The sequence below is a fragment of the Janthinobacterium lividum genome (assembly GCF_034424625.1).
Classification (GTDB): Bacteria; Pseudomonadota; Gammaproteobacteria; order Burkholderiales; family Burkholderiaceae_D; genus Janthinobacterium; species Janthinobacterium lividum.
Genome location: NZ_CP139976.1, coordinates 115,344 through 230,686, shown reverse-complemented (window position 1 = coordinate 230,686; position 115,343 = coordinate 115,344). Strand labels below are relative to the sequence as shown.

The window sequence follows — 115,343 nt, the reverse complement described above, 5'->3', positions numbered from 1 at the left end:
AGCCGCAGCAATTTGCCGGTCGCCAAGCAGCAAGCGGAAGCGCTGGCCATTCTCGACCGCGCCAAGTCCTTGAATTTGAACGCGATTGTGCTGCAGGTGCGGCCCAGCGCCGACACGATTTACCCATCGCAACTGGAGCCTTGGTCCGAATACCTGACCGGCAAGCAAGGCCAGCCGCCGTTGCCGATGTATGACCCGCTGGCCTTCTGGGTGGCGCAGGCGCATGCGCGCGGCCTGGAATTGCACGCCTGGTTTAACCCCTACCGTGCCCGTCACGCGACGGCCAAGTCGCCGCTGGCACGCGACAGTTTCGCTTCCACCAACCCGGCGTCCGTCAAGCAATACGGCCGCTACCTGTGGATGGACCCGGGCGATGCCGCCGCCTCCAGGCACACGACGGACGTGGTGCTGGACGTGGTGCGCCGCTACGATATCGACGGCGTGCATATCGACGATTACTTTTATCCGTATCCGATCGATGCGCCTGGCGCCGGTGCGGGCGCCGAGACGGCCGCGCTGGATGCGGGCAATGGCGGCGCCAAGCGTGAACTGCCGTTCCCCGATGAGCCTTCCTGGCAGCAATATTTGCTGGCCGGTGGCCAGCTGGACCGCCCTTCCTGGCGCCGCCAGAATGTCAACCAGCTGATCGAAGCCTTATATACAGGCATCCACCGCGAAAAGAGCTGGGTGCGCTTCGGCATCAGCCCGTTCGGCATCGGCCGTCCCGACCGCCGCCCGGCCGGCATCGTCGGCTTCAGCCAGTACGATAAATTGTATGCGGATGCGGAACTGTGGCTGGCCAAGGGCTGGCTCGATTACCTGTCGCCGCAGTTGTATTGGCCCGTGGCGCAGGCGCCGCAAGCGTTTGGCGTGCTGCTCGACTACTGGTTGGCGCAAAATCCGTATGGCCGCCACGTGTGGCCCGGTTTATACACGAGCCGCATCGACAATTCCGCCAAGTCCTTCACGCCGCAAGAGATCATCAAGCAGATCGAAGTGACGCGCACGCGCCCCGGCGCGAATGGACAAGTGCATTTCAGCATGGTGCCCCTGATGCAGAACCGCAAGGGTGTCAGCGAGCAACTCAAGGCGACCGTATATCAAAGCCCTGCCCTGATTCCCGCTACGCCATGGCTGGGCAAGGAAGCACCGGGTACGCCCGTGCTGGCCTTGCGCCGCGATTCCACCAGCCTGAACATCAAATTGACGGCGGGCGGCGGCAAAGCCGTGGCGCAGTACGCGGTCTGGGCCCGCTACGGCGAAGACTGGCGCTTTACCGTGGTCACGGGCGTGCAAGGCGAGCTGACCCTGGTCGACGATGCCATTGGTAAAGTCAATGCGGTAGTGGTCAGCGCCGTGGACCGCCTCGGCAATGAAAGCCCCCGCGTTACCGTGCGCGCACCGTTTACGGCCCCCGCCAAGTAGTTGTTGACCGTTCACCGCTAGTCCATAACCTGCAGGCATGAAACATGCGCAAGCTTTCATGCCTGCAAGCTCAGCTTGGCTTTACACTCATGCCATGATTTCCTTCCCTGTAACCAATATTGACACTGCCGTGCTGGGGCTGGGCATCGACGCGGGCGGCACGCAGACGCGCTGGGCCCTGGCCAACGGGGACGGCGTCATCGTGGCCGATGGGGCTGTGGAAGGCTTGTCTGCCTTGCAAATGAGCAGCGCAGCGGGCCGCGCGGCCGTGCACGCCGCATTTTCCAGACTGTGCCAGGCCGTGCTGGCCGTTGGCCAACCGCGCGCCGTGGTGGCGGGCTTGACGGGCTTTGGCGGCGACGATGTGGCGCTGGCCCACATGCTGGCGACCCTGCTGGCGCTGGACGTCGGCGACGTGCGCTTGGGCAACGATATCGATATCGCTTATCGCGACAGTTTTGAACCCGGCGAAGGTTATCTGGTCTACGCTGGCACGGGCTCGATTGCCGCCTGGATCGATGCGGATGGCGTATTTCATCGCGCAGGCGGGCGCGGCGTGCTGCTTGACGATGGCGGTGGCGGTTACTGGATCGCGCGCGAAGCCTTGCGCTACATCTGGCGCCGCGAAGACGAGGCGCCTGGCAGTTGGCAAGACTCGCCCATGGCCGAAGCCGTGTTTTCGCAACTGGGCGGCAGCGACTGGTCGCTGTCGCGCGCCTTCATGTATGGCCAGGACCGGGGCGCCATCGGCCGGCTGGCGCTGGCCGTGGCCGCCAGTGCGGAAAGCGACCCGCTGGCGCTGGACATCTTGCAGCGCGCGGGACAGGAACTGGCGCGTCTGGCGCTGGCCTTGACGACGCGCTACGGTCCCCGTCCTGTGGTGCTGGCGGGCCGCGCAGCGCAATTGCACCCGGCCATCGCGGTTGCCATGCGCGCCGCTTTGCCGGTATCGTTGATGATGGAGCAAAAAGTTGCCCGTTCGCATGAGGCTGCGGCCAAGGTGGCAGCCCGGGCAGCCAGTCAGCGTACTGGCAAGAACTGAACATTTTACCAACCCGAACACGGATCTTTCATGAAAAAAATCGCCCTCGCCCTGCTGGTGGCCCTGCTCTCCGCCTGTACCACGCCCGCGCCGCACCTCGACCACAGCTTGAACGCGCGCAGCCAGAGCCCGCGCGTGAAATTCATCGTCATCCATTACACCGTCAGCGACCTGCCCCGCTCGATCAAGATCCTGACGGAACAAGTGGTCAGCAGCCATTATTTGCTGACGGACACCGACAAGCCGAAGTTTTACGTGCTGGTCGACGAATCGCGCCAGGCCAATCATGCGGGTGTGAGTAACTGGAAGACTTATACACAGCTGAATGTCAGCTCAATCGGTATCGAGATCGTCAACCCGGGCTACAAGGACACGCCGGAAGGCCGCCTCTGGTATCCATTCCCCCAGGCACAGATCGATGAGTTGATTCCACTGCTGAAAGATATCCAGGCCCGCTACAACATCGCGCCGGAAAATATCCTTGGCCATAACGAGATCGCCCCACAGCGCAAGCAGGATCCGGGACCGCTGTTTCCTTGGCGCCAGCTGGCCGATGCAGGCCTGATCGTCTGGCCTGACGCGAACAGAGTGGCTGCGCAGCGCCTCATTTTTGAGCAGCAAGTGCCGGACGCCGTCTGGTTCCAGAAAAAGCTGGCCCAGCACGGCTATGCGACGCCGAACACGGGCGTCTTCGATGAAGCGACGCGCAATGTGCTGATCGCTTTCCAGATGAAATACCGCAACACCTTGTTCGATGGCACGCCCGATGGCGAAACGGCGGCCCTGCTGGAAGTGCTGACGACGCCGGCCCCAGCTGTTGTTGCAAAGTAGCATAGCCGTTCCAGCCCATGACTTTTTCTTATATGCTGAACGTTGAAGGCCCAGGTGGCCACGGCAAGGTAAAGGAATAGCTCATGCGGCTGCGTCATATCGAAGTGTTTCACGCCATCATGCAAGTTGGCACCATCAGCGGTGCGGCCCAGGTGCTGCATATTTCGCAGCCGGCCGTGACCAAGGTCTTGCAGCATTGCGAATTGCAACTGGGCATGCCGCTGTTCGAGCGCGTACGGGGCAAGTTGTATCCGAAGCCCGAGGCACACCGCTTGTTTGTCGAGACGGAAAAGCTCAACCGCGATTTATTGGGCATCCGCCGCCTGGCAGCCAGCCTGAAGGGTCATGCGGTGGAAACCATCCGCCTGGTCTCCACGCCGACGATCGCCATCAGCGTCTTGCCGTTTGCCATGACGGAGTGGCGGCGCGACTTCCCCCACACGCGTTGTCAGTTGGCTACCCACCACACGGGCGAGATCGTCAATACCTTGCGCCTCGGTGAAGCGGACTTGGCCGTGTCGCTGCAAGACCCGCGTCATCCGGGCATCGTGGCTGAACCCATCGCGCAGGGCGTCATGACGGTGATTGCGCCGGCCGGCACCTGGCATGCGGCCGATTGCGGCACGCCGTTGACGGCGCATGGCCTGAACGGCGAGCTGATCGGCCATGCGGACAACGATCCACTGGGCGAACTGGTGGTCGCCGCCTGCGAGGCGCAGGATATCCACCCCGTCTTTTCTACCGTGGTGCAGACCTATCAAATCGCCCGTTCCCTGGTGGAAGCGGGCGCTGGCATGGCCGTGGTCGATCCTTTTACGGCCGCGTCCGGCTCGCCCGAGCGCCTGCAGCGCCGTCCTTGGGCGCCCACCATCCCCATCCAACTGTATTTATTGACGGCGAGCCACTCGCCGCTGTCGCATGGCGCGCGGCGCCTGGCCGACAGCATCGGCGTGGCGGCACGCAACTGCCTGGAAAGAGGAGTCTGATGTCTGTTGCAAGTTTGCAATTGGAAGCGGTCGGCAGCGATCCGCAATTTCGCCACCTGAGCAGCATCGCCGGCATCGCCGTCGACTTGCGCTATGCCACGCCCGACAATTTCGTCGGCCGCGACTTATACAGCCCTATCGATTGCGCCTGGCTGCACCGCGATGCGGCGGCCGCCCTGGAAAAAGCCGTGGCCTGGCTGGCCGTGAAGCGTCCCGATCATCATTTATTGGTGCTCGACGCCTTGCGCCCGCAGCGGGTGCAGCAGCAACTGTGGGATGCGCTGCAGGGCACGGAGTTGCTGGGCTATATCGCCGAACCGTCGCGTGGCTCGATCCACTCGTTCGGCATGGCGCTCGACATCACCATCGTCGGCCCGGATGGGCAGGAACTGGACATGGGAACTGGCTTTGACGATTTAAGTGAGCGCTCGCACCCGGCGCTGGAGCTGGTTTTGCTGGAAAAGGGGGAAATTACCGAGGAACACGTGGCGCACCGCCGATTGTTGCGCGACGCCATGTTCCAGGCAGGCTTCTTCGGCATCAACAGCGAATGGTGGCATTTCGATTGCGGCGACCGGGTGCTGGTGCGCCAGACCTACACCCGGGTTCTCTGATTAGAAGACCTGTAAACCCTTCAGCATCACGATCAGGATCAGCACGGGCGAGACAAAGCGCAGCAGGAACAGCAGCACATGCGCCAGGGTTTTATTTTGCAGCTGGCCATGGTTGCCGATCGCATCAATGAAATGGTCCTTGCCCCAGGCCCAGCCTGTAAACAAAGCAATCGCGATGCCACCCACGGGCAGGAAGATATTCGACGAGACGAAGTCGAACAGATCAAACATATTCAAGTTAAACAGCTTGAAGTCTGCCAGGCTGCTGTTACTGAGGGCGCATACGGAACCGAGCGCGGCCAGCAGCAGCATGGTCACGATGGTGGCCCTGGTGCGCGTCCAGCCGAAACGTTCATGGAAAATCACGACGGGCACTTCCATCAGCGACAGCATCGCCCCCGTGGCGGCCACGGCAGCCAGGATGAAGAACACCACCATCAGAGCTTGTCCCATCGGTATTTGAGAAAACACGGCGGGGATCGTGATGAACACCAGCGACGGCCCCGCGCTGGGGGCGAAGCCAAAGGTGAACACGGCGGGGAAGATGGCGATGCCGGCCAGCATCGATACGCCGAGGTCGGCCGCCATCACGCGTAAAGTCGTGACGGGAATATTCTGGTCATCGCGGAAATAACTGCCGTACGTCATCATCGTACCCATGCCAACAGACAATTTGAAGAAGGCCAGGCCCATGGCCGTCAGCACGACGGAGGCCGTCAGCTTGGAAAAATCAGGACGGAACAGGAACGCCAGTCCTTCGCCCGCCTTGTCGAGCGACAGGCTGACCGCGCACAGCAGGAGCAACAGCAGGAACAGCAGCGGCATCAGTTTCTTGGCGATCGCTTCGATGCCCTTGGTCACGCCCAACATCAATATGCCGCCGATAAACAGCAGCACGCCCCATTGCCACAACAGCGATTGCAGGGGATTGCTGATCAGCGAAGCGAAGGCCGCTTCCGTCACCAGCTTGTCGCTGCTGAGGATGGAACCATCGATGGCCTTGGCGATATACGCAAACACCCAGCCCACCACCTCCGAATAGAACGCCACGATCAGGAAGGCGGCGACCATGCCGATGACGCCGACCAGCCACCAGGGCTTGCCCTTCGGCGCCAGCTGTTCCATGGTGGAGATCGGGTTGACCTTGGCGCGGCGGCCCAGGGTGATTTCCGCGATCATCACGGGCAGTCCCACTAATAAGGTGGCGAGCAGATAGATGAGCAGGAAGCCGGCGCCGCCATTGGCGCCCGTCAGGTAGGGGAACTTCCAGATGTTGCCGAGACCGACTGCGGAACCGAGGGTGGCGGCGAGCACGCCGAAGCCAGTGGTAAAGCCAGCCCGTTTCAGGGTCAGGCCTGATCCTTGAGCTTGTTGTTTCATGGTGAATCTTCTATGGTGGGACGCGAATGTGCGCTGAGGGGGCGAAATTGTAGCAGTTGGCCGCAAATACCCGGGAAAAGCCTTGCTTCCGCTGGGGCGCTTTGCTATAGTTCGCCTCCCCAATGAGACGCACTAGTTTGCGGCACAAAAGGGACAGCCTTCCGGGGCTGGGTAGTAGAAAAGAAGGTGTTGACGATTGTGCTGAAATGCTTCATACTCTTCCTTCTTCGCAGCTGACAAACACAACGCTTTGTCGATAGCGCGAAAGCAGTAACCGAATACAGTTCTTTAACAATTAACAGTCGATAAGTGTGGGCATTTGATGTAAGTGCAGCGTCAATCTTCGGATTGACGTCTAACTTAAAATATATCAAATGTTCACAAGAAATAATGAAATAGGCGCTACGAAAGTAGTGGCCTGTCAGTTTTTTGAGTGAGCGACCCGTCGCAAGACGGTGCCAATAAAATGGCAAAGTAACAGAGATTAAACTGAAGAGTTTGATCCTGGCTCAGATTGAACGCTGGCGGCATGCCTTACACATGCAAGTCGAACGGCAGCACGGAGCTTGCTCTGGTGGCGAGTGGCGAACGGGTGAGTAATATATCGGAACGTACCCTAGAGTGGGGGATAACGTAGCGAAAGTTACGCTAATACCGCATACGATCTAAGGATGAAAGTGGGGGATCGCAAGACCTCATGCTCGTGGAGCGGCCGATATCTGATTAGCTAGTTGGTAGGGTAAAAGCCTACCAAGGCATCGATCAGTAGCTGGTCTGAGAGGACGACCAGCCACACTGGAACTGAGACACGGTCCAGACTCCTACGGGAGGCAGCAGTGGGGAATTTTGGACAATGGGCGAAAGCCTGATCCAGCAATGCCGCGTGAGTGAAGAAGGCCTTCGGGTTGTAAAGCTCTTTTGTCAGGGAAGAAACGGTGAGAGCTAATATCTTTTGCTAATGACGGTACCTGAAGAATAAGCACCGGCTAACTACGTGCCAGCAGCCGCGGTAATACGTAGGGTGCAAGCGTTAATCGGAATTACTGGGCGTAAAGCGTGCGCAGGCGGTTTTGTAAGTCTGATGTGAAATCCCCGGGCTCAACCTGGGAATTGCATTGGAGACTGCAAGGCTAGAATCTGGCAGAGGGGGGTAGAATTCCACGTGTAGCAGTGAAATGCGTAGATATGTGGAGGAACACCGATGGCGAAGGCAGCCCCCTGGGTCAAGATTGACGCTCATGCACGAAAGCGTGGGGAGCAAACAGGATTAGATACCCTGGTAGTCCACGCCCTAAACGATGTCTACTAGTTGTCGGGTCTTAATTGACTTGGTAACGCAGCTAACGCGTGAAGTAGACCGCCTGGGGAGTACGGTCGCAAGATTAAAACTCAAAGGAATTGACGGGGACCCGCACAAGCGGTGGATGATGTGGATTAATTCGATGCAACGCGAAAAACCTTACCTACCCTTGACATGGCTGGAATCCTCGAGAGATTGAGGAGTGCTCGAAAGAGAGCCAGTACACAGGTGCTGCATGGCTGTCGTCAGCTCGTGTCGTGAGATGTTGGGTTAAGTCCCGCAACGAGCGCAACCCTTGTCATTAGTTGCTACGAAAGGGCACTCTAATGAGACTGCCGGTGACAAACCGGAGGAAGGTGGGGATGACGTCAAGTCCTCATGGCCCTTATGGGTAGGGCTTCACACGTCATACAATGGTACATACAGAGCGCCGCCAACCCGCGAGGGGGAGCTAATCGCAGAAAGTGTATCGTAGTCCGGATTGTAGTCTGCAACTCGACTGCATGAAGTTGGAATCGCTAGTAATCGCGGATCAGCATGTCGCGGTGAATACGTTCCCGGGTCTTGTACACACCGCCCGTCACACCATGGGAGCGGGTTTTACCAGAAGTAGGTAGCTTAACCGCAAGGAGGGCGCTTACCACGGTAGGATTCGTGACTGGGGTGAAGTCGTAACAAGGTAGCCGTATCGGAAGGTGCGGCTGGATCACCTCCTTTCTAGAGTTTGCACGAATCAGTAATGATTCACGCATCAAATGTTCACACTTATCGGCTGTTAATATAAAGAACAGCATTTGGGGCTGTAGCTCAGCTGGTTAGAGCACCGTGTTGATAACGCGGGGGTCGTTGGTTCGAGTCCAACCAGCCCTACCAGAAAAAACTGGGGGTAAGGTGGACGCTAGTCCAAGCAGCCCTACCAGTTTGTGTAGTCTGGAAATACCCTAGGGGGATTAGCTCAGCTGGGAGAGCACCTGCTTTGCAAGCAGGGGGTCGTCGGTTCGATCCCGTCATCCTCCACCAAAAGTTCAAACGTAAATCAGTGTTGAATTCAACGCCGGGATTTAGGTTTGGTCTTTTCGAGATCAAGTGCTGTATGTTCTTTAACAATCTGGAAGAAGTAAAGATTATTTATTGATCGGTTTGCCGTAAAAGGTAAATCGATGGGTAATGATTGTATGTATCAACAAACAAGCAACAACGTTGTACTTTCTTATCCCTGTAGCGCTCTTTAGTCATGCAAATGATTAGAGGCTAACGTTATAGGGACAAGCGAATAAGTGCACATGGTGGATGCCTTGGCGATTACAGGCGATGAAGGACGTAGTAGCTTGCGATAAGCTGCGGGGAGTGAGCAAACACACTTTGATCCGCAGATTTCCGAATGGGGCAACCCACCCTTTTAGGGTATTGCATACTGAATACATAGGTATGCAAGGCGAACGCGGCGAACTGAAACATCTAAGTAGCTGCAGGAAAAGAAATCAACCGAGATTCCCAAAGTAGCGGCGAGCGAAATGGGAAGAGCCTGTACGTGATAGTCGGACCGATAACAGAATCCTCTGGAAATAGGAGCCATAGCGGGTGATAGCCCCGTATGTGAAATCGGACCGGTGGTACTAAGCGTACGACAAGTAGGGCGGGACACGTGACATCCTGTCTGAATATGGGGGGACCATCCTCCAAGGCTAAATACTCGTAATCGACCGATAGTGAACCAGTACCGTGAGGGAAAGGCGAAAAGAACCCCGGAAGGGGAGTGAAATAGATCCTGAAACCGTGTGCATACAAACAGTAGGAGCGGACTTGTTCCGTGACTGCGTACCTTTTGTATAATGGGTCAGCGACTTACATTCAGTGGCAAGGTTAACCGAATAGGGAAGCCGTAGAGAAATCGAGTCCGAATAGGGCGATCAGTCGCTGGGTGTAGACCCGAAACCAAGTGATCTACTCATGGCCAGGATGAAGGTGCGGTAACACGCCCTGGAGGTCCGAACCCACTAATGTTGAAAAATTAGGGGATGAGCTGTGGGTAGGGGTGAAAGGCTAAACAAACTTGGAAATAGCTGGTTCTCTCCGAAAACTATTTAGGTAGTGCCTCAAGTATCACCATCGGGGGTAGAGCACTGTTATGGCTAGGGGGTCATTGCGACTTACCAAACCATTGCAAACTCCGAATACCGATGAGTGCGAGCTTGGGAGACAGACGTCGGGTGCTAACGTCCGGCGTCAAGAGGGAAACAACCCAGACCGCCAGCTAAGGTCCCAAAGATTGGCTAAGTGGAAAACGAAGTGGGAAGGCTAAAACAGTCAGGATGTTGGCTTAGAAGCAGCCATCATTTAAAGAAAGCGTAATAGCTCACTGATCGAGTCGTCCTGCGCGGAAGATGTAACGGGGCTAAGCCAGTCACCGAAGCTGCGGATATGCGTAAGCATATGGTAGGAGAGCGTTCTGTAAGCCTGCGAAGGTGTCTTGTAAAGGATGCTGGAGGTATCAGAAGTGCGAATGCTGACATGAGTAGCGATAATGGGGGTGAAAAGCCTCCACGCCGTAAGCCCAAGGTTTCCTGTTCAACGTTCATCGGAGCAGGGTGAGTCGGCCCCTAAGGCGAGGCAGAGATGCGTAGCTGATGGGAAGCAGGTTAATATTCCTGCACCGTCGTATGATGCGATGGGGGGACGGATCGCGGAAGGTTGTCCAACTGTTGGAATAGTTGGTTTTTGGCTCATAGAAGGCACTTAGGCAAATCCGGGTGCGCAATTCAAGGGGTTGAGACGAGTGAACTTGTTCACGAAGCAATCGGAAGTGGTTCCAAGAAAAGCCTCTAAGCTTCAGTCATACGAGACCGTACCGCAAACCGACACAGGTGGGCGAGATGAGTATTCTAAGGCGCTTGAGAGAACTCGGGAGAAGGAACTCGGCAAATTGGTACCGTAACTTCGGGAAAAGGTACGCCCCGGTAGCTTGATTGGTTTACTCCATGAGGGTGAAAGGGTTGCAATAAACTGGTGGCTGCGACTGTTTAATAAAAACACAGCACTCTGCAAACACGAAAGTGGACGTATAGGGTGTGACGCCTGCCCGGTGCTGGAAGATTAAATGATGGGGTGCAAGCTCTTGATTGAAGTCCCAGTAAACGGCGGCCGTAACTATAACGGTCCTAAGGTAGCGAAATTCCTTGTCGGGTAAGTTCCGACCTGCACGAATGGCGTAACGATGGCCACACTGTCTCCTCCCGAGACTCAGCGAAGTTGAAATGTTTGTGATGATGCAATCTACCCGCGGCTAGACGGAAAGACCCCATGAACCTTTACTGTAGCTTTGCATTGGACTTTGAACCAATCTGTGTAGGATAGGTGGGAGGCTTTGAAGCGGGGACGCTAGTTCTCGTGGAGCCAACCTTGAAATACCACCCTGGTTTGTTTGAGGTTCTAACCTTGGTCCGTTATCCGGATCGGGGACAGTGCATGGTAGGCAGTTTGACTGGGGCGGTCTCCTCCTAAAGTGTAACGGAGGAGTTCGAAGGTACGCTAGATACGGTCGGACATCGTGTTGATAGTGCAATGGCATAAGCGTGCTTAACTGCGAGACTGACAAGTCGAGCAGGTACGAAAGTAGGACATAGTGATCCGGTGGTTCTGTATGGAAGGGCCATCGCTCAACGGATAAAAGGTACTCTGGGGATAACAGGCTGATTCCTCCCAAGAGTTCATATCGACGGGGGAGTTTGGCACCTCGATGTCGGCTCATCACATCCTGGGGCTGTAGCCGGTCCCAAGGGTATGGCTGTTCGCCATTTAAAGTGGTACGTGAGCTGGGTTTAAAACGTCGTGAGACAGTTTGGTCCCTATCTGCCGTGGGCGTTGGAAATTTGAAGGGGGCTGCTCCTAGTACGAGAGGACCGGAGTGGACGAACCTCTGGTGTACCGGTTGTCACGCCAGTGGCATTGCCGGGTAGCTAAGTTCGGAAGAGATAACCGCTGAAAGCATCTAAGCGGGAAACTTGCCTTGAGATGAGATTTCCCAGAGCCTTGAGCTCTTTGAAGGGTCGTTCGAGACCAGGACGTTGATAGGCTGGGTGTGGAAGTGCAGTAATGCATTAAGCTAACCAGTACTAATTGCCCGTACGGCTTGTCCCTATAACCTTAGCAGGTACAGAGGATAAGACGGTACAACGTTGCGTGTGTGTTGATACTACCAGTCATTACCCCAATCTTTGCTTCTTCCAGATTCATGGCCTTGTCGTCCTACAGGAGACAAGCGCCAGTACAAGTTATGCCTGATGACCATAGCAAGTTGGTCCCACCCCTTCCCATCCCGAACAGGACCGTGAAACAACTTTGCGCCGATGATAGTGCTGCAACCAGTGTGAAAGTAGGTTATCGTCAGGCTTGTTATTTGCAGTAGAGAAAAACCCGTCAAGCAATTGGCGGGTTTTTTTTCGTCTGGTGATTTACTCTCCAGGTATTACTGGAAATGCAGTCGTCAAGCTGTGCTTTATCCCTTATCAAGGCTGTTGTCCTCGCCTGGCCGGTGCCGCCCTGGTGCAGCTGCCCGTGAATCCGCTCATTAATAGGCAAGCGTCAATGGCCAGCAGGGCATTCCGAATGGCGTTACCTGGTCAATTTGATAGCGGTATGACATCGCATCATTAAATTTCACACTTTCTTAGAATAAACCTTGCTGCCTGCGTATAGCTTTGCTATAGTTCGCCTCCCCAATGAGACGCTGCAGTTTGCGAAACAACGGGATCACTGGAAACGGTGAAGGTAGTAAAAAAGAAGGTTGACGGATTTAGCAAAATGCTTCATACTCTTCCTTCTTCGCAGCTGACAAACACAACGCTTTGTCGATAGCGCGAAAGCAGTACCGAATACAGTTCTTTAACAATTAACAGTCGATAAGTGTGGGCATTTGATGTAAGTGCAGAAGTCAATCTTCGGATTGACGTCTAACTTAAAATATATCAAATGTTCACAAGAAATAATGAAATAGGCGCTACGAAAGTAGTAGCCTGTCAGTTTTTTGAGTGAGCGACCCGTCGCAAGACGGTGCCAATAAAATGGCAAAGTAACAGAGATTAAACTGAAGAGTTTGATCCTGGCTCAGATTGAACGCTGGCGGCATGCCTTACACATGCAAGTCGAACGGCAGCACGGAGCTTGCTCTGGTGGCGAGTGGCGAACGGGTGAGTAATATATCGGAACGTACCCTAGAGTGGGGGATAACGTAGCGAAAGTTACGCTAATACCGCATACGATCTAAGGATGAAAGTGGGGGATCGCAAGACCTCATGCTCGTGGAGCGGCCGATATCTGATTAGCTAGTTGGTAGGGTAAAAGCCTACCAAGGCATCGATCAGTAGCTGGTCTGAGAGGACGACCAGCCACACTGGAACTGAGACACGGTCCAGACTCCTACGGGAGGCAGCAGTGGGGAATTTTGGACAATGGGCGAAAGCCTGATCCAGCAATGCCGCGTGAGTGAAGAAGGCCTTCGGGTTGTAAAGCTCTTTTGTCAGGGAAGAAACGGTGAGGGCTAATATCTTTTGCTAATGACGGTACCTGAAGAATAAGCACCGGCTAACTACGTGCCAGCAGCCGCGGTAATACGTAGGGTGCAAGCGTTAATCGGAATTACTGGGCGTAAAGCGTGCGCAGGCGGTTTTGTAAGTCTGATGTGAAATCCCCGGGCTCAACCTGGGAATTGCATTGGAGACTGCAAGGCTAGAATCTGGCAGAGGGGGGTAGAATTCCACGTGTAGCAGTGAAATGCGTAGATATGTGGAGGAACACCGATGGCGAAGGCAGCCCCCTGGGTCAAGATTGACGCTCATGCACGAAAGCGTGGGGAGCAAACAGGATTAGATACCCTGGTAGTCCACGCCCTAAACGATGTCTACTAGTTGTCGGGTCTTAATTGACTTGGTAACGCAGCTAACGCGTGAAGTAGACCGCCTGGGGAGTACGGTCGCAAGATTAAAACTCAAAGGAATTGACGGGGACCCGCACAAGCGGTGGATGATGTGGATTAATTCGATGCAACGCGAAAAACCTTACCTACCCTTGACATGGCTGGAATCCCCGAGAGATTGGGGAGTGCTCGAAAGAGAACCAGTACACAGGTGCTGCATGGCTGTCGTCAGCTCGTGTCGTGAGATGTTGGGTTAAGTCCCGCAACGAGCGCAACCCTTGTCATTAGTTGCTACGAAAGGGCACTCTAATGAGACTGCCGGTGACAAACCGGAGGAAGGTGGGGATGACGTCAAGTCCTCATGGCCCTTATGGGTAGGGCTTCACACGTCATACAATGGTACATACAGAGCGCCGCCAACCCGCGAGGGGGAGCTAATCGCAGAAAGTGTATCGTAGTCCGGATTGTAGTCTGCAACTCGACTGCATGAAGTTGGAATCGCTAGTAATCGCGGATCAGCATGTCGCGGTGAATACGTTCCCGGGTCTTGTACACACCGCCCGTCACACCATGGGAGCGGGTTTTACCAGAAGTAGGTAGCTTAACCGTAAGGAGGGCGCTTACCACGGTAGGATTCGTGACTGGGGTGAAGTCGTAACAAGGTAGCCGTATCGGAAGGTGCGGCTGGATCACCTCCTTTCTAGAGTTTGCACGAATCAGGTAACTGGTTCACGCATCAAATGTTCACACTTATCGACTGTTAAATGAAGAAGAAACAGTAGTCGTAGTAGTTCCGCGTTGGGGCTGTAGCTCAGCTGGTTAGAGCACCGTGTTGATAACGCGGGGGTCGTTGGTTCGAGTCCAACCAGCCCTACCAGTCATTACTCAGGGGGATTAGCTCAGCTGGGAGAGCACCTGCTTTGCAAGCAGGGGGTCGTCGGTTCGATCCCGTCATCCTCCACCACGTTTTACTCGAAAGTGCAAACGTAAGCCGGTCAAATAGACCCGGGTTTAGGTTTGATCTTTTAGCGATCAAAGCTGTTTCGTTCTTTAACAATCTGGAAGAAGTAAAGATTATTTATTGATCGGTTTGCCGTAAAAGGTAAATCGATGGGTAATGATTGTATGTATCAACAAACAAGCAACAACGTTGTACTTTCTTATCCCTGTAGCGCTCTTTGATGACTTCGGTAATCAGAGGCTAACGTTATAGGGACAAGCGAATAAGTGCACATGGTGGATGCCTTGGCGATTACAGGCGATGAAGGACGTAGTAGCTTGCGATAAGCTGCGGGGAGTGAGCAAACACACTTTGATCCGCAGATTTCCGAATGGGGCAACCCACCCTTTTAGGGTATTGCATACTGAATACATAGGTATGCAAGGCGAACGCGGCGAACTGAAACATCTAAGTAGCTGCAGGAAAAGAAATCAACCGAGATTCCCAAAGTAGCGGCGAGCGAAATGGGAAGAGCCTGTACGTGATAGTCGGACCGATAACAGAATCCTCTGGAAATAGGAGCCATAGTGGGTGATAGCCCCGTATGTGAAATCGGACCGGTGGTACTAAGCGTACGACAAGTAGGGCGGGACACGTGACATCCTGTCTGAATATGGGGGGACCATCCTCCAAGGCTAAATACTCGTAATCGACCGATAGTGAACCAGTACCGTGAGGGAAAGGCGAAAAGAACCCCGGAAGGGGAGTGAAATAGATCCTGAAACCGTGTGCATACAAACAGTAGGAGCGGACTTGTTCCGTGACTGCGTACCTTTTGTATAATGGGTCAGCGACTTACATTCAGTGGCAAGGTTAACCGCATAGGGAAGCCGTAGAGAAATCGAGTCCGAATAGGGCGATCAGTCGCTGGGTGTAGACCCGAAACCAAGTGATCTACTCATGGCCAGGATGAAGGTGCGGTAACACGCCCTGGAGGTCCGAACCCACTAATGTTGAAAAATTAGGGGATGAGCTGTGGGTAGGGGTGAAAGGCTAAACAAACTTGGAAATAGCTGGTTCTCTCCGAAAACTATTTAGGTAGTGCCTCAAGTATCACCATCGGGGGTAGAGCACTGTTATGGCTAGGGGGTCATTGCGACTTACCAAACCATTGCAAACTCCGAATACCGATGAGTGCGAGCTTGGGAGACAGACGTCGGGTGCTAACGTCCGGCGTCAAGAGGGAAACAACCCAGACCGCCAGCTAAGGTCCCAAAGATTGGCTAAGTGGAAAACGAAGTGGGAAGGCTAAAACAGTCAGGATGTTGGCTTAGAAGCAGCCATCATTTAAAGAAAGCGTAATAGCTCACTGATCGAGTCGTCCTGCGCGGAAGATGTAACGGGGCTAAGCCAGTCACCGAAGCTGCGGATATCCTTTATTGGATATGGTAGGAGAGCGTTCTGTAAGCCTGCGAAGGTGTCTTGTAAAGGATGCTGGAGGTATCAGAAGTGCGAATGCTGACATGAGTAGCGATAATGGGGGTGAAAAGCCTCCACGCCGTAAGCCCAAGGTTTCCTGTTCAACGTTCATCGGAGCAGGGTGAGTCGGCCCCTAAGGCGAGGCAGAGATGCGTAGCTGATGGGAAGCAGGTTAATATTCCTGCACCGTCGTATGATGCGATGGGGGGACGGATCGCGGAAGGTTGTCCAACTGTTGGAATAGTTGGTTTTTGGCTCATAGAAGGCGCTTAGGCAAATCCGGGCGCGCAATTCAAGGGGTTGAGACGAGTGAACTTGTTCACGAAGCAATCGGAAGTGGTTCCAAGAAAAGCCTCTAAGCTTCAGTCATACGAGACCGTACCGCAAACCGACACAGGTGGGCGAGATGAGTATTCTAAGGCGCTTGAGAGAACTCGGGAGAAGGAACTCGGCAAATTGGTACCGTAACTTCGGGAAAAGGTACGCCCCGGTAGCTTGATTGGTTTACTCCATGAGGGTGAAAGGGTTGCAATAAACTGGTGGCTGCGACTGTTTAATAAAAACACAGCACTCTGCAAACACGAAAGTGGACGTATAGGGTGTGACGCCTGCCCGGTGCTGGAAGATTAAATGATGGGGTGCAAGCTCTTGATTGAAGTCCCAGTAAACGGCGGCCGTAACTATAACGGTCCTAAGGTAGCGAAATTCCTTGTCGGGTAAGTTCCGACCTGCACGAATGGCGTAACGATGGCCACACTGTCTCCTCCCGAGACTCAGCGAAGTTGAAATGTTTGTGATGATGCAATCTACCCGCGGCTAGACGGAAAGACCCCATGAACCTTTACTGTAGCTTTGCATTGGACTTTGAACCAATCTGTGTAGGATAGGTGGGAGGCTTTGAAGCGGGGACGCTAGTTCTCGTGGAGCCAACCTTGAAATACCACCCTGGTTTGTTTGAGGTTCTAACCTTGGTCCGTTATCCGGATCGGGGACAGTGCATGGTAGGCAGTTTGACTGGGGCGGTCTCCTCCTAAAGTGTAACGGAGGAGTTCGAAGGTACGCTAGATACGGTCGGACATCGTGTTGATAGTGCAATGGCATAAGCGTGCTTAACTGCGAGACTGACAAGTCGAGCAGGTACGAAAGTAGGACATAGTGATCCGGTGGTTCTGTATGGAAGGGCCATCGCTCAACGGATAAAAGGTACTCTGGGGATAACAGGCTGATTCCTCCCAAGAGTTCATATCGACGGGGGAGTTTGGCACCTCGATGTCGGCTCATCACATCCTGGGGCTGTAGCCGGTCCCAAGGGTATGGCTGTTCGCCATTTAAAGTGGTACGTGAGCTGGGTTTAAAACGTCGTGAGACAGTTTGGTCCCTATCTGCCGTGGGCGTTGGAAATTTGAAGGGGGCTGCTCCTAGTACGAGAGGACCGGAGTGGACGAACCTCTGGTGTACCGGTTGTCACGCCAGTGGCATTGCCGGGTAGCTAAGTTCGGAAGAGATAACCGCTGAAAGCATCTAAGCGGGAAACTTGCCTTGAGATGAGATTTCCCAGAGCCTTGAGCTCTTTGAAGGGTCGTTCGAGACCAGGACGTTGATAGGCTGGGTGTGGAAGTGCAGTAATGCATTAAGCTAACCAGTACTAATTGCCCGTACGGCTTGTCCCTATAACCTTAGCAGGTACAGAGGATAAGACGGTACAACGTTGCGTGTGTGTTGATACTACCAGTCATTACCCCAATCTTTGCTTCTTCCAGATTCATGGCCTTGTCGTCCCACAGGAGACAAACGCCAGTACAAGTTATGCCTGATGACCATAGCAAGTTGGTCCCACCCCTTCCCATCCCGAACAGGACCGTGAAACAACTTTGCGCCGATGATAGTGCTGCAACCAGTGTGAAAGTAGGTTATCGTCAGGCTTGTTATTCGCAGTAGAGAAAAACCCGTCAAGCAATTGGCGGGTTTTTTTTCGTCTGGCGGTTTGTGATGGCGAACCCCAAACGAAGGCTGGGGTCAGACCCCCTCGCGCGTTGGCATCGAATCTGGCGTTGGCGGTGTGGAGGGTCTGACCCCGGTGGTTCGGTTCAGCAGGCGAAAAAAAAGGCAGCGCTGCGCGCTGCCTTCTTCTTGGTTTTATTGGCCGGCCACTACCGGCGTGGCGCCGCTCCTGGCGACCCATTCAATCAGCGCATCGACCGCTGCGCGGCCATTACCATTGCCCACCAGGTCGCTATTGATCATGGCGACCACCACGCACAGTTGGTTGTTGGCGTCGGGCACATAGCCGGCGATGGCGACGACATTCTTCAACGTTCCCGTCTTGATGCGGGCCCGCGCGGCGGCCGGGCTGTTCAACAGGCGCTTGCGCATGGTGCCGTCCAGCGCGACGATGGGCAGGCTGGACTGGAACTCGGGCGCCCACGGACTTTGCTGCATCGCCTGCAAGACGCCGGCCATTTGCGCTGGCGCAATGCGTCCCGTGCGCGACAAGCCGGAACCATTGTCGACCAGCATGCCTTGGGTATCGATATTGTGCCGCTGGAACCATTCCTGGATGACTTGCCGTGCCCGGCTGGCCGTGTCTTCCGGCACCGCCATGGCGACGGGGCGGCTGCCTAACCAGCCATCGCTCTGCAAACTGCCCAGGCTCAGGAACAAAGTACGGGCCAGGGTGTTGTCGGAGGTCTTGTTGATATCGCGCAAGACCTCGGGCAAGGCGCGCGCCACGTGGTCGGCCAGCATGCGCGTGCCGACGGGTTCGGCCGTTGGCGGCAAGCCTGTTGCCGGCGCTTCGCGCACCGTGCCCGTGATCGTGCCGCCCAGGCGTTTCCAGGTGGCACGGAACAAACGGTCCGCATAATCGTTGCGGTCGAGCACGTTGATGCTGGTGGCCTTGCTGCAATTTTGCGGGAAGGTGCCGTGCAGAATCACCTGCAGCTTGCCGTTCGCATCGCGCCGGTATTCGGGCGGGCGCCAGCCGTCTTCCCATCTGGCGCAACTGCCCTTGACCAGTTTCATGTCGCTCGTGATGCTGACATTTTCGAGCGGCGGCTGCATCAGGATGCTCAATTGCCGCTCCGTCGAGTTCATGTTGATATCGAGCAGATTGGTGTTCAGCAATAATGCATCGGGAATGACGTTGTAGCGGAATTCGGCGGATTCGTCGAAAGGTGCTGCGCCGATATCGGGCCGGGCCGGCTGGAACAGCTGGCGGTCGAGGATCAAATCACCCTTGATTTTGACGATGCCCTGGTTACGCAGGGTTTGCAGCATGTGTGCGAGTACGTCCGCATTGAAATCCGTGTCGGCGCCGCCGCGCAGGATCAAGTCGCCCTTCAGCACGCCATTGATGACATCGGCGCTGGTGCGCAACTCCGTGCGGCCGCGAAAGATGGGGCCCAGCTGCTCCAGGCCCACGGCCGTCGTCACCAGCTTCATGGTGGACGCGGGCTGCATGCTGCGCTCGGCCCCATGTGACAGCACGGTGGCGTTGCCGCGCAAGACGATGGCGCCCATGGCGTCTTCCGGAATATTTGCGCTGCGCAGCAGCAGGCTGACGGATTCGGGCAATTGCGCGTGGGCGGTCGACAGGCCCAGACCCGCCAACAGCGCAGCCATCAGAACAGGACGTAACATGGTGCTCCTTAGTGGAAAAAGACGTAGGCAACGAAGACGGCGGTAATCACGCCAGCCAGATCCGCGATCAGGCCGGCCGTGATGGCATAGCGCGTCTTGCGGATGCCGACGGAACCGAAATACAGGGCCACGATATAGAAGGTGGTGTCGGCCGAGCCCTGGAAGACGCAGGCCAGGCGGCCGACGAATGAGTCGACACCGTAGGTATTCATGGCATCGATCATCATGGCCTTCGAGCCGGAGCCGCTGAGCGGCTTCATCATGGCGGTCGGCAGGGCGGGCACGAAGTCCGTATTGATACCCAGGTTGGCGAAGAACCAGTTCATGCCGCTCATCAGGAAATTGAACACGCCCGCATTGCGGATCACGCTGATGGCTACCAGCATGCCGACCAGGTAGGGAATCACGGTGATCGAGGTCTGGATGCCGCCTTTTGCTCCTTCGATGAAGGCGTCGTACACGTTCACCTTCTTGCGCAGCGCGCCAATAATAAATATGGCAATCACGCTGATCAATACCAGGTTGCTGACCACTTTGGACACCAGCTCGATTTCCTGTTTCGTCAGGTATTGCGTAAAGTACCAGATCATGGCGACGATGGCGCTCGTCATGCCGCCCATCCAGCCCAGCACGACCCGGTTGAGCAAGTTGATGCGTTGCTTGATGGAGACCGTGATGATGCCGACCATGGTGGCCACATAGGTGGCGATCATGCAGGGGATAAAGATGTCGGACGGGTCTGCCGCGCCGAGGATGGAGCGCTGCGCCATGATGGCCAGCGGAATCAGGGTCAGGCCCGAGGTGTGCAGTACCAAAAACATGATTTGCGCATTCGTCGCCTCTTCCTTGTTCGGGTTCAAGGTTTGCAGGCTTTCCATGGCTTTCAAGCCGAACGGCGTGGCTGCATTGTCCAGGCCCAGCAGGTTGGCCGAGAAATTCATCACCATGTGGCCTGTGGCCGGGTGGTCTTTCGGAATTTCCGGGAAGATGCGCGAAAAGAAGGGGGCAATCACTTTCGCCAGCCAGCCGACGATGCCCGCCTTTTCGCCGATGTTCATGATGCCGAGCCATAAGGTCATCACGCCGGCCAGCGGCAGAGCAATATCCATCACGCCCATGCGTGCTGTCTCGAAGGTGCCATCGATGATGCGCTTGAAGATATCGGTATCGCCGAGAAACAGCCACTGCAGCACTGCGGCCAGGAAGCCAACGAGGAAAAAGCCGGACCAGATGTAATTAAGTGCCATATGCGATCAGTTCTGTGTGTCGGGAGTGAAAAATGTCTGCAAACAAAGTATAGGGGTAGCCCGATACGAGTTGATGAAAGAATGCAGCAATCGCATGCCAAAAAGTTATAAGCTGGCAGCCTGTTTTCATTGGCGCCCCGTCGCTTGCCCGCGTAGTGTGGGGGATGCCTGTCGCTTAGCGCTGTTCCTTACCTTTGTCTGCACTGGATCACTGATGATGTTTTTACGCAAAACCGCCTGCGCCGCCGGCCTGGCCCTGTTGACGCTTTTGACTGTGCCGGCCCATGCCACCGCCGATGCCACCCGCGCCGGCAAGACCCTGCACTTGTTTTTGAGCACCAGCGAGACGGGCCTGGACCCGGCCGTGGCATCGGACCTGGCCAGCCTGAACTTGATGGAAAACATTTTCGACCCGCTCTTGCGCTACGATTACCTGGCGCGCCCGGTGCAGCTGCAGGGCAACACGGCGCGCGGCTTGCCGAGCGTGGAAGATGGCGGACGCACGTATATCTTTCACTTGCAGCCCGGCATTTTCTTTACACCCGATCCCGCTTTCAAGGGCCAGCCGCGCGAAGTGACGGCGCAGGATTATGTGTACAGCTTGACGCGGCTGTATGACCCCAGCCTGAAGTCGCCGTGGTTGTTCTTGCTGGAAGACAAGCTGGTGGGCGATGCGGCCCTGAAAACAAAATTCAGCTATGACACGCCGATCGCCGGCCTGCAGGCGCTGGACAAATACACCCTGCGCATCCGCCTGAACGGCGTCGATCCGAACTTCCTGTTTTACCTGGCGATGCCGGCGACAGCGGTGGTGGCGCGCGAAGTGGCTGAAGCGTACCCGGCGGCAGGGCAGATCGGTAATCACCCCGTCGGCACGGGGCCGTTCCTGGTGAAGGAATGGAAACGCAGCGACAAGATTGTGCTGCAAGCCAACCCGACTTTCCGTGCCACCGTGTTCCATACGCAGGCCAAGGCGCTGGCCGCCTTGCCGCTGGAGGCGCGTACCATTGCCACCGCGCTGGAAGGCAAGCAATTACCGCTGGTCGAGCGCATCGAGGTGCGCATCGTCGAGGAATATCAATCGCGCATGCTGGGTTTCCTGAAAGGCGAATTCGACTACCTGGAACAAGTGCCGGAGTCGATGACGGACATGGTGCTGGAAAATGGCGCGCTGAAACCGGCATTGCTTGCCAAGGGTCTGCAGCTGACGCGCTTTCCCGTGCTGCAGACGTATTACATGTGGATGAATATGGACGATCCCGTACTGGGCGGCACCAGCAAGGACAAGCTGGCCCTGCGGCGCGCCATCGCCCTCAGCTACAACAGCCGCGAAGATATCGCCTTGCTCAAAAAAGGCCTGGCCTTGCCAGCCCAGTCGCCGCTGCCGCCAAATGTGCTCGGTTACGACAAGCACTACCGCAGCCCCGTCGGCTACGATCCCGTGCTGGCGCGCGCCCTGCTGGACCGCTTCGGCTACAAGGCAGGTCCCGATGGTTTCCGCACCCGGCCGGACGGCATACCCTTGCTGCTCACCATGCACACGGAACCGAGCACGGTGGGACGCTTGCGCGATGAATTGTGGCGCCGCAACCTGAACGCCATCGGCGTGCGCGTGGAGTTCAAGAGCGACAAGAAGACGGAAATCATCAAGGCGTCGCGCCTTGGCAAGGTGCAGATGTTCGAAACCAACTGGATCGCCGACTTCCCCGATGGCGATAACTTTATGCAATTGTTGTATGGCGGCAACGTTGGCCGCGCCAACTATGCCCGCTTCAATTTGCCCGATTACAATAAACGCTATGAGGAGGCGCGCCTGCTATCCGATACGCCGCGCCGACGCAGTCTGTACTTCGACCTGTTTCAGCTGATCCACGCCTACACGCCGTGGGTATTGCTGACGCATCCCATCTCTGCCGACCTGCAACAACCGTGGCTAAAAAACTACAGGCGCCACCCCGTGGAATTCACGTCCTGGCGCTATCTGGACGTGGATAAAAGCAGGGCTAGCCCCGCAGGCAAGTGACCATGTCACTGAAAAGGGCATTCATTCCAAAAAGTTATGGTTAGGAAAGCATTTTTCATTGGCTGGGCCCGGATGCATCGCGCTACTCTGAAAATGAAAACAAATAAAGTCATGCGCAAATGTCATAAAAAAATGTACTGCGAGACAGACAGTTGCGACGTGAAAAAACAGCCTGACTTGAGAACTCAAGTTTCGATTGCCCAAATAAAGGAGAGACCCGTGAAATTGAAGAAGCTAGCGCAATTGGTGGCATTGATGGGGGTGGTGGGGCCGGTGATGGCACAGGAAGCGGCGGCGCCAGCAATGCAACGGGTCGAAGTCACGGGCAGCAGCATCAAACGCGTCGCCAAGGAAGGCGCGTTGCCGGTGCAAGTCATTTCGTTTGAACAGATCGAAAAGCAGGGCATCACGACGACCGAGCAACTGGTGCGTACCCTGTCGGCGAATGGCACGGGCGCCGATAACATGACTTCGGGCAATAACGTGTTTGGCGCGGATGCCGACAGGGTCAGCGGCGGCGCCTCGTTCGCCTCGCTGCGCGGCCTCGGTCCATCGAGCACCCTGGTGCTGTTGAACGGCCGCCGCATCGCCACGCATGGCGCCAGCGGCAAGTCGGTCGACCTGAACTCGATACCGCTGGGCGCGATTTCGCGCGTGGAAATTCTCAAGGATGGTGCCTCGGCCATCTACGGCACGGACGCCATCGGCGGCGTGATCAATTTCATTCTGAAAACCAATTACAGCGGCGTGGAAGCGTCCGTCTCCACCAACGACACGCAGGCAGGCGGCGGCGCCACGCGCCGCGCCTCGCTGCTGGCCGGCACGGGCTCGCTGGAAAGCGATCGCTATAACATCATGGCCAGCCTGACCGTCGACAAGGCGCAGCGCCTGAATGGCAGCGACCGCTCCTTCGTCAACGGCTACCAGCCGGGCCGCGGCTTGTCGCCCGACACCACGGGCACGCCGTTCGCCAACCAGATGGCGGGTGCCGGCACGGCGCTGGGCGCCTCGTTCCAGCTGCCCGGCGATGCGAATAAATACCTGCAAGCCAATCCGCTGAGCTTCCAGGGCAAGTGCGACAGCATCGCCGGCATGTCGCAGTACCAGACGGAGCTGTGGAAAGACGTGACCTCGCCGCTGCGCACCAAATATTCCTGCGCCTACGACTATGGCGCCGACTATGTGCTGCAATTCCCCGTCGAACGGGCCAATCTGTTGTCGCGCGGTACGTTCCAGCTGGCGCCCGACCACCGCATGTTCGTCGAGGTGCTCGGTTCGCGCACCAAGGCCACGGCCATCTTGACGCCGATGCAGGTGCAGGCGACTGTCGCCAACAAGAATCTGTATCCGGTCGGTGGCGCGTACTACCAGGACCTGTCGGCCTACATCCCCTCGTTCGACAAGACCAAGCCGATTTCCTACAAATGGCGCGCCAATGACGTGGGCAACCGCACGCAGGAAAACACCACCGACAATGCCCGCGTGCTGGTGGGCTTTGAGGGGAACTTTGGCAAGTGGGATTACAAGGCCGGCATTTCGCGCGCCGAAAGCAGTACCAAGACCAAGCTGACGGATGGCTATTCCTATACGGACAAGCTGTACGCGGCATTGGCCAGCGGCATCATCAATCCATGGGTGGGCGCCGGCCAGAGCCAGACGGAAGCGGCCAAGCAATTGATCGAATCGACCAAGTTCCGTGGCGACTTCCAACATGGCAAGACGACCCTGACGCAGATCGACGGTTCCGTCTCGGGCGAGCTGTTCCAGCTGCCGGCCGGTGCGCTGGCCATGGCAGCCGGTTTTGACTTGCGCCGCGAAGGTTACAGCTTCGGGCAAGATGTCGACGCCATCCAGATCCTGCTGGCGCCAGGCAATGCCGCATTGAAAGATGCCAGCCGTACCGTCAAGGCCGTGTATGCCGAATTGCTGGTGCCGGTCACGAAGGACCTGGAAATGCAGCTGGCCATCCGCCGCGATGATTACAGCCTGGTGGGCGCGACGACAAATCCGAAAGTGGCTTTCCGTTACCAGCCAACCGATTTCCTGCTGTTCCGTGGTTCGGCCAGCAAGGGTTTCCTCGCGCCAAGCTTCCAGCAGCTGTACTCCGGTTCGCTGAGCCAGGAATTGCCGAACGGCGTGATCGACCAGGAAGGCTGCGCCAAGCATCCGGGCGTGCCCGAGTACTGCGCCATCGACCGCCTCGACTACAAGACGGGTGGCAACACGAACCTGAAGCCGGAAACGTCGAAGCAGGGCAGCGTCGGTTTTGTCATCGAGCCATTCAAGGGATATTCGGCCTCGTTCGACTACTGGGCCATCAATACCAAGGATCGCATCCTGAACCGCACGCCGCAAATCGTGCTGACCAACTACCAGGCACTGAACCAGTACATCCACCGCAATCCGGACGGCACCATCGAGTACGTGCAGGCGGGCTGGATCAATGCGGCAGGCAGCCGCGTGCGCGGCCTCGACGTGGGCTTGCGCGGCGAGGGCAAGATCCAGGACGCGAAATGGACGGCGACCCTGGACGGCACGTATATGGACAGCTTCAAGTTCGCGGAATATCAAGGCCAGGAATACCAGGAACTGGTCGGCAAGTTTTATACGCGCGACCTGTACCTGCGCTGGAAACACAACGCCAGCTTCGGCGTGTCGCGCGGCGACTGGAGCGGCTTGCTGATCCAGAGCTTTTCGTCGGGCTACAAGGACCAGGTACCGAATGGCGGCAAGGGTACGCCGCCGCCAGGCTTCAAGCCGGATGTGTCCAGCTACACCACGTATAACTTGTCGGGCACGTACACGGGCTTCAAAAATACGACGATTACCGTGGGTATCCAGAACCTGTTCGACCGCGATCCGCCGTTCACCGCGCACAACGTGGATGAAGTGGTGGGCGCCGGCTGGGACCCGCGCGTGGCCGACCCGCGTGGCCGTTCGCTGTCGTTCCAGCTGAAGTACAAGTTCATGTAAGGCGGCCATGCCGGCGGTGATCCCGCTGGCATGCTAATCTCGTGCGGCGGCGCCTGGCGTCGCCGTTTTTTATTCCAGGAAAGGGCCGCATGTCCAGTCAGACCAATCTCAGCCGGCGCCGCTTCGGCGGCTTGCTGGCCGCCACCTTGGGGGCGGCAGGCACACCGGCGTGGGCGGCGGCCGCGCAAGGGAAGGGCAAACGCATGCAACAGCAACACGCATTGATCAAACCGGCGCGCCTGCGCAACGGCGATCTGGTCGCCATCATCGCACCGGGCGGTTTTACGGATGAGGACGCCATCGGCAAGGCCGTACGCAATGTCGAATCGCTGGGGCTGCGCGCCAGCCTGGGCGCGAATATTCGCGCCGTGCACGGCAACTATGCGGGCACGGTGCAGCAGCGCCTGGACGACCTGCACGCGGCGTTTCGCGATCCGGAAGTCAAGGCCGTGTGGGCCATCCGCGGCGGCTCCGGCTGCATTTCGCTGCTGGCGCTGCTCGACTATGCCTTGATCCGCGCGAATCCGAAAGTGCTGATCGGCTATTCCGACATCACGGCCCTGCACCTGGCCATCGGCCGCCAGACGGGCCTGGTGACGTTCCACGGCCCCGTGGCCTCGTCCACGTTTTCCGATTACACGGTGACGCAGCTGCAAAACGTGCTGATGACGCCGCAAGACAGCTATACGATCCCGATGGCGCTGGACAATCACCGCCGCGCGCAGACGCACGCCAACTTCGCCATCCGCACCGTGCACGGCGGCCAGGCGACAGGTCGCTTGACGGGGGGCAACCTGTGCATGGTCAGCGCGCTGGCGGGCACGCCGTATGCGGCCGATTTCCGCAAGCATATTTTGTTCCTCGAAGAAATCAATGAAGTGCCCTACCGCATCGACAGGATGCTGTGCCAGCTCGACCTGTCCGTGGGGTTCAACAAGGCTGCGGCCTTGATGCTGGGCATCTTCGAGCATTGCGAGGCGGCCGAGGGCGACACCGCGCTGACCCTCGATGCCACCCTGGACCAGCATTTGCAGCCTTTACGCGTGCCGGCTGTCAGCGGCTACTCGTTTGGCCACATCCGCCACCAGTTCACGATACCGATGGGCATATTGGCGACCCTGGATGCGGATCGGCAAACCCTGACCTTGTTGGAGCCGGCCGTCTGCTAGCGTACGGTGCAGCGGGGCGATTGTCAGTATGCTAGTGTGATTGCAGGCGCGGCACGAGGCCGCGCCGCCTTCTTCACCGCACCCAACATGATCAACCGCCACGCCAGTACCTACATCCTCAGCCACCCGCTGGCCTTCACGCTGCAGGTGCTGAAGGGTTTCCGCGCCAACCAGGGCCTGCTGCTGGCGGGCGCCGTCGCGTATTACTCGCTGCTCTCCATCGTGCCCCTGCTGATGCTGGTGGTGGTGGCCCTGTCGCACGTGATCGCGCAGGACGAATTGCTGCAAACCATAGGCCATTACCTGGAATGGCTGGTGCCGGGGCAATCGAAAGCCATCGTGGGAGAGATTGCGCATTTTCTCGACAACCGGGGCGTGATCGGCTGGCTCTTGCTGCTGACCATGCTGTTTTTCAGCTCGCTGGCGTTTACCGTGCTGGAAAACGCCATGAGCGTGATTTTCATTCACCGCGTGGCCATCCGCCGCCGCCATTTCCTTATTTCCGCCGTGCTGCCGTACTGCTACATCCTGTGCCTGGGCGTGGGCATCTTGCTGATCACCCTGGTGGCGGGCGGCTTGCAGGTGATGGGCGAGGAAAGCGTGCGCTTCCTGCGCCATGACTGGGGCCTGGAAGGGGTGTCCGGTGTGCTCCTGTATCTGCTGGGGCTGGCGGGTGAAATCCTGGTGCTCAGCTCGATTTACCTGGTCATGCCGGTCGGCAGATTATCGATTACGCATGCGCTGATCGGCGGCGTGACGGCGGCTCTCTTGTGGGAAATCGCGCGCCACGTGCTGGTCTGGTATTTTTCCACCTTGTCGCAGGTCAACATCGTGTATGGCTCGATGACGACGGCCATCGTCGTCATGTTCAGCCTGGAAATCGGCGCCACCCTGCTGTTGCTGGGTGCGCAAGTGATTTCCGAATACGAAAGAGTGGCCCGCGGCGGGGAAGAAGACAAGCCGTTGGCGCTAAGGACCTGATTTAAGGTATGGCTTCAATTCATTATTGCACTGCACAAAAAGCTGTGTTATACTCCGTTCAGTGATTGAGATTTGGCAACAAATTATCTCGCCATCCAGTTTCAGCGCGGCGACCGACAGGTGTAATGTCGATGGCGTGACAGTGCGAAGAAATGGATTTTGTAATTCCGGATACGTTGGTCGATTTACACTTGGAGTCACCATGCAGATAGCATGGGAGTCCGAAAATCAGGAGGCACTTTGCAGATAGCACTGGCGTCCATGACACGATTAAAGCATTGGTAATACATTGGAACGAAGCCCGCGCTAGCGGGCTTTTTTTTCGTCTGTGGCTGGCGCGTTGAGCAACCTACTGCGCCGCCCGCTCTCGACTCGGCGTTACTCGCCGTACTTAAGTACGGCTGCGTTACTCAAGCCGATATCGAGCTTGCTCGCTACGGTTGCTCAAGGCGCCGAGACTTCTACTGCTTTTATAAGGCTCTGGCGATGAGTATCTTCTGGATATCGCTGGTGCCCTCATAAATCTGGCACACGCGCACGTCGCGGTAGATGCGTTCGACGGGGAAGTCGGACACATAGCCGTAGCCGCCGTGCACCTGGATGGCGTCCGAGCACACTTTTTCCGCCATTTCCGACGCAAACAGCTTGGCCATGGCCGCTTCCTTCAGGCACGGCAGGCCCGCATCCTTCATGGCCGCCGCGTGGCGGATCAGCTGGCGCGCCGCTTCAATCTGCGTGGCCATGTCGGCCAGGCGGAATTGCACAGCCTGGTGCTCATAGATGGGCTTGCCGAAACTCTCGCGCTCGCGCGCATAGCTCAGGGCCGCTTCATACGCGGCGCGCGCCATGCCCACGGCTTGCGAAGCGATGCCGATGCGTCCGCCTTCCAGGCCGGACAGCGCGATCTTGTAGCCTTGTCCCTCTTCGCCGATCAGATTTTCCGCCGGGATGCGGCAGTTGTCGAACAGGATCTGCGCCGTGTCCGACGAATGCTGGCCCATCTTTTGCTCCAGTCCCGCCACGATGTAGCCGGGCGTGTTCGTCGGCACCCAGAAGGCGCTGATGCCGCGCTTGCCGGCCGCCTTGTCGGTGACGGCCATGACGATGGCCACGTCCGCATATTTTCCGCTGGTAATGAATTGCTTGGTGCCGTTGATGACGTATTCATTGCCGTCAAGCGTGGCCGTCGTGCGCAGGGCCGAGGCGTCGCTGCCCGTGTGCGGTTCCGTCAGGCAAAATGCCCCCAGCATGGCGCCTTGCGCCAGTGGACGCAGCCATTGTTCCTTTTGCGCATCGTTGGCGTACATCATGGCGATGCTGCACACGGGGCAATTATTTACTGAAATGATGGTCGACGTGCCGCCATCGCCGGCGGCGATTTCTTCCAGCACCAGGGCCAGCGACACGTAGTCGAGGCCGGCGCCACCGAGCGCTTCCGGCACGGCCACGCCAAAGGCGCCCAGCGCGGCCAGTTCCTGCAATTCTTCTTTCGGGAAATGATGTTCCTTGTCCCAGCGGGCCGCGTTGGGCGCCAGGCGCTCGCGCGAAAAACTGCGCAGCGCTTCCTGGATCATGGTCTGTTCTTCATTGAGTATCATGGGACGTCGTCTCGTATTTTTTTATAGTGGATGCGGGAATTACCAGCCGATGGGCTTGCCATCGTAGTTGCGGAACACGGCCTTGTCCGTGGCCGGCAGGCTGGCCAGGGTGGCGCGGATGCCGGCAGCGCTTTGCTCGGGTGAAATATCGGCGCCGGCGCCGCCCATGTCCGTGCGTACCCAGCCCGGGTGGAAAGCCACGCAGCTGACGCCTTGCGGGCCATGCACGAGGGCTGTGTCGATCAGCACGGAATTCAGGGCCGCCTTGCTGGCGCGGTACAGCGAACCGCTGGGATTGCCCCGCTCGCTCAGGGAACCCATGTGCGAGGACAGCACGGCCAGCTTGCCTTTCGCGTTGGCCACCAGCGGCGCGAGGATCGGCAGCAGCCGCATGGCCGCCAGCACGTTCGTGTGCATGACGAGGTCGAAATCGGCTTGCGCGGGGAAACCGTCGTGGCGGGGGCCGTACACGCCCGCGTTGAGGATGGCCACGTCGAGCTTTTCATCGTCGAGCTTCCAGCCCAGGCCGGCACAGCCTTCCACGTCCGTCACGTCGAGCTGGTGCGCTTCCGCGCCCAGTTGCGCGAGGGCGTCGCAAGCGTCCGGTGTGCGGGCCGTGGCGATGACACGCCAGCCATCGTGACGGTATTGACGGACGAGCTCGTGGCCGATGCCGCGCGAGGCGCCGATGATCAATGCGGTAGGCATATGTTTCCTCCCTGAAAATAAAATGAAAGGGCGCGCACCGTGAACTGCGGTGCGCGCCCGTGCTCAGGAAGAGCTTATACCAGTTCGATCGCCATCGCCGTCGCTTCGCCGCCGCCGATGCACAGGGCTGCCACGCCGCGTTTGCCGCCGGTTTTTTTCAAGGCGCCCAGCAGGGTGACGATGATGCGCGCGCCCGAGGCGCCGATCGGGTGGCCCAGCGCGCACGCGCCGCCGTGGATGTTGATCTTGCTGTGCGGAATGTCGAGGTCGTGCATGGCGGCCATCGGTACGGCCGCGAACGCTTCATTGATCTCGAACAAGTCGACATTGCTGCTGCTCCAGCCCGTTTTGGCGTACAGCTTTTTCACCGCGCCGATGGGGGCCGTGGTGAATTCGTTCGGCGCCTGCGCATGCGTGGCGTGGCCGTGGATTTTCGCGATGACGGTGCAGCCGAGTTTTTTCGCCGTCGATTCGCGCATCAGCACCAGGGCGGCCGCGCCATCGTTGATCGACGAAGACGAGGCGGCCGTGATGGTGCCATCTTTCTTGAAGGCCGCCTTCAAGGTCGGGATTTTTTCCAGGCGGGCTTTTTGCGGGCCTTCATCGATGCTGACGATGGTGTCGCCGCCACGGCCGGACACGGTCACGGGCACGATTTCCCACTCGAAACTGCCATCCTTGGTGGCCGCTTGCGCGCGTTTGACGGATTCGATGGCAAACGCATCCTGCGCTTCGCGCGTGAACTGGTACTGGCTGGCGCACTCTTCTGCAAACGTGCCCATCGAGCGCGCATTGCCCTTTTCATCGCGGCTGTAGGCGTCTTCCAGGCCATCCATCATCATGTGGTCATAGATCATGCCGTGGCCGATGCGGTAGCCGCCGCGCGCCTTCGGCACCAGGTAGGGGGCGTTGGTCATCGATTCCATGCCGCCCGCCACCACCACGTCGGCGCTGCCGGCGAGCAAGGTGTCGTGCGCGAACATGGTCGTCTGCATGGCCGAGCCGCACATTTTCGACAGGGTCACGGCGCCCGTGGAATCGGGCAAGCCGGCCTTGCGCAAGGCCTGGCGAGCGGGCGCCTGGCCCTGGCCAGCCATCAGGCAATTGCCGAAATACACGTGTTCAACGGCATCGGGGGCCACGCCGGCCCGTTCGACGGCGGCGCGGATGGCCACGGCGCCCAGGTCGCTGGCCGTGACGTTGGCAAAGTCGCCCTGGAAGGCGCCCATGGGGGTGCGCGCGGCACCGACGATTACGACTGGATCATTCATGTTGGATCTCCGGTTAAGGGTGGGGATGGTGACTGCATACAGAAACGCAGGTGCTGCGGATAAGGGAAGACGTCCTCGATATGGCCGTCTTCGATGCGCTGCTTGCGCGCCTGCCAATATTGCGCCGTCAGCAGGTCGGCATGGTGCTGCATGAAATAGGTGCGGATGCGGGGATTGCCCAGCAGGAAGGTGCCGAATTGTTCGGGAAACACATCATTCTTGCCGATGGGATACCACGGTTCGGCCGACATTTCTTCCTCCTCCGTGCGCGCTTCGGGGATGACGCGGAACTTGCAATCGGTGATGTACTCGATTTCATCGTAATCGTAAAAAACGACACGCTGATGACGGGTCACGCCAAAGTTTTTATACAGCATGTCGCCTGGGAAAATATTTGCCGCCACCAACTCCTTGATGGCGTTGCCGTACTCGACGATGGCGTGTTCGACCAGGTCATCGCGGCCTTCCTTCTCGGCATTGCTCAGCCACATGTTCAGCGGCACCATGCGCCGCTCGATGTACAGGTGGCGGATGATGATCTGCTCGTGGTCTTCTTCGATCAGCGAGGGGGCGAATTGTTTCAGCTCGGCTAGCAATTCCTCGGCAAAACGGGCGCGGGGAAAGGCCACGTTGGAATACTCGAGCGTGTCGGCCATGCGGCCCACCCTGTCGTGGTGTTTCACCAGCAAATACTTTTGCTGGACTTGCGCGCGCGTCGTTTCCTTGGGCGGCGGGAAGAAATCCTTGATGACCTTGAAGACATACGGAAACGACGGCAGGGCAAACACCAGCATCACCAGGCCGCGGATGCCGGGCGCGCTTTCAAAGTGGTCCGACGAGTGTTTCAAATGCTGCAGGTAGTCGCGGTAAAACAGCGTCTTGCCCTGTTTTTGCAGGCCCAGTATCGTATAGATTTCGCTGCGCGGCTTGCGCGGCAGCAAGCTGCGCAGGAATTGCACATAGGCCGATGGCACTTCCATATCGACCAGGAAATAGGCACGCGTAAACGAAAACAGGACGGCGATCTGCTGGTGCTCGAACAGCACCGTGTCAAGCACCAGCTTGCCGTGACGGTTGTGCAGGATCGGCACGACAAACGGGTATTCGCGGTTGCCATTGATGCCCTTGCCGACCAGGTAGGCGCCCTTGTTGCGGTAGAACAAACTGGTCAAGACTTGGATCTGGTGGTTCGGCTCCAGCCGGTCGCCGCCAAACAATTGCTGCAACCGCGCTTCCACCTGGGCCACGTCACGCTCCAGGTTGGCAAATGCGCAGCCCAACTGGAAGTCTGTCACCATGCGCGTCAGGGTGTGGCGCAAGCCATCCTGGCCGGGGTAATACACGCGGTAGGTGGGGGCCGGGTCTTGCGTTTCGATGTATTCCGTGGACACGACGGGCCGCACGAAAATATAGTCGTTATTGAAATACGTGCGGTGCAGGATGTTGCAGCAGACGGAATTGAAGAAGGTTTCCGCCAGTTCCGGCTGCTTGTGTTCCGTCAACATGCCGATGTAGTGCAGCTTGAGTTCGCGCCACACTTCATCGCTCAACTCCGACTCTTCGTACTCGTCTTCGAGCATCTGCACGCATTCCTGCACGCGCTTGTCATAAAAGTCGATGCGTTCGCGGGCCGCCGTCTGCGCCGCGGCCCAGGCGCCCTGCTCGAAATACTGCTTGGCGTGCTGGCTGGTTTCGCGGAACAAACGGTAATGCTTGTCGAAGCCGTCGCGGATGGTGCGCGCGATATCGAATGCAATCTGGGAAGAGAGCAATTTGGGGAAGGCAATGTGCGTCATATCTGTGCTCGCATGAATAGCTCATCACCCAGTCGATAATCGCGCGCCCGTACTTACTTGGTTTCCGCAAACAGTTCGCGGCCTATCAGCATGCGGCGGATTTCGCTGGTCCCGGCGCCGATTTCATACAGCTTGGCATCGCGCCACAAGCGGCCGGCCGGATACTCATTGATGTAGCCGTTGCCGCCCAGGGCCTGGATCGCTTCGCCTGCCATCCACGTTGCCTTCTCCGCACTATACAGAATGGCGCCGGCCGCATCCTTGCGCAACTGGCGCACGGCTTCCGGCGTGGTGGCGCGGTCGCAAGCCTGGCCCACGGCATACACATAGGCCTTGCACGCCATCATGGTCGAATACATATCGGCCAGTTTGCCCTGCATCAATTGGAATTCGCCGATGGGCTGGCCGAATTGCTTGCGGTCATGCACGTAAGGCACGACCAGGTCCATGCAAGCCTGCATGATGCCCAGCGGACCGCCGGACAGCACGGTGCGCTCAAAGTCGAGGCCCGACATCAGCACGTTGACGCCCTTGCCCAGGCCGCCCAGCACGTTTTCGGCCGGTACTTCGCAATCCTGGAATACCAGTTCGCCCGTGTGCGAGCCGCGCATGCCCAGCTTGTCGAGTTTTTGCGCGATGGAAAAGCCCTTGAAATTCTTTTCGATCAGGAACGCCGTCATGCCGCGCGGACCCGCTTCCAGGTCGTTTTTCGCGTACACCACCAGCACGTCCGCGTCGGGGCCGTTGGTGATCCACATCTTGGTGCCGTTCAAGACCCAGCGGTCGCCCTTGAAGTCGGCGCGCAGCTTCATGCTGACGACGTCCGAGCCCGCATTCGGTTCCGACATGGCCAGGGCGCCGATGTGCTCGCCCGTGATCAGTTTCGGCAGGTATTTGGCTTTTTGCTCGGCCGTGCCGTTGCGCTTGATCTGGTTGACGCACAGGTTCGAGTGGGCGCCATAGGACAGGCCGACGGAGGCCGAGGCGCGCGAGATCTCTTCCATGGCGATGATGTGCGCCAGGTAGCCCATGCCGGCGCCGCCGTATTCTTCGCTGACGGTGATGCCGAGCAAGCCCATGTCGCCCATCTTGCGCCACAGGTCCATGGGGAACTGGTCCGTGCGGTCGATTTCGGCCGCGCGCGGCGCGATTTCGGCGGCGGCAAATTGTTGGATCGCTTCGCGCAGGGAGGCGATGTCGTCGCCGTGGTCAAAGGTCAAGCCTGGGAGATGGAGCATGTCGTCCTCGTCGTCGTTATAAGTGTGGCGGTCATGGATGCCGGGTCAGTGAAGCTATGATACTCAGTTGTGACGTTTACGTAAACGTAAAGCGATACGCGTAAAGCGCTGCGCGGCAAGCGCCGCCGTATGGATACCTAGTTTGTTTGCGCCTTATCAAGGCTCAAGTCCGCCAGCATGCGTGCGCAAGCGTCTTCATGCGCGCTGATTTCCGCCAGCGCCATTTCGATATCGATGCGCTGCTGCTCCAGCGTCTGCCGGTGCTGCGCCAGCACGCCCAGGAAGCGGTCCATCTGCGCGCGCGTATCCTTCGGCGACTCGTACATGTCGACCAGGCTCTTGATTTCCGACAACGCCAGGCCCAGGCGCTTGCCGCGCAGGGTCAGTTTCAAGCGGGTGCGGTCGCGCGGCGTATAGACGCGGCTGCGGCCGCCGGCGCCTTCGCGTTTCGGGCTGAGCAAGCCCTGGTCTTCATAGAAACGGATGGCGCGCGCCGTGATGTCGAATTCCCGCGCCAGTTCGGTAATGGTATAGGTCGTCATTGCTGCGGGCGGTGTCGGTTGCATGGGTGGTCGGTCGCTGGATGGGTGCTGCAGGGTAATGGGTGGCAAAGTGCCGTTTACGTCAACGTCAATACTATTGTAGCGTGCCCTGCCCGTGCTGCAACAAAGAAAGGCGTGATTGGGGGGATTTGGCGAATAAGGCAACAATTACTGAAAATAAATTGATTCTTCTTGCGCAAACGCGCTTAAGATCGAGAGTTGGTGGCCAAGATGACACCAAAAAGAGCTTTCCTGGCATAACAGCGACATTCTTTTCGCTGCGATGGCAGTAAAATTTTCAGGCACAGATTCTTTCCAGCCGGCACGATCAAAAAACAACGTTTCACTATGAGTACGTCGTTCATATCGTTTCCATGTTGGAAACAAAATGGCCCTTCTGAAAACTTTGTCTACAAGAAATTGTATGACATGGGCATTGCGTGTATCGGTAGAGAAGGGCATTATCCGATACCGTACGTTGTAATGCCAAACCGAGGCTTTGAATCGTGCTGCAGTGCGAAAATCAAGGCTAGCCGCGAATTTGACCCGAAGCCACGCAGAATCGCAAGAGAAAATTTGGCCCACTTTTTCACCTGAAAAGCCCGGCTGGAGTGTTAATTGTTAATTTATACTCTTTTCAAATGTAACAATCTGTATGGTCATTCAAGAAACTGACTTTCATGTTACAACATGAAATAGTACACCTATGAATTCTTCTAACGAACGCGAAAGCTTCAGCCAGCGACTTCAGTTGGCTCTCAAAAACGCCCATTATTCTCCAGACAGCCCGACCAGACTGGCCCGGGAATTCAATATCCGTTTCGACGGGCGCCCGATTACCGTGCATGCAGCTAGGAAATGGTTAGTAGGTGAAGCAATTCCGACGCAAGAGAAATTGCGCATGATTGCCCAATGGTTGGGCGTTCCAGCGGAATGGTTGCGTTTTGGTGGTCCGGAAAGCGCCACGCCGAATGGCGAAGCGGGCAGCGCTTTGTCGCGTTTTGAGTCCGCCGATGTGAAATTAATTGCCGATTTGCAAAGATTGGATGAACATCATCGTCAAATCGCGCGAGAATTTATTCGCATGCTGGTCAGAGTCAACTACCAAAAGTAAGCATTCAGGCCATCCCCGGCCGGCGCCGTCCGCCTTTCGCTGACGGTGCTCTCCCTGTCCTTTTATTTGCGCAACGTCATACTGGAGACATGATTTTGCCGCACAATAAGACCTCGCATGTTGCGCTGCAGCGGAATTATTTAACAATAATCCCGCTCGCGGCGGCGCAGCGGCCAATACCAGCGCATAATCACATCAGAAGCAGCCAGTTCATCCACTACGGAGCAGAGCATTTGAGCCGTCTTATGAAAAGTAACTACAGCAATACCGCGCAGCTGAAGGACTTGATGACCGTGCCCCCCATGACTGCCGCGCAACATGCGGAAGTGATGCGCAAACGGATCGCCCACCGCAGGATGGTTGAAGAAGCCAGGGATTTGAAGCAGGCAAGTGCTACGCAATTCGAAAAACGCTAGTGGCGGATGCCTGACCAAAGCTACTGCGCGTCGGCATAGCTAGCCTGCGATGCTCACCGTACTAGAGTACGGTTGCGCTTCTCGACTAGCTCTTCCTTCCGCTCGCTACGCTTTTGTCAGGCATCGTGATGCCAGTTAATTCGTGACGCCAACTAGAGGATAGGGGTGTCGCCAGCGGACTTCAAACCATTCCACCGCGGTGCCAGGCTATGCTCGATGCCCAGCAGGTCGATGACGCGCGCCACCGTATGGTCGACCATGTCCGCAATGCTCTGCGGGTGGTGATAAAAGCTCGGCAAGGGCGGGAAGATGATGCCGCCCATTTCCGTCACGGCTGTCATATTGCGCAGGTGCGCCAGGTTGAACGGCGTTTCGCGCACCATCAGGATCAGGCGGCGGCGCTCCTTGAGCACCACATCGGCTGCCCGCGTGATCAAATTATCCGACAAGCCATGGGCCACGGCCGCCAGGGTCTTCATCGAGCACGGTGCGACGACCATGCCATCCGATTGAAACGAGCCGCTGGCGATAGAGGCGCCGATGTCGCGCAGCTTGTGCACCACGTGCGCCTGCGCTTCGATTTCCTTGCGCCCCACGCCCGTTTCCTGGTGCAGGGTCAGTACGGCCGCATCGGACAAGACCAGATGCGTCTCGACGCCGGGGATGGCGCCGAGCAATTGCAGCAGCCGCAAGCCATATACGGCGCCCGTGGCGCCCGTGATGGCCACGACGATACGGCGCGGCCGCGCAAGCTGGTTATCAGGCATCCAGCAGGGACTTCAGTTCGCCCGATTCAAACATTTCATTCATGATATCGGAACCACCGATGAACTCGCCTTTGACATACAGCTGCGGAATGGTAGGCCAGTTCGAGTAATCCTTGATGCCTTGGCGTACTTCCGGATCATCCAGCACGTTGACGGTGGCGATGTTTTCCACGCCGCATGCTTTCAGGATCTGGATGGCGCGGCCGGAAAAGCCGCACTGCGGGAACTGGGCCGTGCCCTTCATGAACAGCACGACTGGCGTGCTCGTCACGGTTTCTTTGATCCAGGTTTGTACGTCGCTCATAGCTGCCTCTGATGGGTAAATAAATAGATGCCGTCATTTTATAAGAAAACGCCGGCACGGGTATGCGCTCAAGTCATAAATCGGGCAAGTCAGCCACGCTGGGGCTTATAAGGTCTTGCCCAGGCACACCGATTGCGCCGCGCCCACGTATTTGCCCCAGGCAATGACGGGTGCATAGCCGTGTTTGGCATAAAACGCCACGGCACGCCCATTTGCCACGCGGGTGGACAGGTGCAGGGCATGGTAGTGATGCTGGCGCGCCTGCACCTCCACATGGGCCAGCAGGGCCGCACCCACGCCGGCGGCGCCAGGGCGCGCATACATGCGCTTGAGCTCGCCTATGGTGCTGTCCGCTTCGCCCAGCGGCCGCAGGGCGGCACAGCCCAGCAGTTCTCCAGCGCCATCGCGCGCCAGGTAAAAGCCGCCGCGCAAGGTTGCCGCTTCGACATCGAAGGAAGAGCGGCCGCTGTCGCCATTGATGCGCAGCAGCGTATCCGACAATTCATCGAGCAGCAGCTGCGCCTCCATGCTGGCGGCGTCCACCGCCAGGATGACAAGGTCATGCCCGGCGGCCATGGACTTAACCGCGCAGCTTGGCGAACGCGGCGGCCATGCTGCCGGCCGGCTCGGGCGCGTTGCGCGACTGCGACTGGTGCTGCGCCATGCTGCGGCGGTCGTTGCGGTCGCCCTTTTGCTCGGGCTTGCTGCCCGCTTGCGGCGCGCTATCCGTCAGGCGCATGGTCAGCGCGATGCGTTTGCGCTTTTCATCGACTTCCAGCACCTTGACGCGGACGACTTGTCCCGCCTTGACCACCGTGTGCGGATCTTTCACGAAGGTGTTCGACAGGGCCGAGATGTGCACCAGGCCATCCTGGTGCACGCCGATATCGACAAAGGCGCCAAAGGCGGCCACGTTGGTGACCACGCCCTCGAGGATCATGTCCGGGCGCAAGTCGCGGATTTCTTCCACGCCTTCCTTGAAGGTGGCGGTGGTGAACTCCGGACGCGGGTCGCGGCCCGGCTTTTCCAGTTCCTTCAGGATGTCGGAAATGGTCGGCACGCCGAAGGTTTCATCCGCGTACTTTGCCGGGCTGAGGGTTTTCAGCAGCGCCGTTTCGCCGATGACAGCCTTGATATCCTTCTTGATATCGGCCAGGATCTTTTCCACCAGCGGGTACGATTCCGGGTGGACGGCGGACGCGTCCAGCGGATTGTCGCCGCCCATCACGCGCAGGAAGCCGGCGGCCTGTTCGAACGTTTTATCGCCCAGGCGCGGCACGGCTTTCAAGGCTGCGCGCGAGGTGAACGCGCCCTTCATGTCGCGGTAGGTGACGATGCTTTGCGCCACGCTGGCCGACAGGCCGGAGACGCGCGCCAGCAGCGGCGCCGACGCCGTGTTCACGTCCACGCCCACGGCATTCACGCAATCTTCCACCACGGCATCAAGCGAGCGGGCCAGCTGGCTTTGACTCACGTCATGCTGGTACTGGCCCACGCCGATCGATTTCGGGTCGATCTTCACCAGTTCGGCCAGCGGGTCTTGCAGGCGGCGCGCAATCGACACGGCGCCGCGCAGGGACACATCCATGTCCGGCAACTCTTTCGAGGCGAATTCGGACGCCGAATACACCGAAGCGCCCGCTTCCGAGACGACGATCTTCGTCATCTTCGCTTCCGGATGCTGCTTGATCAAATCCTGCGCCAGCTTGTCGGTCTCGCGCGAGGCCGTGCCGTTGCCGATGGAAATCAGCGACACATTGTGCTTGGCGGCCAGGCGGCCCAGCGTATGCAGCGAGCCATCCCAGTCGTTCTTCGGCTGGTGCGGATAGATCACGGCCGTGTCGACCACTTTACCGGTGGCATCGACGACCGCCACTTTCACGCCCGTGCGCAAGCCAGGATCGAGGCCCATGGTGGCGCGCTGACCGGCGGGCGCGGCCAGCAGCAGCGCTTTCAGATTGGTGGCGAACACATTGATCGCATCGAGTTCCGAGCGTTCGCGCAGAGCGCCCATCAGTTCCGTTTCCAGGTGCATGAAGCTTTTCACGCGCCAGGTCCAGCGCGCCGTGTCGGCCAGCCATTTGTCGGCCGGACGGCCTTGTTGCTTGATGCCGAAGCGGGCGGCGATGCGGCCTTCGCACGGATTGTGCGGCGCATCCCATTTCGGTTTTTCCGCTTCCGTATCCAGGCGCAGGGTGACGTCGAGGATGCCTTCGCGGCGGCCGCGCAACAGGGCCAGGGCGCGGTGCGAGGGGACCGTGGAAATGGTTTCCGAGTAATCGAAATAATCGGCGAATTTTTCGCCTTCGTCCTGCTTGCCTTCCACCACTTTCGATTCGACGATGCCATGTTCCTGCACGTACTCGCGCAAGGTTTGCAGCAACGTTGCGTCTTCGGCGAAGCGTTCCATCAGAATCTGGCGCGCGCCGTCGAGGGCCGCCTTGGTGTCCGCCACGCCCGGGTTGTTGCCGTCGGCACTCGTAAACGCGTCGCGCAGGAACTTGCCCGCTTCCATTTCCGGCGTCAGTTCGGGATTGTCCAGCAAGCCGTCGGCCAGCGGCATCAAGCCCGCTTCGATGGCGATCTGCGCCTTCGTGCGGCGCTTTTGCTTGTAGGGCAGATACAAATCTTCCAGGCGCGTCTTGTCTTCCGCGTGCATGACGGCGTCGAGCAATTCGGGCGTCATCTTGTTTTGTTCCGTGATCGACGCCACGATGGCGGCGCGCCGCTCTTCCAGCTCGCGCAGGTAGCGCAAGCGCTCTTCGAGCAGGCGCAGCTGGATATCGTCGAGGCCGCCGGTCGCTTCCTTGCGGTAACGGGCGATGAAGGGCACGGTGGCGCCTTCGTCGAGCAGTTCGATGGCGGCGGCAACCTGCACCGGTTTGGCGGCAAGTTCAAGGGCAAGGCGTTGTTCGATAGTGGGCAGCATGGTTGTTTCCAGAGCGATCAAGCCTGGAATGATACGCAATCGGCGCGATTGCGCAATCTTGACAGCGCAAATGGACTGTGCGTTGACAACGGCGTCAACGTGGCGGCAGCAGCGGGCTGGCGGGCGGTGGGGGACTTGGGCGCTGCGGCGTGACGGACTTGCCAAAGGCATTGCCCATGCGGTGTTCGAGGGCGGCGCGGTTGTACAGGCCCAGCTGGTTCGACGGGCGCTGCACGATCGCTTCCGCGCCGGACAGGGCGGGCGGCTGCCGGTTCAGTGTGTTGCTACTGGGTAATAATTTTTCATTCAAGCATGACATCGATTGCGCGCGCTGGCCATTGACTTCCACTTCCACGCAACCCTTCTCGGGCGCGGCGGCCTTGACGACGACGGTGTGTTCGTCCGCCTGTGCGGACAGGGCGGCGCAGGCCAGCAGTAACAGCAAGAACAGGCGTGCCATGGCGGCTCCCGGAGCGGTGGATCAGGCGTTCAGCATAGCAAGGTCATATGTCGCGGCGATGACACAGGCCGGGATGCGGGCCGACGCCATGTCATGCAGTTGTCATTTTATGAAGCTACCATCTTGCCATTCTGCAGACAACATTGCAGTCAAGACACTTCATGAGCAGGCTTTCTCGTTGATTTCCCTGGAAAATGACACAAACCTACCGCCGCGCCGCAAAGGGCAATGCCCTGTCCGCCTGCTTGCTGATGACATTGATGACATTCATGACATTCGTGCGACCGGCTGCGGGTGCGGACGGTGCTGATGCCGCCGCGCACGCTACCCTGCACTTCGACCTGCCCGCCCAGCCGCTCGATGCGGCGCTGGTGGCGTTCGGCGAAGTGACCGGGTATTCCGTGCTCGTCAGCAGCCAGCTGGCGGCGGGGCGCACGGCGGCGCCCGTGCGCGGCGACTACACGCCGGCCGAGGCGCTGCAGCGCCTGCTGGCCGGTACCCAGCTGGGCGCGCGCTTCAGCGGCAGCAATGCGTTTACCTTGCTGGCGCTGGCCGACGCTCCCGTGGCGCCGGCGCCCGCGCCGGCCGAAGCTGCCCCCGCCACCGCACCATTGCAAGGCTATGCGGCCATCCTGCAGCGCTCGCTCACGCGCGCCCTGTGCCGTTTGCATCCGGACGCGTTTGGCCGCTACCGCCTGGCGTTCCAGCTGTGGCTCGACGAGCGGGGCAAGGTGCGCGCCGTACATGTGCTGGAACCGAGCGGCGTGGAACAGCGCGACCGCGCCGTGCTGCAGCGCCTGCGCAGCCTGCTGATCGATGACGCGCCACCGGCGGGCTTGCCGCAGCCGCTGACGATTTTACTGACGCCGCGGCCCGACCCAGGCGCCGATTGCGCGCCCTACCTCCTGTCTGGGGTGTCCTGACCATGCCGGACTTGCTGAAAGCCACCTTGCGCAAGCTGTTCCTGGAACGCTACGGACAGTTTCGCCGCCACTTGCAGCGCCGCCTGGGCTCGGAAGACCTGGCCAATGACGCGCTGCATGAAACGTATCTGCGGGTGGAACGGATGAATGCGCCCGAGGCGATCAGCTACCCGTCCGCCTACCTGATGCGCATCGCCATCAACATTGCGGAAGATCAACGCCGCGACAATGCGCGCCTGCTCAGCCTGCCGGATATCGACGATCTGTACGAGATGGCCGATGAATTGGCCGACCCGGCCCGCACCTTCAGTGCGCGCGCCGAGCTGGAAGAACTGGAACGGGCCTTGCAGGAGCTGCCGAAACGCCGGCGCGCCATCGTCATCGCCGCCCGCGTCGACCAGTTGCCGCACCGCGACATCGCCGAGCGCTTCGGCATTTCCGCCCGCACGGTGGAGAAGGAATTGCGCGCCGGACTCGAACATTGCTGCGAACGCATGGGACGCGATTTCATCCAGCGCTTCGGTCCCGGGGCGGGGAAAACGTCTAAACATCATGACTGAACAAGCGGAAGACGACATGGGTGTCATCGAACAGGAAGCGCAGGCGTGGGTGGTGCGCCTGGCCTCGGGCCAGGTCAGCGAGCGCGACGCGCAAGTGTTTCGCCACTGGTGCGCGCGCAGCCGCAAGCATGCCAATGCGTTTGCCGAGGCGCGCGCCGTGTGGGGCGCCATGGCGCCGGCCGCGCGCGCCGTCAAGCGGGCGCAGACGCCCGTGAACGTGGCGCGGCGCGCCTGGCTCGGTGGCGCCGTCGCCGCCTCACTGGGCTTGCTGGTGCTGCGCCCGCCCACGGACCTGTGGCCGGCCGTGGCGGGCCTCGCTGCCGACTACGCCACCGGCACGGGCGAGCAGCGCGAAGTGGCGCTCGATGGCGGTGTGCTGGTGCAGATGAATACGCAGACGCGCCTCGATGCGGCGCCGCTGCAGGATGGCGCCGCGTCGCTGGTGCTGCTGGCGGGGGAGGCGGAATTCCAGGCCGGCTTGCGCGGCGCGGCGAGGGTGCGCGTGCAGGCGGGCGACGGCACGGTGTCGGCCGGCAGCGCGCGCTTCAATATCCGCTTGTTCGGCCAGGAAGTGTGCGTGACCTGCCTGGCGGGCCGCCTGCGCGTGGCGCAGGCCGGCAACGATGCGGAACTGGCGGCGGGCCAGCAGCTGCGTTACCGGCCCGAGCATTTCGGCATCGCGCGTGCGGTGGCGAAGGGCGACGTCAGCGCGTGGCGCCAGCGCCTGCTGGTATTTAAACAAAGCACGCTGGCCGAGGTGGTGGACGAGGTGAACCGCTACCGTCCCGGCAAGCTGATCCTCAATGGCGAGGCCTTGAAGCACACGCGCGTGCAAGCGAGTTTTTCGCTCGACCGCCTCGACGATGTGATCGCCCTGATCCAGGACGCGTATGGCGCGCGGGTGACGCGGCTGCCGGGCGGCATCGTGCTGTTTGGCTAGCGATGCAGGCCGATGGCATCTCGCCAATTATGACATTTTCATGACCTTTTGCAGTCCCGGACCTTGTTCCCTGTCAATGCTGCTGGAAGCCGCGAATCAGTGCCTGCCGCCCGCCCCGTGCGTGCCGCGCGCCGCCTCGCGATATCGGTCAGCAACGGAACATGAAAAGGGAATGTCGCCATGCAGCGAAGCAAGTCGGTCACGAAACACGCATCCTCCTCCGCCATGGCGGGCAACCGGATTGGTCGCCCGGTGCGATTGAAACCGCTGGCGCTGGCCATCGCCGTGCTGCTGCAGGCGGGCGGCGCGCAGGCGCAGCAGCCATTCAGCGGTGCCTGGTTTGCCGGCAAGGGTGCGCAGCAGGGCACGGCCGCCGCCACGGGACGCTTGCCGAATGGCCAGGCCATCATCGGGACGGACAATAAGCAGGCGCAGCAGCAAAAAGCCAATGCACAGCTGCAAAGTTCGCTGAACAATCTGCAACTGGCCGCACGCGCCATCGCCGTGCAGCAGGCGGCCCAGCAGGCGGCGCGCCAGGCGGCCATTGCCGCCGGCTCGAAGGTGCCGGAAGGCTTGGCCGAAGGCGGCTTGAAGGTCGACAGCAACAGCCTGACGGCGGGCTGGTTCAACGCGAATGGCCCCACGCAGGCGCAGGCCGACGGCAAGACCGTGGTGACCGTCAAGCAGACGGCCGACAAGGCGATCCTGAACTGGGAAACGTTCAATATCGGCCAGAATACCACCCTGCAATTTGACCAGTTGGCGAACTGGTCCGTACTCAACCGCGTCAACGATCCGCTGGCCCGTCCCAGCCAGATCCGCGGCCAGATCAAGGCTGACGGCACGGTGATGCTGGTCAACCGCAATGGCATCGTGTTTACGGGCAGCAGCCAGGTCGACACGCGCAGTCTGGTGGCCGCCGCCGTGGGCATGAGCGACAGCCAATTCCGTAAGGGCATCTACAGCGAAACGCAGGGCTCGGGCTTCAAGCCCACGCTGGCCAACGATCTGGTGCTCAACGGCAGCGTGGCCACGCACGCCAACGCCACGGCCGACGTGGTGGTGCAGGCTGGCGCGCAGATCAGCACGCGCAAGCCGCAGACGGTGACGGAAGGCGGCGGCTATGTGCTGCTGGCCGGGCGCGAAGTGCATAACGGCGGCAGCCTGTCCGCGCCGAACGGTCAGGTGACGCTGGCCGCCGGCGACAGCTTCGTCATCCGCAAGGGCCTGGGGACGGATGCCAACCAGACTTCGAGCACGCGTGGCAACGAGGTCGACGTCAAGTTCAATGCGCAAAGCGGCGCCGGCAAGGTGACGAATAGCGGCCTGGTGCAGGCGCTTACCGGCGACGTCACCCTGACGGGCCGCGACGTGAAGCAGGCCGGCGTGCTGCTCAGCAGCACCAGCGTGACGACACGCGGCACCGTGCACCTGAAGGCCGACGGCAGCGAAGGCCTGGTCACCCTGGCGCCGGACAGCCTTACCACGGTGCTGCTCGACGACAGCGGCGCCACCGCGCTGGACGTGCAGCGCGACGCGCTCATCAAGGATTCGGCGCTGCCGAGCGACGGCGCCTACAACCGCCGCGACCTGTCGCTGATCCAGATTGCCTCCGGCGGCGATATCGCCTTCGATACCGGTTCGCTGACGCTGGCCACCGGCGGCCAGGTCAATGCGCTGGCCACGCGCCGCACGCAAGTGTCGCGCGGCGCCAGCATCGACGTCTCCGGCGCCGTGGGCGTCAACGTGGCGATGGCTTCGAACAACGTGCTGATCAATGCACAGGGCAACGAGCAGCGCGACGCGCCCGGCAACCGCGACAGCAAGGCCCTCAACAGCACCGACCTGTGGGTCGACCGGCGCGACCTGGTGCGGGTGGCGGCAGGCACGAATGGCTATCCGACCGACCGCTGGTACACGGGCGGCGGCTTGCTCGAAGTGAGCGGTTATCTGAACACCAGCGGCCATGGCATCGGCGAGTGGGCGGCACAGGGCGGCACGGTGGCTTTCCAGGGCGGTGAACTGGTGACCCAGGCCGGCTCTCTGCTCAACGTGTCCGGCGGCACTTTTGACGTCCAGACGGGCATGATTCGCCAGAGCTGGCTCAGCGGCAAGGATGGCCAGCTGTACAGGCTGTCGACCGCGCCCGGCGACGTGCTGTATACGGGCGTGTACCAAGGCTACGCCGCGCACCACCAGCGCTGGGGCGCGGAAACGACGGAAAATTTCGCCAATCCCCTGATCGGCGCCCAGCAACGGCTGGAAAACGGCTATACCGTGGGCCGTGACGCGGGCCGCGTGGTGGTGGGAACCACATCGGCCGTGCTGGAAGGCGCGATCGAATCGGGCGTATTCCAGGGCGAGCGCCAGCAGGACGCGCGCGATGCCAGCCTCGACAGTTATCGTCAGTCGCAACTGGCCGCCGCCCGCAACGGCCAGCTGGTGCTGGGCCAGCTGGCGCCGGTATATGACGCCGCCAGCACGCAGCTGCGCGACAATCCCGCGGCGCTGCTGCAGGCCATCCATATCGGCACCGGCGGCGCCAGCGCCGGCAATCTCCTGCGCGAAGACGCGCTGCCCGAAAACCTGGTCGGCAAGACCTACCTGGACGCCGGCTGGCTCAACGCGCAACACCTGGGCGGCATCAAGGCCTACGCCGGCAGCGCCATCGAGGTCGACGCTGCGGTGCAAGTCACGCCTGGCGGCGACATCGCGCTGCATGCGCCCCAGGTCAAGGTCAATGCCGGCCTGACGGCGCGCGGCGGCAGCATTGCGCTGGGCGACATCGTCAGCAAGCTGTCCAATGGCACCAGCAACTGGGTCGATACAACGGTCGCCACGCCCGCGGCCGGAGCAAAGGTGGGCATCGATGTGACGGCCGGCGTGACGCTTGACACGCGCGGCCTGTGGAGCCAGCTCAAGCTGGATCCGGGCAACACGTCCGGCTTACCCTATGTCAACGGCGGGTCGGTGGCGCTGGTCAGCAGCGGTACCGTCAACCTGGCAGCCGGCAGCGCGATCGACACGTCCTCGGGCGCGGCCGTGCTGGCCGACGGCAAGCTGAAGGGCGGGCGCGGCGGCGACATCAGCTTGCGCGCGAATCAGAATGATCTCAACGGCGTCAAGTCGGAAGCGCTGGTGCTCGATGGCGAACTGCGCGGCTACGGCGTCAACGGCGGCGGCACGCTGACCATCGACAGCGGCACCGGCGTGGTGCTGGGCGGCGGCGCGCTGGCCGGCAATGGTGTGTTGCCTGCAGGCCAGTCCGTCCCCGTGCACCTGACCTTGGCAGCAGCCTTCACCATCAAGGCCGGCACCGTGCTCGATACCGATTTCAGCTATATCAGCACGAAGGTCCAGCCCGGCCAGCCGTTGCTGGACTTGCCGGACTTCAGCGCGGCGCGCCCGTACACCCTGCCGGCCGCCTGGGTGGTGCCGCCGGCCTCGATCAGCTATGAATACATCACCGTCACCGGCAGCAATGGCATCGTCTACACCAGTGGCATGACCGTGCCGGCCGGCGTCACGCTCACGGGCGTGCGCGGCAAGCTCGGTTCCGGCTACCTGGTGCCGGCCGACGCCTTCCCGAACGGCATGCCGGTGCCCGCTTTCAACGCCAGGGTGGCCGCCGGTACGGCGTTCGCGTTTGATGTGACCTTGCAGGCGGGCGATCGCTTGCTGGCTGGTAACCGTGCGCCGACGGACCTGGCGGTCAAGCCGCTGCTGGTGCTGGACAATGACCTGTTCCAGCGCGGCTTTGCGCACTACAACATCAATGGCCAGCAAGGCGTGCAAGTGGCGCAGGACGCCACCATCGACGTCAGCATGCCCTTGCTGCGCGCCGACCTGGCGCTGGCGGGCCAATTGCCTACCGGCGTCGATCCAGCCGCCGTCCTGCAACCGTGGCTGGCGCCGCTGTGGCAGGAAAATGCCGTGAAAGGCGTGCTCAAGCAACGGGCCGGCGCCGATATCGCGCTGTCGGCCGGCACCCGCAACGCCAAGGCGCCGCTGGTGGTGGGCGAGGGCGCCACGCTGCGCGTGGATGACGGCAAGAGCATCAGCCTGACCGGCAACGGCCAGATAACCGTGGAAGGCACGCTGAGCGCGGCCGGCGGCCGCATTTCCGTGTTGCCGGGCACGCTAGTCACCGGTGGCGAGATCAACCGTCCAGACGGCAGCGCCAATGCCCAGTCGATCTGGATCGGCGAGCGCGCGGTACTCGACGTGGCCGGACGCGCGGCCACCGCCACCGACGCCCAGGGCGGCGTGTATGGCCATGTGGGTGCCGGCGGCACCATCGAGATCGGTGCAAAACACAATCTCGACGCCACCCAGGTCGAGGCGGCCGACGCCTTTGTCATCGTGCGCCCCGGCGCACGCCTGGAAGCGTCCGGCGCCGCCGCCCGGCTCGACCTGCCCGGCCAGGGCAGCGTGCAGGTGGCCGGTGACGGCGGCAGCATCGCGCTCGGTTCCTTCCGCGGCTTGTTGCTCGACGGCAGCCTGCATGCGGCAGCCGGTGGCGCCGGCGCGGCCGGCGGCACGCTGGCGCTCAACCTGGAAGCCCCGAACTACGGCATCGTCGGCAAGCTCGACTTGAAGGGCCTGGGCGTGGAAGATGCGGTGCGCGTGCCGCGCGAGCTGGTGCTGTCGCGCCTGCAGGGCGACAGTGGCCTGGCTGCCGACCTGCAGGTGGGCGACAGCGATCCGGCGCTGCGCTACGGCGTGGCCCGGCTGGGTGCGGACCGCGTGGCCGCCGGCGGCTTCGACCATCTGGCCCTGCTGTCGAATGGCTTGATCAGTTTTGACGGCAACCTCGACCTGTCGCTGGGCCAGAGCCTGCGCCTGACCGCCAGCGCATTGGCCCTGGCCGAGCATGCCGACGCCGCCACCACCGCGCAAGTCAAGCTGGCGGCGCCCTACATCCGTCTGGCCGGCAGCAGCCGCACCCAGAGCGACGACCACCTGATGCCGAACCCGGTGCGCGGCTCCGGCAACGGCGGCATCGGCAGCGGCAAACTGGGCGTGCCCAACGTGGACGACCACGCCAGCCTGACGCTGCATGCCGCGCTGATCGACCTCGCCAATGCCGTCAATGTCGGCAGCAACGGTGTGATCGTGCAAAACGCCGCCGCCGACCTGGAAGTCAAGCGCGATGCCTTCGGCGAGCTGGCGCTGCGCTCAAGCGGCGATATCCGCATGCGCACGGCGGCCGCGCTGTACACGCCCGGCAATCTGACCCTGGCGGGCGCGCAAATCTATCCGGTGAGCGGCGCTACCGGCAAGGTGGAGGTGGGCAAACGCAACGTGATCAACGAATTCGGGCAATTGGCGACCGAGTTCGACCCGGCCCGCAAGCTGACCATCGAGCGCAGCGGCGACCCTGGCGCGCCGTTGCCGGCCCTGCCCTACTCGGTGTTCGGCTCGCTGGAGCTGAGTGCCGGCACGGTGAACCAGGGGGGCGTGGTGCGCGCGCCGCTGGGCAAAATCACGCTGGGCCAGAATACGAATGGCGCAGTGACGGGCCACACCAATCTGCTGCCTGGCAGCGTGACGTCGGTCAGCGCCAACGGCCTGGTGATGCCGTACGGCGGCTCGCTCGATGGCCTGAGCTATATGATGGACGGCGTCGACGTCGCATACAAGGGCGTGGGCAATGACCCGGCCGTCGTGCTCACCGGCGAACACGTCGATGTGCGCGCGGGCGCCGTGCTCGACCTGTCAGGCGGTGGCACCCTGACCGGCGCGGCCTTCCTGGCCGGACGCGGCGGCTCGACCGACGCCCGCCTCAACCCGCTGGTGCAGACGTCCGGCAAAGGCGGCTTCGTGCTGCCGGGCCTGGCCACCAATCCCGTCTACGCCATCGTTCCGGGCGCGCAGGCGGGCTATGCGCCCATCGTGGCCGAGAATGGCGCCGGCGATCCGGCGCTGGGGCGCCAGATCACCATCGGCGCCGGCGTGCCCGGCCTGGCCGCCGGCACCTATACCTTGCTGCCGTCGAGCTTTGCGCTGCTGCCCGGCGCGTTCCGGGTGGAGCTGAACGGCCTGGCCGCCGGCGGCTTGCCTGTCGGGTCGGCCACGGCCATGCGCAACGGCTCGTTTGCTACCGCCGTGCAGCTGGGCACCAGCAATACCGACCGGCGCACGGTGCTGCCATCGCAGGCGGTGCTGACGCCGGCCGACGTGCTGCGCAGCTATTCGCAATACAATGAAACGAGCTACGGCGCATTCGCGCTGGCGCAGGCGGTGCGCGACGGCGTGCCGCGGCCGCTGCTCGAACGCGACGCCAAGGCGCTGCACATCGAACTGGTGCAGTCCAAGGCCAGCACCGACGATGCTCTGCGCTTTGCCGGCACGACCAACTACACGCCAGGCAAGGACGGTTTCGGCGGCAGCGCGCTGCTGCTGGGCGGTTCCGGCAAGAATTACGAAATCATCGGCAGCGCCGGCGCGCCTACCGTCGGCTTCGATGGGATCGCCGTGCGGGCGGAAGCCCTGAACGCCATCGGCGCCCCGCGCCTGGGCATTGGCGGTTTACCCACCGTCAACTACAGCGGCGTTACCGGCAACCAGCAAGCGAATATCGCCCAGTTCCAGGGCGGCGTCGATAACATCGTGGTGCGCGACGGCGCCGTGCTCAAGGCTGGCGAAGTGTTCCTGGTGACCAATAGCAAGGCAGGCGGCATCGTCATCGAGCAGGGTGGTGGCATCAATACCCTGGGCCGTGGCGCCGCCGCCTGGGATTCGGGCAATGGCTACGTGTATGCGCCGGGCACGTCCAGCGTGCTGGCCGTGTCGAATGGCCGGCTGGACATGCTGGCGCCCGGCGTGAGTATCGATCCGCGATCCGGACCGGGCCGCATCGACATCGGCGCCTGCGCGGCGGGCGCAGTGTGCAGCGGCAGCACGCCGCTGTATTCGGAAGGCAGCATTGTCGCCGCCACCGACCAGAGCTTCAATCTGCGCGACGCCACTACCTATGGCACCCGCAACCTGGTGCTGGCCGTGGGCGGCATCAATGTGGGCAGCGCAGCGTCGCTGGACGCCATGGCCGCGCGCGACGCATTGCCGGCCGGACTGACCCTGAACCAGGGCATCCTCGACCGCCTGCTGCGCGGCGACGCCAGCGCGGGTGCGCCGGCGCTGGAAAGCCTGGCGCTGACGGCGCGCGACGCCATCAATTTCTATGACAACGTCGAATTGTCGACCATCAACGCGAGTACGGGAAAATCGTCGCTGGAGCGGCTGGTGATCGGCACTCCGGCGATCTACGGCGCCGGCGGCAGCGATGCCGTGGCGCGCATCAAGACCGACGTACTGGTGTGGAACGGCGCCACGACCGCGCCGGGCCTGGTCGCCACTGGCGGCGCCGGCAGCGGCAGCGGGCGCCTGCAGGTCGACGCCCGCCAGGTCGAGTTTGGCTATGGCCCGAACAGCCGGCCCGACACGATCCACAGCATGGATCGCTTGATCCTCGGCTTTGGCGACGTCGTGTTCAACGCCAGCGAGCGCATCACCGCCAACCATACGGGATCGTTATCGGTGTACCAGTCGCAAAGCGGCTGGGATACGGCCAGCAAGGGCTATCTGCGCAGCGGCGGCAACCTGGCGCTGAACACCGCGCTGCTCACCGGCGCGGCCGGCTCCGTCAACAAGATCAAGGCGGGCGGCGACATCCGTGTCGCCAAGCCATCGGTGGCGGCCGCAGCGGCCCCGGATGCGGCCACCCTGGCCGGCGCACTGGGCGCCGAAGTGGCGCTGGACGGGCGCAGCGTGACGCTCGACACGGCCGTGCTGCTGCCAAGTGGCAAGCTCAGCGTATCCGCCGAGCAAGACGTCGTGCTGGGCGATGGCGCCAGGCTCGACCTGGCCGGCCGCAAGATCGATTTCAACGGCGTGGCCAAGTACAGCTGGGGCGGCGAGGTGGTGCTCGACAGCCGCCACGGCGACGTGCGCCAGGCGGCCGCTTCCAGCATCGATTTCTCGGCCGTTTCCAACCGCGCCGGCAAGCTCACCGCCAGCGCGCTCGATGCGCAGGCGGGCAGCGTGGCGCTGCTGGGCAGCATCGCCGGCGGCAGTAGCGGCCACTACGACGCGGGCGGTACCGACGTGCCGTTCGCGGCGGGCGGCCTCGACGTGCGCGGCCAGCATATCGAGGATTTCAAGGGACTGAACCAGCGCCTGACCAAGGGCGGCGTGTTCGGCAGCCGCAGCTTCCAGCTCAAGCAGGGCGACCTGGTGCTGGACAGTGAACTGAAAGCGCGCGAAATCACGGTCTCCGTGGATGGCGGCCACCTGGCCGTCAACGGCACGGTCGACGCCAGCGGCGAGCAGGTGGGCAGCATCCGCCTGGCAGCGCGCGACGGCGTCAGAGTGGCCGGCGGCGCGCTGCTCGACGCCCATGGCAGCGTGCTGCGGGTCGACAGCTACGGCCAGGTGATCGAGGCGCCCAACCGCGCCGTGATCGACATCGATGCCGGCAGCGGCCGCCTGGTGCTGGAGACCGGCGCGCACATGGACCTGCGCGCCGGTACCGCAGGCAAGGCTGATCAGATCGCATCGCTGGGCACGCTGGAGCTGAGCGCCCGGCGCCTCGGTGGCGCCACCGGCAACGACGTCGCCATCGATGCGGCCGGTCCGCTGGCCATCGACGGCGCCCGCGCCATCACGGTCAATGGTTTCTGGTCGTATAACGACGCTGCGCCCGGCACCGACGCCGGCGCGGACGGCCGCCCCTACCAGGTCATCAACCAGGCTTACCTGGACCGCAAGCACGACGACAGCGTGGCGTTCATGACGGGCGCCCTGGCCAACGACGGGCTGATGAATGGCCGCCTGTCCGGCCTGCGCAAGGACAAGGATGCCTTCCACCTGCGTCCGGGCGTGGCCATCCTCAGCGCCACGCCGGACGGCGACCTGCACGTCGATGGCGACATCGACCTGTCCGGTTACCGCTACGCCAGCGTCAATCCGCACACGCAGCAGACCGGCGTGGCCGGTTCCGGCGAAGCGGGTGCGCTGGTGCTGCGCGCCGGCGGCAACCTGAACGTCTTCGGCAGCATCAATGACGGCTTCGATGGCAAGGCCTTGCCGGTCACGCCGGACGACAAGGGCTGGATGCTGGCCAAGGGTCGCGTGCCGTTCGGCGCCGACGTCATCGTGCCACACGGCCAGCTGGTCACGCTGGCCGACGACACCTTCTTCCAGCCCGGCCGCACCTTGAACTACGACCTGCCGATGAAAGCCATGAGCTTGCGGGCCGGCACTGCGCTGCCGTCGCAAGCCACCCTGACGGCCGAGGTGGAATTGCCGGCTGGTACGGTGCTGGGCGGCGCCGTGCGCAATGCCGCCGGCGATATCGTGTATGCGGCCGGCACCGTGCTGGCGAAGGCCGTCACGCTGGGCAGCGGCACGCGGCTCGATGCCGGCACCCGCCTGCCCGTGGGGATGTCCGTGGCGGCCATGACCTGGCCCGGCGGCGTGCCGCTGCCGTTCCCGGTGGGCGCCGTCAGGGACACGCCGAGCCCCGACTACGACGGCGACGGCTTCCCCGATACGCCCGCCAATGGCGTGGTGCTGGCCGGCGAACTGCAGCTGCGCAAGGGCGCGCTGGTGCCGAGCGAAACCTGGGTGCGGCTGCCTGGCGGCGCCGACTCGGTGGCCCTGCGTCCGGGCGATGCCGACGGCAACCAGGGCCGCAACTGGGCGCTGGCGCCGATGCTGGCCAGCGGTTCGCAGTCGTGGTCGATGCGCCTGGTGGCCGGTGCCGACATGCAGGCGGCCGATAGCCGCGCGCTGCGCCCCATGGGCGACAACCGCAGTCTGCTGCTGACCGACCACCACTACGGCGCGGTCCTGGGGCTCAGCCTGCCGAGCGTGGCGGCGCCGCCGATCGACGGCGTGGCAGGCAATTTCTACTGGATGGGCGACTCGGAACTGTATCTTGGCAATCCCGCCGGCACGCTGATCAATCTCGCCGACTTTTCCAGCGTGGAGGAGCTGCTGGCGTACAACCAGTGGGGCGTGGGCGACCTGGTGACGTGGCTGCCCGAAGGTGCCAGCTTCCCGATGGTGCCCAAGCCTGCGCGGCAACAGCTGTTCAGCGTGCTGCGTACCGGCACGGGCGACCTCGATCTCCTGGCCGGCGGCAACTTCAACCAGAGTTCGCCGTATGGCGTGTATACGGCCGGTACCCAGGCGGCCAACGTGGCGGCGGCTTACCGCCTGCCGCGCGCGGCGGATCGCAAGGGTTCCATTCTCGGCGCCGATGGCGACGCCTTCAAGCCTTATGTGGACGGTGGCGCGCAAAGCCTGTACCAGGCCTGGTATCCCGAGCATGGCGGCAACGTGCTGGTGCGCGCCCAGGGCGACGTCACCGGCGACCTGGTGGGTGGCGGCTACAGCACGGAGCGTCGCCCCGACGACGTGGGCTATTTGCGTCCGCAGCAGGACAGCAGCGCCGTCGGCACCTGGCTGTGGCGCCAGGGCACCGGCAGCGCGGTTGCCCAGGGCGAGGGCGTGCCCACCGCCTGGTGGATCAACTTTGGCAGTTATGTGGCCGGCGGTCTCGGCACGAACTACCTGTACGAGACCCAGCCCGTGATGACCGGCTTTACCGGCATCGGCACCCTGGGCGGCGGCAACCTCGTATTCGAGGCGGGCAAGGCCGCCGGCATGCTGTCGCCGCGTACCGACCAAGGCGGCAAATTCGCCATGCGCAGCCAGGGCTTGAATCTGGCGGTGGCCAGCACCGGCCGGGTATCGGCCGACGGTTCCGCGCTCACGCTGACCGGCGGTGGCGACCTTGACGTGCGCATTGGCGGCGGCCTCAATCCGGTGGCCGAAGTGCGCTCGTTTGCCGACACGACAGGCGAGATCACGCCGGATACCCGTTTTTCCGGCACGCGTGGCGACCTTAACAGCACCTTCGTCAACCTGCGCGGCGCCTTGCGCATGGAGGCGGGATCGGTGGGCGGCATCGAGCTGCGCTTCGACAAGGGCGACAGCCAGGAATCGCGCGCCTACCAGGTCTACACCGCCACTTCGTCCATCGCGGGCGGCGGGCCGGTGGTGGTGCCGGGCGACTCCGGCGTGCGCATCGATGCGCGCGGCGACCTGGTGCTGGGCGGCGTGGGCGACGCCGGCCGCGTCACCCAGATCAACAACGGCACGCCGTTCACCGCGAAGGGCGTGGCGCAAGACGGCGAGGGCTACAGCTGGTTCTCGCTGTGGACGCCGTCGACCGCTATCGACCTGTTCAGCGCGGGCGGCAACCTGACGCCGTCCACGGCCTGGAGCGACGACCGCGCCAGCGGCAACCAGGCTTCCAGCGGCGGGCGTTTCGTGATGCCGTCGCAATTGCGCGCCGTGGCCGCCAGCGGCAGCCTGTATATGGGCAACTCCGCCCAAGGCGCGACGGACACCGGTACCAACACGCTGGCGCGGCCGGCCACCGGCCTGCTGCTGGCACCATCGCCGGTCGATGCGCATTTTACGCGCCGCACGCCGGGGCAGCTGGAATTGCTGGCCGCCGATTCGATCTACGCGGGTGCTTATTCGGTGACGGCGTCGGGCGCCGATCCGACCGCGCTGCCGAGCCCGTTCAATCCCGGTTTCGCGGGAGTGAGTGGCCTGACCGTGTATGGCGACACGTACACGCATAACGTCAACCAGGAAGCGCAGGCGCCCAGCGTGCTGTTCGCGTCGCGCGAAGCGGGCGCTACACCGCAGCGTTATCCGCTGTTCACGCTGACGCCGCCCACCGCCTCGGGCTATGCGGTGCAGGATCAGTTGCCGGCGCGCTATTACGCGCTGGCGGGCGACATCATCGGCCTGCGCACCGGTTCCATCATCACGCGCGGCGGCGGCAATGCGGCCAGCCACAGCACCTGGTACGAGGGCGCCGGTCCGGTCGATATCCGGGCCGGACGCGATATCGTCAACTCCGGCACGGCGCTGGGGCTGGTCGAAGCGACGCCACAGGGACTGCTGGGCTGGACTTCGGAGATAGCGTACGCCAACCCGTCGCTGCCGCTGCGGCCGACGGAAAACTTTGTTGGTTCGGCGCGCGGCAATCTGATACTGCACAACAATCCAGACGAGGTGTCGGTCGTGCGTGCCGGCCGCGACATTCGCTACGGCACGTTCTACGTGGGCGGTCCGGGCACGCTGGAAGTGACGGCCGGGCGCGATATCGACATGGCCGACAAGGCCGAGCTGAAGAGTATCGGCGCGGTGACGAATCGCGCATCCGGCGACCGCAGCAGCGGCGCCAGCATCGCGGTGGCGGCCGGGGTCGGGGCGCATGGCCCCAACTACGACGCCTTTGCCGCGCGCTATCTCGACGCTGCCAACCTGATCGATCCAGGCAAGTCGCTGGCCGACCAGCCGGGCAAGGCGGTGGCCGTGTATGGCGGCCGCCTGGGCCTGGCCGACTGGTTGCGCGCGGAATTCGGCTACAGCGGCGACGCTGCGGGCGCGCCCGCCTTCCTGGCAGCGCGCCAAAGCGAGCTCGACAAGACTCTCCAGGCCAGCACCGGCGGCAGCAGGCGCGACCTGCAGCGCGAATATGGCCTGTCGAGCCAACTGCACCTGGTCAACTGGCTGGAAACCCGCTACGGCGCCGGACAGCGCAATGGCGCCGGGCTGACCTTCGATGCCGGCAGCATGGACGCGCGCAAGTTTTTCGCGGCCTTGCCGGCCGAGCAGCAGCGTGTCTTCCTGCGCAACGTGTATTTCGCCGAACTCAAGGCAGGCGGGCGCGAGTACACGGCTGCCGGCGGCGTGCGCGAAGGCAGCTACCTGCGTGGCCGCGAAGCCATCGCCACGCTGTTCCCGACCAAGGATGCGCAGGGCAAGCCCGTGACCTATGCGGGCGACCTGACCATGTTCAGTGGCGCCACCTACTATCTGGACGGCGCCTCAGGCGGCAGCACCAGGCGGCCGCGCAAGGGCGTCAATTACCTGACGCGCCAGCAATATGTGCTGGGGGGCGATACCCACGCCCCCGTGTTCGACTTGCAGGATGCCGGCATCCACACTGATTTCGGCGGCAACATCGACATACTGACGCCGGGCGGGCGCACCCTGGTGGGCGTCGATGGCGGCTTCGTGCCGGGCGAAGGCTCGGGCGTGCTGACGCAGGGTGCCGGTGAAATCCAGATCTATGCCCGCGACAGCATCCTGCTGGGCCAGAGCCGCATCTTCACCACCTTCGGCGGCAATATCCTGGCCTGGTCGGCGCAGGGCGACATCAATGCCGGCCGCGGCTCCAAGTCCACCGTGGTGTTTACGCCGCAGCGCCGGGTCTACGACGACATCGGCATGGTGAGCCTGTCACCGACCACGCCGAACACGGGCGCCGGCATCGCCACCCTGAACCCGATCCCGGAGGTGCCGCCTGGCGACATCGACCTGATCGCCCCGCTGGGCACCATCGACGCGGGCGAGGCGGGCATCCGCGTCTCGGGCAACGTCAACCTGGCGGCCTTGCAGGTGGTGAATGCGGAAAACATCCAGGTGCAGGGCAAGTCGACGGGCATGCCGGCCATCGCCGCCGTGAACGTGGGCGCGCTCAGCAATGCCAGCGCGGCCGCCTCGCAAGCCGTGACGGCGGCGCAGGAGGTATTGCAGCGCGAACGGGCCGCCACGCGTCAGGCGCAGCCATCGCTGTTCACGGTGAAGGTGCTGGGCTTTGGCAATGAGCAGGCGGACGAAGCCGGTGTTGGCAAGCTCAAGGGTGGAGAGCCGCAGGCATCGACCTACCAGCCGGCCGGCGTGGTGCAGGTGCTGGGGGCGGGGCCCTTGACGGCGCCGCAGCTGCAGGCGCTCACGCCGAGCGAGCGGCGCGGCCTGCAACCGTGAGTTTTATGAACATTTGATGACATTCGGCAGTCGCCGCGCGCGGCGGCTGTCTAGGCATCAGTAGATCAGCATTAGCAACAAAAATACGCCGGCCCAGCGCCGCAACACAGGGCAACCGTTTGATTTTAAGGTGAATGGAAGATGCGTGAAATGACAACCAAGGGCAGGGACGTGCCGCCAGCGGCGCCTGCGACCGCCTTGACGATGCTGTGCCTGGCCATGCTGGCGCTGCCCGGCATGGCGCGCGCGCAGGACGCGGTCCCGGCGGCCGCTCCTGTGGCCGCTCCTGTGGCCGCACCGGAACGGCAGGTGACGATCGAGGAATATCTGGTGCGCGGCAATACCGTGCTCGATGCGCGTGCCATCGAAGAGGCGGTGACGCCCTTTCTGGGGCCGGGCCGCACCCTGAAGGACGTGGAAGGGGCGCGCGACGCCCTCGTTGCTGCCTATCAAGCGCGCGGCTACCAGTCCGTCTACGTGGACTTGCCGGAGCAGCAGGTGGAGCAGGGCGTGGTGGTGCTGCAGGTGAGCGAAACGAAGGTGGGACGCTTGCGCGTCGTCGGTGCGCAATACAACTCGCCGCTCGACGTGCGCCAGCAAGTGCCTGCCCTGACGGAAGGCAAGGTGCCGGACTTTACGCAGGCGCAAGTGGAACTGACGGCCCTGAACCGCGGTCCCAAGCGCCAGGTGATGCCGCTGGTCAAGCAAGGCAGCCTGTCCGGCACCATGGACGTGGACTTGAAAGTGGACGACAGCAGCCCGTGGCGCGCCAGCATCGGCCTGAACAACGACTACAGCGCCGACACGAAGAAGCTGCGCAGCAGCATGTCGGTCGGCCACGACAACCTGTGGCAGCTCGGGCATAGCGCGACCATCAGCTTTTTCGGTACGCCGGGCGACCTGAACCAGACCAAGGTGTGGTCCGCCTCGTACGTGGCGCCGATCGGCACGCAGGGTTGGAGCGTGGAAGCGACCGGCTACCAGTCGAACAGCAATGTGGCCAGCACGGGCGGCACCAGCGTGCTGGGCAAGGGCCACGCGCTGGGCATGAAAGTCAATTACACGGTGCCCAACAGCGGCATCTGGTGGCACAGTTTTTCTGCCGGCATCGATTTCAAGGATAACCAGGAAGCCTTGAAACTCAATGGTACGGGCAGCAATATTCCGCTCAAGTACGTGCCCCTGAGCGTGTCGTATAACGGCTTTGCGCAGACGGATGCGGCGACGTATGGCCTGGGCCTGTCGCTGGTGGCCGGCACGCGCGCCGCGTTCGGCTATGGCAGCAACAGCGCCGCCTACGACAACAAGCGCTACAAGGCTTCGCCCAGCTTCCTCGTCCTGAAGGGCGACGCCAACGCCACCTACACCTTGGGCAGCGGCGCGCAGCTGCACGGGCGCATGTCGGGCCAGTTGGCCGACGCGGCGCTCGTGTCGGGCGAGCAGATGGCCGCCGGCGGCGCCAATTCCGTGCGCGGCTACCTGTCGGCCGAAGCGACGGGCGACTACGGCATTTCCGGCACCGTCGAATGGCGCACGCCCCAGCTGACGTATTTCAGCCGCCTGGAAAACTGGCGCCTGTTTGCCTTTGCCGATGGCGCGCGCCTGCGCCTGCGCGATCCGATGATCGAGCAGAAAGACCTGTTCGGCCTGGCCTCCGTGGGCGTGGGCAGCAGCTTCCAGTTCCTGCGCTACCTGAATGGCCGCATCGATTTCGCTTACCCGCTGCGCGATGGCCCGCGCACGCACAAACACGTGCGCCGCATCAATTTCAACCTGTCGGCCAGCTACTGACGGGCCAGCTCACCAGCACTGCACTTTTTTAGACTTTTCTTCGGAGAATCACTGTCATGCAACGTTTTCTTTTTCTGCTCACGATCCTGGGCACGCTCGTTCCCGGCCTGGCGCATGCCTGGTGGCAGCCCGACTGGGCTTACCGCAAACCCGTCACCGTCGACGCCGGCCCGAAGGCGGGCGCCGTGGGCGGCGATCCCGGCCGCATTCCCGTGCTGCTGCGCTTGCATTCCGGTAACTTCAACTTCGAAGGCGTCAGCGACAACGGCGCCGACCTGCGCTTCGTGGCAGGCGACGACAAGACGGTGCTGAACCACCAGATCGAACAGTTCAACCCGCTGCTGGGCATCGCCCTGATCTGGGTCGACGTGCCGGCCCTGACGGCGGGCACGCCGCAGCAGCTGTGGATGTACTACGGCAATCCGAAGGCGCCCGCTTCCGGCAATGGCCAGCGTACTTTCGACCCCGACTACAGCCTGGTGTACCACTTCACCGAGCCTGGCGTGCCTTCGCGCGACAGCACCGCCTACGGCAACCATGCCCAGACGGCCGTGCCGGCGCTGGACGGTTCCGTCATCGGCGCCGGCGCCCGCCTGGGTACGGCACCGCTGATGCTGCCTGCCTCGCCTTCGCTGGCGCTGGCCGCCGGCGCGCCCTTCACCTTTTCCGCCTGGGTACGTCCCGATAACCTGGGCCCGCAGCAAGTGCTGTATGCGCGCCGCGACGGCGCCAATGAATTGCTGATCGGCGTCGACCAGGGCGTGCCTTTCGTGCAGGTGAATGGCCAGCGCAGCAAGCCAGGCCAACCGATCCAGGCCGCGCAATGGTCGCACCTGGCCGTGAAAGCCGATAAAGCCAACGTGGCCCTGTACGTGGGCGGCCGTCCGGCCGTGTCGCTGGCCACCGCGCTGCCAGCCTTCACGACGGCCGCCTCGGTGGGCGCCGATGCGCCGCCGGTCGCCTCCGGTACCTCCACCCTGAACAACTTCACGGGCGCCATCGACGAGCTGCGCCTGTCGCGCACGGCCCGTCCCGATGCCCTGCTGCTGGCCGACGCCGTCTCGCAAGGTTCCGAATCGCGCCTGGCCGTGTTTGGCGCCGATGAACAGCAGGCGGGCAAAAGCCATTTCGGCTTCATCATCGCCGCCATGCCGCTCGACGCGTGGATCGTCGTCGGCGTGCTGGGCCTGATGATGGTCTTGTCGTGGATCATCATGATCGGCAAGGGCCGCAGCTATGGCGCCATCTCGCGCGCCAATGCGCAATTCATGCAGTCGTTCCACGAAGCAGCCGGCGCGCCGCTCGACCACCTGGCGCGCAACGGCAAGCTGAGCGCTTCCGTGAAGACGGATTCCTCGCTGTGGCGCCTGTATGACGTGGCCATCGACGAAATGCGCCGCCGCCATGACCGCGGCTACGACTTGAACGCGGTCTCGAACGCGACCATCGGCGCCATCCGCGCCGCCATGGATGGCGTGATGGTGCGCGAAAGCGAACGCATGTCGAAACGCATGATCTGGCTCTCGACCACCATCGAAGGCGCGCCATATGTCGGCCTGTTCGGCACCGTGATCGGCATCATGCTGGTGTTCGTCGTGGCGGCCATGGCCGGCGCCGTGGACATCAACTCGGTGGCGCCGGGCATGGCGGCAGCGCTGCTGTGTACGGCGGCCGGCCTGGGCGTGGCGATTCCCGCCCTGTTCGGCTACAACTGGCTGTCCTCGCGTTCGGACGCCATCGTTGCCGACATGGCCGTCTTCGTCGATGAGTTCGCCACGCGCCTGGCTGAAGAGCAGGGCGACGGACGCCAGATGCGTCCCGTGCTGCAACAGGCGTGAGGGGCGCATAACCATGGCCACCTCCGCCAAGTTTACCCCCCGCAAGCGTAGCGGCGGCATCAACATCACGCCCTTCGTCGACGTGCTGCTGGTGGTGCTGGTGATCTTCATCTTGACCAGCAACGCCAGCATTCCCGGCATCAAGGTCGACCTGCCCAAGGCCAGTTCGGCCGTGGCGCTGGAAAAACCGAAGACCAAGGCCATCACCATCGACAACGCGGGCCAGGTCTTCCTCGACGCCTATCCCGTCACCTTGCCCGAGCTGGAAGAGCGCCTGCGCACGGAAAAGGCCCTGACGCCCGACTTCCCCGTAATCGTGCGCGGCGATGCCGCCGTGCAATACGCGAAAGTGGTCGAAGTGCTGGACTTGTTGCGCCGCATCGACCTGAACCAGGTGGGCCTGGTGACCGGCAAGCCGGCATGAGGAGCGCAAGGTGAAGCGTGACGACATGATGAAGATGGCCGCCTCGGAATCGTCGGGCGCGGCGCAGTGGTGGCGCCGCTGGGGCGGCGTGGCCGGCGGCGTGCTGCTGGCTGGCGCGCTGGCCGCGCTGGTCTGGTATTTGCTGTCGGACACGGCAGCCACCAAGCGCGAAGTGGCGGCGCCGCCGATGCTGATGCTGCCTCCTCCGCCGCCACCGCCACCGGAACCGGAAAAACTGCCGGAACCGACGCCGGACAAGGTGGTGCCGGAAGTGTCGGAGCCGGAACCGACGCCGGCCGACAAGCCCATGGATGACGCGCCGGAAAGCCCGTCGCCGGACAAGGGCGACCCCGTCACCATCGACGGCGCGGCGCAGGCCGGCAGCGATGCCTTCGGCATCCAGGCCGGGCGCGGCGGCGGCATGACGGGCGGCGGCGGTGGCGGCGGCCTCGGTGCGGGATCGTATGGCCGCTATGTGGCCAACGCGCTGCAGCTGGCCTTTGCCCGCGACCCGCGCACGCGCCAGCTGGCGTTTGCCGACATCCGCGTCGACCTGTGGCTCGATACGGAAGGCAAGACGACGAAGGTGCAGCTGGTGCAAGGCACGGGCAATGCGCAGACGGATGAGCAAGTGCTGGCCATGGTGCGCGACTTCCGCGCCGATGAGCGGCCACCGGCATCCCTGCGTTTCCCGGCCCGCGTATCCATCAAAGGCCGCCGGCCATAGCGTCCCCAATTCATATTAATTTTTTTCGAAAGAAACAATGAATTCCTTATTTTCTCCCTCGCAGCGCCTGCGCCGCCTTCCGCTGGCGCTGGCTGCCCTGGCCCTGAGCGTGGCGGCAGGCGCAGCACAAGCCCAGTCCGCGGCACCGGCCGACAGCACCATGGTCAAACTGATCCGCGGTCTGATCCAGAGCGGCGCCCTGAATAAGGATGCCGGCGAAGCACTGCTGGCGCAGGCGCAGAGTGAAGCGCTGGCCGCGGCGCAAGCCCGCCCGGCCGCCGCGCCGGCGGCCCTGGCGCAGGTACAGGCGGGCGACGTGCGCGTGCCGTATATTTCGCAAACCGTGCGCGAGCAGATCCGCGACGAGATCAAGGGCCAGGTCATGGCCGAGGCAAAAGCAGGCGGCTGGGCCGCGCCGAATGAAACGCCGGCCTGGACCAAGCGCATCCGCCTGGAAGGCGATGTGCGCGCGCGCTACGAATCGCGCTATTACGACATGGCCAACAGCAATATCGAGATCGACTGGCGTTCGCTCAACAGCGGCAGCGGCTACGACGTCAATTCGAATACCAACCTGGCCCTGCCGGCGCTGCTGAACACGCGCGAAGACCGCAAGCACTTGCTGCGCGCCCGCGCGCGCCTGGGCATCCTGGCCGACATTTCCGACAGCACGCAAGCGGGCATCCGCCTGGCCAGCGGCAATGACGACAGCCCCGTGTCCACCACGCAAACCCTCGGTGGCGGCCTGGGCAAGAAGAACATCTGGCTGGACCAGGCCTGGCTGTCTTACCAGCCCGCTTCCTGGCTGAAACTGACGGCGGGCCGTTTCGATAACCCGTTCGTTTCCGGCGATGAACTGTTTTCCAGCGAACTCAATTTCGACGGCATCGCCGCCAAGGTGCAGCAACCCCTCGGCGACAGCAAGGACGTCACCGTGTTTGGTACCCTGGGCCTGATTCCGCTCGAGTATTCATCCGACAATGCTCCTAGCCGCAGCCAGGCCAAGATGTCCAGCGAAAACAAGTGGCTGCTGGGCGCGCAAGTGGGCGCTTCGTGGAAGATCAATAGCGACCATCAGTTGCGCGGCGCACTGGCTTACTACAACTTCCGCAATATCAGCGGCGAGTATTCGCAGCCGTGCGCCCTGTACGCGGGCGCCGATGGCTGCAGCACGGACTGGTCGCGTCCATCGAGCATGCAAAAAGGCAATAGCTTGATGCTGCTGCGCAATATCGCTCTGAACCCGCTGGACCCGGCGAATACGCCGCAGCCGCAATTCGTGGGCCTGGCCTCGAAATTCCGCCTGGCCAATCTGAATGCGCGCTGGGATAGCAAGGTTGCCGGCGGCACGGACTTGCGCATCGAAGGCGATTATGTGCGCAACATGGCTTACGACAAGAACGCCATGTGGGCGCGCGCCAAGGGCGGCATCATGAACAACTTCGGCGGCACGGGCGGCGTCTCGCAAGCCGATTTCCGGAGCGGCGGCAATGCCTACATGCTGCAGGCGACCTTGGGCAAGGCCAGCCCTGCGGCGCGCGGCGATTGGAACGTGTTGCTCGGCTACAAGCGCATCGAACCGGATGCCTTGCCTGACGCCTACAACGATTCCACCTTCCACCTGGGCGGCACGAATGCGCGCGGCTACTACCTGGGCGGCGCGTATGCGCTCGACAAGAATACCTGGCTGAACGGCCGCTGGACGTCGAGCCGCGAAGTGTTCGGTTCGGCACTGTCGATCGACACCCTGCAAATCGAATTGAACGCGCGTTTTTAAGGAGCCATGATGTTGATATCCAACAAAATGCGCCTGCCTTTACTGCTGCTGAGCTTGCTGGCCGCCGGCACGGCCCAGGCGCAGAAGGGGCAGAGCATGGAAGAGCGCTTGCGGGCCGAGTTGCGCAATGTCACGGCGCAATTGCATCAGACGCGCGGCGAGCTGGAATTGCTCAAAGCCAAGGGCGTGCCTGCCGCCAAGGCGGCGCCGGCTGCCGCCGCGCCCGCCAGCGATGGCTTGAAAAAGGAGCTGGCACGCAGCCAGTCGCAACTGGCGCAGGAGCGCGCGCAGCGGGAAAAACTGGGCGAGCAGCAACAGCGCAGCGCCGCCGCCGCGCAAGAGGCAAGCGCCAGCCTGGCGCAGTACCGCCAGGCCAGCGAACAGCTGGCCGCCACGGGCAAGCAGATCGAAGCGGAGCGTGCGCGTCTCGACGGCGAAGTGGCGGCCCAGCGGGGCGCCCTGGCACGCTGCGAAAGCAAGAATGCCCAGCTGTATGCGGCCGGACAGGAAATCCTCCAAGCGTATGAAGGACTCGACGTGCTGGACGTCATGAAGGCGCGCCAGCCGTTCGCCGCGCAAAGCAGAGTGAAACTCGAACAGATTGCCCAGCAGTACGGTGATCAGCTGTACCAGGGGCGCTTTGATGCGCGTCAAACCGAAGCGGCAGCAACGCCGGCCGCGCCCGCGCCGGCTCCCCAGTAATTTTACTTTTTGAAATGAATGGAATGACGATGGAAAACACGAATAGCTTGCTGACCACCCTGAATGCGGAACAAACGGCCGAGGCCATCAAGGCGGCCGGCTGCGCCGTCACCAGCATCGAACACGACGGCGTCGTGCGCCTGCACAGCGCCAGCCATGGCATCGGCTTTCAGGTGCTGTGGGGCAATGAAGCATCGCCTGGCCAGTATGCGGATCTGACCCTGAGCTGCCCGCTGCGCGTGCAGGGCGGCGACTTGCCGGCCGGCTTGCTGGCCGAATGGCACCGCAGCAAGCGTTTTGCCCGCGTAGCCCAGCATGGCGATTTCGTCGTGCTGGAAATGGATGTACTGGTCGCCGGTGGCGTCAGCCGCGAGTACCTGAATATCAATCTGCAACTGTGGACGCAGATGATGGGCCAGTTCTTCTTGTTTTTGCGCAACTTTACGCCGGCCGATACGAGCACCGCTCCGCTCGTCGAAGCCGCCAACGTGGCAGAAGAAGAAACTGTGCCGGCCTGACAAGCGGGCCAACGGCGGAAAAAAAGGCCCGTGACGGGCCTTTTTTGCTGCCGGCGGGTCCCAAGTGTCGTATTAAATACTTATTTTTTAGGCATCGCGCATTAAAACTGCTCAAAGAGCGTGTGTGAATCAAGCCAGCAACGGCTGTATGGCGGATAATATTGCCTGTTGCCGATTTGGATACGACCTTTACACAAAAATGCGCCCCATGGATTTTACCCGCGACGAAACCAGTGAAACCCCAGTTGCCCCGGCCAGTGCGCCGGGAGCGCCTTTACCGTATGCCGTCGCCACCTGGCTGCAGCGGGTGGAGGCTGCCGCCCATCCGAAGGCCGTGCTGACCATTGCCGAGCCTGATCCCAAACTCAACCAGCACCGGCTGATCTACGTGCTGGCGCCCACCAGCGGTGGCCGCCACGTGGCCCTGTGCCTGTACAAGGCGCGGCTGCGGCCGAATGGGGACGTGGCGGCGGCTTCTCCCATCAGCGAAATCTTTTCCCTGCTGTCGGCGCCGCCCACGTTCCTGACGCCAGCCGACGAAGACCTCGTGCGTTTCTTCGTGGCCATGCGCAGCGGGCAGAATTCGCAGACGGGCAGCGCCACGGAGCCGAAGGGCAAGGTGGGTGCGGCCCTGCTGAAAATGCTGGCCGAGCAGGATAAATTGTTGTGGGCCAATTCCTGGGCCGACGTCGGCAATGGTCTCGTGTATCCGTTGAAGGAAGGTCCCGTGCGTCCCGCGCGCCTGTTCTGGCGCGACGAAGGCAAGACCATGCGCCTGGGCTGGCAAGTGGACCCGCCGGAAGGCGCGAAACACCACGGCGCCGACCAGATCGACTACATGCTGCCCACCGATCCGCCGTGGTACATCGACAACCTGTCGTGCGGCGTGCTGGAATTGAACCAGGGCGGCTCCGACATTTCCCTGGCCGACTTGCAGGCGCTGGTGGCGCAGGCGCCGCCATTGAACGCGAACGACAAGGTGCGCGTGTCGCAATTGCTGCTGGCGCAGGGCTTGCAGCATTTGATGCCGCTGCCGCAGCCGTTACCGCAGCGCTTGCGCAAGGACGTGCCGGCGCAGCCGGTCTTGCTGCTCGACAGCGCCATGCTGGCCGATGGCAGCGCGCAGCGCTGGAGTGACTTCGCCGTGCTGTCCTACGACTACGATGGCGAGCGCGTCGCGTTCGACCCGTCGCAGCGCGTGGTGCGGCAAGTGGGCGACGTGACGGAAATTATCCAGAGAAATACGGTCGATGAAGCGCGCGCGCTGGCGACGTTGGCCGAGCTGCAATTCAAGAAGCCGGGCTCCGCCCCCTTGAGCGGCTTGAAGGGCGCCTTGCAACTGCCTTCCCAGGCGGAATGGCTGCGTTTTGCCGAGGCCGGCATCGACGCCTTGCGCAAACAGGGCTGGATCGTGGAAAAAACGGCCAAGTACCGCTACGACGTGAGCGACGTGGGCGACTGGTACGCGGAAATCGACGACCAGGATCCGGACAGCGGCAACGCCTGGTTCGAGCTGGAACTGGGCATCGTCGTCAACCACGAGCGCGTGCCGCTGCTGCCCGTGCTGGTGCAGCTGATCCGCAACGCGCCCAACGATTTCAACCCGAAAGTCATCGAAGCGCATGCCGACGATGACCAGATGCTGGCGACCTTGCAGGACGGCACGCGCGTGGCCCTGCCGTGGGGCAGGGTGCGCCCCATCCTGAACACGCTGGGCGAACTGTATTTCAGCGACAAGATCAAGCATGCCGTGCGCATGTCGACGCTGGATGCGGCGCGCCTGGAAGAGCTGGCGCGGGGCCTGGACATGCAATGGACGGGCGGCGAGCAGCTGCGCGCCATGGGCCGCAAGCTGAGCCAGTTCGGTTCCGTGCAAAAAGTGGCGGCCCCAGCCGGCTTGCAGGCGACCCTGCGCGACTACCAGGCCGATGGCCTGGCGTGGATGCAATTCCTGCGCGACCATGACCTGGCGGGGATTCTGGCCGATGACATGGGCTTAGGTAAAACTGTGCAGACCCTGGCGCATATCCTGGTGGAAAAGGAAGCGGGCCGTTTGACGCATCCGGCCCTGGTGATTGCACCGACGAGTCTGATGGGCAACTGGCAGGACGAGGCAGCAAAATTTGCGCCCAGCCTGAAAGTGCTGCTGCTGCAAGGCAAGGACCGCGCCCAGCAATTCGACCAGATCGACCAATGCGACCTGGTGCTGACCACCTACGCCCTGTTGCCGCGCGACGAGGAAACCCTGCGCGAGCACGATTTCCATCTGGTCATCCTTGACGAATCGCACTACATCAAGAATACGCGCAGCAAGGCGGCGCAAAGCGCGGGCCTGTTGCGCGCGCGCCATCGCCTGTGCCTGTCCGGCACGCCGCTGGAAAATCACCTGGGCGAGCTGTGGTCGCAATTCCACTTCCTACTGCCGGGCTTGCTGGGCGACGAGAAGACCTTCAATACGCAATTCCGCCATCCGATCGAGCGCCAGGACGACCCGCTGCGCCGCATGCTCCTGAACCGCCGCATCAAGCCTTTCCTGCTGCGCCGCACGAAGGACAATGTGGCCAAAGAACTCCCGCCGAAGACGGAAATGGTGCGCAAGGTGGAATTGACTGGGCCGCAACGCGACCTGTATGAAACCGTGCGTCTGGCGATGGATCAAAAGGTGCGCGAAGAAATCGACAAGAAGGGCGTGGCGCGCAGCCAGATCGTCATCCTCGAAGCGCTGCTGAAACTGCGCCAGGTCTGCTGCGATCCGCGCCTGGTGAAATCCTTGCCGGCGAAGAAGCAGACGGCCGGTTCGGCCAAGCTGCTCGACCTGATGCAGATGGTGGAAGACTTGCTTGACGAAGGGCGCAAGATTCTTGTGTTCTCGCAATTTACCAGCATGCTGGAATTGATCGAGGAAGAACTCGAGTCGCGCGACATTCCCTACGCCTTGCTGACGGGCGAGACGAAAGACCGGGGCGCGCAAGTGGCGGCTTTCCAGCAGGGCGCCGTGCCGATCTTCCTGATCAGCCTGAAAGCGGGCGGCGTCGGCCTGAACCTGACGGCGGCCGACACGGTCATCCACTACGATCCGTGGTGGAACCCGGCGGCGGAAAACCAGGCCACGGACCGCGCCTGGCGCATCGGCCAGGACAAGCCCGTGTTCGTCTACAAGCTGATCGCGAAGGGCACGCTGGAAGAAAAAATCCAGCTGCTGCAGCAAAAGAAATCGGAACTGGCGCAATCGATCCTGGCCGAAGGCGAATCGCAGAAGATGGCCCTCACGCAGGAAGACTTGCAGCAGATTTTCGCCCCGTTGGAAGATTAACGCTGCCGCACGCTTATACTTGGCGATTCTTTCTTGCCAGGTATAACGCATGCTGCCCTTTCTCCTTCTGCTGCTTGCCGGCGTCATCCTCATGGCGCTGCGCTTCGTCCAGTTGCGCCGCGCCCTGCTGCGCGCGCGGGCAGGCGAAGCGCAGTTCCGCCTGCTGGCCGAGCACGGGCGCGACACGGCCTTCCTGCTCGACGCCGCCACACTCGAATTGATCTATATCAGCCCCGCCGCGCAACGCCTGACGGGCCACGACTTGCCTGCCTTGCGCGCGCACGCGGCGCAGCTGGCGGCGGACGTGCCGGCCCGGCTGCAGCGCTGGCGCGATGGCGATACCAGCCGTTTGACCCTGTTGCGCGAAGTGGAATTGCCGCATGCCGACGGCCACCAGCTGGCCCTGGAAATCCATTCCACCATCGTGCCTGCGGCGGCAGGGCGGGGCGTGACCTTGGCGGGCACGGTGCGCGACGTCAGCGCCGTCCAGGCGCAGGAAGCCGAGCGGGAAAAGGAGCAGAAGCGCTTTGCCTCGATGCTGTCGCACGAATTCCGCACGCCGCTGGCCACAATTGACGGCGCCATCCAGCGCCTCGTCTCGACATCGCCAGACGCCGACGACGCCACGCGCAAGCGCTACGTGAAAATCCCGACGGCCGTCGACCGTTTGTTGTCCATGATTGACGATTATTTGTCACCCGAACGCATGGCGGCCATCGGCCGCGAGCGGGCCGCCGACGGCATCGCGCCGCTTGCCCTGCTGCAGCAGGCGGCCGCCACCGTGCCGGCCAGCCACCGCGTGCAGCTGGAACTGGACGAGGACTTGCCAGCCAGGCTGCGCTGCGACGTGCCCGGCATGGCCCTGTGCCTGAAAATCCTGCTCGACAACGCCGTCAAGTTCAGCCCGCCTGGCAGCGTCATCACCGTGTCGGCCAAGCTGGTGCCCGAGGGCGGCGTGGCCCTGTGCGTGCGCGATGCGGGGCCCGGCTTGCGGGAAGACGAACTGGCGCAGTTATTCGAAAAAGGAAGCCGTGGAACCTATGCCACGCATCCGGGTGCGGGGCTGGGCCTGTACATGGCGCGCGCCGTGGTGGACGTGCATGGCGGGAGTTTGCAGGGGCATAATCTGCCCGAAGGCGGGGCACTTTTCCGCATTTGGCTGCCGCTTCCTGTCTAGACAAGGAAAAGCCTTGCTTCCGCTGAAGGCAACCGTGATAATTCCTTGACGTAAACCTATTGTGCCGTCCATCATGGTGTAGAAGTGAATGGCATGGTTTGCCCACGGTAGCTCACTAACGGAAGAATGGCGTTGCAATGACGAAAATACTGATCGTCGAAGACAATCTGGACTACGCCGAAGATATGGCGGAGTTTCTCGTTGAGCTCGAACACGAAGTTCATATCACCAGCTCCGCTGGCGGGATGTGGACGGCGTTGAGCCATGGTAATGTTGGCGTGGTGGTACTGGACCTGGGCTTGCCCGATGAGGACGGCTTCAACGTCATTCCCCGCATGCGCCAGCTGTATCCGCAAATTGGCGTGCTGGTCCTGACGGGGCGTGTCGCTTTCGACAGCCGCATCCTGGGCTTGCGCCTGGGCGCCGACCACTATCTGACCAAGCCGATCAAATTCCCCGAACTGGCCGCCCACATCGAAGCGCTCGACCGCCGCGTCGGCCCGCAAGATCCCGTGCCCGAGCCGGGCAAGTGGACCTTGAAGGTAAGCGCGCGCCAACTTGAGCTGATGGGTTCAGTCATCGCCCTGACGGAAAAAGAATTCAACTTCCTGCACTTGCTCACCATCAATACCCGCCCCGTGCCGCGCGACGTCATCGTGGCCGGCATGGGCGGCGAAGATCCCGATGCGGGCCGCCGCGTCGACATGCTCGTGTACCGCCTGCGCAAGAAAGCCAAGACGGGCCTGGGCCAGGACTTGCCGCTGCGCAGCGCGTATGGCGAAGGTTACAGCTTGTCGGCCAGTTTCAATTTGTCCTGACCAGCAGAGGCGGTCCGGATGAAATGGCGTGTTCCGCTTGGGCTGCTGTTGATCGTTGGCTTGTCCTGTGCTGCTCTGTGGCTACGTCAGGAATGGAAAATCGACAGCTGCCTCGACAAGGGCGGCCGCTGGAATTACCCACAGGCTGTTTGCGAAGGCGCATGAACGTCGCGTCGCAAAATTAAGGGACAGAGTCAGCCGCCTTTTCCAGCATTTCAAATAAAACAGGGTCAGAGTCGCGTCCGGCACGCATACTGTGTAAAATCAAGGCCTTAGCCTTCTTTTGCCGATTCTGCCATGGCCCGCTTGCCCCGCCTCATCATTCCAGCACTGCCCCATTACGTGATCCAGCGCGGCAGCAACCGCCAGCCCGTGTTCCAGGATGCGGCCGATTACGCGCAATTCCTTTCCTGGCTGAAAACCGGGGCAAAAATGTTCAAGGTGGCCATCCATGCCTACGTTTTATTGCCTGATCAGCTACATTTGCTGGCCACGCCCAGCGATGCGACGGGTCTGGGGCAGCTGATGCAGTGGCTGGGACGCTATTACGTCCCGTATTTCAACCAGAAATACGGCCGCGAGGGGGCACTGTGGCAGGGACGCTACAAAACTTCCGTCATCGATCCCGACAATTTCTTCCTCACTTGCTGCCGCTACCTGGAATGCGTACCCGTGCAAACGGGTTTGGCGGGCCAGGCGCTGGACTATAGCTGGTCCAGCTATGCCCACCATGCGGGCGTGCGTCCCGATCCCGTCATCACCGACCATGCGCTGTACTGGGCGCTGGGCAATACGCCGTTCGACCGCGAGGCGGCCTATCTGCGCCTGTTCGAGCAAGGCCTGGGCCGCAGCCAGGTGAAAGTGGTGGAAGAGGCTGTATTGAAGGGCTGGCCGCTGGGTGCCGACGCTTTCAAGCAGGCGCTGGAGCACAAAATGCAGCGGCAAGTGCTGCCGGCCAAGCGGGGCCGTCCCCGCAAAATCGTGGCCGAAGCGGACACCAATTGAAAAGCATTCGCATTTAAAACAAAAAATGGTTTCTTTCTCACGTTTTATTGAAATTGCTTTGACTATGTCCCTATTAAATTTTTAGAGCGACGGAATCGAATTTAATTCGACTCCGACCCTAATTATTGTAGTTGAGTTTTTTGTTGCGTTGCACTACTCTAGTTTTTCGATAGTCATATGCAGCGGAGAAGCCCATGAAAGCGCAAGGCCTGTACGACCCAGCCAATGAACACGATGCCTGCGGCGTCGGTTTCGTCGCCCATATCAAGGGCAACAAGACCCATTCGATCGTCGAACAGGGTTTGCTGATTCTGAAAAACCTCGATCACCGGGGCGCCGTGGGCGCCGATGCGCTGATGGGCGATGGCGCCGGCATCCTGATCCAGATTCCTGACCAGTACTACCGCGAAGAAATGGCCAAGCAGGGCGTGGAATTGCCGCCGCCTGGTGAATACGGCGTGGGCATGGTCTTCTTGCCGAAGGAACATGCGTCGCGCATCGCGTGCGAACAGGAAATCGAACGCGCTGTGCGCATCGAGGGACAAGTCGTGCTGGGCTGGCGCAACGTGCCCATCGATACGGACATGCCGATGTCGCCCACCGTGCGCGCCAAGGAACCGGTCATCCGCCAGATTTTCATCGGCCGCGGCCCGGACATCATGGTCACCGACGCGCTCGAGCGCAAACTGTATGTGATCCGCAAATCGTCGGGCCACGCCATCCAGGCCTTGAAACTGCTGCACGGCAAGGAATTCTTCGTGCCGTCAATGTCGGCGCGCACCATTGTCTATAAGGGCTTGCTGCTGGCCGACCAGGTGGGCGTCTACTACAAGGACTTGCAGGATGCGCGCTGCATCTCGGCCCTGGCCCTCGTGCACCAGCGTTTCTCGACGAATACTTTCCCGGAATGGCCGCTGGCCCACCCGTACCGTCTGATCGCGCATAACGGCGAGATCAACACCGTCAAAGGCAACTTCAACTGGATGCGCGCGCGCGAAGGCGTGATGAAGTCGGCCGTGCTGGGCGACGACCTGCAAAAACTGTTCCCCCTGATCTATGAAGGCCAGTCCGACACGGCGTGCTTCGACAATGCGCTGGAACTGCTGTTGATGGCCGGCTACCCGATCGCCCAGGCGATGATGATGATGATTCCGGAAGCGTGGGAAAACCACACGACGATGGACGACAACCGCCGCGCCTTCTATGAATACCACGCGGCCATGATGGAACCGTGGGACGGCCCCGCCGCCATGGCGTTCACGGATGGCCGCCACATCGGCGGCACCTTGGACCGCAACGGCTTGCGTCCCGCGCGCTACATCGTCACGGACGACGACCTGGTGGTGATGGCGTCGGAATCGGGCGTGCTGCCGATTCCCGAGTCGAAGATCATCCAGAAATGGCGCTTGCAGCCTGGCAAGATGTTCCTGATCGACCTGGAAGCGGGCCGCATCATCGACGACCAGGAACTCAAAAACACCTACGCCAACGCCAAGCCATATAAAGCGTGGATCAACTCGGTGCGCATCAAGCTCGACGAGATCAAGCTGGCCGAAGGACAAGCCAAGCTGGACCGCGCGCAAGGCGAAAAAGAGCAGCCATCGTTGCTCGACCGCCAGCAGGCGTTCGGCTATACACAGGAAGACTTGAAGTTCCTCATGGCGCCTATGGCCGTGGCCGGCGAAGAAGCGACGGGCTCGATGGGCAATGACTCGCCGCTGGCCGTCATGTCGAACAAGCTCAAACCGCTGTATAACTACTTCAAGCAACTGTTCGCGCAAGTGACGAATCCGCCGATCGACCCGATCCGCGAAGCGATGGTGATGTCGCTCGTGTCCTTCATCGGCCCGAAACCGAACTTGCTCGATACGAATAACGTCAACCCGCCGATGCGTCTGGAAGTGGCGCAGCCCGTGCTGGGCTTTGACGACATGGCCCGTTTGCGCAACATCAGCGCCCACACGGGCGGCAAGTTCAAGTCGTACGAACTGGACATCTGCTACCCGCTGGCCTGGGGCAAGGAAGGCGTGGAAGCGTGCCTGGCCTCGCTGTGCGCGGAAGCCGTCGACGCCGTCAAGTCGGGCCACAACATCCTGATCGTCTCGGACCGCGCCATTTGCGCCGACCAGGTGGCGATCCCCGCGCTGCTGGCCACCTCCACCGTGCATCAGCATCTGGTGAGCAAGGGCTTGCGCGCCTCCACCGGCCTCGTCGTGGAAACGGGCTCGGCCCGCGAAACGCACCACTTCGCCTTGCTGGCCGGCTACGGCGCGGAAGCCGTCCACCCATATCTGGCCATGGAAACCCTGGTCGAGATGGCGCATGGCTTGCCAGGCGACTTGTCGGGTGACAAGGCCATCTACAACTACACCAAGGCTGTCGGCAAAGGCTTGATGAAGGTCATGTCGAAGATGGGCATTTCCACGTATATGTCGTACTGCGGCGCGCAAATCTTCGAAGCCATCGGCCTTAACAAATCGCTGGTGGACAAATACTTCAAGGGCACGGCGTCGAACGTGGAAGGCATCGGCGTGTTTGAAGTGGCGGAAGAAGCGCTGCGCCTGCACGCGCTGGCCTTCGGCAACGATCCCGTGCTGGTGGACAAGCTCGACGCGGGCGGCGAATACGCCTTCCGCGTGCGCGGCGAAGACCACATGTGGACGCCGGATGCGATTGCCAAGCTGCAGCACTCGACGCGCAGCAACAATTTCTCCAGCTATAAAGAGTACGCGCAGATCATCAACGACCAGAGCCGTCGCCACCTGACCCTGCGCGGCCTGTTCGAGTTCAAGCTCGACCCGACCAAGGCCATCCCGCTCGATGAAGTGGAACCGGCCAAGGAAATCGTCAAGCGCTTTGCCACGGGCGCCATGTCGCTCGGCTCGATCAGCACGGAAGCGCACGCGACGCTGGCCGTGGCCATGAACCGCATCGGCGGCAAGTCGAACACGGGCGAAGGCGGCGAAGATCCGAACCGCTACACGCAGGAATTGAAGGGCATCCCGATCCGCCAGGGCGACACCATGGCTTCCGTCGTGGGCGCCGAGCAGATCGTCGTCGACATTCCGCTGCAGGAAGGCGATTCCATGCGTTCGCGCATCAAGCAGGTGGCGTCCGGACGTTTCGGCGTCACGGCCGCCTACCTGAATTCGGCCGACCAGATCCAGATCAAGATGGCGCAGGGCGCAAAACCGGGCGAAGGCGGCCAGTTGCCGGGTCATAAAGTGTCGGAATACATCGCCAGCCTGCGCTTTTCCGTGCCGGGCGTGGGCCTGATTTCGCCGCCGCCGCACCACGACATCTATTCGATCGAAGATCTGGCGCAGCTGATCCATGACTTGAAGAATGCCAACCCGCGTGCCTCGATTTCCGTGAAGCTGGTGTCGGAAGTGGGCATCGGCACGGTGGCTGCCGGCGTGACCAAGGCGAAAGCCGACCACGTGGTGGTCGCCGGCCACGACGGCGGCACGGGCGCTTCGCCATTGTCGTCCGTCAAGCATGCGGGCACGCCGTGGGAGTTGGGTCTGGCCGAAACGCAACAAACGCTGGTACTGAACGGCTTGCGCAGCCGCATCCGCGTGCAAGCCGATGGCCAGATGAAGACGGGCCGCGACGTGGTCATCGCCGCCCTGCTGGGCGCCGACGAAATCGGCTTCGCCACGGCGCCGCTGGTGGTCGAAGGCTGCATCATGATGCGCAAATGCCACTTGAATACCTGCCCGGTAGGTGTGGCCACGCAAGATCCGGTGCTGCGCGCCAAGTTCTCGGGTAAACCCGAGTATGTCGTCAATTACTTCTTCTTCGTGGCCGAAGAAGCCCGTCAATTGATGGCGCAGCTGGGCATCCGCACGTATGACGAACTGATCGGCCGCGTGGACTTGCTGGACAAGTCGAAGGCGATTTCGCACTGGAAGGCGCAGGGTCTGGACTTCTCGGCCATCTTCTACAAGCCGGAAACGCCGGATGGCCAAGCCTGTCGCCACGTAGAATTCCAGGACCATGCGCTGGAAAAGGCGCTGGACCACAAGCTGATCGCGCAAGCGCGCGCGGCGCTGGAAAAGGGCGAGCGCGTTTCCTTCATCTCGCCCGTGCGCAACCTGAACCGCACGGTGGGCACCATGCTGTCCGGCGAAGTGGCGAAGAAATACGGCCATGCCGGCTTGCCGGACGACACCATCCACATCCAGCTGCAAGGCACGGCGGGTCAGTCGGCCTGCGCCTTCCTGGCGCACGGCATCACGATCGACCTGGTGGGTGAAGGCAACGATTACGTGGGCAAGGGCCTGTCGGGCGGACGCATCATCGTGCGGCCGAATACGGAATTCCGTGGCTGGGCCGTGGATAACATCATCATCGGCAACACGGTGCTGTATGGCGCCATCGCCGGCGAAGCCTTCTTCAATGGCGTGGCGGGCGAACGCTTTGCCGTGCGCAACTCGGGCGCCACCACGGTGGTCGAGGGCCTGGGCGACCATGGCTGCGAATACATGACGGGCGGCACGGTGGTGGTCCTGGGCAACACGGGACGCAACTTCGCGGCCGGCATGTCGGGCGGCATCGCCTATGTGTATGACCCGGCCGGCGACTTTGCCAGCAAGTGCAACACGGCCATGGTCAGCCTGGACAAGGTCGTGTCCGCAGTGGAACAGCACCTCGACCGCGATGCCTGGCATACGCAGCACCGCGACGGCGTGCCGGAAGCCGACGAGGTCATCCTCAAGCGCCTGATCGAGCGTCACTTCAAGCACACGGGCAGCACCCGCGCCCGTGTCCTGCTGGACGACTGGGCCGCGGCGCGCGGCAAGTTCGTGAAGGTCTTCCCGAACGAATACAAGCGCGCGCTGATTGAGATGGCTGCCGATGCCGCCATGGAAGTCCAAGCCGTCGCCGCCTGAGCCAGCCAAGATCAATCGCATAGAGCAATGACAGGGAGCGGCCAAGCCGCTCCCAGCCAGCAAATACAAAGGAAACATCGTGGGTAAAATTACCGGCTTCATGGAATTCAAGCGCCAGGACGAACACTATCTGGAGCCTGCCGCGCGTCTGAAGAACTACAAGGAATTCGTGCTGCACCTGTCGGACGCGCAAGCGACCGTGCAAGGCGCGCGCTGCATGGATTGCGGCATTCCCTTCTGCACCACGGGTTGCCCCGTGAATAACATCATTCCTGACTGGAATGACCTGGTGTACCGCGGCGCCTACCGCGAAGCGCTGGACATCTTGCATTCGACGAATAACTTCCCGGAATTTACGGGCCGCATCTGCCCGGCGCCGTGCGAATCGGCATGCACCCTGGGCATCCACGAAGATCCGGTCGGCATCAAGTCCATCGAACATAAAATCATCGACATGGGCTGGGAACACGGCTGGGTCACGCCGCAGCCGGCGGGATTCAGCACCGGCAAGAAAGTGGCCATCGTCGGTTCCGGCCCCGCGGGCCTGGCGGCGGCGCAGCAGCTGGCGCGCGCCGGCCATGCCGTCACCGTGTTTGAAAAGAGCGACCGGGTCGGTGGCTTGCTGCGTTACGGCATCCCCGACTTCAAGATGGAAAAATCGCACATCGACCTGCGCGTGAAACAGATGGAAGCCGAAGGCGTGGTCTTCCGCACTAGCGTGCTGGTGGGCAAGGATTTCCCGGCCCACGTCAACAACTGGGCCAAGGAAACCATTTTCCCGGAAGACCTGGAAAAAGAATTCGACGCCGTCATCATGGCCGGCGGCGCCGAGCAGCCGCGCGACTTGCCCGTGCCGGGCCGCGAGCTGAAAGGCGTGCATTTCGCCATGGATTTCCTGCCGTTGCAAAACAAGGTCAACGCGGGCGACAAGCTCAAGGACCAGATCAAGGCGACGGGCAAGCATGTGGTGGTGATCGGCGGCGGCGACACGGGTTCCGACTGCGTCGGCACCTCGAACCGCCATGGCGCCGCCTCGGTGGCCCAGTTCGAACTGATGCCGCAGCCGCCGGAACAGGAAAACAAGCCGCTGGTCTGGCCTTACTGGCCGACCAAGCTGCGCACCTCGTCCTCGCACGAGGAAGGCTGCGAGCGCGACTGGGCCGTGGCCACCAAGCGTTTCGAAGGCAAGGGCGGCAAGGTGGAAAAGCTGATCGCCTGCCGCGTCGAGTGGAAAGACGGCAAGATGAGCGAAGTGCCGAACTCGGAATTCGAGATGAAGGCGGACCTGGTCTTCCTGGCCATGGGATTTGTTTCCCCTGTGCAACAAGTGCTGGAAGCGTTCGGCGTCGATACGGATGCGCGCGGCAATGTCAAGGCGACAACGGATGGCGCCGGCTGCTACCAGACGTCGGTGGCCAAGGTGTTTGCGGCAGGCGACATGCGCCGTGGCCAGTCGCTGGTGGTCTGGGCCATCCGCGAAGGGCGCCAGTGCGCGCGCGCCGTCGATGAGTTCCTGATGGGCGCATCCCTGCTGCCACGCTAAAAAACGAGCAATTGTTCGTTTTTTGCCAGGGCCACGGCGCGGATCGCGACGTGGCCTTTGTTCTTTTTACTTGTCAAGTCAACAGCCATGCATGCCATCGGGCAGGGACGCGATGTGGCGGCCGAATTTCCACTACAATATCTGACTTTCGATTCATTAGTGTTGTATTCTTCCCCTTTACGGGGCTGTCCCAAGGGGTGTCTCAGCAGAGGTTGGCGTTTCTGCACTACAATACGCCATTAAAATAGTGAGCTTCGTCGTGCCAAATCTTGTTGAGATCCGTGATTTACACTTTGCCTATGGAGAACGTTCGATTTTATCGGGCCTTCAAATGGATTTCCCACGTGGAAAAGTTGTGGCCGTCATGGGTGGCTCCGGCAGTGGCAAGACGACCGTATTGCGCCTGATCGGCGGGCAGCTGCGTCCCAGTTCCGGTTCCGTGAATGTCGACGGGCAGATCGTGCATACGCTGGGGACCGATGAGTTATACCAGTTGCGCCGCAAGATGGGCATGCTGTTCCAGCACGGCGCCCTGTTTACGGACTTGACGGCGTTCGAGAACGTGGCGTTTCCCCTGCGCGAACATACGGACTTGAATGAAGAGCTGATCCGCACCCTGGTGCTGATGAAGCTGCACGCCGTGGGACTGCGCAATGCGGCGCAATTGAAGCCGGCCGAGATCTCGGGCGGCATGGGCCGCCGCGTCGCGCTGGCGCGCGCCATCGCGCTCGACCCCGAACTGATCATGTATGACGAGCCGTTCGCCGGCCTGGACCCGATTTCCATGGGCGTGACGGCGAATTTGATCCGCAATCTGAACGATGCGCTGGGCTCCACGTCTATCCTGGTATCGCACGATGTGAAGGAGTGTTTCGCCATCGCTGATTATGTCTATTTTCTGTCATCGGGCAAGATCGTGGCGCACGGCACGCCGGCCGAGATGGCCGTGTCGACGCATCCGTACGTCAAGCAGTTCGTCAATGCCGAGGCCGATGGCCCCGTGCCGTTCCATTATCCGGGCAAGTCGCTGGCCGACGACCTGGGTCTGCAGACGGGGGGCGGCCGATGATCGCGCGTTTCCTGGCGGCGATCGGTGCATGGTTGCGCAATTCGGTACAAGACCTCGGCTTTGCCGTGCGTTCGTTTTTTATCATTATCGCCTCGTCGGGCGGGCTGTGGCGCCGTCCGCGTCTGGTGATTGAGCAACTGTTTTTTATCGGTAACCGCTCTCTGGTGATTACTGCCGTCTCCGGCCTGTTTGTCGGCATGGTGCTGGGCTTGCAAGGGTATTACACCTTGACCACGTACGGCGCCGAACAGTCGCTGGGCTTGCTGGTGGCGCTGTCCCTGACGCGCGAACTGGGCCCGGTCGTCACGGCGCTGCTGTTCGCGGGCCGCGCCGGCACGTCGCTGACGGCGGAAATCGGCCTGATGAAGGCGGGCGAGCAATTGTCGGCCATGGAAATGATGGCCGTAAACCCGATCCAGCGCGTGCTGGCGCCCCGTTTCTGGGCCGGCGTGATCGCCATGCCGATTCTGGGCGCCATCTTCACGGCCGTCGGCATCATCGGCAGCTATCTGGTCGGCGTGGTGCTGATCGGCGTCGATGAAGGCTCGTTCTGGTCGCAGATGCAAGGCGGCGTGGATGTCTGGAAGGAAGTGGGCAATGGCACCATCAAGAGCCTGGTGTTCGGTATTGCCGTGACCTTCATCGCGCTGTTCCAGGGTTACCAGGCACAGCCGACGCCGGAAGACGTGTCCGGCGCCACCACGCGCACGGTGGTCATTTCATCGTTGATGGTGTGGTGGCTCGATTTCATGATGACGGCGTTGATGTTTAGCAAGTAATTGCCGATCAGCTACAAACAGCGGGCCTGGGCAAGATGTTGCGCAGGCGGCAGCAAGTAAAAATTATTTAGGATTGTTTATGCAACGTAAATCTTTGGATGTCTGGGTCGGCTTGTTCGTCTTGCTGGGTGTGGCGGCATTGATGTTTCTGGCGCTCAAGGCCGGCAATATGAGCTCGCTGTCTTTCAGCAAGACGTATACCATTAGCGCCAAGTTCGACAATATTGGCGGCCTCAAGCCGCAGGCGCCCGTCAAGGGTGCCGGCGTGGTTGTGGGCCGGGTCTCGGAAATCGTCTTTGACGACAAGACCTACCAGGCGCTGGTGAAACTCGACATCGAAGATGGCTACAAATTTCCGAAAGACAGCTCGGCCAAGATTTTGACGGCCGGTTTGCTGGGTGAGCAATATATCGGCCTGGAAGCAGGCGGCGATTTGGCGAACCTGGCAGAGGGCGACAAGATCGCCCGTACTCAATCGGCCACAGTGCTGGAAGACCTGATCAATCAGTTCATCTACAGCAAGGCAGCGGAAGGAAAGGACAGCAAATGAGCGAGTCGACCAAGCAATCCCAAGGCAGCCTGGTACGTATCGGCCTGGCCATGGCCATCGCCGCCAGCGTGAGCGCTTGCGCCACCGGCACCAACCCGCGCGACCCGCTGGAAGGGTATAACCGCGCCATGTTCAAGTTCAACGACACCGTTGACCAGGTGGCCCTGAAACCGGTCGCCACGGCTTACAAGAAAGTCACGCCATCGTTCGTGCAAACGGGCGTGGGCAACTTCTTCGGCAACTTGTCCGACGTGTGGAGCGCCGTAAACAACTTATTGCAAGGCAAGGGTGAAGCGGGCTTGCAAGACGTCGTGCGCGTCAGCATGAACTCGACTTTCGGTATCCTTGGCCTGATCGATATCGCCTCGCAGGCGGGCATCCCTAAGCATAGCGAAGACTTTGGCCAGACCCTGGGCTGGTATGGCGTCCAGTCGGGTCCGTACGTGATGCTGCCGCTGCTGGGCCCATCGACCGTGCGCGACACGGCGGCCCTGCCGCTCGATATCGCGGGCGACCCGTGGCGCTACAAGGATCCGGTCAATGTGCGCAATATCGGCACGGTGACGCGCGTGGTCGACAAGCGCGCCGCGCTGCTCGACGCGACCAATCTGATGGAAGCGGCCGCGCTGGACCGTTATGAATTCATCCGCGACGGCTTCCTGCAGGCGCGCGAAAGCAAGGTTTTCGATGGCGATACGGACCGCCGCGACCGCAAAGTGCCAAAAAACGACACCAGCGATTACGAGCCGGAGTACGATGCGAAACCCCAGGCGGCCCCGGTAGAAGCGCCGCCCGCCAAGGTTGCCGCCCAGCTGGCACCTGCGGACCTCGTAACATCTGGTAGCAATACCGTTGCATCCGAGGCCAAGTCGCAGGAGTAAACTCCGGTACAGGAACACCACGGCTGCGATCAACGCCAGCCGGTGCATAGCAACACCATGAAAGGTAAACCATGAAATTGATGAAACAACTGCTGGCGATGGCCACCATCGCCTTTGCCACCGCCGCCCAGGCCGCCCCCGCCGTGGAAGCGCCGGACGTATTGGTCAAACGCATCAGCCAGGACGTGATCGACACGGCCAAGTCGGACAAGGCCATCCAGGCTGGCGATATCAAGCGCGTCACGGAATTGGTGGAAAGCAAGATCTTGCCGTACGTGGATTTCCAGCGCATGACGGCGCTGGCCGCCGGCCGCCACTGGCGCGATGCCACGCCCGACCAGCAAAAGCAGCTGGCCGCGGAATTCCGCACCCTGCTGATCTACACATACTCGGGCGCCTTGTCGCAGATCAAGAACGAGACCGTGGAATTCAAGCCGCTGCGCGCCGATCCTAGCGATACGGAAGTGGAAGTGCGCTCGCAGGTGAACGTGGCGCGCGGCGAACCCGTGCCCCTGAACTACCGCGTGGCGAAAACCCCGTCCGGCTGGAAGATCTATGACATCAACGTGCTTGGCGCGTGGCTGGTGGAAACGTACAAAAGCAGCTTTGCCAGCGAGATCAGCAAAGGCGGCATCGATGGCCTGATCAAGACCCTGGCCGCGAAAAACAAGGCCCTGGCCAGCCGTCCCGCTGCCAAAGCCAAATAATCGGCTATCATATAGCTCCTGACCCAGCTCCAGACCAGCGCAGCCCGACGCCATGCCAGACTCTCTCGACACCTTGCAGTCCCTGACTTCCCTGACCGTGCACAATGCCACTTCGGCATTGGAGCAGGGTCTGGACGCCATCCGCTCAGGTCAGACGAAGTTTGACTTGCGCAACGTCAAGGCCGTCGATTCGGCAGCCGTCTCCGTCATGCTGACGTGGCAACGCGCCGCGCAGGATGCTGGCGGCGTGCTGGAGCTGAAAAACCTGCCGAACAACCTGAAAAACCTCACCAAGCTGTATGGCGTCTGCTCGCTCGTCTCGAGCACCCTGAGCGCCGACGACTGCGCCAGCGCCGGCGGCCACGCCGAACGCAGCCCGTCCGACCTGCATCATCATTGATCCTGTCCCACTCCCCGCATCAGCAGTAGCTTTCAAGCCGGCAGGCCAGCAGCGCCGCCGGATTGATCTCCAAGTGTTCCACGAATTTTCCAACTATAATTGACTGTTGCGCCGTCCTCGCCTGAAGGCGGCGCCCTGCACCGGCCTGCCGGCCTGGATGTCTCCGGCAACTGGCGCATCACACCAGACGCATTACACTTGAAACAAGCACATGACCGCAATTCAAATAACGAATGTAGAAAAGAGCTATAAATCGCTCAAGGCGCTGGGCGGCGTGTCGCTGGCCATCGAGGAAGGCGAATTTTTCGGCCTGCTCGGCCCGAATGGCGCCGGCAAGACGACCCTCATTTCCATCATCGCCGGCCTGATACGCCCCGACGCGGGCACCGTCAAGATCCACGGCCACGATGTCGTCACGGACTTCCGCAATGCGCGCCGCAACCTGGGCGTGGTGCCGCAGGAACTGGTGTTCGACCCGTTCTTCACCGTGCGCGAAACCCTGCGCCTGCAGTCCGGTTACTTCGGCCTGCCGAACAACGACAAGTGGATCGACGAGGTCATGGAAAACCTCGACCTCACCGGCAAGGCCGACACGAATATGCGCGCCCTGTCCGGCGGCATGAAGCGTCGCGTGCTGGTGGCCCAGGCGCTGGTGCACAAGCCGCCCGTGATCGTGCTCGATGAGCCGACTGCCGGCGTCGACGTGGAACTGCGCCAGACCCTGTGGAAGTTCATCTCGCGCCTGAACCGCGAAGGCGGCCACACGGTCGTCCTGACCACCCACTACCTGGAAGAGGCGCAAGCCATGTGCCAGCGCGTGGCCATGCTGAAGACGGGCAAGGTGGTGGCGCTCGACACCATGTCGGCCCTGATCCGCCGCATCGCCGGCTCGCAGCTGCAGGTGCACCTGAAACACGGCGCCTTGCCGGCCGACCTGCAGCACCTGGTGCTGCACCCGGAAGAACAGCAGGCGCCGAACAAGTTCAGCCTGCGCGTCAACGAATACAGCGAAGTCGAAAAAATCCTCGCCCGCCTGCGCGAAGCGGGCACCGAGATCGATGAAATGCAATTGCAACAAGCCGACCTGGAAGATATCTTCTTGCAGATCATGGATAAAGGTACCGTATGATTTCGACAGGATTTCGCACCCTCGTCTACAAAGAGACGCTGCGCTTCTGGAAAGTGGCGACGCAAACCGTGGCCGCGCCCGTGCTCACGTCGATGCTGTACCTGCTGGTATTCGGCCATGTGCTCGATGGCCGCGTGGAGCCGAGCCCCGGCGTCAGCTACACCGCCTTTTTGATTCCCGGCCTGGTGATGATGAGCGTGCTGCAAAACGCGTTTGCCAATTCCTCGTCCTCGCTGATCCAGTCGAAGATCACGGGCAACCTGGTGTTCGTGCTGCTGACGCCCCTGTCGCACTGGGAAATCTTCTCGGCGTATGTACTCGCTTCCGTCGCGCGCGGCCTGGCCGTGGGCTTTGGCGTGTTTGCCATCACTTGCTGGTTCGCCGACCTGTCGTATGTCGCGCCGCTGTGGATCGTCGTCTTCGCGTTTCTTGGCGCCGCGATGCTGGGCACCATGGGCCTGATCGCCGGCATCTGGGCCGAGAAATTCGACCAGCTGGCCGCCTTCCAGAACTTCCTGATCATGCCGGCCACCTTCCTGTCGGGCGTGTTCTATTCGATCCATTCGCTGCCGCCATTCTGGCAGACGGTGTCGCACCTGAACCCCTTCTTCTACATGATCGACGGCTTCCGTTACGGCTTCTTCGGCGTGTCCGACGTCAGCCCGTGGCTCAGCCTGTCCATCGTCGCCGGCTTCCTCGTGATCCTGGCGCTGGCGTCGATCCGCCTGCTGAAAAGCGGTTACCGATTACGCCACTAATTGCGGCACACCCCATCACTACATTATTCAATATCAAGGACTTATCGTGACCACCACTCCAGAACTGATCCACGGCTATCTGTCGGCCGGCCTCGAATGCACGCACCTCGAAGTGGAGGGCGATGGCCAGCACTTCCAGGCCGTGATCGTCTCGCCCGCGTTTGCCGGCAAGCGTTTGATCCAGCGCCACCAGATCGTCTACGCGGCGCTGGGCGACCGCATGCGCGAAGAAATCCACGCGCTGTCGATGAAAACCCTGACACCTGAAGAATTCCAAGGATAAGCACATGGACAAGCTCCTCATCAACGGCGGCAACCGCCTGAACGGCGACATCGCCATCTCCGGCGCGAAAAACGCCGCCCTGCCCATCCTGTGCGCCGGTCTGCTGACTGCGGGCGACCTGGACCTGACCAACGTGCCGCATTTGCACGACGTGGCCACCATGTTGAAACTGCTGGGCCAGACGGGCCTGAAAGTGCAGCAGGACGGCGACCGTGTGGTCCTCAACGGCAGCGCCATCGACACTCTGGAAGCGCCGTATGAACTGGTGAAAACCATGCGCGCCTCGATTCTCGTGCTGGGCCCCATGCTGGCGCGCTTCGGCGAAGCCAAGGTCTCGCTGCCGGGCGGCTGCGCCATCGGTTCGCGCCCCGTCGACCAGCACATCAAGGGCCTGGAAGCGCTGGGCGCCGAGATCCGCATCGAGGCGGGCTACATCTACGCCAAGTGCGCCAAGCTGAAAGGCGCGCGCATCGTCACCGACATGATCACCGTCACCGGCACCGAGAACCTGCTGATGGCCGCGACCCTGGCCGAAGGCGAGACCATCCTGGAAAACGCCGCCTGCGAACCGGAAGTGACCGACCTGGCGCACCTGCTGGTGGCCATGGGCGCGAAGATCGACGGCATCGGCACCAGCCGCCTGGTGATCCAGGGCGTGGACGCCTTGCACGGCGCTTCCCACGCGGTGATCGCCGACCGTATCGAAACGGGCACCTTCCTGTGCGCCGTGGCGGCCACCGGTGGCGACATCACCCTGCGCAACGTGCGCACCGATATCCTCGACGCGGCGCTCGACAAGCTGCGCGCCATGGGCCTGACGATGACCTTCGGCGCCGACTGGATCCGCGCCGAGATGTCGGCCCGTCCGAACCCCGTCAGCTTCCGCACGACGGAATACCCGGGCTTCCCGACCGACATGCAGGCGCAGTTCATGGCCGTGAACACGATCGCCAACGGCGCCAGCCGCGTCACCGAGACGATTTTCGAGAACCGCTTCATGCACGTGCAGGAAATGAACCGCCTGGGCGCCGATATCACCATCGAGGGCAACACGGCCATCATCGCCGGCGTCAAGCAGCTGCGCGGCGCGCCCGTGATGGCGACCGACCTGCGCGCCTCGGCGTCGCTGGTGATCGCGGCCCTGGCCGCCGACGGCGAAACGCTGATCGACCGCATCTATCACCTCGACCGCGGCTACGACCGCATGGAAGTGAAGCTCTCCGCCGTCGGCGCGAACATCGTACGCATCAAATAACAAGGAACGAGCATGAACGGATCGAACACGGGCGACAATTCGCAGCTGATACTGGCGCTCTCGAAAGGCCGCATTTTTGAGGACACCATGCCGCTGCTGGAAGCGGCCGGCATCCGGGTGCTGGAAAACCCGGAGACCTCGCGCAAGCTGATTTTGGCCACCAACGATCCGAACGTGCGCGTCATCATCGTGCGCGCCAGCGACGTGCCGACCTACGTGCAGTACGGCGCGGCCGATTTCGGCGTGGCGGGCAAGGATGTCCTGCTCGAACACGGCGGCGAAGGCCTGTACCAGCCGATCGACCTGAATATCGCCGCCTGCCGCATGTCGGTGGCGGTGCAGGCCGGTTTTGATTACGAAAAGGCCGTGCACCAGGGCGCGCGCCTGCGCGTGGCCACCAAGTTCGTGCACACGGCGCGCGAGCACTTCGCCGCCAAGGGCGTGCACGTCGACCTGATCAAGCTGTATGGCTCGATGGAGCTGGCGCCTTTGGTCGGCCTGTCCGATGCCATCGTCGACCTGGTCAGCACGGGCAGCACCTTGCGCGCGAATAACCTCGTCGAGGTCGAGCACATCATGGAAATCTCGTCGCGCCTGGTGGTCAACCAGGCTGCGCTCAAGCTCAAGCGCGAGCGCTTGCAGCCGATTATCGAGGCGTTTGAACGCGCCTCGCAAGCCTAGACACATTCAGTAGCAGAAAGCCGATTATGCCGATACAGATACGCAAGCTCGATTCAAGCCAGGATGGTTTCCAACAATCGCTCGACACGCTGCTGGCGTTCGAGGCGGGCACCGATGCAGCGATTGAAATGTCGGTCGCGAAAATCCTGGCCGATGTGAAAACGCGCGGCGATGCCGCCGTACTGGAATACACCAACCGTTTCGACCGCATCCCGCATGGCGGCGCGGCGGAAATGGCGGCCTTTGATATTTCGCAAGCCGAATTGCAGGCGGCCCTGAACGGCTTGCCGTCGGCGCAGCGCGAGGCGCTGCAGATCGCCGCGCAGCGCATCCGCGCCTTCCACGAACGCCAGCGCGAGGAATTGCGCGGTTTTAGCTATACCGAGCCCGATGGCACGGTGCTGGGCCAGAAGATCACGCCGCTCGACCGGGTCGGCATCTACGTCCCGGGCGGCAAGGCCGCCTACCCGTCGTCCGTGCTGATGAACGCCATTCCCGCGCACGTGGCGGGCGTGGGCGAGATCATCATGGTGGTGCCGACGCCGGACGGCGTGAAAAACCAGATGGTGCTGGCCGCCGCGGCGATTGCCGGCGTGACGCGCGTGATCACCATCGGCGGCGCGCAGGCCGTTGGCGCGCTGGCCTACGGCACGCAGACGATTGCCGCCGTGGATAAAATCGTCGGCCCCGGCAACGCCTATGTGGCCGCCGCCAAGCGCCGCGTGTTCGGCATCGTCGGCATCGACATGATCGCCGGGCCATCGGAAATCCTGGTGCTGTGCGACGGCACGACGGACCCGGACTGGGTCGCGATGGATCTGTTTTCGCAGGCCGAGCACGACGAACTGGCGCAGGCGATTCTGCTGTGCCCTGACGCCGACTACATCGCCCAAGTCGAAGAGAGCATCGCCAAGCTGCTGCCGACGATGCCGCGCCAGGCCACCATCAGCACCTCGCTGCAGGACAGGGGCGCGCTGATCAAGGTGCGCAGCATGGAGGAAGCGTGCGAGATCGCCAACAGCATCGCCGCGGAACACCTGGAAATCTCGGCGGAAAACCCGCAGCAGTGGGCCGAGCAGATCCGCCATGCGGGCGCGATGTTCCTGGGCCGCTTCTCGTCCGAATCGCTGGGCGACTATTGCTGCGGTCCCAATCACGTGCTGCCGACTTCGCGCACGGCGCGCTTTTCGTCGCCGCTGGGCGTGTACGATTTCCAGAAGCGCTCGTCCATCATTCACGTCAGTGAAGCGGGCGCGCAAACCCTGGGCCGTGTCGCTGCCACGCTGGCGTATGGCGAAGGCTTGCAAGCGCACGCACGCAGCGCCGAACTGCGTCTGAAGCCGCAGCCATGACGAATATGGCGGAGCAGCCGGACTGGGTCAACCGGGTCTATTGCGAAGATGCGCTGGCAGGGCTGGCGCGCATTCCCGATGGTTCGGTGGACCTGATCCTGACGGATCCGCCGTACAACCTGGGCAAGGATTACGGCAATGCCTCGGACCAGCAGTCGGTGGCCGATTACCTGCGCTGGACGGAAGAATGGATCGATGCGGCACTGCCCAAGCTGAAAGCCAACGGCAGCCTGTATATCTTCCTCACCTGGCGCTATTCGCCAGAGATCTTCGTCATGCTGAAACAGCGCATGGCGATGATGAATGAAATCATCTGGGACCGCCGCGTGCCGTCCATGGGCGGCAGCGTGCGCAGCTTTTCATCGGTGCACGATACCATCGGCTTCTTCGTCAAGCGCAAGGATTATTACTTCGACCTTGACGCGGTGCGCATCGCCTACGACGCGGCCACCAAGAAAGCCCGTTCGCGCTCGATCTTCATCGGCGCCAAATGGCTGGAAGTGGGCTACAACCCGAAAGACTTGTGGAGCGTGTCGCGCCTGCACAAGGAACACCCGGAACGGGCCGACCACCCGACACAAAAGCCGCTCGAGATCATCGAGCGCATGCTCAAGGCGTCGTGCCCGCCCGGCGGCGTGGTGCTCGACCTGTTCATGGGCAGCGGCACCACGGCCCTGGCGGCGAAGCGCTGCGGGCGCGATTTCGTCGGCTTTGAACTGAACCCCGACTACTGCGCCATCATCGAACAGCGGCTGGCGGCATTGACGCAGGAGCTGGCCGAACCGGCCACATTGGCCGCGACCAAGCCCGCCAAGGCGGCAGCGAAGAAACCGGCAGCGGCCAAAAAACCGGCCGCCGTGAAGAAACCGCCCGCCGTGAAAAAAGCGCCGGCCCGCAAGGCGCGCAGCGCCGCCGTGCCGGACGACGTCGTCATTTAGTCTCCATTTAATTCCATCAGGAGTGTTTGCAGCATGTCTTTCCTCGATCAGTTAATCAGCAACACCGTGCGCTCCGATGTGCGGGCCGTCAAAAGCTACCAGGTAGCCGATGCCAGCGGTTACATCAAACTCGATGCGATGGAAAACCCGTATCCGCTGCCGCAGCATCTGCGCGAGGAGCTGGGCGCGCGCCTGGCCGGCGTGGCGCTGAACCGCTATCCACCGTCGTACGCCAGCCTGCAGGCGGCCATCTGCGCCAAGCTGGGCGTGCCCGCCGGCTTTGACGTCATGCTGGGCAACGGCTCCGATGAACTCATTTCCATCCTGGCCATGGCATGCGCCCGCCAGGAGCCGGGCAAGCGCGCCGTGCTGCTGGCGCCCGTGCCCGCCTTCGTCATGTATGCGCGCTCGGCGCAGTTCGCCGGCATGGATTTCGTCGGCGTGCCGTTGAATCCGGACTTCAGCCTGGACATGGACGCCATGCTGGCGGCGATCGAAGAGCACCGCCCGGCGCTGGTCTTCCTCGCCTATCCGAACAACCCGACGGGCAACCTGTTTGCCGCTGCCGATATCGAACGCATCCTGGCGGCCCTGGGCGACACGGGCATCGCCGTCGTCGACGAAGCGTATGAGCCGTTCGCGCAGCACAGCTTCATGGGCCGTTTGCCCGAGTTCGAAAACCTGGTGGTGATGCGCACCGTGTCGAAACTGGGCCTGGCCGGCATCCGCCTCGGCTACATGTCGGCCGCGCCGGCCCTGCTGGCGCAATTTGAAAAAGTGCGCCCGCCGTATAACGTGAATGTGCTGACGCAGGCGGCGGCCGAATTCGCGCTCGATCATCTCGACGTGCTCAATGCCCAGGCGGCCCTGCTCAACAGCGCGCGCGACGACCTGGCGCTGCGCCTGGCGGAACTGCCCGGCGTGACCGTGTTTCCCTCGAAGGCAAATTTTCTTCTGATTCGTGTGGCTGATTCCGACGATGTTTGCGCAAAACTGCTTGCCCGCAGGGTTTTAATTAAAAATATGAGTAAAATGCATGTTGCGCTGGCCAATTGCCTGCGCATCAGCGTCAGCACCCCGGAAGAAAATTCCCTTTTTTACGATGCCTTCAAGGCATCCCTCGTTTAGCCTATCGCCAGAGCCTCCCATGAACCGCACCGCAGAAATCACGCGCAACACCAATGAGACGCAAGTTCGCGTCGCCCTCAACCTGGACGGCACGGGCCAGCAAAAGCTCAATACGGGCGTGCCCTTCCTCGACCATATGCTGGACCAGATCGCCCGCCACGGCTTGATCGACCTGGATATCGAAGCGACGGGCGACGTGCATATCGATAACCACCATACGGTGGAAGACGTGGGCATCACCCTGGGCATGGCCGTGGCCAAGGCCATCGGCGACAAGAAGGGCATCCGCCGCTACGGCCACGCGTATGTGCCGCTGGACGAGGCGCTGTCGCGCGTGGTGCTCGATTTCTCGGGCCGCCCGGGCATCGAATACCACATCCCGTTTACGCGCGCCATGATCGCCGGCTTCGACGTCGACCTGACCTTGGAATTTTTCCGCGGCTTCGTCAACCATGCGGGCGTGACATTGCATATCGACAACCTGCGCGGCACGAATGCCCACCATCAATGCGAAACCGTGTTCAAGGCCTTTGGCCGCGCGCTGCGCATGGCTGCCGAGCTCGACGAGCGCGCGGCCGGCATCATTCCATCGACCAAGGGCAGCCTGTAAGCGCCGCTCTCGCTATAGTGTAGATTCCGGGATCAAACATGAATAAAATTGTGGTGGTGGATTACGGCATGGGCAATTTGCGCTCGGTAGCGCAAGCGCTGCGCGCCGTGGCGCCGGAAGCCGACGTACGCATTTCCGGCGCGGTGGAAGACATCGACAGCGCCGACCGCATCGTCTTGCCGGGCCAGGGCGCCATGCCTGACTGCATGCGCAGCCTGCGCGAATCGGGCGTGCTCGAAGCGCTGCTGCGCGCCGCCGACAGCAAGCCCGTTCTGGGCGTATGCATCGGCGAGCAAATGTTGTTCGACGGCAGTGAAGAAGGCAATGCGGCCGGTCTGGGCTTGTTGCCAGGCAAAGTCGTGCGCTTTCAGCTCGACGGCCAGGTGCAGGAAGATGGCTCGCGCTTCAAGGTGCCGCAAATGGGCTGGAACCAAGTGCGGCAGACGGCGTCCCATGTCATGTGGGATGGCATTGCCGACAACGCGTATTTTTACTTCGTGCACAGCTATTTTGCTCAACCTCAAGAGGCGGCGCACACGGTGGGCGAGACTGTCTATGGTGCGCCGTTCGCTTGCGCCGTCGCTCGTGATAATATTTTCGCGACACAGTTTCACCCTGAAAAAAGTGCTGCCGCTGGCTTGCAGCTGTACAAGAACTTTGTTCACTGGCAACCTTAACGTTGGCTCTCCGGCTTTTTTTCCGCCTCTCACTCACTTTTAAACCACACTGACCATGCTGCTTATTCCCGCCATCGACCTGAAAGACGGTCACTGCGTACGCCTGAAACAAGGCGATATGGAACTCGCCACCGTATTTTCCGAAGACCCGGCCGACATGGCCCGCCATTGGCTGATGCAAGGCGCGCGCCGGCTGCACCTGGTCGACTTGAACGGCGCCTTTGCCGGCAAGCCGAAGAACGAAGGCGCCGTCAAGGCCATCCTGAAAGCCGTGCAGGATTTCGCCGTGGAAAACGACATCGAGGAAATCCCCGTGCAGCTGGGCGGCGGCATCCGCGACCTCGACACCATCGAGCGCTACCTCGACGCCGGCATCACCTACATCATCATCGGCACGGCGGCCGTGAAAAGCCCCGGTTTCCTGCACGACGCCTGCAGCGCCTTCCCGGGCCACATCATCGTCGGTCTCGATGCCAAGGATGGCAAAGTGGCAACGGATGGCTGGAGCAAGATGTCGGGCCACGAAGTGATCGACCTGGCGAAAAAATTCGAAGCCTACGGCGTCGAATCGATCATCTATACGGACATCGGCCGCGACGGCATGATGGGCGGCATCAATATCGAGGCCACCGTCAAGCTGGCGCAAGCCGTCAAGATCCCCGTTATCGCCTCGGGCGGCCTGCACAATATCGGCGACGTGGAAGCGCTGTGCGCGGTCCAGGCCGAAGGCATCGAAGGCGTGATCTGCGGCCGTTCCATCTATGAAGGCACGATCGACCTGGCGCAGGCGCAGGAACGCGCCGACGAACTGACCGACGCCGCCGTTTAAGCCTGCCTGGCCGGGGCGTGCGCGTGCATGCCCTGGCCTGGCGACAATCTGGATACCATCATGCTTGCAAAACGTATCATCCCCTGCCTCGACGTGACGAATGGTCGCGTTGTCAAAGGCGTCAATTTCACGGAATTGCGCGACGCCGGCGACCCGGTGGAAATTGCCCGCCGTTATGACGAGCAGGGCGCCGATGAAATCACTTTCCTCGACATTACCGCGTCCAGCGACAACCGCGGCCTGATCTTCGACATCATCGAAGCCGTGGCGTCGCAAGTGTTCATTCCGCTGACCGTGGGCGGCGGCGTGCGCGTGGTGGAAGACGTGCGCCGGCTGCTCAACGCGGGCGCCGACAAGGTCAGCATCAACACCTCGGCCGTGACGAATCCCCAACTGGTGTACGAAGCCTCGCAAAAGCACGGCTCGCAATGCATCGTCGTCGCCATCGACGCCAAGCAGGTGTCGCCCGGCAAGTGGGAAGTGTTTACCCATGGCGGGCGCACTGCCACGGGCCTGGACGCGTTCGAGTGGGCGCGTAAAATGGAAAGCCTGGGCGCCGGCGAAATCTTGCTCACCAGCATGGACCGCGATGGCACCAAGGTCGGCTTCGACCTGGGCCTGACGCGCGGCGTGTCCGATGCCGTCAGCATTCCCGTCATCGCCTCGGGCGGCGTGGGCGGCTTGCAGGATCTGGTCGATGGCATCAAGGTGGGCCGCGCGGACGCCGTGCTGGCCGCCAGCATCTTCCACTATGGCCAGCACACGGTACAGGAAGCCAAGCGTTTCATGGCGCAGCAGGGCATTCCCATGCGCCTGGCGTAAAGATCAGCAGTAAATACAGGCAGGATAGAAGAACATGCAAAACGGAACCATCGTAGCAAGCAATGCCAAGTGGCTGAAAAAGATCAAATGGGACGAGCACGGCCTGGTGCCCGTGATCGCGCAGGAAGCGGGCAGCAATGACGTGCTGATGTTCGCCTGGATGAACCGCGACGCGCTGGCGCGCACGGTGGAACTGGGCGAGGCCGTGTACTGGAGCCGTTCGCGCAAGAAACTGTGGCACAAGGGCGAAGAATCGGGCCACACGCAAAAGGTGCTGGAAATCCGCCTCGATTGCGACGAAGACGTGGTCTTGCTGAAAATCGAGCAAGCGGGCGGCATCGCCTGCCATACGGGCCGCCATTCGTGCTTCTTCCAGAAGTTCGAAGGCGACGAAAAAACGGGCGAATGGCAAGTCACCGACCCCGTCCTGAAAGACCCTGAGACGATTTACGCGGAAAGCAAGAGCAAATGAGTGAAACGTTAAAACGCCTGGCCGCCGTGATCGAATCGCGCAAGCTGGCCAATGGCGGCGACCCCGCCACGTCGTATGTCGCACGTCTGTTTGCCAAGGGCGATGACGCCATCCTGAAAAAAATCGGCGAAGAGGCGACGGAAACCGTGATGGCCGCCAAGGATGCGCGCCGCGACAACGACTCGTCGAAGGTCTTGTACGAATGCGCCGACCTGTGGTTCCACTCGCTGGTGATGCTGGCGCAGTTCGACCTGACGCCGCAGCAGGTGCTCGACGAGCTGGCGCGCCGCGAAGGCCTGTCCGGCCTGGAAGAAAAGGCGGCGCGCAAGGATGAGCTGCGCGACGCCGGCGAAACAGACAAACACTGACCTGATTGGAGCGTGCGTGGATAACTGCATTTTTTGCAAAATTGCTGCAAAACAAATTCCCTCGACCATCGTGTATGAAGACGAGGACTTGCTGGCCTTCAAGGACATCAACCCGGCCGCCCCCGTGCATCTGCTGTTGATCCCGAAGCGCCACGTGGCCAGCCTGTCCGATTGTGACGATAGCCACACGGAAATGCTGGGCAAGCTGCTGCGCCTGGCGCCGAAACTCGCTGCCGAGTTCGGCTGCGCCGTCAGCTATGACGCCGATGGCACGCCTGCCGGCGGCTTCAAGACCATGATCAACAGCGGCCCGAACGGCGGGCAAGAGGTGTATCACCTGCACATGCACGTGTACGGTGGCCCCCGTCCCTGGCGCGGCCAGCACTGATTTCGCCGTGCGCCGGGTTCACGTGTATACTACCGGCATTGGTTGACGCTATTCGGGCACCGTCCCGCAAGGAGAATGTGATGGGTTCATTGAGTATTTGGCACTGGGTGATCGTTCTGGTCATTGTGATGCTGGTCTTCGGCACCAAGAAACTGGGCAATATCGGCGGTGATATCGGCAAGGCCGTCAAAGGCTTCAAGGATGGCGTCAAGGGCGAAGATGACGCTCCGGCAGCCAATACCCCTCCTGCTGCGCCATCGCAAGTGGCCGACAAAAGCACCATCGACGTCGAGACGAAAGAGAAAAGCAAGTTCTGATAGCGTGGCGGGGCGCTTGCCTCGTCCGGTAACAGCCCTTGTCCGCTTATGATCGATCTCGGTCTCTCTAAAATCGCCATCATCGGCGTGGTTGCGTTGATAGTCATCGGCCCTGAAAAGTTGCCGAGAGTGGCGCGCATGGCCGGCACCCTGTATGGCCGCGCGCAACGCTATCTGAACCAGGTGAAATCCGAAGTGTCGCGCGAAATTGAGATGGAAGAGCTGAAAAACCTGCAGAAGGAAGTGCAGGATGCAGCCCATTCCGTCAAGCAAAGCGTGGAGAAATCCATGCATGGCGTGGAAAACTCGATCTCCGGCAACCTGGCCGAGGTGGAAAACGCCTGGCGCGGCGATTCCAGCTCGTATGAGGGGCATCACGATGCCCATGAAGCCATGCTGCGCGCCACCAACGATGACCTGGCCCGCAAGGCGCGCGAATTCCGCCGCAAGAAGCTGGTGCGCAATTCCGCCATCCCTGGCTGGTACAAGCAGCGCCATGGCGGCAAGCTGCACGTGCAGTCGGCGGCCGCCCGCGTGGCGCGCTTCCGTCCGCGCGCCAGTTCCTCCTCCTTTTACTCATGAGTAGCAAATCTCCGGTGGAAGAAACTTTTATCTCGCATCTGGTCGAGCTGCGCAACCGCCTGGTCAAGGCCTCGATCGGCATCGCCGTCGTCTGTGCCGTGCTGTTCTACTGGCCCGGCCCCTCGCAAATCTACGATTTTATTGCGGAGCCGATGATCGCCTCGCTGCCAGCCGGCTCGAAAATGATTGCCACCGGCGTCATTTCGCCGTTCCTCGTGCCGATGAAAGTGACGCTGGTGATCGCCTTCATCGTCGCCTTGCCCTGGGTGCTGTATCAGATGTGGGCCTTCATCGCCCCCGGTCTGTACACGCATGAAAAGCGCCTGATCGCGCCGCTGGTCATCTCGTCGTCGCTGCTGTTCATCGCTGGCGTGGCCTTCTGCTATTTCTTCGTGTTTGGCCGCGTCTTTCACTTCATCAGCGACTTTTCGCCATCGTCGATCGCGGTGACTCCCGATATCGAAAACTATCTCGATTTCGTCATGTCGATGTGCCTGGCCTTTGGCGCCACCTTCGAAGTGCCCGTGGTGGTGGTGATCCTCGTGCGCATGGGGCTTGTGTCCATCGCGAAACTCAAGGAAGTGCGTCCCTACATCATCGTTGGCGCCTTCGTGATTGCCGCCATCGTCACGCCGCCGGACGTCGTCAGCCAGTTCTCGCTGGCCATCCCTATGTGCCTGCTGTTCGAGCTGGGCTTGCTGGTGGCGCCCATCTTCGTCAAGGCAACCCAGGCGCCGGAAGAAGCGTCCTAGACGGCCCGCAACGCGTGCCGATACGAGCCGCTGGCCTCCCTCGGGAGCCGCGGCTTTTTTATCGCCAAGAAAGTTGGTGGGTGCTTACTGCAGCATCAGTTTGCTGAGGATGCCCAGGTTGAGCAGGATCAGGGTGCTCATCATCCAGTACACGTGCTTCATGTCGGCGCCATGGCGCAAGTCCAGGCGTTCCAGGCGGGCGTCGAATTTTTGCTCCAATGCATCTATTCTGGTATCGAATTTCAGTTCCAGCGCATCCACTCTGGTATCGACCTTTTGCGCCACCAGCTTGATTTCCCCCAGCAGATTGCGCTCCAGCGCCGCCAGCTCGCCATGCACGACCACGGCCGAACCCAGCACTTCGCCCAGCGCCGTCGCATGCGCTTCCGCCTGCTGCGTGGGCACGCCGGCCGAGGCGAGGCGTTTGGCGTAATCGAGGGTGTCGAACTGGATGGGCATATGCATGGACGCTCCTGTATCCAGCCTAGCAGGAAAATCGGCAATTGCCAGTGAGGAGTGCGGTGGCGCCTGCCTTCCCATGAGCTTAATGGACAGGCGCGCCAGTGGTTTGCGATAGCGCAAACCCATGCCAAAGGGCGCCGCAGCGCCCTTTGGAAGGTCATGCTGCGTGCGCGTTAATTCATCAGTTCCTTGATGACTTTCACGGGCGCGCTGCCGTAGCTGAGGAATTGCTCATGGAAATCCTTCAGTACGAATTTGTTGCCCAGCGCTTGCTTGCGCTGTTCGCGCAAGTCCATGATTTCGCTGTAGCCGCTGAAATAGCTGGTCAGTTGTACCGAGCTCAGCTGCACGCGGCGCCATTTCTCTGTTGCTTCACGCTTGGTCTGGAAGGCCTGGCGCGTCAGCAGGTCGAGCGCTTGCGCTTCCGTCATGCCCAGCACGTGCACGCTGTAGTCGAGGATGGTATTGGTGACGCTGCGCAAGTTCCACTTCGAATACATCAGCCACATTTCCGGCGCGTTATTGCCATAGCCCGATTCGAGCATCATGCGTTCGCCATACACGGCCCAGCCTTCGATCATGGCGCCGTTGCCGAAGATGGACTTGACCAGCGACGGCGACTTGTTGGCGTACACGAGCTGCGTGTAGTGGCCGGGAATGGCTTCGTGGATATTCAGGATCTGCAAGATCCAGTGGTTGTATTCGCGCAAGCTGCTTTCCGCCTGTTCCGGTGTTTCGCCATCGAGCGGCGTCACGTTGTAATAGGTGCGGTCTTGCGGGCGGTACGGGCCGGGCGCCTCGATGCTGGCGCCAGCCACGCCGCGCTGGTAGGCGGGGGTTTCACGCACGACCAGGGGCTTTTTCGGATCCATCGTCAGCAGGTTGTGGCTGGTTACCCATTCCTGCAATTGCGGGATCTGGCGGCGGATTTCCGGCACGAAATCGGCGGCCGCCACGTGGTTGCTGGACAGCTTGTCGATCACCATGCCGATCTTTGCCGTGCGGTCCGCCGGCTTGGCCGTATTGCCCATGGTTTTCACCCACAGTTCGTCGGACAGGCTATCCATGTGTTCGAGCAGCTTTTCGCGCGCGGCCAGGGCCTTCTGGTACATCTGCTCGGCGCTCACGCTGGCCTGGATATCGTAGGCGAATTTCTGCTCATACAGTTCCTTGCCGATGCGGAAGGAGCGCGCGTTGCCGTTCTGCGCCAGCGCGGCATCCTGTTCCGTCAGCCAGGCCGCGTAGCCTTGCACGGCCGTGCGGGCCGCGGCGATGCGCGCGTTGTACAGCTGTTTTTCCGCCGGCGTCAGGATGGAGCCCTGCGCCGTCTTGTTCAGGTCATCGAGTACGCTGAGCACGCCGGCGCTCTGGGCGATGGCCAGCTGCGTGTGTTCGCGCGTGGGATTGACGATGCTGGCGCGCGCGGCCGCATAGTATTGCGGCACGCTGGCGATGCGCTTGAGCAAGGTGCGCAGGCGCTGCGGCTGGGCCGCGTATTCCGTGTTCAGGATAAAGTCGATGGAGCCGGCCACGTTGTACTGGGCGGGATTCCATTCGAATTCGCGGAAGGTGGTCAGGTACCAGCGGTCCGCTTGCAGTTTATTCGTCAGCAAGGCCAGGTCGGTACGTTGCTTGTCCGACATTTTGCCGGCATTCAGCTTGCCGAACTTGCCCAGCCATTCTTCGATGAAGGCCAGTTGCTTCTGGCGGCTGGCCGCGTCGGGAATGCTCAGGTTGGCGGCGCCATCGTACTTGCCGACGGAAATCGCGCTTTCCGGGTCCAGGCGCCACAGGGCCGTGAGGAACTGGCCGCTCAGGTTATTCATGGAACGGTCGCTGCTGTTCTCGCTGGCGACGGCCGCTACCGTGGCTGCCGTGGCGGCGCTGACGACGGCCGCTTTCTTGGCGACGGTTTTTTTCTTGCTGCTGCTGGTGCTGGCCTTGCCTTGCTTCTGCGGCTTCTTGGCGGCGCTGGCCGGTGCCAGGGTAAAGGCCATCATCAATGCGGCGAGCGCAACTTTATTTTTTATCAGCATAGTTTATCTCTTGAATATTTTGCCGTTTGTTCTCATCAGAAAATAATAAACTGATAATATAAGTAACAAACAACTATTGAAAGGTTGGCCTTGCTTGCCTGGGCGGCCCAAAGATTAGCATTAATTGCCGCCGCTGCGCAGTTTTTTGCGCCGGGCGCGCGCGGCGCTAGACGACGATGGCGCTGCCTCGCAGCATCTCCTGATGGCGCACATTCAGGGCCGCCACGGCATCCTTGCCGCGCGCCATGCCGGTGGCGTGGATTTCCGTTTCCTGCGTGTAGCGCTGGCTGACTCTTACCGTATAGGACTGGAACAGCCAGCTCCAGAAGTTCGTTTCATAGACGGCTTCATCCATGTCGCGCCATTTCACGCCCGCGAGTTTCTTTTTCCAAGGCAAGATGCCAGATGCCAGCCAGACGCCCGCCTCGTCGTAGTACAGCTGGTAGCTGCGGATGGTCAGCAGACGGTAGCCGACGATCAGGGCCGAGCCGATCAGCACCACGAAGGCGGCGCGCGCGTTGTACTTGAAGGCCAGCGGCAGGGCGGCAAAGAATAGCAGCACGGCAATCAGGAAGGTGCTGACGTAGGCGGTCCAGGATTTGCCGCATAAAAAGGTGGCGCGCTGGCCGGCGCTGGTGGCGATATAGTCGGTCATGGCATGGGAGAGCAACAGGGAAAAACGATCATCGCATGGAACGCGGTGGCGCCGCTCATTTTTTCAATCTCATTGTTTCAACCCCTCCTGCAGCATGCCCAGCATGTCATTGGCCGACATGCGCGCGGCCGCATCGCTGCCTTCCAGCAAGCTGTCGGCCAGGTCGCGCTTGTGCTGGTGCAATTCGACGATGCCTTCCTCGATCGTGTGTTTCGCCACCAGGCGGTAAATGGTGACGGGGCGCAATTGCCCCATGCGGTGGGCGCGGTCCGAGGCCTGGTCTTCCACGGCCGGGTTCCACCACGGGTCCATGTGGATCACGTAATCGGCCGCCGTCAAATTGATGCCCATGCCGCCCGCCTTCAGGCTGATGAGGAAAACGTCGCCCTCGCCCGCCTGGAAGGCGTCCACGCGGCGCTTTCGCTCCTGCATGGGCGTGCTGCCATCGAGATACTGGTAGCGCACGCCATGCTGCTCCAGGTGCTGGCGGATCAGGGTCAAATGGTCGACGAACTGGCTGAAGACGAGCACCTTGTGGCGGTTTTCCAGCAAGCCCGACAGCAATTGGGCGAACGCCGCCAGCTTGCTGCTGGCCAGGCCCAGCTCGGGCGCCACCAGTTGCGGATTGCAGCAGGCGCGACGCAGCTTCATGATTTCCGCCAGGATCTGGATGGCTTTCTTCGATGCCGGCCCTTCCACCATGGCCAGCTTTTCCAGCGCTTCGCGGCGCAAGGATTCGTACAGCGCCGTTTCCTGCGGCGACAATTCCACTTCCAGCACGATTTCCGTGCGCGATGGCAATTCCGACAGCACTTGCGTCTTCGTGCGGCGCAGGATGAATGGCGCGATCAGGCGGCGCAGCCGCAGCCGCGCGCCGGCCGCCGCCCGCTTGTCTTGATCTTTCTCAATGGGTCCGGCGAAGCGCAAATTAAACTGGTCGAGGGTGCCCAGCAAACCGGGGTTGATGAAGCGGAACAGGTTCCACAATTCACCCAGGTGGTTTTCCAGCGGCGTGCCGCTGGCCACCATGCGGAAATCCCCTTGCAAGGCCATCACGGCTTGCGAGCGCTTGGTGGCGCCATTCTTGATGGCTTGCGCTTCGTCCAGCACGATCGTATGCCAGCGCACGCCGGCAAACATAGTGGCTTCCTGCTGCAGCAAGCCATAGCTGGCCACCACCACGTCGAAGGGCTGCAAGGTATCGAGCATGTCGGCGCGGTCGCCGTTGCCGAACAGTTTGATGTTCAAGGTGGGCGCGAAGCGCTGCGCTTCGCTGATCCAGTTCATGCACACGGACGTGGGGGCGACGACGAGGGTGGGGCCGTGCGGCGCGCGCGCCAGGATCAGGGCCAGCGCCTGCAATGTCTTGCCGAGTCCCATATCGTCGGCCAGGCAGGCGCCCACGCCCCAGTGCGCCAGCCGCGCCAGCCAGTTAAAACCGGCCAGCTGGTAATCGCGCAAGTCCGCCTGCAAGGTGCTGGGCAACTGCGGTTGATAGTCGTCGAGGGCGCGCAGGCGCAGCAAATGTTCGCGCCACAGTTTGTCAGCCTTCACGCCGCCCGCATCGTTGGCCAGCTCTTCCAGCGCGAAGGCGGCCAGCGGGTGGATGTGCACGCCGTCGGCATGCGCTTCGCCATACGCGGCCAGCTCGGACAGGCGGCGGTGCAATTCGTCGCTCAGAGCCAGGAACTGGTTGTCGCCCAGGGCCACGAAGCGGCTTTTGTTGTTCTGCATCAAGTCGAGCAGGGCGCGTAAATCCATTACCTTGTCTTCGTCGATCTGCACTTCGCCGCTGGCGGCAAACCAGTCTTTTTCGCTCTTGATATTCAGGCGCATCTGGCCGCTGTCGATGCGTTTCGACACGCGCATGGTTTCGCCTTCGGGCCAGGCCAGCACCATGCCGTCTGGCTCCAGCGCCTGCAATTCCACCAGCAATTGCAGGCCCAGCGCAGGCTGGCCCAGCAGCCACTCGCCATGCTCTTCCTCCGCCTCTTCCAGCACCAGGCATTTACCAATGAGCTGGCGCTGCGCTTCGCGTTCCGCGTTCAGGTCGCGCCGCGCCTGCACGGCCCGGCCCGCCACATCGGCAAACACGCTTTCGGCGCCGCTGCCGGGGGCGTAATAGGCGCCGTTGTCGAGCAGTGGACGCACTAAAATCTGCATCTTGAGGCCCTGCTGATAGGGCAGCAGGTGCACGTGCAGGCGGTGGTCGGCCGTGATGGCTTCCGCGTCGCCGGCGCCGCCGCCGATGTCCGATTGCACGGTGACCATGGACGAGATGGCGCCGATCGCCTGCATCACCTGTTTTTCCGCATGCAGGGGCACGGACAGGCCCAGGCCCACGATGGCGCCGATGCGCCGGTGCTCGTCGAGGATGTGCACCACGCGCAGGCGCGTCGGCGTTTCGCGCTGCACCACCACATTGCTGCCGTTGTCGGGCAGCGGCGGTTGCATGCCCAGCCACAGCTGCCCTTCGTGCGACTTGATCAGGAGCTCGGGCGCGCCGGCGATCAGTTCCACGCGCGTGTCGGGATGGTCGAGCCAGAACACGAGCGGATGGCCCACCAGCAAGACGGCGGCCTTGTCGAGCTCGATTTCATAGCGGGGCGCTGACGAATAGTATTGCTTGAACGGCGCGATGCTGCCCGCCGCGCGCGCGTCTTGCGGCGTGAGAAAATCGATGTCGCCGGCCTCTTCGGCCAGGCGTTTCAGACCCATGGCGCGGCCCTTGCTCCAGCCGCCGCGCGCGTCGCGCTTCTGCTCGCGCACTTCCACGGCCGTGAGGCCGAAGCGCGGGTCGAATGCCACCAGCCACACGAGGCGCGACACGCCACCCAGCGCTTCGGCGGGCGCATTTTGCTGCAGGTTGATCAGCGCGCTCAGCTGGCGCTGCCACGCTTCCTGGCGCTCGAACCACGGCGCCATGTCCGTCAAGCCGTGTTGCGCCCGCTTGGCCGTCGCATAGCGCTCCTGCTGCGCCTCGCCCATCAAGCCCAGCAAGCCGGCCGCCTGCGCCGCGATCAGATCGTAGCCGGCCGCGTCCGCCTGCTGCACCAGCGACCGCAGCTGGTCCTTGCGCTCGCTCAATTGCGGTAGCGCCAGCCAGTAGTACAGCAAGCCCTGGAACAGCTGCGCCTGCAGTCCCGTTTCCCAGCTGCGCGTGGGGATGCTTTCCGCCAGCTGCACGCCGCCGCGCACCAGGCGCAAGGTGTTCAGTTGCTGGTAGACGATGCTGTCGTGGTTCGGCTGCGCATGCAGGGCGATATCGAGGTAGGTTTCCGCGCTCTTCAGCAGCTTGGCGTCGTTACCGCGCAGCAAGGCCAGCACGTACAGGTGGCCGCCGATGCCCGTGAAGCACAGCTTGCGCTTGCCTGCCTCCTTGCGCAGTCCTTTCAAGGCTGTCTCGAAGCCCGCCACGGCGTGCGCGTGCTCGCCGCGCAACAGGGCGATGCTGCTGTCGACAAACAGCGCCTGCGGCCCCTGCTGGCCAGCCAGGTAGCGCGCGGCTGCGTCGAGTTCGCCGCACAGCAGGGCGTCTTCGGCCAGGGCCAATGGCAGGGCGGCGCCGATATGGTCGCCGGCGGCCGCCTGGCGCGCATGGTGCGCGCGCGCGTAGGCGCGGATGGCGTGCGCCGTGGCCGGCTCGCGCGGGGCGTTGCCCAGCAGCACGGCGAGGATGTCATCCTGCAGTTGCGGCATGACGAAAGACAACATTTCCGGTTCGAACGGCCGGCCGAAAATTTCGATCAGCGGATGCAACTGCTGCGCTTCATAGCACGCCATGCAGGCGGCCAGGATGGCGGCCACGTGGCGCACCTCGTCATTGCGCAGCAGGGCGATGCGCAGGCGCGCCACGCCTTGCCGGTAGCTGCGCAATTCCACATAGCCATCCCAGTTGCGGCGCACGGGGTTGATCAGCTCGATGGCCTGGCACAGGTCGCGAAACACCAGGTGCTCGATGGCGGCGCGCATGGCGGGCCAGCGCAGCCTCGCTTCGCAGGCAAAGCCCCGCCCGACGATCTCGGACGCCAGCGCCAGGCGCGTCAGCCGCTGCAGCATGTTGGTTACCACCAGCAGGGAAAACGGCGTGCCGTCCGGCTCGACGACATTGGCGCGCTGCAAGTGTTCATACACGGCATGCTTGCCCACCGGTTCGCCCGTGATCGCCAGCAAGGCCAGAATCATCTGTTCATGCTGCTCCAGTGCGGCGAACTCGTCCAGCAGATGCTGGTCACCATTCTGCTCGGTCATGCGGGCAAGTTGGCGATCTGCACGGGCGGCTCGCCGGCCGCCACGGGCAGGCCGAACACGCGCTGGTAGAAATACAGTTCCGCCTCCAGGGTGCGCACGATGTTTTCCGCCTTGCGGAAGCCGTGTCCCTCGCCTTCCAGCGGCACGTACGCGACGGGCACGCCGCGCGCCTGCAAGGCGTCGACCATCAGCTGCGACTGCTGCGGCGGCACGACCTTGTCATCGAGGCCCTGGAAGAAGATCATCGGGCGCGACAATTTATCCGTGTGGTGGATGGGCGAGCGCTCGCGGTACAGCGCCTCGGCCTGCGGTTGCGAGGCGATCAGGTAGTCGGTGTAGCGCGCTTCGAATTTGTGCGAATCGTCGTCCAGTCCCTTCAGGTCGGACACGCCATAGTAGCTGGCGCCCGCCTTGAAGACGTCGTGGAACGTCAAGGCGCACAGGGTGGTCAGGCCGCCCGCGCTGCCGCCGCGGATGATCAGGCGTTCCGGGTCGGCCAGGCCGTTGGCCGCCAGGTAGCGCGCGCCGGCGATGCAGTCTTCCACGTCGACGATGCCCCATTGCCCGCGCAGCGCGTCGCGGTATTCGCGGCCAAAGCCGCTGCTGCCGCCATAGTTGACGTCGAGCACGCCGATACCGCGGCTGGTCCAGTACTGCGTTGCCAGTTTCAAGGTATTGCTGGCCATGCTGGTGGGACCGCCGTGGCTGATGACGATGACGGGCGGCAATGTTCCTGCCGGCGCCTGTACATCGCCATTCGTGGGCGCATAAAAGAAGGCGTAGGCCGTGCGGCCATTGCTGCTAGGAAAACTCAAGCTGCGCGGCACGGAGAGATAGTCGAGCGCGGGCAGGGCCGTGATCGACTGCGCCAGCACTTCCAGCTCATGGTTAGCCAAATCGATGCGCGCCAGTTCCAGCGCAATGGTGGGGCTGCCGCCCAGCAGTGCGACAAAGCCGGGCCCCACGCGCAGTTCGCGGATTTCCTGGTACGGGTGGGAAATCGGCTCCAGCTTGGCCGCCGCCACGTTCAATTGCGCCAGGTAGCTGATGCCGGCCTGGATATACGTGCAGACGATCTCGTCGTCGGAAAGAAACCCGTACATGCTGCCGCCGAAGGTCCAGTGCGGCGTGGCAAATTCCGCTTCCATCGGGCACAGTGCCTCGATGTCGGCGCCGTGCAGGCGGTACAGATTCCACCAGCCGCTGCTGTCGGAGACGAAGTGCAGCAAGCCGCTGGGCGACCATTCCGGCTGGCAGATCGATTCGCGCGCGCCGCCGGCGATCAGGCGCGGCGAGCCGAGGCTGCCGTCCGCATGCACGTCGGCCAGCCACAGTTCCGTGCCTTGCCATGGCAGGCGCGGGTGATCCCAGCTGATCCAGGCCAGCTGGCTGCCGTCCGGCGACAAACGCGGCGCCGCATAAAAGTCGTGGCCGCGCGCCAGCATCGTTTCGCGCCCGTCGAAGCCGACGGCCACCAGGCAGTTTTCCGGATGCGCGTGGCCTTCCGCCGGATGCTGCTCGCGTACGGCGATCAGGCGGGAACGGTCCGCATCGACCACAAAATCCGCATGGCGCGTGCTGCCGCCCGTGGTGAATGCTTCCGGGGTGCCGTCGCCGTCCACGCGGTACAGGCAATTGTCGGCGAAATGCGAGAAATACACGCTATCGCCGGCAACGGCATACGCGCCGCCGCCGTATTCATGCACGCGGGTGCGCACATTGAAGGGCGCTGGCGTCAGTTCATCGACACGCGCGCCGCGCTGGCGCAGCAGGGTGTTGCGGCCCGCCTCGCTGGCGCGTCCGGCCAGCCAGAACACGTCGCTGTCATCCGCACCGCCCAGGGCCAGCTGCGTCAGCGGCGAGGCGCCGGCGGCGACGATGGCCGCGCTGATCGGCGATGGCCAGATGCCATAAGGGGTGCAAGATGCGGTCGAGGTCATGCGGGCTCCGTGTAGTGAGGGGATCAAGGGCCGCCAGGCAGGGTCAGGGCGCGCGGCGGCGTGCATCATCATAATGGAAGGGCAGGCACAACGAAAGTCATCGCTGTGCGTGGCAAATGCTGCAAAGCGGCACTGGAATCAATGAAATGGCGGCGATTGGATGCGATAATACCGCTTCTCCAAGCTATTGATTGCCTTCCATGCCACAATTTGCTCCGCTCCAGAATGATACTTTCCTGCGCGCCTTGCTGCGCCAGCCGACCGAGCATACCCCTGTCTGGCTGATGCGCCAGGCGGGCCGCTATTTGCCCGAATACCGCGCCACGCGCGAGCGGGCCGGCTCCTTCCTGGGCCTGGCAAAGAATCCCGATTACGCGACGGAAGTCACCTTGCAGCCCCTGGAGCGTTTCCCGCTCGACGCGGCGATTTTGTTTTCCGACATCCTGACGGTGCCCGACGCGATGGGTCTGGGCCTGTATTTCGCCGATGGCGAAGGCCCGAAGTTCGAGCGCCCGCTGCGCACGGAACAGGATGTGAAGGCCTTGCAAGTGCCGGACCTGGCATCGCTCGACTACGTCTTCAAGGCCGTCACGCAAATCCGCACGGAACTCAACGGCCGCGTGCCGCTGATCGGTTTTTCCGGCAGCCCTTGGACCCTGGCCTGCTACATGGTGGAAGGCGGCGGCTCGAAAGAGTTCCACACCATCAAGAAGATGCTGTACAACCGTCCGGACCTGATGCACCACATCCTGGCGATTAACGCCACCTCCGTGGCGCAGTACCTGAACGCGCAAATTGATGCCGGCGCGCAAGCCGTGATGATTTTCGACTCCTGGGGCGGTGCGCTGGCTGACGGCGCCTACCAGGAATTCTCGCTGGCCTACATGCAGCAAGTGGTGGCGCAGCTGAAACGCGACAAGGATGGCGTCAAGATTCCCGCCATCGTGTTTACCAAGGGCGGTGGCCAATGGATCGAGCAGATCGCCGATATCGGCGCCGATGCCGTGGGCCTGGACTGGACCGTCAACCTGACGCGCGCGCGCCAGCTGGTCGGCCATAAAGTGGGTTTGCAGGGCAATCTCGACCCGGCCATCCTGTTCGCCAGCCCCGAGCAGATCCGCGCCGAAGTGGCGAAAGTGCTCAACGCCTTCGGCGCCCCATCGGCCGGCACGGGCCATGTATTCAACCTGGGCCATGGCATTTCCCAGTTCACGCCACCGGAATCCGTGGAAGCGATGGTGGAAGCCGTGCACAGCATGAGCCGCGCCATGCGCAGCGGCCAGTAATTTCGGCGCCTCCCCTCGCGCAGGGACAGAAAAGGCAGGCTTTCCAGCGGAAGCCTGCCTTTTTCTTTGCTGCGCCCTAGCAAGAAATACCGACTTATGCACAATTTTTTTTGCTGCGGAAATAAGAGGCAGTGGAAAATCCATGCCCGGGGATGCTCTGCAAGTGCTTGATTATTAAGAAATAAAAAATGCCTTGTTCGGCGGACTTTGTTGCTATTGATAAGGTTATTCTTTCGTTCGCAGGCCTTATTCCTTCATTGTCCACAAAGTTATCAACAGATTCTGTGGATAAAATTGAAAAGTAATTTGTTAACCGATACTTAGCGTCGATGTTCAGGTTTCACGTGAAGTGTATGTTGCAGCGCATGATAATTGAACAATGTTTCGCCGCCCGGCAGGCAAAAACGAACGCTTGCCCGGCAATTGTCAACTTTGCCGCAGGCCGCCCCTGTTTTTCGCGATCGGGTGCCTCAAAGTGGTGCTGATTTCTGTATAAATAAATTACAAATGGTTCAGTTATGCACAGCGGCGGAAATGTCCTGTGGATTTGTAGCCTCCCGGGCATCAATTTTTAAGCCATTGATTTTAAATGGTTAATTTTTCTTGCGTGCCGCTCTTGACGGCGATCGAAATTTTCTGTCCACATTTTTCTGAAAGTTAATTTTGCTTTGTCCACAAAGTTATCCACAGAATTTTCTTCAGGCATGATGACATGCTGTCCTGTCCGCCGTTAGGCGTTTGATAGGTGAAACAAGTATCATGGCCCGCTGGCTTGATGCCGGACATCCCGCGCGCCATTTCCCCTGCGGCGCGCTTTTTTATTGAGATAGGCCCTACTTCCATGTCGCAGTGCATTTTGACGTCGTGCATCCTGAAAATCGCGCTCGACACGCCCTTGAACGCCCTGTTCGACTACCGCTGGAACGCGGCGGTGGATGCCGGTGCGGACGCTGTCGTGGTACTGCCGCAAGTGGGGCAGCTGGCGCTGGTACCGTTCGGCCGGCGCGAAGTGATGGGGCTGATTGTCGGCGTATCCGACAGCACCGACGTTCCCGCCGCGAAATTGAAGGACGTGCTGGCCGTGCGCAGCCAGCTGGCGCCCCTGTCGGAACAGTGGCTGGCGCTGGCCGCCTTTGCCGCCGATTACTACCAGCGTCCGCTCGGTGAAGTGGCGCTGCCGGGTTTGCCGAAGAATTTGCGCGTGCTGACCACCGTGGCGCTCGACCGCGCCATCAAGAAGCTGGGCAAGCTGGCCGACGCGCATGACGGCACGCCGTTCAACATGCCGGCGCTCAACCCGGCGCAGCAGGAAGCGGCGGACGCCATCGGCGGCGCCCAGGGTTTCAAGCCAACCCTGCTGTACGGCGTGACGGGCAGCGGCAAGACGGAAGTGTATCTGCAAGCCTGCGCCCAGGTGCTGGCGCGCGAGGACGATGCGCAAATCCTGATTTTGGTGCCGGAAATTAACCTTACGCCCCAGCTGGAAGGCAATATCCGCGCGCGCTTTCCCGGCGTCATGCTGGCCACCCTGCACAGCAGCCTGTCCGAAGGCGAGCGCATGCTGCACTGGCTGGCCGCGCACCAGGGCCAGGCGCGCATCGTGCTCGGCACGCGATTGGCCATTCTGGCGTCCTTGCCGAAACTCAAACTGATCGTCATCGACGAGGAACACGACCCGTCCTACAAGCAACAGGAAGGCTTGCGCTATTCGGCGCGCGACCTGGCCGTGTGGCGCGCCTGGCAATTGCAGATCCCCATCGTGCTCGGTTCGGCCACGCCGTCGCTGGAAAGCTGGCACCATGCACAGACGGGGCGCTACCGCAAGCTGGAATTGCGCGAACGGGCCGTCAAGAATGCGGTGTTGCCGCGCGTCAAGATTTTGGACATGGAGCGCGACAAGCCGAAAGACGGCCTGACTTCGCATCTGGTAGCCGCCTTGAAACTGCGCATGGAGCGCGGGGAACAGTCGCTGCTGTTCTTGAACCGGCGCGGCTATTCGCCCGTGATCTGCTGCGAATCGTGCGGCTGGATCAGCAATTGCACGCGCTGCACCTCGTTCATGGTGCTGCACAAGCCCGAGCACCGCTTGCGCTGCCACCATTGCAGCCTGGAATTGCGCATTCCCCGCCATTGCCCCACCTGCGGCAACGTCGATCTGCAGCCGCTGGGACGCGGCACGCAGCGGGTGGAAGAGGGCTTGCAGCAATTGTTTCCCGAGGCGCGGATCTTGCGCATCGACGCCGATTCCACGCGCAAGAAGGGCAGCGCGCAGGAAGCGTTCGACACCGTGCACCGGGGCGAAGTGGATATCTTGATCGGCACGCAGATGGTGGCCAAGGGCCACGATTTCAAAAAACTGACCCTGGTCGGCATTTTGAACCCGGACACGGCCCTGTTTTCGCAGGATTACCGGGCCAGCGAACGCCTGTTCGCCCAGCTGATGCAGGTGGCGGGCCGGGCCGGGCGCGCCGCGCAGACGGAAGGGGGCAGCGTGTCCGAGGTGCTGATCCAGACGCGCTATGCGCGCCATCCCCTGTACGACGCCGTCGTCAACCACGATTACGACCACTTCGCCACGACCTTGCTGGAAGAGCGGGCCCAGGCGGCGCTGCCGCCGTATCTGTTTCAGGCCCTGCTGCGCGCCGAGGCGCCCGAACTGGCTACGGCCATCGAGTTCCTGCAGGCGGCGAAAGAGTGCATGGAACACCCGCAGGTGACCATCAATGACCCGATTCCCATGAGCATGACGCGCGTCTACAACGTGGACCGTGCCCAGCTGCTGCTGGAATCCCCCTCGCGGCCCGCGCTGCAGGCGTTTTTAAAAGAATGGCTGGCGGAATTGCGCGCCATGAAGACGCGCGTGAAATGGTCGCTGGAAGTGGACCCGCTGGATATTTAATTAATTCACTGAGTTAGTTCAGATAGTCGCGCGCCGACTTGACGATCTGCTCGGACAGCAGCTTGGTAAATGGCGTGTCCAGGGTCCACGCATGCCAGCTCAGCGGCACGTCCAGGGTGCTGCCCGGCATCAGATCCACGAGACGGTCTGTTGCCAGCGCCTGCGCGGCCAGGCGCTGCGGCATCAAGCCGTAGGCGAGGCCATCCTGGACGCAGCCGCGGCGCGTCGCTTCCACGGGTAAGGTGTGGTGCGGAAACGGTTCACGCATGCTCAATTGTTCAGCAAGGAAACGCGCCAGCAAGCCGTGCTGGCCCACCACGGCGGGCGCCAGTTGTACCGCCTCGGCAATAAAACCATCGCCGAACCAGTGGCCTGCAAATACGGGTGTTGCCACGCAGACATAGCGCAAGGTGCCCAGCGGCGTGACGCTGGTGGCGGCCGCCGCGTCGATCGCTGTGCCGGACTCGGCTGCCACGCAGCCGAACACGGAGCCGTCGCGCACCATCTGCAAGGCGCTGTCGCTGTCGGCCAGGCGCACGTCGAGCTGGCAGCGCGGTGGCGCCAGCAGGGCGGACAAGGTGTCGGGAAACCACGTGGCCAGGCTGTCGGCATCGATGGCGATGGCGATTTCCGGCATGCTGACGCTGTTGCCCAGGTCGATGTCGAGCGACGCTTCCATCAGCTTGACGTTGCGGTGATGCACGATCAGGCGCTGGCCCAGTCCCGTCGGCACGGCTGGCTGGCCACGGATGATCAGCAGGCGCCCGCTGGCGTCTTCCAGCGCCTTGATGCGCTGCGAGACGGCCGACTGGGTGATGCCCAGCGCCAGGGCGGCCTTGTCGAAACTGCCATGGCTGGCAACGGCGTCCAGCACGGCCAGCGCGCGATAATCGAGTGATCCCATTAGCTCAGCTTATAAATTTTGAAAATGATTAGTTATACTAATGCATATATTGCTGCAAAGTAAAACCTTATTTTTGGCAAACGGGTAGTATCGAACGCTATGAGCAACCTCAGTGGATGGATAGCACCATGAAGACGATACGAGTGGATGTGGCCGTGATCGGCAGCGGCACGGCCGGCATGACGGCGCACAAGGCGGCGCGCATGCAGGGCAAGCGCGTGCTGATGATCGAAAGCGGACCGTACGGCACGACCTGCGCCAGGGTGGGCTGCATGCCCAGCAAACTCCTGATCGCGGCGGCCGAGGCGGCCCATGCCGTGGCTGCGGCGCCGGCTTTTGGCGTGCACCCGGGCCCCGTGCGCATCGATGGCCGGCAAGTGATGGCCAGGGTGCGCAGCGAGCGCGACCGTTTTGTCGGCTTCGTGCTCGACGGCGTCAACGCCATCCCTGACGAAGAAAAACTGCGCGGCCATGCGCGTTTTATTTCCCCCGGCACATTGCAGGTGGATGAGCATACGCTTGTCGAGGCCACCAGCGTGGTGATCGCCACCGGTTCCACGCCCATCGTGCCGCCCGAGTGGCAGGCGGCGGGAGACAGGGTCATCACCAGCGACGCCGTGTTCGAGTGGACGGATTTGCCAGGCTCCGTGGCCGTGGTCGGCAGCGGCGTCATCGGCCTGGAATTGGGCCAGGCGCTGGCGCGGCTGGGCGTGCGCGTGACCTTGTTTGCGCGTGGCAATAAAGTCGCGCAGCTGACGGACCCGCTGGTGCTGCGGGAGGCGGATGCCGTACTGGCGCGCGAACTCGATATCCGATTCATGACCAAGGTCGCGCACATGGCAAAAGCGCCTGACGGCAGCGGCATCCTGCTCACCAGCAGCGATGCCGCCGGCGTGGAAAAAACCGAGCAGTTCGAGTATATGCTGGCCGCCATCGGCCGGGCGCCGAACGTGGACAAGATCGGCCTGGAAACGGCGCAAATCGAACTCGACCGCCACGGCATTCCCCTGCATGACCCGCATACCATGCAGTGTGGCAAGAGCGCCATCTTCATTGCCGGGGATGCCGACAACGCACTGCCGCTGCTGCCCGAGGCGGCCGACGAGGGCCGCATCGCGGGCGACAACGCGGCGCGCTTTCCTGACGTCAAACCAGGCTTGCGCCGCACGCCGTTGACGATTGCCTTCACGGAGCCGCAGATCGCCACCCTGGGCGCGACGTACCAGCAATTGTGCGTGAGCCATGCAGGCCGCTTCGCCGTCGGTGCCGTGTCATTCGGCAACCAGGGCCGCAGTCGCGTGATGCTGCAAAACCAGGGCTTGCTGCGCGTGTATGCGGAATTTGGCAGCAAGCGCTTTCTTGGCGCCGAGCTGATCGGCCCAAGGGCGGAACACCTGGGCCATCTGCTGGCCTGGGCATGCCAGGCGCAGCTGACGGTACCAGCCATGCTCGACATGCCGTTTTACCACCCCGTCATCGAGGAAGGCGTGCGCACGGCCTTGCGCGAACTGGCGCTGCACCTGGAAAAAGACCCGGAACATGCGCCCGGCTGCGCCGATTGCACACCTGGGCCCTGAATGCAACTTTATGATTTATATAATTTTGTAGACAAGCTCACATGATTGCGCGATCATCGCTGCCACATTGAAATATTGATTAAAAGCAAAAAACATTTCAATTGGCACATGCCACCCATGCCGCAATGGTAAAAAGGGTAGCGGCTAGCGATGACACGGAGACGATGTGAAAATTCGGCGCATTTACGCGGGAGAACTCGCCCTGGGCGTGGCCCTGCCCTGGGACGTGCACGGCGAGACGGGCAGCCTGCTGGCCAGGCTGGGCCATGTCATCAGCAGCGAGAACCAGATCGCATTGCTGCTGGCGCATGGCGTCATCGCCGATACCAGTGCGGACGTGCCGCGCACGGCCACGGAAGCGCCGTCGGCCCTGCGCATGCTGAACCTTGTCACGGCAGGGCTGGCCCTCGTCCTGCCGGCCATTGCCGCCGGGCAGGCGGGCAGCCACCTATCCCTCGCGCCGCTGGCGCAGCTGGTGGAAGAGGCTGTTGCGCTGGATGCGGACGTGGCGCTGGCTTGCATCCTGCACAACCAAGGCGCGGGCGACTTTGCCGTGCGCCACAGCGTCGACACGGCCGTCATCACGGCCCTGCTGGCGCGCGCTCTGAAACTCGATGATGGCGTGCTCCGCAGCGTGGTGCTGGCCGCGCTGAGCATGAATGTGGGCATGCTGGAACGCCATGCGGATTTCCAGCACAAGGCGGGACCGCTGGACGCGCAGGAGCGGGCCTATTTGCGGGCTCATCCGCAAGCCGGTGTCGACCTGCTGCGCGCGGCGGGCGTCACGGACGCCGTCTGGCTGCAGGCCGTGCTGCAGCACCATGAAAACATCGATGGCAGCGGCTATCCGCTGGGCACGCAAGGCGAGGCGATCGGCATCGGCGCGCGCCTGATCATGCTGGCCGACCGCTATTGCGCGCGCGTTTCGAAGCGCAGCTACCGCCAGCCCTTGCTGCCGAACGTGGCCCTGCGCGAAATGCTGATGGCCGACAAGGCCACGCTGGATGCGCCGCTGGCGTCCCTGCTGGTGCGCGAGCTGGGCATCTACCCGGTCGGCACCTTCGTCAAATTGCTCAATGGGGAAATCGGCGTCGTCACGCGCAAGGGCTTGAATGCCGCCACGCCGCACGTGCAGTCGCTGATCGGCCCCCGCGGCGCGCGCCTGGACGTGCCGCTGCGGCGCGATACGCGCGTGGACTTGCACGCCATCCGCGAAGTGCTCAGTGCGGAGCAGGCGGGTTTGCAGTTTCGCCCTGATCAGCTGTGGGGCCGCAGCGCGCGAATGTAGCCCAGGCGCTTAGTTCAGCAAGCCCGCATCGAGCCGTCCTTCGACTGCCAGTTCGCGCATGATGCGCACGGTGTCGATGTCGGACTCCTTGTAGGCGGAACGGCGGAAGTCGTCGTACAGGGCGTTGGCCGCATCGGTGGCCGCGTCGTGGCCATCGTCGTACTGGAAGCGCACCCACATGCTCGCTTCGTCGGGCATTTCGATGGTCATCACCAGCGAGGACGCGCTGATATCCTTTTGCGCCGGCACTTCGTAGCGCACCTGCAATTGCGGCACCAGCACCACCCTGTCGTTGATGACCAGCTCGCCATAGCGCAGGCTGCGCGCGAAGCCGGCATCGCTGCGCTCGCTGATCTGGCATTCATCGAGGTGCGGCACGAACAGTTTCGGCGACTCGGCGCGCAAGACCAGGCCGCGCCAGACTTGCTCCAGGGTCAAGGTGTCGATCAGCGGGTTCAAAGGATCGTTGATTTCAATCAAGTGTTCAAATTTCATGGGACTGCCATTCGGTAAGTGGGCGCACACGGGCGATATAGGCGGAATGGTACTCCAGGCGTGGCCGTGCCGCACGCATTGCATGGGTCAAGATGGCGTCAGATGGCGATATATCAATGCCATTGCCTGTTTTTCAGGCATGGCCCGCCATGCAAATAGCCTGCGCGACGCTGTTACAATGGGCTGCTGTTCCCTGCGGAAATACCCTGATGTCCAAAGCACCACAGTTCGGTCTGAATGCGCCCCAAAGCGAAGCGGTTACCTACCTCGACGGCCCTTGCCTGGTGCTGGCGGGCGCCGGCTCGGGCAAGACGCGCGTGATCACGCAAAAGATCGCCCATCTGATCGAAGACCGGGGCTATGACCCGCGCACCATCGCCGCCTTGACCTTCACCAACAAGGCGGCGCTGGAAATGCAGGAGCGCATCGCCAAGCTGTTGAAACAGCCGCGCCAGGCCAAGCAGTTGACGGTGTCGACCTTCCACTCGCTGGGCGTGAAAATCCTGCGTCAGGAAGCCAATGGCGTGGGGCTGAAGGACCGCTTTTCCATCATGGACAGCGACGACTGTTTTTCCCTCGTGCAAGACCTCGCCATTACCACCGATAAACAGGTCATTCGCGGCATCCAGAACGCCATGTCCTTGTGGAAAAATGGCCTGATCGACCCGGACATGGCGCTGGCACAAGCCAAGGATGAGGACGAGGCGAACGCGGCGCGCATCTACCGCAGCTATGTGGCAACGCTCTCCGCCTACCAGGCCGTCGATTTCGACGACCTGATCCGCTTGCCGGTGGAACTGTTCCGCAACAACGGTCCCGTGCGTGACAAGTGGCAGCGCCGTTTGCGCTATCTGCTCGTCGATGAATACCAGGATACGAACACGTGCCAGTACGAACTGGTGAAACTGATGGTGACGGGCATCGGCAAGAAGCCGATGTTTACGGCCGTGGGCGACGACGACCAGGCGATCTATGCGTGGCGCGGCGCCACCGTGGAAAACCTGAAGACCCTGGAGACGGATTTCCCCGATTTGCGCGTGATCAAGCTGGAGCAGAATTACCGCTCCACCATGCGCGTGCTCAATGCGGCCAATGCCGTCATCGGCAACAATCCTAAACTGTTTGAAAAGTCGCTGTGGTCCGAACACGGCCTGGGCGAGCCGATCAAGGTGCTGGGCATGCAGACGGACGAGCAGGAGGCGGAACAGGTCGCCATCATGATCTCGGCCGACCATTTCGAGCGCAAGAACAAATTTTCCGATTACGCCATTTTGTACCGGGGCAACCACCAGGCGCGCATCATCGAGCAGTGTTTGCGCAAGGAACGCATCCCGTACACGATCTCGGGCGGCCAGAGCTTCTTCGACAAGGCCGAGATCAAGGACATCATCAGCTATCTGCGCCTGCTGGCCAACGAGGACGACGATCCGGCTTTCATCCGCGCCGTGACGACGCCGCGCCGTGGCGTGGGGCAATCGACGCTGGAGGTGCTGGGCGCGTTCTCGGGGCAGTGGCAGTGCTCGCTGTTCCAGGCCGTCTTCAAGGGCGGCATCGAGGCCAAGCTGACGGACCGTCAGCTGGGTCCGCTGCGCGACTTCTGCAACTTCATCAACGACCTCGAATCGCGCGCCAGCCGTCCGGGCGCGGCCGGCAGCGGCGACAACGCGGCCGAAGTGCTGGATGACATGATGAAGGAAATCCACTACGAATCGTATCTGTACGATGCCTTCGAGGAACGCCAAGCGCAAAGCAAGTGGCAGAATGTGCTGGAATTCGTCAACTGGCTCAAGGAACGGGGCCGGGGCGGCAAGGACCGCGATGGCGAAGAAAAGAACGTGCTGGAATTGACGCAGATGGTGGCCTTGATGACCATGCTCGAGGGCAAGGACGAGGAGCAGGACGCCGTGCGCATGTCGACCCTGCACGCGT

The 115,343-nt window shown here is 61.8% G+C and carries 79 protein-coding genes, 4 tRNA genes and 6 rRNA genes (2 of these 89 cut by a window edge); 67 read left to right on the top strand and 22 right to left on the bottom strand.

What is annotated here, in order from left to right:
- The 5 genes from U0004_RS00925 to U0004_RS00905 form a co-directional block, all read left to right on the top strand.
- Positions 1-1,425, top strand: partial view of a glycoside hydrolase family 10 protein gene (locus U0004_RS00925; RefSeq protein WP_034782804.1) — the 3' portion only. It extends 237 nt beyond the left edge of the window; 1,425 of the gene's 1,662 nt are visible here — the last part of the coding sequence; the start codon falls outside the window, past its left edge; the stop codon is at positions 1,423-1,425.
- A 94-nt stretch (positions 1,426-1,519) separates the two neighbouring features.
- Positions 1,520-2,467: an N-acetylglucosamine kinase gene (locus U0004_RS00920; RefSeq protein ID WP_070257917.1), complete on the top strand. Its 948-nt coding sequence runs from the start codon at positions 1,520-1,522 to the stop codon at positions 2,465-2,467.
- Between the two features lie 30 nt (positions 2,468-2,497).
- A complete protein-coding gene (locus U0004_RS00915) occupies positions 2,498-3,298 on the top strand; it encodes an N-acetylmuramoyl-L-alanine amidase (RefSeq protein ID WP_034752412.1) in 801 nt (266 codons plus the stop codon).
- An 83-nt stretch (positions 3,299-3,381) separates the two neighbouring features.
- Positions 3,382-4,284: a LysR family transcriptional regulator gene (locus U0004_RS00910; protein ID WP_034782805.1), complete on the top strand. Its 903-nt coding sequence runs from the start codon at positions 3,382-3,384 to the stop codon at positions 4,282-4,284.
- Entirely contained in the window at positions 4,284-4,898 is a 615-nt protein-coding gene (locus tag U0004_RS00905; RefSeq protein WP_034782807.1) for a M15 family metallopeptidase, read from the top strand. The genes U0004_RS00910 and U0004_RS00905 overlap by 1 nt, the downstream gene beginning before the upstream one ends.
- Here U0004_RS00905 and U0004_RS00900 read toward each other — a convergent pair whose 3' ends face one another.
- Positions 4,899-6,278: a sodium-dependent transporter gene (locus U0004_RS00900; RefSeq protein WP_070257918.1), complete on the bottom strand. Its 1,380-nt coding sequence runs from the start codon at positions 6,276-6,278 to the stop codon at positions 4,899-4,901. It lies immediately after the preceding gene.
- A 486-nt stretch (positions 6,279-6,764) separates the two neighbouring features.
- Between U0004_RS00900 and U0004_RS00895 the strand changes: the two genes are divergently transcribed.
- From U0004_RS00895 to rrf (U0004_RS00850), 10 genes are all read left to right on the top strand, one after another.
- Positions 6,765-8,295 (top strand): 16S ribosomal RNA (locus U0004_RS00895).
- 79 nt (positions 8,296-8,374) lie between these two features.
- Positions 8,375-8,451, top strand: a tRNA-Ile gene (locus U0004_RS00890).
- A 71-nt stretch (positions 8,452-8,522) separates the two neighbouring features.
- Positions 8,523-8,598 (top strand) — tRNA-Ala (locus U0004_RS00885).
- Positions 8,599-8,841: 243 nt separating this feature from the next.
- Positions 8,842-11,715, top strand: a 23S ribosomal RNA gene (locus tag U0004_RS00880).
- Between the two features lie 139 nt (positions 11,716-11,854).
- A 5S ribosomal RNA gene (rrf, locus tag U0004_RS00875) occupies positions 11,855-11,967 on the top strand.
- A gap of 691 nt (positions 11,968-12,658) precedes the next feature.
- A 16S ribosomal RNA gene (locus U0004_RS00870) occupies positions 12,659-14,189 on the top strand.
- A 100-nt stretch (positions 14,190-14,289) separates the two neighbouring features.
- A tRNA-Ile gene (locus tag U0004_RS00865) sits at positions 14,290-14,366 on the top strand.
- 11 nt (positions 14,367-14,377) lie between these two features.
- Positions 14,378-14,453: transfer RNA gene (locus U0004_RS00860), tRNA-Ala, on the top strand.
- A gap of 249 nt (positions 14,454-14,702) precedes the next feature.
- A 23S ribosomal RNA gene (locus U0004_RS00855) occupies positions 14,703-17,578 on the top strand.
- A 139-nt stretch (positions 17,579-17,717) separates the two neighbouring features.
- A 5S ribosomal RNA gene (gene rrf, locus U0004_RS00850) occupies positions 17,718-17,830 on the top strand.
- The 16S, 23S and 5S rRNA genes sit together here with 4 tRNA genes alongside, the layout of an rRNA operon.
- 214 nt (positions 17,831-18,044) lie before the next feature.
- Here rrf (U0004_RS00850) and dacB read toward each other — a convergent pair.
- Together dacB and U0004_RS00840 are read right to left on the bottom strand one after the other, a co-directional pair.
- Positions 18,045-19,547 carry a D-alanyl-D-alanine carboxypeptidase/D-alanyl-D-alanine endopeptidase gene (dacB, locus tag U0004_RS00845; RefSeq protein WP_070260726.1) on the bottom strand — a complete coding sequence of 501 codons (1,503 nt, stop codon included), beginning with the start codon at positions 19,545-19,547 and terminating at the stop codon, positions 18,045-18,047.
- Positions 19,548-19,555: 8 nt separating this feature from the next.
- Complete coding sequence (locus tag U0004_RS00840; RefSeq protein ID WP_034753725.1) at positions 19,556-20,794, bottom strand: nucleoside recognition domain-containing protein; 1,239 nt, start codon at positions 20,792-20,794, stop codon at positions 19,556-19,558.
- Between the two features lie 217 nt (positions 20,795-21,011).
- Between U0004_RS00840 and U0004_RS00835 the strand changes: the two genes are divergently transcribed.
- From U0004_RS00835 to U0004_RS00820, 4 genes are all read left to right on the top strand, one after another.
- The gene (locus U0004_RS00835) at positions 21,012-22,817 is read left to right on the top strand and encodes an ABC transporter substrate-binding protein (protein ID WP_070260730.1); all 1,806 of its coding nucleotides are present in this window, start codon (positions 21,012-21,014) and stop codon (positions 22,815-22,817) included.
- A gap of 219 nt (positions 22,818-23,036) precedes the next feature.
- Positions 23,037-25,790 (top strand): TonB-dependent receptor, encoded by a 2,754-nt coding sequence (locus U0004_RS00830; RefSeq protein WP_070260724.1) that lies wholly within the window; start codon positions 23,037-23,039, stop codon positions 25,788-25,790.
- Between the two features lie 89 nt (positions 25,791-25,879).
- Positions 25,880-26,959, top strand: a complete 1,080-nt coding sequence (locus U0004_RS00825) for a S66 peptidase family protein (RefSeq protein ID WP_070260722.1) — start codon at positions 25,880-25,882, stop codon at positions 26,957-26,959.
- Between the two features lie 87 nt (positions 26,960-27,046).
- The gene (locus U0004_RS00820) at positions 27,047-27,940 is read left to right on the top strand and encodes a YihY/virulence factor BrkB family protein (protein WP_034780991.1); all 894 of its coding nucleotides are present in this window, start codon (positions 27,047-27,049) and stop codon (positions 27,938-27,940) included.
- A gap of 470 nt (positions 27,941-28,410) precedes the next feature.
- Here U0004_RS00820 and U0004_RS00815 read toward each other — a convergent pair whose 3' ends face one another.
- From U0004_RS00815 to U0004_RS00790, 6 genes are all read right to left on the bottom strand, one after another.
- Positions 28,411-29,538 carry an acyl-CoA dehydrogenase family protein gene (locus U0004_RS00815; RefSeq protein ID WP_070260720.1) on the bottom strand — a complete coding sequence of 376 codons (1,128 nt, stop codon included), beginning with the start codon at positions 29,536-29,538 and terminating at the stop codon, positions 28,411-28,413.
- Between the two features lie 39 nt (positions 29,539-29,577).
- Entirely contained in the window at positions 29,578-30,246 is a 669-nt protein-coding gene (locus tag U0004_RS00810; protein ID WP_070260718.1) for an SDR family oxidoreductase, read from the bottom strand.
- Positions 30,247-30,320: 74 nt separating this feature from the next.
- A complete protein-coding gene (locus tag U0004_RS00805) occupies positions 30,321-31,517 on the bottom strand; it encodes an acetyl-CoA C-acyltransferase (RefSeq protein ID WP_070260716.1) in 1,197 nt (398 codons plus the stop codon).
- On the bottom strand, positions 31,514-33,313 hold the full coding sequence (gene aceK / locus U0004_RS00800) for a bifunctional isocitrate dehydrogenase kinase/phosphatase (RefSeq protein WP_070260714.1): 1,800 nt from the start codon (positions 33,311-33,313) through the stop codon (positions 31,514-31,516). Before aceK ends, U0004_RS00805 begins: the two co-directional genes overlap by 4 nt.
- A 53-nt stretch (positions 33,314-33,366) precedes the next feature.
- Positions 33,367-34,551, bottom strand: coding sequence for an isovaleryl-CoA dehydrogenase (locus U0004_RS00795; protein ID WP_070260712.1), 1,185 nt, complete (start codon positions 34,549-34,551; stop codon positions 33,367-33,369).
- A 137-nt stretch (positions 34,552-34,688) separates the two neighbouring features.
- Positions 34,689-35,093, bottom strand: a complete 405-nt coding sequence (locus U0004_RS00790; protein WP_034780980.1) for a MerR family transcriptional regulator — start codon at positions 35,091-35,093, stop codon at positions 34,689-34,691.
- Between the two features lie 706 nt (positions 35,094-35,799).
- On the opposite strand from U0004_RS00790, the gene U0004_RS00785 reads away from it, so the two are divergent.
- Together U0004_RS00785 and U0004_RS00780 are read left to right on the top strand one after the other, a co-directional pair.
- A complete protein-coding gene (locus tag U0004_RS00785) occupies positions 35,800-36,207 on the top strand; it encodes a hypothetical protein (protein WP_034753756.1) in 408 nt (135 codons plus the stop codon).
- An 89-nt stretch (positions 36,208-36,296) separates the two neighbouring features.
- Complete coding sequence (locus U0004_RS00780; RefSeq protein ID WP_034780978.1) at positions 36,297-36,623, top strand: hypothetical protein; 327 nt, start codon at positions 36,297-36,299, stop codon at positions 36,621-36,623.
- Positions 36,624-36,775: 152 nt separating this feature from the next.
- On the opposite strand, the gene U0004_RS00775 is transcribed toward U0004_RS00780, so the two are convergent.
- From U0004_RS00775 to U0004_RS00755, 5 genes are all read right to left on the bottom strand, one after another.
- Positions 36,776-37,390, bottom strand: coding sequence for a UbiX family flavin prenyltransferase (locus U0004_RS00775; protein WP_070260710.1), 615 nt, complete (start codon positions 37,388-37,390; stop codon positions 36,776-36,778).
- Positions 37,383-37,694, bottom strand: a complete 312-nt coding sequence (gene grxD, locus U0004_RS00770) for a Grx4 family monothiol glutaredoxin (protein ID WP_010402157.1) — start codon at positions 37,692-37,694, stop codon at positions 37,383-37,385. The genes U0004_RS00775 and grxD overlap by 8 nt, the downstream gene beginning before the upstream one ends.
- Positions 37,695-37,799: 105 nt before the next feature.
- Complete coding sequence (locus U0004_RS00765) at positions 37,800-38,270, bottom strand: GNAT family N-acetyltransferase (protein ID WP_070260708.1); 471 nt, start codon at positions 38,268-38,270, stop codon at positions 37,800-37,802.
- A gap of 4 nt (positions 38,271-38,274) precedes the next feature.
- A complete protein-coding gene (locus tag U0004_RS00760; protein ID WP_034780972.1) occupies positions 38,275-40,623 on the bottom strand; it encodes a Tex family protein in 2,349 nt (782 codons plus the stop codon).
- Positions 40,624-40,717: 94 nt separating this feature from the next.
- Complete coding sequence (locus U0004_RS00755) at positions 40,718-41,083, bottom strand: hypothetical protein (protein ID WP_070260706.1); 366 nt, start codon at positions 41,081-41,083, stop codon at positions 40,718-40,720.
- A 269-nt stretch (positions 41,084-41,352) separates the two neighbouring features.
- Here U0004_RS00755 and U0004_RS00750 point away from each other — a divergent pair, with 269 nt between their 5' ends.
- The 41 genes from U0004_RS00750 to tatC all read left to right on the top strand — a co-directional run bounded on the left by U0004_RS00750 (position 41,353) and on the right by tatC (position 95,621).
- Positions 41,353-42,006: a secretin and TonB N-terminal domain-containing protein gene (locus U0004_RS00750; protein ID WP_167468617.1), complete on the top strand. Its 654-nt coding sequence runs from the start codon at positions 41,353-41,355 to the stop codon at positions 42,004-42,006.
- Positions 41,973-42,566: an RNA polymerase sigma factor gene (locus U0004_RS00745; RefSeq protein WP_230523250.1), complete on the top strand. Its 594-nt coding sequence runs from the start codon at positions 41,973-41,975 to the stop codon at positions 42,564-42,566. The genes U0004_RS00750 and U0004_RS00745 overlap by 34 nt, the downstream gene beginning before the upstream one ends.
- Positions 42,559-43,506, top strand: a complete 948-nt coding sequence (locus U0004_RS00740; protein ID WP_070260703.1) for a FecR family protein — start codon at positions 42,559-42,561, stop codon at positions 43,504-43,506. The genes U0004_RS00745 and U0004_RS00740 overlap by 8 nt, the downstream gene beginning before the upstream one ends.
- Before the next feature lie 180 nt (positions 43,507-43,686).
- Positions 43,687-57,366 carry a filamentous haemagglutinin family protein gene (locus tag U0004_RS00735; RefSeq protein WP_115057388.1) on the top strand — a complete coding sequence of 4,560 codons (13,680 nt, stop codon included), beginning with the start codon at positions 43,687-43,689 and terminating at the stop codon, positions 57,364-57,366.
- 141 nt (positions 57,367-57,507) lie between these two features.
- Positions 57,508-59,157: a ShlB/FhaC/HecB family hemolysin secretion/activation protein gene (locus U0004_RS00730; RefSeq protein WP_081345922.1), complete on the top strand. Its 1,650-nt coding sequence runs from the start codon at positions 57,508-57,510 to the stop codon at positions 59,155-59,157.
- A gap of 56 nt (positions 59,158-59,213) precedes the next feature.
- A complete protein-coding gene (locus U0004_RS00725) occupies positions 59,214-60,995 on the top strand; it encodes a DUF2341 domain-containing protein (RefSeq protein ID WP_070260503.1) in 1,782 nt (593 codons plus the stop codon).
- A gap of 13 nt (positions 60,996-61,008) precedes the next feature.
- Positions 61,009-61,419 (top strand): ExbD/TolR family protein, encoded by a 411-nt coding sequence (locus tag U0004_RS00720; RefSeq protein ID WP_070260505.1) that lies wholly within the window; start codon positions 61,009-61,011, stop codon positions 61,417-61,419.
- A 10-nt stretch (positions 61,420-61,429) separates the two neighbouring features.
- Positions 61,430-62,146, top strand: a complete 717-nt coding sequence (locus U0004_RS00715) for an energy transducer TonB family protein (RefSeq protein WP_225317135.1) — start codon at positions 61,430-61,432, stop codon at positions 62,144-62,146.
- Between the two features lie 37 nt (positions 62,147-62,183).
- Positions 62,184-63,923 (top strand): putative porin, encoded by a 1,740-nt coding sequence (locus tag U0004_RS00710; protein WP_070257780.1) that lies wholly within the window; start codon positions 62,184-62,186, stop codon positions 63,921-63,923.
- A gap of 9 nt (positions 63,924-63,932) precedes the next feature.
- Positions 63,933-64,625, top strand: a complete 693-nt coding sequence (locus tag U0004_RS00705) for a hypothetical protein (protein WP_254676123.1) — start codon at positions 63,933-63,935, stop codon at positions 64,623-64,625.
- A gap of 29 nt (positions 64,626-64,654) precedes the next feature.
- A complete protein-coding gene (locus U0004_RS00700) occupies positions 64,655-65,143 on the top strand; it encodes a YbjN domain-containing protein (RefSeq protein WP_230523257.1) in 489 nt (162 codons plus the stop codon).
- 208 nt (positions 65,144-65,351) lie between these two features.
- On the top strand, positions 65,352-68,456 hold the full coding sequence (locus U0004_RS00695; protein WP_070257783.1) for a DEAD/DEAH box helicase: 3,105 nt from the start codon (positions 65,352-65,354) through the stop codon (positions 68,454-68,456).
- A gap of 49 nt (positions 68,457-68,505) precedes the next feature.
- Positions 68,506-69,633, top strand: a complete 1,128-nt coding sequence (locus U0004_RS00690) for a PAS domain-containing sensor histidine kinase (protein WP_327076249.1) — start codon at positions 68,506-68,508, stop codon at positions 69,631-69,633.
- Positions 69,634-69,770: 137 nt separating this feature from the next.
- Entirely contained in the window at positions 69,771-70,451 is a 681-nt protein-coding gene (locus U0004_RS00685) for a response regulator transcription factor (RefSeq protein WP_034780956.1), read from the top strand.
- Positions 70,452-70,748: 297 nt separating this feature from the next.
- Positions 70,749-71,456: a transposase gene (locus tag U0004_RS00680; protein WP_070257785.1), complete on the top strand. Its 708-nt coding sequence runs from the start codon at positions 70,749-70,751 to the stop codon at positions 71,454-71,456.
- Between the two features lie 194 nt (positions 71,457-71,650).
- Positions 71,651-76,351, top strand: coding sequence for a glutamate synthase-related protein (locus tag U0004_RS00675; protein WP_070257786.1), 4,701 nt, complete (start codon positions 71,651-71,653; stop codon positions 76,349-76,351).
- 79 nt (positions 76,352-76,430) lie between these two features.
- Positions 76,431-77,894 carry a glutamate synthase subunit beta gene (locus U0004_RS00670; RefSeq protein WP_070257787.1) on the top strand — a complete coding sequence of 488 codons (1,464 nt, stop codon included), beginning with the start codon at positions 76,431-76,433 and terminating at the stop codon, positions 77,892-77,894.
- Positions 77,895-78,153: 259 nt separating this feature from the next.
- A complete protein-coding gene (locus U0004_RS00665) occupies positions 78,154-78,963 on the top strand; it encodes an ABC transporter ATP-binding protein (protein ID WP_034781028.1) in 810 nt (269 codons plus the stop codon).
- On the top strand, positions 78,960-79,742 hold the full coding sequence (gene mlaE, locus U0004_RS00660) for a lipid asymmetry maintenance ABC transporter permease subunit MlaE (protein WP_034780952.1): 783 nt from the start codon (positions 78,960-78,962) through the stop codon (positions 79,740-79,742). Before U0004_RS00665 ends, mlaE begins: the two co-directional genes overlap by 4 nt.
- Positions 79,743-79,821: 79 nt before the next feature.
- Positions 79,822-80,292, top strand: coding sequence for an outer membrane lipid asymmetry maintenance protein MlaD (mlaD, locus tag U0004_RS00655; protein ID WP_034753810.1), 471 nt, complete (start codon positions 79,822-79,824; stop codon positions 80,290-80,292).
- A complete protein-coding gene (locus U0004_RS00650) occupies positions 80,289-81,173 on the top strand; it encodes an MlaA family lipoprotein (RefSeq protein WP_070257788.1) in 885 nt (294 codons plus the stop codon). Before mlaD ends, U0004_RS00650 begins: the two co-directional genes overlap by 4 nt.
- A 71-nt stretch (positions 81,174-81,244) precedes the next feature.
- Positions 81,245-81,880 carry an MlaC/ttg2D family ABC transporter substrate-binding protein gene (locus tag U0004_RS00645; RefSeq protein ID WP_034780950.1) on the top strand — a complete coding sequence of 212 codons (636 nt, stop codon included), beginning with the start codon at positions 81,245-81,247 and terminating at the stop codon, positions 81,878-81,880.
- A gap of 52 nt (positions 81,881-81,932) precedes the next feature.
- The gene (locus tag U0004_RS00640) at positions 81,933-82,280 is read left to right on the top strand and encodes an STAS domain-containing protein (RefSeq protein WP_034780949.1); all 348 of its coding nucleotides are present in this window, start codon (positions 81,933-81,935) and stop codon (positions 82,278-82,280) included.
- Positions 82,281-82,491: 211 nt separating this feature from the next.
- On the top strand, positions 82,492-83,409 hold the full coding sequence (locus tag U0004_RS00635; protein WP_034780948.1) for an ABC transporter ATP-binding protein: 918 nt from the start codon (positions 82,492-82,494) through the stop codon (positions 83,407-83,409).
- On the top strand, positions 83,406-84,167 hold the full coding sequence (locus U0004_RS00630; RefSeq protein ID WP_034780947.1) for an ABC transporter permease: 762 nt from the start codon (positions 83,406-83,408) through the stop codon (positions 84,165-84,167). The genes U0004_RS00635 and U0004_RS00630 overlap by 4 nt, the downstream gene beginning before the upstream one ends.
- Positions 84,168-84,213: 46 nt before the next feature.
- Positions 84,214-84,450: a BolA family protein gene (locus tag U0004_RS00625; RefSeq protein WP_034753824.1), complete on the top strand. Its 237-nt coding sequence runs from the start codon at positions 84,214-84,216 to the stop codon at positions 84,448-84,450.
- Positions 84,451-84,454: 4 nt separating this feature from the next.
- Entirely contained in the window at positions 84,455-85,705 is a 1,251-nt protein-coding gene (gene murA / locus U0004_RS00620) for a UDP-N-acetylglucosamine 1-carboxyvinyltransferase (RefSeq protein WP_070257789.1), read from the top strand.
- A 12-nt stretch (positions 85,706-85,717) separates the two neighbouring features.
- Positions 85,718-86,386: an ATP phosphoribosyltransferase gene (gene hisG, locus U0004_RS00615; protein WP_034780945.1), complete on the top strand. Its 669-nt coding sequence runs from the start codon at positions 85,718-85,720 to the stop codon at positions 86,384-86,386.
- A 26-nt stretch (positions 86,387-86,412) separates the two neighbouring features.
- Positions 86,413-87,738, top strand: a complete 1,326-nt coding sequence (hisD, locus tag U0004_RS00610; RefSeq protein ID WP_070257790.1) for a histidinol dehydrogenase — start codon at positions 86,413-86,415, stop codon at positions 87,736-87,738.
- Positions 87,735-88,676, top strand: a complete 942-nt coding sequence (locus U0004_RS00605; RefSeq protein WP_370452787.1) for a DNA-methyltransferase — start codon at positions 87,735-87,737, stop codon at positions 88,674-88,676. Before hisD ends, U0004_RS00605 begins: the two co-directional genes overlap by 4 nt.
- Before the next feature lie 33 nt (positions 88,677-88,709).
- Positions 88,710-89,804 (top strand): histidinol-phosphate transaminase, encoded by a 1,095-nt coding sequence (gene hisC / locus U0004_RS00600; RefSeq protein ID WP_070257791.1) that lies wholly within the window; start codon positions 88,710-88,712, stop codon positions 89,802-89,804.
- A gap of 19 nt (positions 89,805-89,823) precedes the next feature.
- Complete coding sequence (gene hisB, locus U0004_RS00595) at positions 89,824-90,414, top strand: imidazoleglycerol-phosphate dehydratase HisB (protein WP_010402123.1); 591 nt, start codon at positions 89,824-89,826, stop codon at positions 90,412-90,414.
- Positions 90,415-90,452: 38 nt separating this feature from the next.
- Complete coding sequence (gene hisH, locus U0004_RS00590) at positions 90,453-91,091, top strand: imidazole glycerol phosphate synthase subunit HisH (protein ID WP_071653704.1); 639 nt, start codon at positions 90,453-90,455, stop codon at positions 91,089-91,091.
- Between the two features lie 55 nt (positions 91,092-91,146).
- On the top strand, positions 91,147-91,920 hold the full coding sequence (hisA, locus tag U0004_RS00585) for a 1-(5-phosphoribosyl)-5-[(5-phosphoribosylamino)methylideneamino]imidazole-4-carboxamide isomerase (protein ID WP_034780937.1): 774 nt from the start codon (positions 91,147-91,149) through the stop codon (positions 91,918-91,920).
- Between the two features lie 60 nt (positions 91,921-91,980).
- Entirely contained in the window at positions 91,981-92,742 is a 762-nt protein-coding gene (gene hisF / locus U0004_RS00580; RefSeq protein WP_034753845.1) for an imidazole glycerol phosphate synthase subunit HisF, read from the top strand.
- Positions 92,743-92,776: 34 nt separating this feature from the next.
- On the top strand, positions 92,777-93,214 hold the full coding sequence (hisI, locus tag U0004_RS00575) for a phosphoribosyl-AMP cyclohydrolase (RefSeq protein ID WP_070257792.1): 438 nt from the start codon (positions 92,777-92,779) through the stop codon (positions 93,212-93,214).
- Positions 93,211-93,582 (top strand): phosphoribosyl-ATP diphosphatase, encoded by a 372-nt coding sequence (locus U0004_RS00570; protein ID WP_070257793.1) that lies wholly within the window; start codon positions 93,211-93,213, stop codon positions 93,580-93,582. Before hisI ends, U0004_RS00570 begins: the two co-directional genes overlap by 4 nt.
- A 16-nt stretch (positions 93,583-93,598) precedes the next feature.
- Complete coding sequence (locus U0004_RS00565) at positions 93,599-93,970, top strand: histidine triad nucleotide-binding protein (protein ID WP_070257794.1); 372 nt, start codon at positions 93,599-93,601, stop codon at positions 93,968-93,970.
- Between the two features lie 80 nt (positions 93,971-94,050).
- Positions 94,051-94,287 (top strand): Sec-independent protein translocase subunit TatA, encoded by a 237-nt coding sequence (tatA, locus tag U0004_RS00560; RefSeq protein WP_034780931.1) that lies wholly within the window; start codon positions 94,051-94,053, stop codon positions 94,285-94,287.
- A 48-nt stretch (positions 94,288-94,335) separates the two neighbouring features.
- Entirely contained in the window at positions 94,336-94,869 is a 534-nt protein-coding gene (gene tatB, locus U0004_RS00555) for a Sec-independent protein translocase protein TatB (RefSeq protein WP_034780928.1), read from the top strand.
- Positions 94,866-95,621 (top strand): twin-arginine translocase subunit TatC, encoded by a 756-nt coding sequence (gene tatC, locus U0004_RS00550; protein ID WP_034780926.1) that lies wholly within the window; start codon positions 94,866-94,868, stop codon positions 95,619-95,621. The genes tatB and tatC overlap by 4 nt, the downstream gene beginning before the upstream one ends.
- 84 nt (positions 95,622-95,705) lie before the next feature.
- On the opposite strand, the gene U0004_RS00545 is transcribed toward tatC, so the two are convergent.
- The 5 genes from U0004_RS00545 to U0004_RS00525 all read right to left on the bottom strand — a co-directional run bounded on the left by U0004_RS00545 (position 95,706) and on the right by U0004_RS00525 (position 104,965).
- On the bottom strand, positions 95,706-96,086 hold the full coding sequence (locus U0004_RS00545) for a hypothetical protein (RefSeq protein ID WP_070257795.1): 381 nt from the start codon (positions 96,084-96,086) through the stop codon (positions 95,706-95,708).
- Between the two features lie 170 nt (positions 96,087-96,256).
- Positions 96,257-98,116, bottom strand: coding sequence for a DUF885 domain-containing protein (locus tag U0004_RS00540; protein ID WP_070257819.1), 1,860 nt, complete (start codon positions 98,114-98,116; stop codon positions 96,257-96,259).
- A gap of 169 nt (positions 98,117-98,285) precedes the next feature.
- Positions 98,286-98,774, bottom strand: a complete 489-nt coding sequence (locus tag U0004_RS00535; protein WP_070257796.1) for a hypothetical protein — start codon at positions 98,772-98,774, stop codon at positions 98,286-98,288.
- A gap of 69 nt (positions 98,775-98,843) precedes the next feature.
- The gene (locus tag U0004_RS00530) at positions 98,844-103,025 is read right to left on the bottom strand and encodes a DEAD/DEAH box helicase (RefSeq protein ID WP_070257797.1); all 4,182 of its coding nucleotides are present in this window, start codon (positions 103,023-103,025) and stop codon (positions 98,844-98,846) included.
- Positions 103,022-104,965, bottom strand: a complete 1,944-nt coding sequence (locus tag U0004_RS00525; RefSeq protein WP_070257798.1) for a dipeptidyl-peptidase 5 — start codon at positions 104,963-104,965, stop codon at positions 103,022-103,024. Before U0004_RS00525 ends, U0004_RS00530 begins: the two co-directional genes overlap by 4 nt.
- A gap of 200 nt (positions 104,966-105,165) precedes the next feature.
- On the opposite strand from U0004_RS00525, the gene hemE reads away from it, so the two are divergent.
- On the top strand, positions 105,166-106,251 hold the full coding sequence (hemE, locus tag U0004_RS00520; RefSeq protein WP_034780918.1) for a uroporphyrinogen decarboxylase: 1,086 nt from the start codon (positions 105,166-105,168) through the stop codon (positions 106,249-106,251).
- A gap of 571 nt (positions 106,252-106,822) precedes the next feature.
- On the opposite strand, the gene U0004_RS00515 is transcribed toward hemE, so the two are convergent.
- Positions 106,823-106,957, bottom strand: coding sequence for a hypothetical protein (locus U0004_RS00515; protein WP_256607843.1), 135 nt, complete (start codon positions 106,955-106,957; stop codon positions 106,823-106,825).
- Positions 106,958-107,092: 135 nt separating this feature from the next.
- Between U0004_RS00515 and U0004_RS00510 the strand changes: the two genes are divergently transcribed.
- Positions 107,093-109,150 (top strand): primosomal protein N', encoded by a 2,058-nt coding sequence (locus tag U0004_RS00510; protein ID WP_070257799.1) that lies wholly within the window; start codon positions 107,093-107,095, stop codon positions 109,148-109,150.
- A gap of 13 nt (positions 109,151-109,163) precedes the next feature.
- Here the strand turns inward: U0004_RS00510 and U0004_RS00505 are convergent, their stop codons facing one another.
- Entirely contained in the window at positions 109,164-110,054 is an 891-nt protein-coding gene (locus U0004_RS00505) for an ArgP/LysG family DNA-binding transcriptional regulator (protein WP_034780913.1), read from the bottom strand.
- A 128-nt stretch (positions 110,055-110,182) separates the two neighbouring features.
- On the opposite strand from U0004_RS00505, the gene U0004_RS00500 reads away from it, so the two are divergent.
- Positions 110,183-111,631, top strand: a complete 1,449-nt coding sequence (locus tag U0004_RS00500) for a dihydrolipoyl dehydrogenase (protein ID WP_070257820.1) — start codon at positions 110,183-110,185, stop codon at positions 111,629-111,631.
- Between the two features lie 166 nt (positions 111,632-111,797).
- A complete protein-coding gene (locus U0004_RS00495) occupies positions 111,798-112,919 on the top strand; it encodes an HD-GYP domain-containing protein (RefSeq protein ID WP_230523271.1) in 1,122 nt (373 codons plus the stop codon).
- A gap of 9 nt (positions 112,920-112,928) precedes the next feature.
- Here the strand turns inward: U0004_RS00495 and U0004_RS00490 are convergent, their stop codons facing one another.
- Positions 112,929-113,414 (bottom strand): SRPBCC family protein, encoded by a 486-nt coding sequence (locus U0004_RS00490; protein ID WP_070257800.1) that lies wholly within the window; start codon positions 113,412-113,414, stop codon positions 112,929-112,931.
- A 209-nt stretch (positions 113,415-113,623) separates the two neighbouring features.
- Here U0004_RS00490 and U0004_RS00485 point away from each other — a divergent pair, with 209 nt between their 5' ends.
- Positions 113,624-115,343 carry the 5' portion of a UvrD-helicase domain-containing protein gene (locus U0004_RS00485; protein WP_051991465.1) on the top strand. Its footprint extends 341 nt past the window's final position, so only the first 1,720 of its 2,061 coding nucleotides appear in the window; the start codon lies at positions 113,624-113,626; its stop codon lies beyond the right edge, outside the window.

Bases quoted from the DNA above. Each gene is read 5' to 3' on its own strand.
- grxD (WP_010402157.1), bottom strand. From the start codon at position 37,694: ATGAGCGACGTACAAACCTGGATCAAAGAAACCGTGACGAGCACGCCA.
- tatC (WP_034780926.1), top strand. From the start codon at position 94,866: ATGAGTAGCAAATCTCCGGTGGAAGAAACTTTTATCTCGCATCTGGTC.
- U0004_RS00820 (WP_034780991.1), top strand. From the start codon at position 27,047: ATGATCAACCGCCACGCCAGTACCTACATCCTCAGCCACCCGCTGGCC.
- U0004_RS00630 (WP_034780947.1), top strand. From the start codon at position 83,406: ATGATTTCGACAGGATTTCGCACCCTCGTCTACAAAGAGACGCTGCGC.
- mlaD (WP_034753810.1), top strand. From the start codon at position 79,822: ATGCAACGTAAATCTTTGGATGTCTGGGTCGGCTTGTTCGTCTTGCTG.
- U0004_RS00675 (WP_070257786.1), top strand. From the start codon at position 71,651: ATGAAAGCGCAAGGCCTGTACGACCCAGCCAATGAACACGATGCCTGC.
- U0004_RS00740 (WP_070260703.1), top strand. From the start codon at position 42,559: ATGACTGAACAAGCGGAAGACGACATGGGTGTCATCGAACAGGAAGCG.
- U0004_RS00755 (WP_070260706.1), bottom strand. From the start codon at position 41,083: ATGGCACGCCTGTTCTTGCTGTTACTGCTGGCCTGCGCCGCCCTGTCC.
- U0004_RS00810 (WP_070260718.1), bottom strand. From the start codon at position 30,246: ATGCCTACCGCATTGATCATCGGCGCCTCGCGCGGCATCGGCCACGAG.
- U0004_RS00690 (WP_327076249.1), top strand. From the start codon at position 68,506: ATGCTGCCCTTTCTCCTTCTGCTGCTTGCCGGCGTCATCCTCATGGCG.
- U0004_RS00645 (WP_034780950.1), top strand. From the start codon at position 81,245: ATGAAATTGATGAAACAACTGCTGGCGATGGCCACCATCGCCTTTGCC.
- mlaE (WP_034780952.1), top strand. From the start codon at position 78,960: ATGATCGCGCGTTTCCTGGCGGCGATCGGTGCATGGTTGCGCAATTCG.
- U0004_RS00500 (WP_070257820.1), top strand. From the start codon at position 110,183: ATGAAGACGATACGAGTGGATGTGGCCGTGATCGGCAGCGGCACGGCC.
- tatB (WP_034780928.1), top strand. From the start codon at position 94,336: ATGATCGATCTCGGTCTCTCTAAAATCGCCATCATCGGCGTGGTTGCG.
- U0004_RS00490 (WP_070257800.1), bottom strand. From the start codon at position 113,414: ATGAAATTTGAACACTTGATTGAAATCAACGATCCTTTGAACCCGCTG.
- U0004_RS00735 (WP_115057388.1), top strand. From the start codon at position 43,687: ATGCAGCGAAGCAAGTCGGTCACGAAACACGCATCCTCCTCCGCCATG.
- U0004_RS00900 (WP_070257918.1), bottom strand. From the start codon at position 6,278: ATGAAACAACAAGCTCAAGGATCAGGCCTGACCCTGAAACGGGCTGGC.
- U0004_RS00775 (WP_070260710.1), bottom strand. From the start codon at position 37,390: ATGCCTGATAACCAGCTTGCGCGGCCGCGCCGTATCGTCGTGGCCATC.
- murA (WP_070257789.1), top strand. From the start codon at position 84,455: ATGGACAAGCTCCTCATCAACGGCGGCAACCGCCTGAACGGCGACATC.
- hisH (WP_071653704.1), top strand. From the start codon at position 90,453: ATGAATAAAATTGTGGTGGTGGATTACGGCATGGGCAATTTGCGCTCG.
- hisI (WP_070257792.1), top strand. From the start codon at position 92,777: ATGCAAAACGGAACCATCGTAGCAAGCAATGCCAAGTGGCTGAAAAAG.
- U0004_RS00790 (WP_034780980.1), bottom strand. From the start codon at position 35,093: ATGACGACCTATACCATTACCGAACTGGCGCGGGAATTCGACATCACG.
- U0004_RS00695 (WP_070257783.1), top strand. From the start codon at position 65,352: ATGGATTTTACCCGCGACGAAACCAGTGAAACCCCAGTTGCCCCGGCC.
- dacB (WP_070260726.1), bottom strand. From the start codon at position 19,547: ATGTTACGTCCTGTTCTGATGGCTGCGCTGTTGGCGGGTCTGGGCCTG.
- tatA (WP_034780931.1), top strand. From the start codon at position 94,051: ATGGGTTCATTGAGTATTTGGCACTGGGTGATCGTTCTGGTCATTGTG.
- U0004_RS00640 (WP_034780949.1), top strand. From the start codon at position 81,933: ATGCCAGACTCTCTCGACACCTTGCAGTCCCTGACTTCCCTGACCGTG.
- hisD (WP_070257790.1), top strand. From the start codon at position 86,413: ATGCCGATACAGATACGCAAGCTCGATTCAAGCCAGGATGGTTTCCAA.
- U0004_RS00635 (WP_034780948.1), top strand. From the start codon at position 82,492: ATGACCGCAATTCAAATAACGAATGTAGAAAAGAGCTATAAATCGCTC.
- U0004_RS00545 (WP_070257795.1), bottom strand. From the start codon at position 96,086: ATGCATATGCCCATCCAGTTCGACACCCTCGATTACGCCAAACGCCTC.
- U0004_RS00685 (WP_034780956.1), top strand. From the start codon at position 69,771: ATGACGAAAATACTGATCGTCGAAGACAATCTGGACTACGCCGAAGAT.
- U0004_RS00825 (WP_070260722.1), top strand. From the start codon at position 25,880: ATGTCCAGTCAGACCAATCTCAGCCGGCGCCGCTTCGGCGGCTTGCTG.
- U0004_RS00905 (WP_034782807.1), top strand. From the start codon at position 4,284: ATGTCTGTTGCAAGTTTGCAATTGGAAGCGGTCGGCAGCGATCCGCAA.
- U0004_RS00705 (WP_254676123.1), top strand. From the start codon at position 63,933: ATGTTGATATCCAACAAAATGCGCCTGCCTTTACTGCTGCTGAGCTTG.
- U0004_RS00840 (WP_034753725.1), bottom strand. From the start codon at position 20,794: ATGGCACTTAATTACATCTGGTCCGGCTTTTTCCTCGTTGGCTTCCTG.
- U0004_RS00920 (WP_070257917.1), top strand. From the start codon at position 1,520: ATGATTTCCTTCCCTGTAACCAATATTGACACTGCCGTGCTGGGGCTG.
- U0004_RS00700 (WP_230523257.1), top strand. From the start codon at position 64,655: ATGGAAAACACGAATAGCTTGCTGACCACCCTGAATGCGGAACAAACG.
- U0004_RS00915 (WP_034752412.1), top strand. From the start codon at position 2,498: ATGAAAAAAATCGCCCTCGCCCTGCTGGTGGCCCTGCTCTCCGCCTGT.
- U0004_RS00570 (WP_070257793.1), top strand. From the start codon at position 93,211: ATGAGTGAAACGTTAAAACGCCTGGCCGCCGTGATCGAATCGCGCAAG.
- U0004_RS00785 (WP_034753756.1), top strand. From the start codon at position 35,800: ATGAATTCTTCTAACGAACGCGAAAGCTTCAGCCAGCGACTTCAGTTG.
- U0004_RS00515 (WP_256607843.1), bottom strand. From the start codon at position 106,957: ATGCCTGAAGAAAATTCTGTGGATAACTTTGTGGACAAAGCAAAATTA.
- U0004_RS00910 (WP_034782805.1), top strand. From the start codon at position 3,382: ATGCGGCTGCGTCATATCGAAGTGTTTCACGCCATCATGCAAGTTGGC.
- hisG (WP_034780945.1), top strand. From the start codon at position 85,718: ATGAACGGATCGAACACGGGCGACAATTCGCAGCTGATACTGGCGCTC.
- hisA (WP_034780937.1), top strand. From the start codon at position 91,147: ATGCTGCTTATTCCCGCCATCGACCTGAAAGACGGTCACTGCGTACGC.
- U0004_RS00835 (WP_070260730.1), top strand. From the start codon at position 21,012: ATGTTTTTACGCAAAACCGCCTGCGCCGCCGGCCTGGCCCTGTTGACG.
- hisC (WP_070257791.1), top strand. From the start codon at position 88,710: ATGTCTTTCCTCGATCAGTTAATCAGCAACACCGTGCGCTCCGATGTG.
- hisF (WP_034753845.1), top strand. From the start codon at position 91,981: ATGCTTGCAAAACGTATCATCCCCTGCCTCGACGTGACGAATGGTCGC.
- U0004_RS00805 (WP_070260716.1), bottom strand. From the start codon at position 31,517: ATGAATGATCCAGTCGTAATCGTCGGTGCCGCGCGCACCCCCATGGGC.
- U0004_RS00680 (WP_070257785.1), top strand. From the start codon at position 70,749: ATGGCCCGCTTGCCCCGCCTCATCATTCCAGCACTGCCCCATTACGTG.
- U0004_RS00730 (WP_081345922.1), top strand. From the start codon at position 57,508: ATGCGTGAAATGACAACCAAGGGCAGGGACGTGCCGCCAGCGGCGCCT.
- U0004_RS00780 (WP_034780978.1), top strand. From the start codon at position 36,297: ATGATTTTGCCGCACAATAAGACCTCGCATGTTGCGCTGCAGCGGAAT.
- U0004_RS00765 (WP_070260708.1), bottom strand. From the start codon at position 38,270: ATGGCCGCCGGGCATGACCTTGTCATCCTGGCGGTGGACGCCGCCAGC.
- U0004_RS00750 (WP_167468617.1), top strand. From the start codon at position 41,353: ATGACATTCGTGCGACCGGCTGCGGGTGCGGACGGTGCTGATGCCGCC.
- U0004_RS00605 (WP_370452787.1), top strand. From the start codon at position 87,735: ATGACGAATATGGCGGAGCAGCCGGACTGGGTCAACCGGGTCTATTGC.
- U0004_RS00815 (WP_070260720.1), bottom strand. From the start codon at position 29,538: ATGATACTCAATGAAGAACAGACCATGATCCAGGAAGCGCTGCGCAGT.
- U0004_RS00725 (WP_070260503.1), top strand. From the start codon at position 59,214: ATGCAACGTTTTCTTTTTCTGCTCACGATCCTGGGCACGCTCGTTCCC.
- U0004_RS00530 (WP_070257797.1), bottom strand. From the start codon at position 103,025: ATGACCGAGCAGAATGGTGACCAGCATCTGCTGGACGAGTTCGCCGCA.
- aceK (WP_070260714.1), bottom strand. From the start codon at position 33,313: ATGACGCACATTGCCTTCCCCAAATTGCTCTCTTCCCAGATTGCATTC.
- hemE (WP_034780918.1), top strand. From the start codon at position 105,166: ATGCCACAATTTGCTCCGCTCCAGAATGATACTTTCCTGCGCGCCTTG.
- U0004_RS00525 (WP_070257798.1), bottom strand. From the start codon at position 104,965: ATGACCTCGACCGCATCTTGCACCCCTTATGGCATCTGGCCATCGCCG.
- U0004_RS00720 (WP_070260505.1), top strand. From the start codon at position 61,009: ATGGCCACCTCCGCCAAGTTTACCCCCCGCAAGCGTAGCGGCGGCATC.
- U0004_RS00710 (WP_070257780.1), top strand. From the start codon at position 62,184: ATGAATTCCTTATTTTCTCCCTCGCAGCGCCTGCGCCGCCTTCCGCTG.
- U0004_RS00505 (WP_034780913.1), bottom strand. From the start codon at position 110,054: ATGGGATCACTCGATTATCGCGCGCTGGCCGTGCTGGACGCCGTTGCC.
- U0004_RS00795 (WP_070260712.1), bottom strand. From the start codon at position 34,551: ATGCTCCATCTCCCAGGCTTGACCTTTGACCACGGCGACGACATCGCC.
- U0004_RS00650 (WP_070257788.1), top strand. From the start codon at position 80,289: ATGAGCGAGTCGACCAAGCAATCCCAAGGCAGCCTGGTACGTATCGGC.
- U0004_RS00510 (WP_070257799.1), top strand. From the start codon at position 107,093: ATGTCGCAGTGCATTTTGACGTCGTGCATCCTGAAAATCGCGCTCGAC.
- hisB (WP_010402123.1), top strand. From the start codon at position 89,824: ATGAACCGCACCGCAGAAATCACGCGCAACACCAATGAGACGCAAGTT.
- U0004_RS00535 (WP_070257796.1), bottom strand. From the start codon at position 98,774: ATGACCGACTATATCGCCACCAGCGCCGGCCAGCGCGCCACCTTTTTA.
- U0004_RS00760 (WP_034780972.1), bottom strand. From the start codon at position 40,623: ATGCTGCCCACTATCGAACAACGCCTTGCCCTTGAACTTGCCGCCAAA.